This window comes from Massilia soli, assembly GCF_016809835.1.
In the GTDB taxonomy this organism is placed as follows: Bacteria; Pseudomonadota; Gammaproteobacteria; order Burkholderiales; family Burkholderiaceae_D; genus Telluria_A; species Telluria_A soli.
Window position 1 is genome coordinate 340,987 of record NZ_JAFBIL020000005.1, and the last position, 110,729, is coordinate 451,715.

Here is a 110,729-nt window from a genome sequence, read left to right on the forward strand (position 1 = left end):
AGCTGGGCGCGGCCATCTATGTCTGCGGCAGCCTGCAAGGCATGGCCGCTGGCGTCAACGCCGCCCTAGGCGCTGCCATCGGCGCCGGCCAGCTCGACGCGCTTGCCGCCGATGGCCGCTACCAGCGCGATGTCTATTGACATCGCAATCGCGAATGCGATTGATAACGATTCTCATTTACAAATCGCATGCGCGTGATTACAATCTGCCATCAGACATCCTGACGATCGCAAGCCATCTGTAGCCGGCCTCTTCCGAGTTCGCGTTGCCCAGTAGCCAGCGCCATATAACCCGAAGAAGAGAAACCATGGCCACTATCAACAGCCGCAAGCACGCGACCACGTTCAACCATCACATCAACGCCACCCTGGCCGCCATGCTGCTGCCGGTCGCGGCGCACGCCGGCACCGCGCCCGCCAGCCCGCAGCCAACCCGCGCGATGCCCGAAGTAACCGTCAAGGCCAGCGCCGAGAATGCGTTCAAGGCCGACAAGGCATCGTCGCCGAAGTACACCGAAGACCTGGTCGACACCGCGCAGACGATTACCGTGATCAAGAAGGAACTGATCCAGCAGCAAGGCGCGGTGACCCTGACCGAAGCGCTGCGCAACACGCCAGGCGTAGGCACCTTCTTCCTCGGCGAAAACGGCAACACCACGACCGGCGATGCGATCTACATGCGTGGCTTCGACTCGTCGACCAGCATCTACGTCGACGGCGTGCGCGACATCGGTTCGGTGTCGCGCGACGTCTTCAACATCGAGCAGATCGATGTGCTGAAAGGCCCGGCCGGCACCGACAGCGGCCGCGCATCGCCGACCGGCTCGGTCAACCTGGTGTCGAAGCAGGCGTCGATGGACGACGGCTTCAGCGGGTCGCTTAGCGCCGGCAGCGGCAGCGTCAAGCGCGCCACTGCGGACCTGAACCGCGTGACCGACGCCGCCAATGGCAGCGCCTTCCGCCTCAATATGATGGCGCAGGACAGCGGCACTCCGGGCCGCGACGTGGTAAACAACAAGCGCTGGGCGGTCGCACCGTCGTTCGCGTTCGGCCTGGGCGGCACTACCCGTGCCTACCTGAATTTCCTGCACGTCGACCAACGCAACACGCCCGATGGCGGCGTGCCGACCATTGGCTTGCCGGGCTACAGCAGCCCTGACCCGAAGCGCCCGTTCCTGGCCACCGCGGCACCGGTCAATCCTGAAGGCTTTTACGGCTCGGCGACCGATAACGACGACGTCAAGGCCGACATGGTGACCTTCAAGGTCGAGCACGACGCCGCGCGCGGCGCCAGGGTGCAGAACACCTTCCGCTACGGCAGAACCGCGCAGGACTACCTGCTGACGGCATTCATGGGCAACACCGCCAACCTGGTCACGCCCGACCAGGCCAATCCGTCCGGCTGGACCCTGGCGCGCACGCTGCGTACCGTCAAGGACCAGACCAACAAGATCCTGACCAACCAGACCGCGCTGACCCTGGACTTCGGCAGCGGCGACATCACCCATACCCTGGTGACCGGCCTCGAACTGACCAACGAAAAGCAGACGACCTTCGGCTACAGCGGCCTCGGCGCCCTGGCGCCCGCAGCGCTGTACGCGCCCAACCCGTACCTGCCGGTTGGCGCGCTGAACCCGCTGCGCAACGGCGTACGCAGCGATGCCACCGTTAGCACGCAGAGCCTGTACGCCTTCGACACGCTGCGCCTGGGAGACAAGTGGATCTTCAACGCCGGCGTGCGCGCGGACCATGTCGACATCGACTACGACGCGACCTCGCTGTCGACCGCTAACTCGCACCCTGCGCTGCCGGCCGGCACGCTGGTGCCGACCTCGCTGAAAGTAAATGACACGCTGGTCAACGGCAAGCTGTCGGCGCTGTACAAGCCGACCCCGCACAGCAGCGTCTACGCGCTGATCGCAACATCGAAGCAGCCGCCGGGCACCAACCTGGTGTTGTCCACTTCGGCCAGCAGCGCATCGAACCCGCGCTTCGAGCCGCAGGATTCGACCACGACCGAAGTCGGCGCCAAGTGGGACCTGCTGCAGCGCAAGCTGGCGCTGTCGGCGGCGCTGTACCGCACCACGGTCAGGAATGAAGTGGAACAAGACCCGGTCGACCTGAAGTACTACCAGACCGGCCGCAAGCAGGTACAGGGTATCGAGCTGGGCGTCACCGGCGAAGTGGCGCGCAACTGGCTGGCCAGCGCTGGCTACACCCGCATGGATACCGAGGTCGACACCGGCAAGATCGTCACCGCGAGCGGCGAGAACACGCTGAGCTACACGCCCAGGCAAGCCTTCACCGCATGGACCTCGTACACCCTGCCGATGGGCCTGAAGCTGGGCGGTGGTGCGCGCTTTGTCGACAAGCTGCTGCGTGGCACCGATGGCGCGGTCGGCACCCCGGCGTTTGCCGATTCCTACTGGATCGTCGATGCGATGGCGTCGTATAACGTCAGCAAAAACGTGGAACTGCAGTTGAACGTGTACAACCTGGGTGACGAGACGTATATCGCTGCGATCAACAAGAGCGGCTACCGTTACACGCCAGGCGCACCGCGTTCGGCCAGCCTGACCGCCAACATCCGCTTCTAGGAGAACCCTGCCATGATGCTGCACATCCCAGCCGTACTTACGCCCAATCAGGTCGCATCGATGCGCGCGCAGCTCGACCAGTCCGGCTGGGTGGACGGCCGCGCCACCGTGGGGCCGCAGGGCGCGCAGGTCAAGCGCAACCGCCAGTTGCCGGAGGCTGCGCCGCTGTCGCGCGAACTCGGGCAAGTGGTGCTGGCGGCATTGGCGGCGAACCCGCTGTTCTTTGCCGCCGCGCTGCCGCTGCGCATCGTGCCGCCGCTGTTCAACCGCTACGGCGTGGGCGAAGCGTACGGCGCCCACGTCGACGGCGCGGTGCGCCAGGTGCCCGGCAGCCCGCTGCCGCTGCGCACCGACGTCTCGGCCACCCTGTTCCTGTCGGAGCAAGATGAATACGACGGCGGCGAACTGGTCGTCATGGACATGTATGGCGCGCACGAGGTCAAGCTGGCTGCCGGCGACATGGTGGTGTACCCGTCGTCGAGCGTGCACAAGGTCGAACCCGTCACCCGTGGCGAACGCATCTGCGCATTTTTCTGGGTACAAAGCATGGTGCGCGACGACGCGCGCCGCAGCATGCTGCTCGAACTCGACCAGACCATCCAGCGCCTGCGCGCGCGCCTCGGCGACTGCGACGACACCGTCGCACTCACCTCGCACTATCACAATTTGCTGCGCCAGTGGGCGGAGACCTGACGCCGCCCAGTCCGTAGGTTCAGTGCGCCTGTGCGCCTGCGCCGACGCCGGCACCTTTGCCGCGCTGCCCCATGCCCGCCATGCGCCGGCATTCCTCAGCGCAGCGCCGGCAAGCTTCAGCACACTCCTGGCAATGCGCCATCGCGTGCTTCCCGCATTCGTCCGCGCAGCTGTCGCAAATGTCAGCACACATCTGGCACACCGTGGCCGAAAACTCGCTGCCGCGTGCCATGTACGATGCGGCCATGCGGCAAAGCTGTGCGCAGTCCATGTCGATCGCGATGCAGCGCGCCATCATCTTGACGTCCTGTTCCTTCAAGCAAGATGCCGCGCAGAAATCGCAAGCATCCGCGCACGCGTTGCAGGCGTCGATGCAGGATTGATACTGTTGCTGTGCCATTTTTTTCTCCTCATTTGATTGCAATTATTAAGGGACCTCACTGGACAAACCTCGTATCGGGGGAGGCGCCGCCCAGGCAGCGCGCGATAAAATAACCGTGTCCTTATTGATATGACTCAGGGGCGGCCACGCGAGTTCGAATCGATTACAGCCGGCTGCAGCGGCCTCGCTAGACATTTTCGTCTAGATCATTTATTCTAGATTCATCCACCGACTCGCATTTCCGCCATGACCAGCCCCGCCAACGTACCGAAGCCAACCGCCTCCGAGCTCGAGATGCTGCGGCTGCTGTGGCAGCTTGGCCCGGCAACGGCGCGCCAGGTGCACGATGCCGCGGTGGATGGCCGCCCGGACATGGCGTACGCCAACGTGCTGCGCCTGCTGCAGATGATGCACACCAAAGGCTTGCTGCTGCGCGACGAAAGCCAGCGTGCCCATGTGTACTCTCCGGCCCAGCCACAGGACACCTGGCAAACCAGCCTGATCAAGGACCTGATCAACAAGGCCTTCGCCGGCTCCGGCAAGGACCTGATCCTGGCCGCCCTGCGCGGCCACGTCAGCGACCGCGAGCGCGCCGAAATCCAGTCGATACTCGACCGCGAAAAGTGACCGCCCCGACAGCTCCCGACGCCGCCCTGCCCGATCCGCCGCCGCGCCCGCCGCAACAGCCGGCGCTGGAAGACTGCTGCCTGGGCGGCTGCTCGCCCTGCATCTTCGAGCTGTACGAGGATGCGCTGGAGCGCTATCGCATCAAGCTCGCGCAATGGCAGGCGCGCCATCCTGAACGTTCCCCGCACGACTGATTGCCGGTGTTGGCACGTTTATTTGCGATATGTAAGATGACGCAATACTGTGCAGGCCGATGCTTCTGGGAGAAATCGCATGTTTGACATGGAATATCCGTGGTGGGAATTCGTCGCGCGCGGCGCCATCGTGTACCTGGTGCTGCTGGTGATGGTACGGGTATCGGGGCGGCGCACGGTCGGCCAGTTCACGCCATTCGACCTGCTGGTCGTCATGCTGCTGAGCGAATCGGTCTCCAACGCGCTCACTGGCGGCGACCAGTCGATCGGTGGCGGCCTGATCGTGGCGGCCGTGCTGGTGGCGCTGAACATGCTGATGGCCTTCCTGTCCTCGCATAGCGAGAAAATGTCGAAGGTGCTCGACGGTTCCTCGGTCCTGCTGGGCCGTGACGGCGTGCTGTACGAGAAGGTCATCAAGAAATGCCGCCTGTCCGACGAGGAGGTGCAGGAGTCGATGCGCGAGTGCGATTGCCGGCTCGGCGAAATGGAGTTCATGTTCCTTGAAGCGGACGGCCGCATCACAGTGCAGAAGAAACGCCCGTCCTGAGCCGCGCGCCTCAGCGCTCAGGATTGCTACGGAAAATTGGAAGTCGGACAGCGATTCATTTCCGCGCCAGCGCATTTTCAACGATGCTTAAATCAAGGCGCGGTAACGACATCGGGTGTCGCATGATCCGCTCTTTGACAATTAACCGGAGCAAAAAAAATGAAACGGTTTATTTCCCTCTTTGCCCTTGCGCTCGCGATGGCCGCCGCGCCGGCGGCCTTCGCCGACAACCTCTACTATCGCGCCACCATGAGCGGTCCTGCGGAAGCGCCGCCGAATGCGTCGCCTGGCTATGGCGTCGCCTTCTTCATCGTCGACGACGTGGCCCAGACCATGCGCATGAGCGTCCCATTCTTCGATCTGATCGGAACCACCACCGCCGCGCACATTCACTGCTGCACGGCCGACCCGCTCACCGGTACTGCCGCGGTGGCCACCGCGGTGCCAACGCTGCCCGGCTTTCCTGACGGCGTCATCACGGGCCAATACGAGCGCACCTTCAGCCTGGCCGACGAGGCGTTCTACAACCCTGGCTTCATCACGGCCAATGGCGGCACCGTCGATACGGCGCGTGCCGCATTTCTAAGCGGGCTGGCCAGTAACGAGGGCTATTTCAACATCCATACCACCGAGTATCCGGCTGGCGAAATCCGCGGCTTCCTGGTGGCGGCGCCCATTCCCGAGCCAGCGACCTGGGGCATGCTGGCGCTGGGCCTGGGGGTGCTCGGGCTGTGGGGACGGCCCAGGCGCAGCTGACACCCGCGCCTAGGTGGCGCCGCGTTGCCTGAGCAGCGCATCCCAGGCAGGGACGGCAGCTTGCCAGAACTGGCTGACGCTTGCGGCTGGCACCGGCGCCAGGCCGAGGTAGATGGCGGCTTGCTGCAACACCGCCAGCGCCGCCGGCTCGTCGCCAGCCGCCACCGCCACCGCGCCGGTTTGCTTGGACAGCTTCTCGCCCTGGGCGTTGCGCACGACAGGCACGTGCAGGTAGCGCGGGCTCGGCACACCGAGCAGCCGCTGCAGGTAGATCTGGCGCGCGGTCGAGTCGATCAGGTCGGTGCCGCGCACGATATCGGTGACGCCCTGTTCGGCGTCGTCAACCACGACGGCAAGCTGGTAGGCCCAGTAGCCGTCGCCGCGCTTGAGGACAAAGTCACCCGACTCGCTGGCCAGGTGCTGGGTGATGGTGCCGGCAAACCGGTCGGTAAACGAGATGGTGTCGTCCTGCTCGCCGGCGTCGGGCACGCGCACGCGCAGGCTGCGCCCGGTGCGCCCTTCGGCCAGGCCATCGCGGCAGGTGCCGGGATAGATGGCCGAGCCATCGGGCGCGATGCCCAGGCGCGAATCGGCGATTTCGCGGCGGTTGCAGCCGCAGGGGAAAGTGTGCGCGGCGATGCTGTCGGCCGCGGCCTGATACAGCTGCTTGCGCGCGCTTTGCCAGACCACGTCGCCATCGGAACGCATGCCCAGCGACGCGAGCACCTGCAAGATGTCTTCGGCGGCCCCAGGTACGCTGCGGCCTTCGTCGACATCCTCGATGCGCACCAGCCAGCGGCCATGGTGGGCGCGCGCGTCGAGGTAGCTGGCCACGGCCGCCACCACCGACCCCGCGTGCAGCGGGCCGGTCGGCGATGGGGCGAAGCGGCCTGTATAGTTGCTGGGCATCGTTGCTGCGTTGGCTGTCGCTGGGCTGACCGGTCCGGCTTATTTCGCCGACATGGCTGCCGGCTGCGCCTCGAAGTCCTTGATGGTCTTGGTGACCTTGTCGGCGACGTCGTTGGGCACGGCAATCGATAGCTGGTAGTGCTGGATTTCAAAACCCTTGTCGGTCTTGCGGATCACGCCGCTGGCCTGGCACACGCCCATCTGGGTATCGAGCAGTTCGTCGAACCAGATGAACTTCTGGTCTTCGGACATGTAGACGTTGCGCTTGGTCGCCTTGAACGCCCATGCCGACTTGCGCTCAAAAAAGCGCTTGGCCCAGGTCTTGAATGCGTCGCGGTTCCACAGTTCGGTCTTGTCGGTGCCGATGTAGACGCCGTCCTTCGCCATCTTGTCGAAGTAAGCCAGGCGCGCGTTGGCCGCATCGTCATGCCACTCGTCGATGAACGCGTTGACCCTGGCGCGGGTCTCGGCCTGATCCGAAGGCGCCGCGGAGGCGGACAAGGCAAACAAGGCCATGCAGGCCGCCAGAATAAAGTTCTTCATTTTCTTCCTGTCGTGGTGGGGCGCGCCGCGCCGGGCACACTGCGCAGGCGATTGTACACAATGCTGCCAGGTTTGGAGGCCAATGCAAAAAGGGCTGCCGAAGCAGCCCTTTGTCCGGCAATTGCCGCAAGCTTAGTTGTTGCAACCCATCGTGGCGATGCGGTCGTAGGCAGCCTTCGCCTGTACCAGGCCATGGCCGTACTTGACGTCACGGCCCGGGGTTCCCAGGTCTTGCGCCGACTTGGCCAGCGTGCTGCGGATCTGCGACGCGGTGCAGCTTGGGAAGTAGCTCCACACCAGGCCAGCGACCGCGGCGACGTGTGGCGTTGCCATCGAGGTGCCGTTGAAGTAAGCGTAGTTACCGGCCTTGACCGTGACGGTCGCAGCCTGGCCCAGCTGGGCCAGCATCGACGTGCCTTCCGCCAGCGATGCCGCCACCGACGGAATCGACGTGACGGTGGTGCCCAGGGTTGGGCTCAGGGCGCCTGCGACATTGTTAAACAGCACTGCGCCGACGCCGCCGGATGCCTGGCAGTTGGCAACTTTAGCGCCGAAGGCGATCGCGCCGCGCTTGATCAGGCAAACCTTGCCCGCCATCGCAGGATTGATGGTGTCGCCAATGCCGAAGTCAGCCAATGGCGCGGTGGCCGTGCCGTACGGCGAACCAGTGACGGAACCGACCGCGTAGGCGCTGGTACCGACATTCAGCGCGACGATCAGCGCGCTGCCCATCGGTACGGTCGACAGTACCTGTACGCCAGGCGCCGACAGTTCGACCTTCGGGTTGAAGTTCGAGAAGCTTGCCCAGTTCTTGTCGCTGTCGAGCGCGCCAACCGAGACCACGCTCTGGTAGCCCGCTGGCCAGCGTGGCGCTTCGGTGCCGGCGTTGCTCGACGCGGCCACCGACAGGATGCCCTTGGCTGCGAGCGCGTCGAATGCCGCCTGTTCGGTGGCGCTAGGCTCAGGACCGCTCAGCGACATGCTGATGATGTTGGCGCCGGCGGCGCCGCACTTGTTTGCTGCATCGGCCAGCTCGGACGAATACGCCCAGCCTTCGGCGCCGAATACCTTGACGATATGCAGGCGCAGCTGGCGGTTAGGGATCACGCCCACGACGCCAACGCCGTTGTTGTTGACTGCGGCGATAGTGCCCGCCACGTGGGTACCGTGGCTGTTCTCGTCGGTGTACCACCAGCCGGTGCCTGAATCGAATTCGCCGGTGACGGTGCCGTTGTTGTTCAGATCTTCGTGGCTGCGGTCATAGCCCGAATCGATAATGCAGATCTTGCGGTTGCCGGTCTTGGCGCCGCCGTTTGGCAGCTGGTCGGCCTGTACCATGCCGATGCCGTAAGGGACATCCTGGCCGAGGTAGTAGCTCTTGCCCGACGCCGGGTTGGCTGCGGCGCTGCGCTCGGTGGCGCTGGTGTACTCAGGGCTCATTTCCATCGACGGCAGGTAGCGCGGCGGATCGATCTCGACGTACGACACATTCTTGTCGGCGCGCAGGGCCTCAACGGCAGCGTCAGGCAATTCGACCGACATGGCATTCATGCCATTGATTTTGCGTTTCACGTTGCCACGTGCGCGGATGACGGCTGCGCTGGCATCGGTGTCGGCGCCGGCCTTGAAGCCGACGATGTAGCGGGCCGGCGGCGCTGCGCTGGCGGCGCTGGAGGCCAGGCCAAGCACGGCGGCGGAGCACAGCATGGCAATGGTGCGAATTGGGAGTGCGGTAATCTTGTGGTTCATTTGTCTCGTTTCCAATCTCATTATAGGTATGTGTTTTAACTTGATTCGCGCCGTCCCGGAGGGTATCTCGTGGATGAACCGAACTCAGCGACAAACGATCCTAATTCGTACCGCATGGCATCGTCAACAACATTTGGCGACATTTCAGATGATTTTTTTGAAAGTTGATACAGGTCGCCGACATGCTTGACACTGCCTTAAAAACTCGCATCCTGGTGACCCATCGATGGAAAATTTGTAGTTGCCACATGCACCCTTCGCGCGACTATAATTGCCGGTCTCCTCTATTGCTGAGCAAATGCGCCCTCCCCATTTTTCGTTGATGCTCGCCCTGGCATTCGCCGCCGGCCACGCCGCGGCCGCGTGCCCTTCGGTGCGCCTGGGCTACGTCGACCATCACCGCGCACCCTATTTCCTGGGTACCGGCAGCGACGAGGCCAAGCCGGCTGGCGCTGCCGTCGACCTGGTGCGCGAGGCGGCGTCTGCTGCGGGGTGCAAGGTCACCGTGGTACGCCTGCCGCAAGCGCGGCTGCGCAACGCGCTCAAGACCGGCGACATCGATGCCATGGCGATGGAGGCGGTCGATGCCGACCGCGACCTGTATGCGCTGCCGCTGGATGCGGCGGGCAAACTCGACCAGGGCAAGGCGCTGCGCGTGCAGATGGTCGTGTTCGTCCGCGCCAACGACAGCGCGCTGCGCAATATCGACCCGGCGCGCGAGTTCGGCCAGCGCTGGATGGGCAGCAATTACGCCGCGCCCCAGGTGGCGCTGTTGCGCAAGGCGGGCTTCAAGGTCGATGACGGCGCGCTCGATCCGGAACGCAATTTTGAAAAGCTGATGCGTAACCGGATCGATGGCTATGCGGTGTCGCTGGCGTCGCCAGGAGATTTGGATAACTGGATCGCCTCCAGGTTCGGCAATGCGATCGTGCGGCTTGAGCGCCCGCTCCAGACCAACTACATCTGGCTCGCCATGAGCAAGGACTTTCAGGCGCGCAACCCTGAGCGGGTGAACGCCATGTGGGGCTGGATGGCACAGCAAGGCCGCCAGCGGTTCGCCCGGCTGGTCAGGAAATACGACAAGCAGCTGGCGGGTACCGGAAGCTAAGCGGGCTTCCGGCGGCGGTCATTCGGCGGATGCGCCCTACCGTGCCGATGGCGAAAAAAAAGCGAGCCGAGGCTCGCTTTTTTTGATCGCGCAATGCTTACTTGCGCTTGTCCATGGCTGGCACGTCGCGTGCCGGCGAACCGATGAACAGCTGGCGCGGACGGCCGATCTTCTGTTCCGGGTCGGCGATCATTTCGTTCCACTGGGCGATCCAGCCGATCGTGCGCGCCATCGCGAAGATGCCGGTAAACAGCGACACTGGAATGCCCAGCGCCGATTGCACGATGCCCGAGTAGAAGTCGACGTTCGGGTACAGCTTGCGCGATACGAAGTACTCGTCTTCCAGCGCGATTTTTTCCAGCGCCATGGCCAGCTTGAACAGCGGGTCGTCCTGCAGGCCCAGCTCTTCCAGCACTTCGTGGCAGGTCTCGCGCATCAGCTTGGCGCGCGGGTCGAAGTTCTTGTAGACGCGGTGACCGAAGCCCATCAGCTTGACGCCGGAGTTCTTGTCCTTCACCTTTTCGATGAACGCAGGAATGTTCTCGACGGTGCCGATTTCCTTCAGCATGTTCAGTGCCGCTTCGTTGGCGCCGCCGTGGGCAGGGCCCCACAGGCAGGCGATACCTGCTGCGATACAGGCGAACGGGTTGGCGCCCGACGAACCGGCCAGGCGGACGGTCGAGGTCGAAGCGTTCTGCTCGTGGTCTGCGTGCAGGATCAGGATGCGGTCCAGCGCGCGCACCAGCACGTCGTTGACGACGTACTCTTCGCATGGATTGCCGAACATCATGCGCATGAAGTTGGCGCTGTACGACAGGTCGTTGCGTGGGTACACGAACGGCTGGCCGACGGTATACTTGTAGGCCATCGCGACCAGCGTCGGGAGCTTGGCGATCAGGCGGATCGCCGATACTTCGCGGTGATGCGGGTCGTTGATGTCGAGCGAGTCGTGGTAGAACGACGCCAGGGCGCCGACGGTGCCGACCAGCACCGACATCGGGTGCGCGTCGCGGCGGAAGCCGCGGAAGAAGAATTGCATCTGCTCGTGGACCATCGTGTGCTTGGTCACGGTGTCCGAGAACTTCTGGTTCTGGGCCGCGTTCGGCAGTTCGCCGTTCAGCAGCAGGTAGCAGGTTTCCAGGAAGTCGCAGTTGACCGCCAGTTGCTCGATCGGGTAGCCGCGGTACAGCAGCTCGCCCTTGTCGCCGTCGATGTAGGTGATCGACGAGTTGCAGGCGGCGGTCGACATGAAGCCTGGGTCGTAGGTGAATTTGCCGGTCTGGCCGTACAGCTTGCGGATGTCGATGACGTCCGGACCTACCGTACCTTTGTAGATCGGCATGTCGATGGCTGGGCTGCCATCGGAGAACGACAGGGTGGCTTTGTTATCAGAGATGTTCATGGCACTTCCTTCTTGGGAGGTGAGTCTTCAAAATAAAATCGGTCGAAACGTCTTCCGTGCGGCGACCCTATGCCTGGCGCAGGCGTTCCAGCAGCGCGCGCACGTGCGGCACGTCGAGCTCGCCTTCGGGCTCTTTGCGCGCCAGCAGCAGGTCCAGCAGCGGATTGTCCGCCAGGTCCAGCAAGCGGGTCAGCGCATCGACGTCCTCGTCGCTGAGCGTTTCCTCATGTTTGTCGAGGAAGCGCGTCAGCACCAGGTCGTTTTCAAGCAGTCCGCGGCGGCTGCGCCAGCGCAGGCGGGCACGGTTCGCGGGATCGGATTGATGCGTTGTCACACTAGAACCTGTCATTGGGTCAACACTATACTCCGCCCGCCGGGATTAGGCAGTACGGTACTACTACTGTATTGCTGAGCTACGTCGTTCCCGCGAAGGCGGGAACCCATAGTGCGCTGATGAGATCGGCTCAGTATAGGTTTCCGCTTGCGCGGGAACGACGTGTTAGCGGCGCTTTATACAGCGCGGCGAACCATCAGTTCCTTGATCTTGCCGATGGCCTTGTTCGGGTTCAGACCCTTAGGGCAGACATCGACGCAGTTCATGATCGAGTGGCAGCGGAACAGGCGGTACGGATCTTCCAGGTTGTCCAGGCGGTCGCCGGTGGCTTCGTCGCGGCTGTCGGCGATGAAGCGGTAGGCTTGCAGCAAGCCGGCCGGGCCGACGAACTTGTCCGGATTCCACCAGAACGACGGGCACGACGTCGAGCAGCAGGCGCACAGGATGCACTCGTACAGGCCGTCGAGCTCTTCGCGCTCGGTCGGGGTCTGCAGGCGCTCTTTTTCCGGCGGGATCGATTCGTTGATCAGGAACGGCTTGATCGAATCGTACTGCTTGAAGAACTGCGTCATGTCGACGATCAGGTCGCGGATCACCGGCAAGCCAGGCAGCGGACGCAGCACGATCGGCTGGGTCAGCTCGTTCAGGTTGGTGGTGCAGGCCAGGCCGTTCTTGCCGTTGATGTTCATCGCGTCCGAACCGCAAACGCCTTCGCGGCACGAGCGGCGCAGGCTGAGCGTGTCGTCGACGTCCGACTTGATGCGCTGCAGCGCGTCGAGCAGCATCTTGTCGGTGTCTTGCAGTTCTACCGTGACGTCCTGCATGTACGGCTTGGCGTCCTTGTCCGGATCGTAACGGTAGATCTTGAGTTGTACTGTGCGTGTCATGTTTGTTGCCTTAGAAAGTACGTGCTTTTGGCTTGAAGGTATCAACCGTCAATGGCTTGGTGACCACGGCCTTGTAATCGAGGCGGTTGCCTTCCGAGTACCACAGGGTGTGCTTCATCCACACTTCGTCGTCGCGCTGCTGGAAGTCGCTGTGCGCGTGGGCGCCGCGCGATTCCTTGCGCGCCTGGGCCGAGACGATGGTGGCCTTGGCCGTTTCGATCAGGTTGTCCAGTTCGAGCGCTTCGACGCGCGCGGTGTTGAAGACCTTCGACTTGTCCTTGTACGAGACGTGCTTGCGGCGCTCGTCGAGGACCATGATCTCTTTCACGCCCTGGGTCAGCAGTTCGTCGGTACGGAACACGCCGCAGTACTTCTGCATCGTGGCGCGGATGTCGTTGGCGACGCCCTGCACTTTTTCCGAGCCGGTCGAGGTCTCGAGGCGGTTGATGCGGTCCATCGCGTACTCGGACGCGTCTTTCGGCAGTGCCTTGTTCGAGCGCGCCTTCAGGTTCGACTGCACCACGTGGTTGCCGGCGGCGCGGCCGAACACGATCAGGTCGAGCAGCGAGTTGGTGCCCAGGCGGTTGGCGCCGTGCACCGAGACGCAGGCGCATTCGCCGATCGCGTACAGGCCATTGACGATCTTCTGCGAGCCGTCGGCGCTTGGCGCGACAACCTGGCCGTAGATGTTGGTCGGGATGCCGCCCATCTGGTAGTGAATCGTCGGCACGACAGGAATCGGTTCCTTGGTGGCGTCGACGTTGGCGAACTTGTGGCCGATTTCGAGAATCGACGGCAGGCGCTTTTCAATGGTCTCGGCGCCGATGTGGCGCAGGTCCAGCAGCACGTGGTCCTTGTTCGGACCGCAGCCGCGGCCTTCCTTGATTTCCTGGTCCATCGAGCGCGACACGAAGTCGCGCGGCGCCAGGTCTTTCAGGGTAGGCGCATAGCGCTCCATGAAGCGTTCGCCATTGCTGTTGATGAGGATACCGCCCTCGCCGCGCACGCCTTCGGTGATCAATACGCCCGCGCCGGCCACGCCGGTCGGGTGGAACTGCCAGAACTCCATGTCCTGCAGCGGCAGGCCGGCGCGTGCCGCCATGCCCATGCCGTCGCCGGTGTTGATGAAGGCGTTGGTCGATGCGGCAAAGATGCGGCCTGCGCCGCCGGTGGCGAAGATGGTGGTCTTCGCTTCGAGGATCATGCACTCGCCGGTTTCCATTTCAAGCGCAACCACGCCAACCACGTCGCCTTCGGCGTCGCGGATGATGTCGATCGCCATCCATTCGACGAAGAAGTGGGTACGGGCGCGCACGTTGCGCTGGTACAGCGTGTGCAGCAGCGCGTGGCCGGTGCGGTCAGCCGCCGCGCAGGCGCGCTGGACTGGCTTCTCGCCGAAGTTGGCGGTGTGGCCGCCAAACGGGCGCTGGTAAATGGTGCCATCTGGATTGCGGTCGAACGGCATGCCGAAGTGTTCCAGCTCGTACACGACTTTCGGGGCTTCGCGGCACATGAATTCGATCGCATCCTGGTCGCCCAGGTAGTCGCCACCCTTGACGGTGTCGAACATGTGCCAGTACCAGTCGTCCTCGCTCATGTTGCCGAGGGACGCGCCGATGCCGCCCTGCGCCGCCACGGTGTGCGAACGGGTTGGGAAGACTTTCGACAGCACGGCCACGTTCAGGCCGGCTTCAGCCAGCTGCAGCGATGCGCGCATGCCGGAGCCGCCGGCGCCGACGATAACCGCGTCGAAGCGACGGGTAGGGATTGCAGTTTTAATTGCTGCCACGATTACACACTCCAGAGAATTTGCACGGTCCAGGCCGCGCAGGCCACCAGCCACAGGATGGTGCCGATTTGCAGTGCCAGGCGGATGCCGACTGGCTTGACGTAGTCCATCCAGATGTCGCGCATGCCGACCCACGCGTGGTAGAACAGCGCGGCGAAGGTGACGAGCGAGAACAGCTTGAACCACTGCTGGGCGAACAGGCCAGCCCAGCCTTCATAGGTGAAATTCTGGCCGGTCAGGAAGGCGACCAGCAGGACGACGGTGTACACCGCCATGACGATCGCGGTCACGCGCTGCGCCATCCAGTCTTTCCAGCCATAGCCGGCGCCGACGACGAGGCGCTTTGGTCCGATATTATTGTTAGCCATCAAAATACTCCAAACAATTTAAGGCCGCACAGCACGGTCAGCACGAGGGTGACGGCGATGACGCTGACAGCGGACTGGCGCGACGAATCCTTCTCGATGCCCCAGTGGATGTCCATGAACAGGTGGCGCACGCCGGCGCAGAAGTGCTGCAGGTAGGACCAGATCAGGCCCAGCAGGACCAGCTTGGCGAGCGGGTGTTCGAGGATGCCGGCGATCCGCGCGAACGTCATCTCCGAGCTGATCGACAACTGCAGCAGGTACAGTACGAACGGCAGCAGCAGGAACATGGCTGCGCCGCTGATGCGGTGCAGGATCGACACAATGCCTGCCGGCGGCAAGCGGTAGTTCATCAAATCGGTAACATGAATGTTACGGAATTGCGGCCGCTCTTTTTTTGGAACTTCTTTCACGGCTTCGGACATACAGACCTCCCCTTAAAACAAACTGAATAAGTAACCCGCAATTTTCGCCGATTTCACTGACCGGACCAATATCTAAATTTCAAGATGCAGCAAAAGCAACGAGAACGCACGCATCCCCTGCTAAGTTCCGCCGAACAACGTATCTTAACCGCAACGCATGGGGTTTGCTGGCTGCGACCCGGTTTTCTGATCGGCGAACCCGCCGCGCCACCCGCACCGCCGTCATTCCCGCGAAAGCGGGAATCACCGCCGTCATTCCCGCGAAAGCGGGAATCCATGGCACGTTCAACCAGAGTCAGCATGGGTTCCCGCTTTCGCGGGAATGACGGTTTTTAGTTAGCGATTACGACAATTCGTTCTGGTAATGATGCTGCGAGGTCAGATATAGCCCCCGGCGCAGCTCCACCGCCTTGTCTCCGTAGGTAAACGACACCCGCTCGGCGCACAGCAGCGGCGTGCCCTCAAGCACATGCAGGAACTCGGCGGCGCTGGCGTCGGCCGCGACCGCGCGGATCTTTTCGGTCGCGCGGATCATCCGGGTGCCGAATTCCGACTCGAACAGGCCATACATTGGACCCTTGTACTCCACCAGGCGTTCAGCGGTCAGCCCCTTGAACAGCAGCCCGGGCAGCCACAATTCTTCCAGGATGGTCGGCGCGCCCTCGAACGACTGCACCCGCTTGATATAGACCACCGCGTCGCCGCTCTTGAGGTCGAGCAGGCGCGCGACCTCGGCCGGCGCGCGCATGCGCTTGACTTCGATGATCTTGTTGTCGGGATGATGGGGCACGCCTTCGTCGGGCATCAGCCGCAGGAAGCGGAAGTGAGCGCGCGCTTCATGGTGGGTGGACACGAAGGTGCCCTTGCCCTGCCGGCGCATGACCAGGTTTTCGGCCGCCAGCTCGTCGATCGCCTTGCGTACAGTGCCCTGGCTGACCTTGAAACGGCCGGCCAGCTCCACTTCGCTGGGGATCATCTCGCCCGGCTTCCATTCGCCCGACTGCAGGCTTTGGGTGATCAGGGCCTTGATTTGCTGGTACAGCGGGCTGAAGGTGGGTGAACCGCCCGTGCCATTCCCGCCCGCGCCTGATCCAGACGGTGCGCCACTGTTGTTCGAATTCGACGAGACTGGGTTCATAGACCACGATTTCACCACAAAAGGGCATATCCGTCCAGCATCAACGGCCGGAGTTTTCTGTCTTATATAAGACATATGATATGAATTGACAGAAGCCCCCTGCCCGCCTACACTCGCGATCGATTCCGGCTTGCGCGCGCGTCAGAACTTCAACACGCTGCTGCGCCTGGCCGGGTTGCGGGTGCGCGGTTTTGGTATGATTGCACTTTTGCTGAACCGGCGTATCCTCAGCTTCGACCGTTTTCTTTCTCACTTTGGAGATTCACCATGGCTAAGACCCCAATGCGCGTTGCTGTCACCGGCGCCGCCGGCCAGATCGGCTACTCCCTGCTGTTCCGCATCGCCAACGGCGACATGCTGGGCAAGGACCAGCCGGTCATCCTGCAACTGCTGGAAATCGCTGACGAAAAAGCACAGAAAGCGCTCAAGGGCGTCATGATGGAAATCGACGACTGCGCATTCCCGCTGCTGGCCGGCATGACCGCGCACTCGGACCCGATGACCGCGTTCAAGGATGCCGATTTCGCCCTGCTGGTTGGCGCGCGTCCACGCGGCCCGGGCATGGAGCGCAAGGACCTGCTGGAAGCCAACGCGCAGATCTTCACCGTGCAGGGCAAGGCGCTCGACGCCGTCGCTTCGCGCAACGTCAAGGTCCTGGTGGTGGGCAACCCAGCCAACACCAACGCCTACATCGCCATGAAATCGGCGCCATCGCTGCCGGCCAAGAACTTCACCGCCATGCTGCGCCTGGACCACAACCGCGCGCTGTCGCAGGTTGCAGCCAAGACCGGCAAGCCGGTATCGTCGATCGAAAAGCTGGCCGTCTGGGGCAACCACTCGCCGACCATGTACGCCGACTACCGTTTCGCGACCATCGACGGCGCATCGGTCAAGGACATGATCAACGACGACGCATGGAACCGCGACACCTTCCTGCCAACCGTCGGCAAGCGCGGCGCAGCGATCATCGAAGCGCGCGGCCTGTCGTCGGCAGCATCTGCAGCCAACGCGGCGATCGACCACATGCACGACTGGCACATCGGCACCAACGGCAAGTGGACCACGATGGGTATCCCGTCGGACGGTTCGTACGGCATCCCGCAAGACACCATGTTCGGCTTCCCTGTCACCGTTGAAAACGGCGAATACAAGATCGTGCAAGGCCTGGCCATCGACGAGTTCTCGCAAGAGCGCATCAACCTCACGCTCAAGGAACTGACCGAAGAGCGCGAAGGCGTTGCACACCTGCTGAAGGCGTAAGCCAACCCCGCGTCGTTCCCGCGCAGGCGGGAACCTATACCTTGCCGGCGCTGCCGCCTGAGGTTTGGGTTCCCGCTTTCGCGGTATCGATGCTAGCAAGAGAAGAAATACCATGCACCCATCCGAGGTTTTATTCCAGGGAAAACGCCAGCCCCTGCTGCTCCCAGCCTGCGATCATTATTGCGGCACCGAGAAGCTGATGGTCAAGTCGATGGCCCTGCAACAAGAGCTTGGCCCCCTGTTCGACATCACGTTCGACTGCGAAGACGGCGCCGCCTCCGGCGACGAGCCGGCGCACGCCCAGCTGGTCGTGCGCCTGCTTAACGACGAAGGCAACCGCTTCAACCGCATCGGCGTGCGCGTGCACGATGTCGCCAGCCCGTTCTTCGAGGGCGACATCGCCGTCATCGTCGGCGGCGCCGCGGCGCGCCTGGCCTACGTCGTGCTGCCGAAAATCGACAGCACCGCCGACGTGATGCGCGCGATTGACCTGATCAACCAGCACGCCGCCAAGGCCGGCCGCACCGACCTGCCGGTACACGTGCTGATCGAAACCCATGGCGCGCTGCGCGACGCCTACAACATCGCCGCCCTGCCGCAGGTCGAATGCCTGTCGTTTGGCATCATGGACTTCGTCTCGGCCCACTACGGCGCCATTCCGGGCGCCGCGATGCGCACGCCCGGCCAGTTCACCCACCCGCTGGTGGTACGCGCCAAGCTGGAGATGGTTGCGGCATGTCATGCGCACGGCAAGGTTGCGTCGCATAATGTGACCACCGAAATTCGCGATACTGCGGTGGTGGCCAACGACGCCCAGCGCGCCGCCGCGGAATTCGGGTTCACGCGCATGTGGAGCATCCACCCTGACCAGATCAAGCCGATCATCAAGGCATTCACCCCGCGCCTGTCCGAAGTAAATGACGCCACCAACATCCTGACGGAAGCGATCAACGCAAATTGGGGACCAATTGCGCAACAAGGGCGCTTGCATGACAGAGCCAGCTACCGATACTATTGGACAGTTCTCCAGCGCGCACGCCTCGCTGGACTTGGGCTGCCCGACGCAGCCGCCGCCCTTCTCGGCCAAGACCCACACACGGAACCTACCTGATGCCAAAATTAATGCGTGAACTTTTCGTTGCCTGCGGCCTGGCCCTCGCAACTGCCACCCTGTGCATGCCGGCCGTGGCCGCCGAACCGGCCAAAAAGCCGGTCAAGGCGAAAGCCAAATCGAGCAAGAAAAGCACCGAAAAGCACCCAAAAGCAGTCGACGTGCTGCCGGATGAGCCGGAACCAGATGTTTCCAACGCCACCACCACCGACTACGCTTGTGAACTGAACAACAAAGTCACGATCTATCACAACGACATCGACCCGGCCCACATCGCGCTGCGCTGGAAAAAGCGCGTGCACCGCCTCGACCGCATTGGCACCACGACCGGCGCGCTGCGCTTCGAGAATGTGCGCTATGGCCTGGTCTGGATCGGCATTCCGGCCAAAGGCATGCTGCTCGACTCGAAGCTGAACCGTCAGCTGGCCAACGAATGCAAGAGCGAAGACCAGTCCAAAAAGGAATTGGCCGATGCCCAGGCAGCCGTTGAAAAAGCCGCCGCGGACGCAGCAGCAGCAGCAGCAGCAGCAGCAACAGCAACAGCAACAGCCGAAACAGCACCAACCACGACAGCGCAGCAAGCCGTTGCACCGACCAAATAACTAAGTAATAACAATCCCCACTGAAGGAGAGGACATGTCCCGCAACACACTGAACACGCTCAAGGATTTCAAACTGTCGGCAGGCCAGAAAGGTAAGTTCTATTCGCTGCCGGCACTGGAGAAAAGCCTGGGCGTGAATATTTCGCGCCTGCCGGTGTCGATCCGTATCGTTCTCGAGTCCGTGCTGCGCAACTGCGACGGCAAAAAAGTGACCGAAGAACACGTCAAGCAATTGGCGAACTGGGCACCGACCGCAGACCGCACGGACGAAATTCCGTTCGTGGTCGCGCGCGTTGTGCTGCAGGACTTCACCGGCGTTCCACTGCTGGCCGACCTGGCCGCGATGCGCAACGTTGCCAGCAAGATGGGCCTGAACCCAAAGAACATCGAGCCGCTGGTGCCGGTGGACCTGGTGGTTGACCACTCGGTCACCATCGACCACTACCGCGAGCCAAACGCGCTGGACCTGAACATGAAGCTGGAATTCTCGCGCAACAACGAGCGCTACCAGTTCATGAAGTGGGGCATGCAAGCCTTCGACACCTTCGGCGTCGTGCCACCGGGCTTCGGCATCGTCCACCAGGTGAACCTCGAGTACCTGGCGCGCGGCGTGCACAAAGCCGGCGACACCTACTACCCTGACACACTGGTCGGCACCGACTCGCACACCACCATGATCAACGGTATCGGCGTGGTCGGCTGGGGCGTGGGCGGCATCGAAGCGGAAGCCGGCATGCTGGGCCAGCCGGTTTACTTCCTGACCCCGGACGTTATCGGCGTCAACCTGACCGGCTGCCTGCGCGAAGGCTGCACCGCAACCGACCTGGTACTGACCATCACCGAAATGCTGCGCCGCGAAAAAGTCGTCGGCAAGTTCGTCGAATTCTTCGGCGCCGGCACCGAAACGCTGTCGCTGACCGACCGCGCCACCATCGCCAACATGGCGCCTGAATACGGCGCGACGATGGGCTTCTTCCCGGTTGACGACGCGACCATCGAATACTTCGAAGGCACCGGCCGCACCAAGGACGAAATCACCGCGTTCCAGAACTACTTCAAGGCGCAGGGCCTGTACGGCGTGCCGCAAGAAGGCGAGATCGACTACACCCGCGTGGTATCGCTCGACCTGTCGACCGTCACCCCATCGCTGGCAGGTCCGAAGCGTCCGCAAGACCGTATCGAGATCGGCAACGTCAAGAACAACTTCATCGAACTGTTCTCGAAGCCGACCACCGAAAACGGCTTCAACAAGAACCCGGTGGAACTGACCACGCACTACAAGACGGCCAACAACGTCGACGTGCGCAACGGCGACGTGCTGATCGCCGCGATCACCTCGTGCACCAACACCTCGAACCCGAGCGTGCTGCTGGCCGCCGGCCTGCTGGCCAAGAAAGCGGTTGAAGCCGGCCTGACCGTCGCCCCGCACATCAAGACCTCGCTGGCCCCTGGCTCGCGCGTCGTCACCGAGTACCTGACCGCGGCCGGCCTGCTGCCGTACCTGGAAAAGCTCGGCTTCGGCGTCACCGCCTACGGCTGCACCACCTGCATCGGCAACGCCGGCGACCTGACCCCGGAACTGAACGCCACCATCACCGAAAACGACATCGTCGCCTCGGCTGTGCTGTCGGGCAACCGTAACTTCGAAGCGCGTATTCACCCGAACATCCGCTCGAACTTCCTCGCATCGCCACCGCTGGTCGTCGCCTACGCGATCGCCGGCAACATGACGCGCGACCTGATGACCGAGCCAGTCGGCAAGGGCACCGACGGCAAGGACATCTACCTGGGCGACATCTGGCCGACCTCGAAAGAGATCGCCAAGCTGATGAAGTTCGCGATGAACTCGGAAGTGTTCAAGGCCAACTACGCGCAAGTCAAAGGCGCGCCAGGCAAGCTGTGGGAAAAGGTATCGACGGTCAAGGGCCAGGTCTACAACTGGCCAGAATCGACCTACATCGCCGAGCCACCGTTCTTCGCTGACTTCACGATGATCCCGAAGGCAGCTGCGACCGGCATTACCGGTGCGCGCGCACTGGGCGTGTTTGGCGACTCGATCACCACCGACCACATCTCGCCAGCTGGCTCGATCCAGGAAAGCGGCCCTGCGGGCAAGTGGCTCAAGGATCACGGCGTACTGAAGGCCGACTTCAACTCGTACGGCTCGCGCCGCGGCAACCACGAGATCATGATGCGCGGCACCTTCGCCAACGTGCGCATCAAGAACCGCATGATCCCGGCCAAGAAGGACGGCTCCGCGGTTGAAGGCGGCATCACGATCCACCAGCCAACCGGCGAACAGATGTCGATCTACGACGCGGCGATGAAGTACGTCGCTGACGGCGTGCCGACGATGGTCTTCGGCGGCGAAGAGTACGGCACCGGCTCGTCGCGCGACTGGGCAGCCAAGGGCACCCAGCTGCTGGGCGTGAAGGCAGTGGTCGTGCGCTCGTACGAGCGTATCCATCGCTCGAACCTGGTCGGCATGGGCGTACTGCCGCTGCAATTCATCGGCGACGACAGCGTGCAAACGCTCGGCATCACCGGCGAAGAAACGTTCGACCTGAAGGGCCTGGAAGGCGAGATCAAACCGCAGCAGCTTGCGACCCTCGTCATCAAGCGCAAGAACGGCGACGTGCAGGAAGTGACCGTGCTGCTGCGTATCGACACCCCGATCGAAGTCGACTACTACAAGCACGGCGGCATCCTGCCGTTCGTCCTGCGCCAGCTGCTGGCCGCGTAATCGTTTCGTAAAGCGACACCAAAAACGCCGGCTAGCCCGGCGTTTTTTACATCTGAAGCCGCCCCGCCTCCCGTTAGCACTCGAACAACACCCGTAGGGCGGATAAGCGCCCCGCGCGCATCCGCGTGCATGCATTCCCGCGACAGCATTCCTTCCCCAGGCAACTATCTGCACCATTCTTGCGCAGTGTTCATCCCCCTCCCCCGAATCAACTACAATACGGAGATAAGGGTTTATCATTGTTCATAGATCAATCGAACCGTTCACTTCACCTACGAGAGACTCTTAGCGTTATGCGTCGACCATCCAAAGATCCATCGAACAAACTGTCGGCCGAAAGCCAGCGACTGGTCAGCATTTCCCAATCAATCGTCCAGGCCGGTAGCCGCCTGGAAGAACGCATCTTTGAACGCCAGCTCGATACGCAGCTGCAGAAACTCCTCAAGACCGGCCACCAGGACACCGTCGATTCGACGCTGAACGTGCTGTTCAAGGACGATCTCAATGCCTACGACGTGCTGATGGAAGGCGTCGAAGCGGTCAGCGAATCGTCGACCATGGTCGACGTGGCCGACGGCGTCGAAACCACGTACCAGGCGCTGCTCGTGGCCGCGCCGGTGCTCGCATGGACGCGCTTCTCGATCGCCTCGGGCAGCATCCCCGGCGAGCTGCTGACGGTACTATCGGCCCACTTCGCCGCGCACCTGCTGGCCGAAGGCACGCAGATGTCGATGGCCCCTACCCTGTTCGCGATCGACCAGCTGCCGCGCACGCACGCCGAGACATACGCGATGACGCACAAGCTGGCGCAAGCCGCGCACAAAGGCAGCAGCGTCAAGCCACTGGCACGCCCGGCCGAAACCGCGCCGTTTTTGGCCGACACGCGCTACCTGCTGGTGGCCGTCGTGGCACCGCTCGGCGCGCCGCTGTTCCGCTGGCAGGAAGCGCAGAACCTGACCAACTTCACCGCCGAACGCGAAGCCGCGCTCGAGCAATGGCGCACGCAAGCCACGCCAAGCATTGCGCGCCTGCTGCCTGGCTGCGGCATCGAGATGCTGCTGCCGGAAGCGTATTACGTCGCATGCCGCGAAGCCGACAAGCTGATTCGCCCGGTATCGATCCGTGCCGCGGTGCACTACCTGACCAATACATTGGGTGTGGAAGCATCCGACCTGCGCGCCGTGATCGCGGCGTTCGGCGAAGAGACCACCGACGGCCAGATCGACGAGTACCGCGTGTCGTTCACGATGCGCCAGGAAGCTGACGTCATCTACGGCATCGTGTGGCCGCTGTATGGGCAGGAAGACGAGGAAGGCACGCCGCTCGAAGGCCTGACGCATTCAGCCCTTGCGACCGGCGAGATCGTCCGCCCGATCGACGAGATCGTGGCGCACCTGAACGACTGCGGCATCACGCACATCAAACGGCATGCCGAGCGCTTTGTGGTTGAATACTGCGACGATTGCGGCGCGCCGCTGTTTGCCGATCCCACCGGTGAATTGGTGCATGCCGAAATGCCGGAAGACACGCCCCAGGGTGGAGAACACTTCCACTAAGCGCGTTCGCCGGCGCGGCGCAAGCCCCTGCTCAGCGAATATCGAGCAGTGCCCCGGCGGGGGCGCCGGGTACGACATCCATTGAAGCGTTCTAACGGTTCGCGCCGCTGCGCTCGATGTCGTTGATCAGTGCCTCCATCTCGGCAATTTCACGCCGCTGCGCCTCGATGATGCTGTCGGCCAGCTTGCGCACGCGCGGGTCGCTTATCTTGGCGCGTTCGCTGGTCATGATGGCGATCGAATGATGGGGAATCATTGCGCGCATATAGGAGACGTCATCGACTGTCGACTGGCTTCTCACCAGCCAGAGCGAGGCGCCAAAGACCAGGACCGCTCCCACGTAGATGGCAACATTGCGTCCCTTGTCCTTATACATACCCAGCATAAAACTGAGCATCACCGCCGCCATCGCCGCGCCCATCACCAGGGCCATCCAGGCGCGGGTCTGGCTGAACCGAACGTGCGACATCTCATAGGTGTTCAGGTACATCAGGCCAAACATGACCAGGGTGGAGCAGGCAATCATCACACCAAAGCGCAGGTAGTTACCCATAATTCCTCCAAGCAATAAATTTGCGCAAATATATTTTTGCAAGGATGACATCGTAGCGTTAACACAAGATCGGCCGCACGCGCTTGCCGCGCTGACTTGGAATTGCGGCAAAGAGATGGCAGACGCAAGCGATTACGCTGGAGACCCATATCCAAGGCTATTTCGGCGATCCCCGGCATTTATGGCAACGTGGATGGAATGAAAATACAACCCGCTGTTACGGCAGTTTCTTTCGAAAGGAATGCACCTCTCTGCTTCCGAAAGTCATGAGTAGTTCTGCCCACATCGGAATTGCCTTCCAACTGGTGAAGGCCCGCTTTGGCCAACCGCCCCTCTTACCGGAGGACCGCTATCGCCCGAAGCGGATGGCGCGTACTACTTATTTGCCGCCAAGTAAATCGTGGCAGCGGTAACTTGAACCAAAGGATATAAGAGGCAAAACCAGTGCCAAGCGCTAAAAACCACTGTGCGGTTTCGTACTCCAATAGCGAAGTAGAAAAGCCCTGCAAGACAACTTACCAGTGCAATCAGGTAAGCGAAGAACGTCATCATCAGGACGCCGATGACGTCAAAGGCGACGTCCCGTCCGGCGGCCCGGCCCTCGTTGAGTGATGCCATCAAATAGAGGATCAAAACGCCGGCGAGTGTACACGGCATGCTGCCAAGAATCATTCCAATGCCGATGGCGGTCGTCGTTTTGCTGTTTTTCATCCATCAGATCACTTTTTCTGCATAGCGTTTAACGTCCGCTGCCGAGAGCGGACATTCCCGAGAACATGAGTGTGTTACTGGCTTTCGCCTATCACGGGGAACAGTTGCACCGGTTCGTCGTTAGCGAAAAACAGCGCTTCGCAAATCATCGTGCTGCACATGAACGACACGTGGCGGGGCTTGACGCCGAGGTCTCTCCGCTCGATGACGGTCCCATTTATCTCATAGATCAATTCCGTTCCAACGATCCGGACGCTGAGTTCGTAGACCTCGTTAACGGCCACCGTCGCGCGTGATGCGGTGGTTTCGTACTTCGCCCCTTTTGCGCGCATGAAGCGCTCGAACACCATTAAATTGGATTGCTCGGGATATTTGATGAAGCCGAGACAACTCGCCGGTAAACCCTCTGCGCCGCGGAAACAAAAGTGCATAATTGGATCCCACTCACCTCCTTGATTCAACCGCAAAATCCGGAATTCGGCAGCAAGGGTGAACGGGGCGCCGGAGGCATCAAGTGGCAATAGCCATTCCCCCCTTTCGTATTTGCCATGTGAGGCATCATAACGGGCGGCCATGGCGGGCTGGGGAGGCAAGTCCTCCGCAACAACCGGGGGCAAGCTGACCGCCGTTGGCGATGGCGTTGAACAACCGAGTACCGCTGTCATGGCAACGAGGACGATCAAGCTCTTTAGTGCAGTTGAACAGGGGAGATTCACGCTCTTCCTTGGGCAAGTTTTACGGCTGAGGCAACAGTACAATGCCTGATGTCAATTATTGCCCGACCATAAGCATTTGTATATTAGAGTTTAAACACGACGAGGTACGCGTCGTTATGCTTCGGCGCACTGTCGGCGATTGTTCGCGATCGAATAGAGATACTTGTGCGAACACTACTGCCGCCGCTGCGTTATACCCGGGACGACAACTCGCTGAGCTGGCCGTGGTTTATATGGACCACATGAAAGCCAAAAATATGTCACTTCTAACGCTGTTGAAAACAATAACAGGGAAGTTTGAAAATGTACTGATGGCATCGCCAACACCTCCCCGTGATTGCATCAATGGGTTAGAGTGTTGCGACCACAGATTGAATCCGCAGCCGCTAGCCGCCTTTCCGAATTCAAACTCATCGAAACGTTCGTGTCAGGTTAACTCTGAGCTAGTGCACCTAATGCTCCGTGAAGAAAGTCCAGCGTTGTCACTTAATCGCCGCGATCACACGCTTGGCAAACTCCGCAGAATTCCCTGAGTGCCAGCGCCACACGACCACCAGGTCGTGATTTGGTGACACCGTGATCGTATTGCTCCCCGCGCCCAGCGCAGCGAACGCATTTGACGGCAACCCTGGCAAGGTCTTGCCCTTTGTATTCAACCACCACAGGTAGCCAAGATCAGGGCCGTGCTCGCTCGGCGTCAACGCTTCCTTCACATACGATGGCTGCAGCAGCTGCTTGCCACCCCACTGCCCGCCGCGCAGCCACAGGTAGCCAAAGCGCGCCATGTCCCAGGAGTTAATCCACATCCCGCCGCCCCAGCGCGTACCACCGCTGACCGTTGGCATGCGCTTGCCCTCATGCTGCACGTAGCTGTTTGCATAGGGTACCCACTTCCACGACGACGATGCGCCGATCGGATCCATCACTTCTTGCTGGAATACGTCAGGCACGCTCTTGTCCATCACGCGCAGGAGCGACAGCGCAAAGCGGTTGATGCGTACGTCGTTATATTCGTAGAAACCGCCAGGCTGCTTTAACTCGCGCGGCTTGCGCTCGCCCTTGCCAAATTGCGCTGCACCGATAAAGTCGTCCTTCTTGCCAAACATTTCGCCCTGCCACTCGGATGCCTGCTGCAGGTGCATCTTCCACGTGACCGCTGCGTTGTGCGGGGAAGCGTAGCCGCCGTCTTTCACGGAAGCGGCTACCGGTTGGTCGAGCGAAGCGATACGTCCGTCGCGCAATGCCACACCAGCGACTGTGGCCAGCATGCTCTTGGCGACCGAATAGGTTGGATCAACCGCGCCCGTATCGCCGAATTCCGCTACCACGTAGCCTTTGTAAATCACCACGCCGTTGGTCTTCGCGCGCCGGGTCGGCATGGAACCTAGCAACGATCCGAAGATCACTTCCTGGTCCGACAGGTCGAGCGGACGTTCGGTCTCATGTTGTTGCGCGTAGCTGACGGCTTCGGCCAGTTTGGCTGGGTCCATTCCCAGCTCGGCTGCCGATTTTTTGGCCCAGGTGCCGGCGGGCGGGAAGTATGGTGCGGATTGCGCAAAAGCGCTGATGGCGGTAGAGGCGGCGAGTGCTACGCACAGGCGTAATGCGGTACGGCGGGATGAGAGCATGTGGGGCCTTAGTTAATGGTCTATGTCATCGTTCAATCACAACCGTCGTTCCCGCGAAAGCGGGAACCCATACCCAACACTCAAGTCAGGAAATCGGTTCTCTACCTGGGCGGTGCGGTATAGGTTCCCGCCTTCGCGGGAACGACGTTACCACTTCGAGAACGGCAGGCGAATCAGGCTGGAGTTGTAGTAGCGCGAATCATCGGTGACTTCCTCACCAATCCACGACGGCTTGTCGAACTGCTGGTCTTCGGATTCAAGCTCCACTTCCGCGAACATCAAGCCTTTGTTTTCGCCGAGGAATTCATCCACTTCCCACGTCAACCCAGCAAACGCAATCCGCCGACGATACTTTTCAATGATCGGCTTTTCGCATAACTGGTCAAGCAGCTCATTCGCATCAGGCAGCGGAATCTCATACTCCCACTCGCCGCGCGTGGCGCCGTTGCTGCGGCCCTTGATCGTCATGGTCGCGCGTTCGCCTTCAATACGCACACGCACCACGCGGTCCGGCTGCGACGACAGGTAGCCCTGGCGCAGCAGCACCGGCTCGCCAAGGCTGCGCCAATCGTCGCCCGTCAGCAGGAACTTGCGTTCGATTTCAACACCCACGGTCAGTCCAGCGACTGCAGGATCGGCTGCAGGATCGCCGCGCCCAGCTCCGCGCTGCGCGCGCCGTTCCAGCCGGTGTAAGCATCAGGCAGGTCAGCGTTGTCCTTGAACGGCATCTCCAGCGTCAGCGACAGGCACTTGAAGGTGTGGCCGATGTATTTCGATGCGAGCGTCAGCAGCTCTTCGTTGTATTTCGAAGCGGCGTAGCCGTACACATTCTGGAAGTCCGGGCTGGCGGCCATGTACTGGTCGACAAACGCCTTCTGGCGCGCCGCGCGCTCCGGCGTAAAGTCGGCCAGCATCTCGTTACCCGCCACGAAGTTGTAAGGCAGCGCTTCATCGCCATGAATGTCGAAGAACATGTCGACACCGGTTTCATGAATCTTGTTCTTCACGCACAGCACTTCTGGGCTGCGCTCCAGGCTTGGCGTCATCCATTCGCGGTTGAGGTTCGCGCCGGCCGCGTTGGTGCGCAGGTTGCCGCGCGCCGAGCCGTCCGGGTTCATGTTCGGCACGATGTAGAACACGGCGCGCTGCAGCAGCTTGCGCGCAACCGGGTTGGCGTTGTCGAGCAGCGCGTCCATCATGCCTTCGACGTACCACTCGGCCATCGTTTCGCCCGGGTGCTGGCGCGCGATGACCCAGATCTTCTTTTCCGCTGCCGGGTCGCCAATGACAACCAGATTCATGTCGCGGCCGTCCACCGTGGTGCCGATGTCGTGCACGCGCGCGATCGGGTTCTCGGCTACTTCGCCCAGCAGGCGCAGGTGGCGTTCCCACGAATACGGCTCGAAGTAGGCGTAGTAGACGCTGTCAAGTTCAGGGGTATGGGTGACGGTCATGACCTGGCCGTCGAACGTGGTCGGCACGCGGAACCAGTTCTCGGTGTCGTAGCTGGCGCAGACCTTGTAGTCTTCAAAGCCCTTGGCATAGGTCGCCTTGCCAGCGTTCAGGAAGCGGATCGTGCATGCCTGGCTGCGCGCGCCTTGCAGGCGGAAGTGGAACCACTGGTGGATGTCGGCGTGCGAGTCGCTGCGCAGGTTCAGGTCGATCTGGCTTGCGCTGTCTGCCTGCACCACCTCGATGGCGCCGGAGTCGAAATGCTGGCTGATTTTGATGGGCATGGCTGCGTCCTTTTGTTGAGCTTCAAAAGAACAGAATGATAACCCAGCCCTGCCAAGCTGTGCTCCCCCGCGAGCCTTGTCCGCGAGGTACAGCAGTATTTACTCGGCGTCGAGGTCGATCAGGTCTTTGCTGTACGCAACCATCATCTGGCGCATCAGTTCGACGTTCGAGCGGTCGAGCAGCACCATCAGGTCGGGGCCGCGTTCCAGCGCGAACTGCATGCGGATCGCATTCGAAAACTGTTTGCATTGCACGGTCAGCGCGCGGGGCGTGTTTGGGTTGTCCCAGTCATATTGCTCGACGCGTGGAACAACCGCGGGCGCCGTCAATTGCGGGTCCTGATTGACCGGCAGGTGCTTGAGCAGCCAGAAAACGATCGATGCCGGCACGAAGATGCAGGTTTCTTTCCCCGCCACCGGGAGGAACTTGACCAGCAGCAAATTGCCGATCCGGTCGCATGACATGTTGAGACTTTTTACTTCACGGATGACCGGAGTTTTCACGAAATCGTTTCCTTAAGGATAGAGAAAAAAGGCGCGACGATTCTACCGCATCCTTCCCTTATTTTGGTGATTTGAAAAAGAAATGGGGAGCTCGCGCTCCCCAACGTTGTTCCGCTGCCGATACTTATCGGTTGCCTGGCTTGCTGCCGCTGCGGCTTCCGCTCTGGCTAGCGCTTTGCTTGCTGGCGGACTTGGCGTCCGACTGCTTGCTGCCCTGCTTGGCGCCTGGCTTGCTGTCGGACTGGTTGCTGTCCGATTGCTGGCCACCCTGCTTGCTGCCGCTGTCCTGCTTCATGCCAGTGCTGGCGTTGGCGGACTGGCGATTGCCGTGACTCATGCTGCCGGCACGGCGCGCTTCCTCGGAGGTGAACTCATGTGCGGTTCCCTTCTGGTGTGCTGCCTTGCCGCCTTCGCTGGCGATCTCACGCTGGCGCTGGGGGTCCATCGACGCGAATCCACGATTGCTGGTACCGCTTCCCGACTGCTTGTTGCCCGGATTGTTTGTAGCCATTATGAATCTCCTTAGTCTGGAAAACCCCCGCCGATGCGTAGGGCAATTGCTCCGACCGCCGGCGGTATGCCGATGAGTAATCGAGCAAATCCATCATAGGCAGCGTTACCGCATGCAGGTATAGGAGTGAGGTGACAGTCTTTGTAGGACTAGATGAGATAGAAATTGCGCAAAAAAAATAGAACATTCCTGAGGTAAAAGCACTAAGACCTAGTCCTACAGCGAGGCGGTCTGTGTACCGATACGCCGCCGCAATTTTGACGAGCATTATGGGAACCCTAGCAAGGCCGCGGCGAACTGGACGTTAGCCACTTCCCCCGCCAACTGCGGTCACCCAATTGCTAACCCTACACTTCAAAAGGAAACGACATGAACTCGAACCAACGTAACCAAGGTAACAACCAATCGAACAACGGTGGCAACGAGAAATTTGAATCCTCGTCGCGCGGCGGAAAGACTGACGAGAGCAATGCCCGTCAGGAATCGCTGTCGCAACAATCCCAACAGTCGGCAAGCCAGCAGTCGGGCAAGCGCGATAGCGAAGTGGGCATGGACCGCCCGCAGGAAAATCAGGAAGATCCATCGTGGGGCCGCGAAGGCAAGGCGCAGCCAACTGGCGCCGATAAGCTGGGCAACCCAGGCAATCGTCAAACCGGCCAATCGGATTCCCTGCAGCAGGGCCAACAGAAGCCAGGCCAGCAAAAGCCAGGCCAGCAGCAGCAAGGTAATCAGCAGCAAGGCAACCAGCAGCCAGGTCAGCAGCAGCCTGGCCAGCAGCAGGGTAATAAACAGCAAGGCGGCATGCCTGGCACCGAGCGCACCGGTTCGCAGAGCGGCAACCAGCAAGGCGCGAGCCCACATAGCGGCGGCCACATGAATGCCGACCAGAAAATGGACGACGATACCGGCCTGTCCAATACCGCCAACCGCCAGTCGGCGGAGCAGGATCAGTCGAAGCAAAGCAACGTCGGACGCCGTAGCGATATGACGGCTGATTAAAACAGTGGCTTCGCGGGAAGCCTTCCTTCCCGCGTAGTTCGTCAAAGCGCCAGCGCTGATTTGATCAGCCCTGGCGCTTTTCTTTTCAGGCGCATCGCGTCGTTCCCGCGCAGGCGGGAATCCATAACCAATAGCAAGTTAAAACGCACATCTCGCCACTATCGCCAGCGGTTCATAGGTTCCCGCTTCCGCGGGAACGACGATAGCGGCACGACTCTCATTACGTCTGGGAGCTAAGTGCAGGCGTCGCTTGTCCAATCCGTTATGGAACAGGACAAAGCCCCGGACACCGACAAGCACGGCGTTGCTGCCGAGCTAAGGCATATCGTCTCCGAGTACCGCTGGCGCATCCTCGCCTCCCTTGCATTTCTTATTACAGCCAAAATCGCCACGGTTGCGGTTCCCTTGCTGCTCAAGCGCATCATCGATGCCTTCGCTGCGCCAGGCAAGCTCGCCATGCTGCCGATCTACCTGCTGGCCGGCTACGCGATCCTGCGTTTCCTCAGCACCCTGTTCAATGAATTGCGCGACCTGCTGTTTGCCCGCGTAACGCTGCGCACCGTCGCAGCCTACGCGCAGAAGACCTTCGCCCACCTGCACGCGCTCAGCCCTGCCTTCCATGCGCGGCGCCAGATCGGCGCGCTATTGCCGGACATCGACCGCGGCACCAACGGCATCGCCTTCCTGTTGAACGTCGCGCTGTTCACCATCGTACCCACGCTCATTGAAATCGCCCTGGTGCTGGCCGTAATGCTCAACCGCTACAGCGCCGGCTTTGCCATCATCATTACCACCATGTTCCTTCTATATGGCGGATTCACGCTGGTGTTCACCAACCGGCGCGTGATGTACCAGCGCCGCGTCAACAAGCTCGATTCCGGCGCCAAGGGTCAGTTGGCCGACAGCCTGATCAATTACGACACGATCAAATACTTCGCCAACGAAACGATCGAGGCGGCGCGCTTTCAAGACACCATGGGGAAGTGGCAAGAGGCCGGCATGGGCAACCAGAAAGCGCTGTTCACGCTGCACGTCGGCCAAAGCGCGGTGATCGGCATTGGTGTCGGCGCGATCATGCTGCTGGCCGGCGATGCCGTCTGGCGCGGCGAGATGCGGGTTGGCGACCTAGTACTGATCAACGCCTATGCACTGCAAGTCTGTCTGCCGCTCAATGCGCTCGGCTTTGTCTACCGCGAGGCGCGCGACGCATGGGTCAATGCCGAACGGCTGTTCCAGTTGCTGCGCGAGAAGCCCGACATCGCGGAGCCGCCGAGCATGCGACGGCTGCAAGCCGACAAGGGCGAGGTCGTGTTCGACCGTGTCTGGTTCCATTACGACCCCACTCGTCCGGTACTGTGCGACGTTAGCTTTCGGATCCCTCCTGGCAAGACGGTGGGTGTTGTAGGCCGCAGCGGTTCGGGCAAGTCTACGCTGGCGCGCCTGCTGTTGCGCTTGTATGACCCGGTGCAAGGACGCATCCTGATTGACGGCGACGACCTCGGCGAAGTCAGCCCGGGCAGCGTGCGCGAGGCAATCGGCGTGGTGCCGCAAGACACCGCCTTATTCAACGACACCATCGGCTACAACATCGGCTACGGCCGTATCGGTTGCTCGCGCGCCGACGTGGTCGCCGCCGCACAGGCGGCGCACGTTCACGATCTCATTGATTCGCTTCCCGCCAAATACGAGACCGAGGTCGGCGAGCGCGGCGTCAAGCTGTCCGGCGGTGAAAAGCAGCGGATCGCGATCGCGCGCGCGATCCTGAAATCGCCGCCCATCCTGATCTTCGACGAAGCAACGTCAGCGCTTGATTCAGATTCAGAGCACGCGATACAGCAGGAACTGGAGCGCTTGTCGCTGAATCGAACCACTCTCATCATCGCGCATCGGCTGTCCACCGTCGTCGGCGCGCACACCATCCTGGTGATGGACAAAGGGCGCATTGTCGAGCGCGGCTCGCATCGCGAACTGTTGGCGCGAAACGGCATGTATGCGCGCCTGTGGCTGTTGCAGCAGCGCATGGATGAAACCGGAGCAATGCAGCAGTAATCGTCGCAGAGGGTAACAACATGCAAGCAACGCAAACAGTACCCAATCAGTCAGTCCCTGATGTGTCGGTGGTGCTGCCCACGGGCGGCAGGGTTGACCTGCTAGACCGCTGCCTTGACGCCATCATGCGCCAGACGCTTGATGGCCGGCGTGTCGAAGTGATCATCGTCGACGAGCATCCGCGCCACAACATCCGGCAGCTCGTGGCGGTGTGGCGCGCCAGTGCCGGCGAGCGCGGCCCCGAGCTGAAGTACCTGCCCAACAACGGCCCGGACACGCCGGCCGCTGTACGCAACCTGGGCTGGCGCAGCGCCCGCGCGCCCATCGTCGCCTTCACCGACGACGATACTGTTCCCGCGCCCAGCTGGCTGCGGCATGGGCTGGGCGCCTTTACCGACAACGTTGGCGCAGTCAGCGGGCGGATCGAGATGCCGCCGACGGGCGCGCTCACCGATTACCAGCGCGAAGCGCGCCAACTTGAACACGCCGAATTCTCCATCACCAATTGCTTCTGCCGCAAATCGATTCTTGAACAAGTCGGCGGCTTCGACGAGCGCTTCCATGCCGGCTGGCCTGACGACTTCCACTTTCGCCTCATCAAAATGCAGGTCAACATCGCACGCTCGCAGCACGCGCTGGTGGTTCACCCGGTGCGGCCAGTCGCATGGGGCGCCAGCGTCTGGCAACTGAAACACCTTGCCTTCGACGCCCTGCTCTTCAAAACCCATCCGCAACTCTACCGCCAGAAAAAAAGTGCGGCGCCTGCCTGGGGGCACTACGTCACTGTTGCCGCACTCGTCACCTGCGCAGCGGCTGCCGCCGCAGGAAGCAACGTTGTCGCGCTGGCCAGCGGGGCCGTCTGGACGGTCATGACGGCATTACTGTGCCACAAACGATTACGCGGCACCTCGCATTCGGTTTCCCATGTCGTGGAAGTACTCATCACATCGGCCCTGATCCCGCCCGCGGCCGTGTTCTGGCGCCTGGCGGGCGCCCTCAAACACCGCGTCAGGTTTGCGTGAGGCTGCCATGCGACCCTTGAAAATTCTGACCTGGCACACGCACGGCAGTTACCTGTATTACCTCAGCCACGCGCCGCATGCGTTCTACGTGCTGTCCAAGCCGGGCCGTCCGGCAGGCTATGGCGGGCGCTGCGGCCCGATTCCCTGGGGTCCCAATGTGCACGACATGCCGGCCGACAGCGTGCGCGACCACGAGTTCGACTGCATCGTCTTCCAGGATGACGACCAGTACAACAAGGACCAGTACGAACTGCTCAGCGCCGGCCAGCGCGCGCTGCCGCGCGTCTACATTGAACACGATCCGCCGCGCCAGCACCCCACCGACACCGTTCACCCGGTGGACGATCCGAACGTACTGCTGGTGCACGTTACCCATTTCAATCACCTGATGTGGGACAACGGCCGCACGCCAACGACCGTCATCGAGCATGGCGTGCGCCTTCCCAAGGGTGTGGCCTACGGCGGCGAACTCGCGCGTGGCATCTCCATCGTCAACAATTTGCGCCAACGCGGGCGCCGCCTGGGCGCCGATATCTATACGCGCGCGCGCGACACCGTGCCGCTCGACCTTGTCGGCATGGATTCGCTCGCCCTCGGCGGGGTCGGCGAAGTAGCCCACCCCGAGCTGCCCGCATTTGCCGCGCGCTACCGCTTCCTGTTCAATCCCATCCGCTACACCAGCCTAGGCCTGTCGGTCATCGAGGCGATGATGATCGGGCTGCCCGTCGTCGCCCTTGCCACAACCGAGATGGTAACCGTCATCGAAAACGGCGAGAACGGCTTCATCGACACCAACGCCGACGCGCTGCACATGTACATGCAGGAGCTCGTGCGCAACCCGGCGCTGGCGCGTCACCTCGGCGCCAATGCCCAACGCCGCGCGCGCGAACGCTTCGGCATCGAGCGCTTTTCCGCCGATTGGAACGCAGTCCTGCGCCAGGTAACCGGCATTGGGGCGCCCGGCCATGGCCCGCGTCCAGGCTAACCTGAGGAGCCCACATGCTACTGGAACAATTAGACATGGCTGTGCGCGCCCCTCGTGGCGGAGTCCGGCGCATTGCCATCATCAGCGAACATGCATCCCCGCTTGCCGCCCCTGGCAGCATCGACTGCGGTGGTCAGAACGTGTACGTGGCCAGCCTGGCGCGCGAACTGGCCCTGGCCGGGTATCTGGTCGACGTGTTCACCCGGCGCGACGCGTTCGGACAAAGGCAGGTAGTGCAATGGATCGACAATATCAGGGTGATCCACGTACCGGCGGGCCCGGCGCACTACGTGCCCAAGGAGCAGATGCTTCCGTACATGGAGGCCTTTGCGCGCTTCGTCACGCGCTTTGCCCGGCGCCAGGCACAGCTGTATGACATCGTTCATGCGAACTTCTTCATGTCGGGCATGGTTGCGCAACGGCTCAAGGAAACACTCGGCATTCCCTTTGTTATCACCTTTCATGCGCTGGGGCACGTGCGCCGGATCGCCCAAGGTGCGGCGGACACCTTTCCATCGCTGCGCCTGCACATCGAAGTTGAGCTGATGCGCAGCGCTGACCGCATTATCGCCGAATGCCCACAAGACAAGCTGGACATGGAACGCCTTTACGGTGCGCCGAGCGACCGCATCGAGATTGCGCCGTGCGGGTTCGACCCGCAAGAACTGTGGCCGGTGCCGGAGAAAATTGCGCGGGCGCGGCTTGGACTGGCGCTTGAAAAATTCATCGTCCTGCAGCTTGGCCGCATGGTGCCGCGCAAAGGCGTCGATACCGTCATCCAGGGCGTTGCCCTGCTGCGCAGGCGCCACGGCGTTGACGCGGAACTGCTGGTCGTAGGCGGCGAGGATCAACGCCGCAACGGCCACGATTCACCCGAACTGGTCCGGCTGCGCTCGATTGCCACGGAGCTGGGCGTCGGCGCGCACGTGCGCTTTACCGGCCGCAAGGACCGGTCCGAGCTGCGCTACTACTACAGCGCCGCGAATGTCTTCGTCACGACGCCATGGTACGAGCCCTTCGGCATCACACCGGTTGAGGCAATGGCGTGCGCCCGCCCCGTCATTGGCGCGGAAGTGGGCGGCATCAAAAGCACGGTGGTTGACGGCGAAAGCGGCTTCCTGGTGCCATCGCGCGACCCGCAGGCGCTCGCCGAACGCCTGGCGGTGCTGCACAACAATCCAGACCTGGCGCACGGCATGGGCGACGAGGGCCTGCGCCGCGCCTACCAGCACTACACCTGGCGCACCGTCGCGCGCAAGGCTGCGTCGATCTACGCAACCGTCGTCGACGGCGTGGCCATTCATCCCGCCCCTTCATATTCCGAACACTAGGAACAGCCATGCACAATCCAGACGCCGGCCCCCTCAGCGGCAAAGCCGTATTCATCACCGGCGGTGCAAGCGGGCTCGGCGCTGCTTTGGGCCAGGCACTGGCCCAGGCTGGTGCCGACATCATCATCGGCGACATTCGCCGCCGCCTCGCCGAGCAAGGCGCCGAAGCCCTGCGCGACCTCGGCGTGCGCGCGCACTCGATCGGCTTCGATGTGGGCGACCCGGAAAGCTGCCGACACGCCATTGACGCCGTCGTTGCCGAGTTCGGCCGCCTCGACGTACTGGTCAATAACGCCGGTACCGACGTCACCCTGCCGATGGAAGAGATGTCGACTGACGACTGGCAACGCGTGATCAACACCAACCTCAGCGGCCCGTTCATGCTTGCCAGGCATGCGGCCGGCTACATGCGCAAGGCTGGACACGGCCACATCATCAACGTCGCATCGACCGCGGCAAAGCGAGCCTGGCCGAACGCCAGCGCATACCACGCCAGCAAATGGGGGCTGCTGGGCCTGTCACATGCAATGCACGCGGAATTGCGGCCGCACGCCATCAAGGTCACCGCGGTAATTGCCGGCGGCATGCGCACGCCGTTTCTGCTCGACCGCTTCCCGGACATTGACCTCGCCACATTGCAAGACCCTGCCAATGTCGCCCAGGCCATCAAATCGGTGCTGCTGCTGCCGCCGGAAACGGTAATCGCAGAAATTACCGTTCTGCCGATGCGCGAAAGTTCCTGGCCCTAGACCATGAAAGCCATCTTCCTCGACAAGGACGGCACGCTGATCGACGACCTCCCCTACAACGTCGAGCAGCGCCGCATCACCCTCTGCGCTGGCGCCGGTGCGGGGCTCCGGCTGCTGGCGCGGCTGGACTACCGGCTGTTCGTCGTCACCAACCAGGATGGCGTGGCGCACGGCTACTTCAGCGACGAGGATGTCGAGGGCGTGGCCCACCGGCTGGCCGACTTGCTGTTTCGCGAACGACTGCCGCTCGAAGGCTTCTATTATTGCCCGCATCATCCGGATGGCTCGGTTGCGCCCTATGCGCGCGAATGCAACTGCCGTAAGCCCAGGCCAGGCATGCTGCTACAGGCCGCCCATGACCATGACATCGACTTGCGCGCATCATGGATGATCGGCGACATCCTGCACGACGTCGAAGCGGGAAATCGCGCCGGCTGCCGCACGCTACTGATCGACAACGGCAATGAGACTGAATGGCGGCTTGGTCCCAAGCGCATTCCCACCCGCATGGCGCCAGACCTCTACGCCGCCGCGGTGCTGATCGCCGAAGAAGACAAGGCACGGCGATGACCAGCGCCGGCTGGAACGAGGCGCGCAGCGTGCTCTGCGTGCGGCTCGACTCGCTCGGCGACGTGCTGATGTGCACTCCCGCGATCCGCGCGATCAAGCAGTCGCGGCCGGGCCGCTGCGTCACGTTGCTCAGCTCGCGCAGCGGCGCCGCCGCCGCACCCTACATCCCAGAACTCGACGCCGTGCTCGAATACCCCGCGCCGTGGATGAAGAGCAGCGCCAGGCACCTGCCGGCGGTCGACATGGCGTTCATCGATGCCCTCGCCGCGCGCCGCTTTGACGCGGCGGCGATCTTCACTTCGTACAGCCAAAGCGCGCTGCCAGCCGCGATGATGTGCTACCTGGCAGGCATTCCGCTGCGGCTCGCGCATTGCCGGGAGAATCCGTACCAGATGCTGTCGAACTGGCTGCCAGACACCGAACCCGACACCCTGGTCAAGCACGAGGTTCGGCGCCAGCTCGATTTGGTTGGCTCGGTTGGCTGTACTGCGGCGAGCGCCGGGCTGTCGTTCGCCGTGCGTGACAGCGACACCGCATCGGTGCGCGCCAAGCTGGCAGCGCGCGGCATCAAGAGTGACAGGCAATGGATACTGCTCCATCCAGGCGCTAGTGCACCATCGCGACGCTATCCGCCCGACCAGTGGGCAAGCGTGATCCGTGACCTCGCCGAACGCACCCAACTTCCGATGGCGCTGACCGGCGACGTGGCTGACCTGGCTCTGATCAAGCAGATCGTGGAAGCCAGTGCGGGGCATGCAATATCCTGCGCGGGTGTACTGGATCTCGGCGAGCTGGGCGCGGCAATCAAGCTCGCCAGCCTGATGATTTCTAACAATACCGGGCCCGCGCATCTTGCCGCCGCAGTCGGCACGCCGCTGGTGGATTTGTACGCGCTGACCAATCCCCAGCACACGCCGTGGCAAGTCGAATGCCGCGTACTGTTCAATGATGTGCCGTGCCGGTTCTGCCAGAAAAGTATTTGCCCTGAGGGGCACAATGACTGTCTCAAAGGGATCGCGCCACAGCGTGTCGTGGATGCCGCTTGCGCGCTGCTTGCGCGCAGCGCACAGACAAGGCTTAAAGCGATGGTGAGGCGCCCTGGGAGTCTGTAGTTTCACAGTTCTGCGAATATGACATCGAAGGCCTTGTCACCGGACTGATACCCGTCCCGAGATCGGGGAAACGTTTGAGGCAGGACAGCGAGATTCTCCATCTCATCGATATGAAAGGTCTTCCAGCCTACCTGGACACCGGAACTGCTGCCGCCGGCAACCTGAAACGCGCACAATGCCTGATGGCCCTTCAGGTCGATGCCGTGGGTATGCGGTTCGACCGTCCGTTCATCGCCATGGTACCGAAAGGTGATGAGCTGTCTGTTATGAATTGCGGAAGATATGCTCACTGGCCGTATTCTCCGAGCCGGAATTCCCTGAAGCTTTCATCGAAGCCGCGCCACAATTTCTCCGGCGCTATGCCAGTGCTTTTTGTGATCGCTTCGAAAGATGCAATATGCGGGTCCATACCGATGATCGTCCTCTCGCACCCCGCGACTGTCAAGCCGGAGCGCCAGACGTGCGAGCGCAATCCGGCATGTCTGTCGCGCTTAGAAGCGATAGCCGACGCCGATCGATGCAAGCATTGGATCAACCTTGACTGCGCTGATCGTCGCACCGCCGGCCATGACATCACTGCGGATGTTCACACGCTTGATATCCAGGTTGACCGACCAGTTCTTGTCGATCTTGAAGTCAATGCCCGCCTGCAGTGCGAGACCGACGCTGTTGCTTTCGAGGTCGGCCGTACCGCCCAGCAGTCTGACGCTCGAGATACGCGTCAAGTTAACGCCGGCGCCGACATACGGGGAAAACTGGCTGCTAGGTACGAAGTGATATTGCGCGAGCAGTGTCGGCGGCAAATGCTTGAACGTACCGATCTCCTTACCGTCCAGATATACCGAATGCTTTTGCGGATAGGTCAGCACCAGTTCAGCCGCGATGTTCGGGCTAAAAAAATAGCTGATGTCCAACTCAGCGATGGTGCGGCTCTCGACGCTGATGCGGTCAGAAGCGCCGGCGCCGGCGACAGGCGCCGATTTATCAGCCGGGTTCAGATGGGTGGCGCGCGCGCGTACCAGCCATGGGCTCTCCTCGGCATGAACAGGCGCTGCTACCAGTGCGACTCCAAGGGTTGCGAGGATTACTGCCAGGGCGTTGCTTTTCATTTCTCTTCCTTCATCAGTGGTTATAAGTCTTAGATGAAGGTTATTGATTCGGCTCAACAAAATCCTTGATATGAATCAAAAATCCGCTAGGGACAGCGAAAAGCGTATCATGTTAGAGCGAGGCGTCCACGCGCGCGCATCGAATACGCGTGACAATGCGTGCTTCGAACTGAAGCCGGGTGCTCGCTTTGGGAGTCCAACGGGCCGATCAGGGCTTTTTCAGCTGGCCGATAACGCTCGCCACCTTGGTTGTGATCACGTCGACTGCCGGGCCATTCGCCCCGTGCGGCAAAATGACATCGGCGTGGCGCTTGGTCGGCTCGATGAACTGCTTGTGCATCGGGCGCACGGTCTCCAGATACTGGCCGACGACGCTTTCCACCGAGCGGCCGCGTTCGGTGGTATCGCGCTGCATGCGGCGGATGAAGCGGACATCGGGCGCGGTGTCGACGAAGATCTTCAGCGACATCATCTTGCGCAGGTCGGCGTCGTAGAGGGCAAACAGTCCTTCGATCACGATGACGGGGGCTGGTTTGACTGGAATGGTCTTGTTGGAACGGTTGTCGATCGTGAAGTCGTACTCCGGCATCTCGATCGCCTCGCCATTACGCAAGGCCTTCACGTGTTGCACCAGCAGCGGCCAGTCGAAGGCCTGCGGATGGTCGTAGTTCTGCTTGCGGCGCACTTCAGGGGTGAGATCGGACTGGTCGCAGTAGTAATCGTCCTGCATCACGACCGAGACCATTTCAGCGCCGAACGACGCTAGCACTTGCTGGGTCACCGTTGACTTGCCACTGCCGCTACCGCCAGCGACACCAATGACAAACGGTTGGAAAGAAATCTTGTTCATCCCCGAATGATACCGGAGCGGCGATCGAACGGACAGGGCCTGCTGCAGAAGCTGACCGTTTCAGGGTGCGTCTACGCAATCCTAGTGCTTGTCCGGTCAGATGACCTGGGTCAATGTGAGCGGTCAATGATCAGCTTGTATGCGAATGTCGGCACTGACCCTGATTTGTCTTGACCCTGATTTGTCCTGATTTGTCCTGATTGCATTGCTGATTGGATTGCATTGTTTAAGCGCAGAGCAACATTTTTCGCATCCGGCAGAGTGGACGCTTGTCCCCAAACGGAGCAAATCGTGCCCTACGTCTACAAGCCCGTGGATCTCCTCAAACGTAAGCCCTGGGTCGATGGTGGCAACTGCGTTTCACTAATCAAGAAATACGCCCCGGGCATCACGGGCGCATCGACCTTAGAATGGCGCGAAGGCGCTCGAGTTGTGGACTCACCCAAACTTGAACGTGGGACCGCGATAGCGACCTTCGTCAATGGTCGCTATCCGCGGCTAGGCGTAGGGAGAGGTAATCACGCCGCCTTTTTTCTCTGGCATGTCAGCGACGGTATCTACGTGATGGACCAGTTCGTAGCCGGCAATAGAAGGGAGCCGATCATCGATCAACGGCTGTTGAAGAAGCTCGGTAAGAACGCCGATGGGACCTTCGTCGATCCTAGCAACAATGCTGATGCCTTTTCGGTGATCGAGCGATGAGGCGCTTATTGATTTGCGGCCTGCTCGCCGTCCCAATTCTTTCCTGGGCGCAGCAGGCCTCATGCCCCCTTACTCTTGGCGAGGGCGCAGTTGACGTGAGAGCCCCAGCAGGATGGCAGGCCTCATCGTCGCTGGCGCACCTTGGCAGCGCTGGGATGACTAGGGGAAATCCGCGACGGCTCGGATATCTCGTGCCTGAAGCAACAAGGAATGCGAAGGGCGGCACCATCGATTCCTGGCGCTTCGCGAAGGGCGAGGAGAAGTGGCTTTGGTGCGGTTACGGCCGTGAGGTGATCCAGCTTGCAAAGCGTATGAACGATGCTGCAACTGAGTGCGAGATGACTGGAAAAGAAGAGCGGCCTGGCGTTTATGTCGAGATTACGTTGGTTTGCAAATGATCAGCCATCAGTTGTACAGTCCCTCTGCTTCTCCACGCGTGGCTCATGATCATCTTGGATGCAGCTCTGTTCCAAGCCGTGGAACATGAACCTCGGTGGCTCTGCAGGCATCCATGCGTTCGGACATGGGAGCAATCCCAAGAGTTGGGCAAGAGCCCGAAGCTGCGCGTGATGCCCAGCATGCGCGAAAGAAGCGTTTAATACGACGATTCCAAGAGTTGGCGGAAATCCGGATGCCTACCGGATATCATGACCCAGAATTGAAATAGGCCAGCGCTCTGGCTGGCCTAAGTCTTTGATTCTATTGGTCGGGGCGAGAAGATTCGAACTTCCGACCCCTTGCACCCCATGCGCTTATTCTCTTGTTCGCATTTGTTCGATAATGTTCGAGATGAGTAAAAATTCCTTTACCTATCAGACACATGCGCAATTTTCTTGTGCGTATCTGTTCCGTCTTGTACACTCGAATCCACTGAAAACTTCTTACCAACTTCTTACCAGCTCTCTCCCCGACCCCGTCTACAGACTCCTTATGGCTGCGCAAAAGCTAACCGCAACAAAGATTGAAAAACATCGACCAGCGAAGAACGATGAGAATTTGTCGGACGGGAATGGCCTCTCAATTCGATTTCGCCGAGGTGCAGCCGGCGGCTTTTCGCGCACCTGGATGTACACGTATAAAGCTGGGACGAAGTCCGTCTACATGACTCTTGGCGAGCACGGCTCAGTCCTGCCCGACCTGGCTTTGCGGGCTTACAAGCTGCCGCCGGGTTCGCATCTCACGCTCGAACACGCTCGGAGGATGGCTGGCGAAATCTCGGGATGGAGAAAGCGCGGCCTCGAACCAAAGCTCGTGCTTTCCGGGGAAGCGGAGCGTCAACAATTGGAGGCAGCGGAATTGACTGCGGCCGCCGCCGCAGCGGAGCTGCAAAATGCCAACGACAACCTAGCCGTCAAAGACATGTTCGACGCCTGGCTGAGGGATGGGGTGCGCCGCAAGGATGGTAACGCCGAGCTGCGCCGCTCTTTCGCTGCCGACGTGCTGCCCAAGATCGGAGCGGTCAAGATCAAAGACGTGTCCGAGCACGACCTCCGCGGCGTGCTTCGGGCAATGGTGGCGCGCGGTGTGAACCGGGCGGCGGTAATGGTCCGGAACAGCCTCACGCAGATGTTCGCTTGGGCGGAGAAGCGGCAGCCGTGGCGCAAGCTCCTGATCGACGGAAATCCGATGGACTTGATCGAGATCGACAAGATCGTCGCGCCCGAGTACGACTTAGATAACCAGCGGGATCGCATCCTCAGCCCTGCCGAGATCGTGGAGCTGAGAGACATCTTCGCGCGCATGAGGGCTGAATATGAGGCAGCGCCTGATCGACGGAAGACGCAGCAGCCAGTGGAGCAAATTACCGAATGCGCGGTCTGGATAATGCTCTCCACGCTGTGCCGAGTTGGAGAGCTGTCCATGTCGCGGTGGGAGCATGTCGACCTGGAAGCCGGAAAATGGTTCATACCAAAAGCGAACGTGAAGGATAACGTCGCTGACTTGACCGTGTACCTGTCGCACTTCGCGCTCGATCAATTCAAACGGCTGCACTCAGTCACCGGCAATACCGACTGGTGCTTTCCTGGTCGTGGCGCGAAGAATCATATGGACGTCAAGTCGATCAGCAAGCAGGTGGGCGATCGTCAAGCGAGGTTCAAGAAATCCAAGGATGGAAGTCCCCGAAAGCCGATGGCGAACCGCCGGCACGACAACACGCTCGTGCTGGGCAATGGAAAGACCGGTGCGTGGACGCCGCACGATCTGCGTCGCACAGGCGCGACGATGATGCAGAGCCTCGGCGTTTCGCTTGAACTGATCGACCGTTGCCAGAATCACGTTCTGGCTGGCAGCAAAGTGCGGCGGCATTACATGCACCATGACTATGCCCAAGAGAAGCAGGAGGCATGGCACGCACTGGGTTCGCGACTTACGGAAATACTTTCCTAAGCACAGTATCTTAGACGACAAACCTTACAGGGCGCCGGTAGCTAACGCTAGCGGGGCCAACTACGCTGCGAAAGTAAGAATCCCTCGCATAATAGGGTATTATTGCCTCAGTGCAATTAATTGATGATAAAGGGGAAATATGCATACTTTCAGGTTTCACAAAACCGCAATCGGGTTGGCGGCTGTAGCACTCGTTTTAGGCGGATGCGCAAGCGATCGTCACAGTAACGATACCGCTCGCTATCTTGGTTTTAGCGAGAAAGTTTCCCAAGGGACCAAATTAATCTATTCCGGAGCGAACCTTACCGAGCACACTCGGTTGATCGCTAAAGCAGAGCTCCGTGGATCGAGGCTAGTAACGGAATCGATGGTGACTACGGTCGAACTTGCAGGGTTCAAAAGCGCGATCCTTCGGCGTGATATGTCCTCAGGCGGTTTTGATGGCAACATCGGCCGCGAAGTCGAATTGACATTCAGTATCCAGCCTTGTCGCGAAGTTTCCGTTCAAGACAAAGTGCTGACTTGCGCTGATCGCACGGCAGCGCCACCCATCTATATAGCTAGAAGGATTGCGTTGATTGGAGGGCGCCACATAACTGTCGAGCTCCCCGAAGGAGTGAAGTGGACCTATCAAGTGCTCGATCAGAAATCGCCCTTCCTACTGCAATGAGGGTGTGAACAAGCAAAACGTTGCGCAGCGCTCGCCTATCGAGCGCTGTAAAAACGCCATGACTGGGCACTGTCGCCTGGAATCCTCGGATGCTCAATCTGCGGCAAGGTGCAAGCGGAGTGAGAGGTCGCCGCTGCTTGCCAGACAAAGTCGAGGCGGCATATCGGCGTGGAGACTTACTGGAGAAGCGAAAGGTTTTAATGCAGACGTGGTCGGATTTCTTGGGAGGTGCCAGCAATGCATGAAGATAAGCCACTTCGCGAGTTGCCATCGAGCGGCGATGCGCGCCAGGCGGGACTGGTTGGCAACCGGGCAAAGACGGTGCGCGGCATTATTCCATTTTTCGCCCGCAACGCTCTAGCGCAAGGTAAAAGCTGGTGAGTTCCCGAAGCCAGTTAAGCTATCGGTGAATGTTACGGCCTGGCGCGTCGAAGAAATCAGGGAGTAAATGGCGACAAGGGAGTAGAGGTCTTGGCACATCCGCTGTTTTTTTGAAAACCATGCTGATGCATTGTCGTGTTCTCCAATGATATCTCTTGTGTTTAGTGGAATGTACGTGAGAGCCGACATTCTCGTCCACAGCCGCCCCCCCCGAACCACGACTGTGCCATACCGAGAAGCCCAAATTGCTCCCCATATTTAAGTAAGATCAAACAAACCGCCGTGCCAAGCGCCTATGATGAAGGTGTGAGCGGTAGAGGTACGGCTGCATAGCGATCAGTCGCAACGGTGCGGTTTACGTAAGAGGCTGCCTTTTGCATGGGAGACAATTTTGGTGCTAAACTTCGCTCACTATGCCAATCTTCCTGACCGTCCCACTCTCAACCCCTGCAGCCAACCTCGACAGCGCGGTACAGCAACACATTGTGACCACGCAACGATATCAACTTCCTGGCGGGCATGGTTGGCTAATCCACTTTCAAGGAACGACGGTCGAACTCTCGGAAAAGTTAACGATAACTGGCGGACTGAGCAATCCTCTGCTGCCGTCCGTACTGGTAACGCTCGTGTCTTCCTACTACGGCCGGGCTCCGACGGACATGTGGGAATGGATTCAGACGAGAGTTGCGACATGAATACCCGACAGAGAGCGCAAGCTGTCACTCCGGATAGCGCCCCTCCGCCAGTCCAGACAATACCGCCGTCCATTGGATATGGACATCCCGATCACAACTTTGTCACTGGATTGATGGAAATCCAGAAGCAATTGGGAGAGATCAATGCGACGCTTGTAACGCTCACAAAGACGGTGGATAGTACGAAGGCGAAAGTTGAACTGCTCAACGAATGGCGCCACAAGATTGCTGGTGGAATCGTTGTGCTCGGGGTCGTTTGCACATTGATCGGCGTCGGAATTACAAAGTTTTCGAGCTACTTCGAGTTCAAGTCTCCAGAGACGAAAACGTCAGCTGTCGCACCCGGATTACCGGTTGAGCAGGCAAATTCAGGCACGGGACGACCAGGTCCGAAATGAGGTTTGTTCGTGGGGTCACGGACAGCTACAGCCTATGCGACATGCGAGCCAGCTCGGCCGGATGATCCGCCATGACCTGAACCGCCCATTCCTGCTTCTCGACACGCAAGTCGGGATCGTTCTGATCGCCAATGCGCTCAAAGCCCTGGAAGAGCATTTTGTCGCCGCGGATCATGACGACCTTCGCATGCCACATTAGTGGTAACGGCGTCGTCACCGGGTCCATGCACCTTCATCACTGGGACGTTCTCGATCAGCAAGATAGTGACGTGGCCGACGATGCCCTCATCCGCAGCGATCTCATGGTCGCTTTTGCGCTCGCCTTGGCGGCGGAGGCGTTTGACTTTACTGTACATCGCAAAAGTATAACCGGACATACCACGGCGTTGCCCAGTAAAATATACCATCTGAACTTGCGGGAACTATATGGTCGAGGCCACGCTATGGGGAATGTCGAAATCCGAATGGGATTTATACGCAGTTTTTGGCACACTGCTCTCAGCCGTTGCCTCCTTACTCGCAGTTGTTGTGGCTTTGTATTTAGCAAACCGCTCATCAGGGCACACGGCGTTAGTGACAATCCATCCAATTATTCAGTTAAACGGGCCTAAATATCAAACTCAAGAACGCTTTATCCAGATTACGGTTGTGAACACTGGCGAGCGACCCATTCGAATCGAGCAGATCGGGTGGCGGGTTGGAATCGCCCGAAAGGCGCACGCGATCCAAACATTCGACCAATCATCAAGTGCAAAGTTACCGACAGAGCTTTCGCATGGGCAAAGCGCTCGCTGGTCCATTCCGACTGATCATAGCTCGGGTGCTTCATGGGAGTCAGACATCGCCGCGAAGCTTCTGCATGACTCAGGCGTTCTTGGGGTTTGGAGCTTCCGCGCGTTCGTTTACACGTCAGTCGGACGGACATTCTTTGCGCGGCCCGGTTCAGTCATCAAAGCCCGGCTAACTCAAGCACTCAGAGATTATCGTGATTCAATCAACTAGCATCTTATCTATCAGTGTAAATAGTCGGTAAGTTTAGCCATCATTCCTCCGGCTTCTCAGCCAAGGTTGCGACCAGCAGCGCGACCGCCGCCTCAAGCCGCTGGTAGTACGCCAGGCGATCGCGGCTGATCATCTCCATTGGCGATGTGTCATCTTCGCCATGAAGGCGCAAGGTCATGATGTCGGTCACAGGCAGCCGGCCAGCGCCGCCTCAAGCAACCCTTCGTACTTGAAGTGCAGCGGCGTGTCGCGCGCGATCGCCAGTACCTTTTCGCCATTGCTGGCGCCGGGCCCGAGCGTCAGCGCCTCAAACGCCGGCTTGATCGGCATCGCCAAAATGCATTTCGTGTAGACCGGGATCTTCACTTCTTGCGTGACGGGCTTGGTGGCGCATCCGGCCAGCAGCAGAACGAGTAGCCATTTCATCGGATCGCCTCCAGAATGTCATTCACCACGGGCATGGCCTCGTCGCAGGTATTGGCCGTCGCCGCTCGATTGCGCGCCACTGCATCGTCATAGCGCCGCCCGTTGGCGACTGCCAGATCGAGCGCCACCTTGCCGCGCTGCTCAGCGCCCCGCTTCTGTTCGGCCAGCGCCTCGACGGCGTTGTTCTGCTCGCGGATTGCCGTTTGATATTGCGCGCTGATTTCACGCTCAGCCTTCAGGTCGACGATCGCCTGGTCGCGGTCATGCGCCGCCATGTACCAGCCGTGCCCGAGGAAGGCGCACAGGGCCAGCGACAGGACGGCCAGCGCGATTGCGCCGATCTTCCAGATGCCGCCGACCATTGCGCCGGCAGCTGTGGTTAGGATGTTCATCATTTCCTCGTAAGGCAGATTTCGATGGCGCGCATGCGGCGCAGGACTAGACCCTTGACCGGCATAAGCGCTCGCTTGTATGTGCCGTCCGGCTGTCGGACGCTGATCCACGCCTTGTTCCAGGCAAACAGCGCCGTGCAGGAGCCGGCGACATCACCCTGATTGGCAAGCCTCGCCATAGTCGACCCGCAGAAGCCTTGCACGCCCACGTTGTAAGCCGCGTCGACGAAAGCGATGCGCTGGCCCACCGTGAGCCGCGACATCGGCAGGCACTTGTCGACGCCCTCGGCATGGCGTGCGAGATCGCGGTCGAGCTGGCGGTTGCACTCTGCCGGCGTGTAGACCTTGCCCCACATTGCGTTTTCGGTTGCGCCGTCGCAGTAGGTAAGCACTCCAGCGATGTCTCGGTAAGTCTTGAGCTCCCTGCCCTCTTGCGCTGGCGTGAAAATCAGCAGCGCAGCGGCGGTAGCGGTGCCGACGATGGCTGTGAGGCTGCGGATGTTCGGCTTATTCATCGCTCAACTCCTTCTGCGCCACGACGCGTGCCGCCATTGCCGCCAGCGTGATGACCGCGCAGCCAATGGCAAACACGCCAGGCGGGATCGAGTCCGGCTTCGTGATGGCGACGTAGACCTCTGCCGCCGTCAGGGCGAGCGCGAGTGCGCTGAACTTCAGGCTCAAAGCCTTTTTCGCGATCAATTTCCAATCGCTTACGAGATGAATGTTCATTTGCCGCCCCAGAAGTTAGTTCCCTTGGCGCCAGTCTTGCCAGTCGCCCCGGTATCGCCGTCCTCGCCGGCGGGCCCGCGCCTGCCGGTCTCGCCCTTTTCTCCGACGCCGTCAGCGCCGGCCGCGCCTTGTGCCCCGGCTGGGCCGACTGGTCCGCGCTCGACGACTGGCGGATAGATATAGGCGACGACCAGCATCGCAGCCGCCACGCCAAGGAAGATGCGCAGGAGTGCCCAGAACCATCTAGACCATGCGGTTTTCAATGGATTTGCCCTCCGATGACCTTGTTGGCGATCCAAACGACCATGCTGATGACGGCGGCGCCCAGCGTCATCACGCCCCACTTGAGCGCCTTGTCGCGTTCGGCTTGGATGGCCTTGATCTTGTCATTCGCTTCTTCAAGATCGTTTTCAAGCGCCGTCTGCCGCAAGATCAGAAGGGCAATTTGCGTTTCGTTTGACTGGACTGTCATGAGTTTCCTTCGGTGCGGGCGTTAAAAAACCCGCTCATGGCGGGTTGTGTGATGCGACTTTATCTCTGAGCTTCCGGTACGCGTCTTCGCAGTGCGTGGGGCCATCCCACAGGCTGAACACCGCGTTGATCACTGCCCGGTAGTAGGTGTATGGCCTCAGATGCCCGAGTCGCCCGCAGCGCGCCGAGAATGTCTCGTGCGCCCACGTGTTCTCGCTGAACGGGTTGCAGCACAGGTTGAACAACTGGGACAGCGTGTTGCCGATTTGCGAGATACCGTGCTTGAGGCCCATTGCTGCTCCTACGGGTTGAGTGCTGCGGCGCGCGCCCATGCGGCATTGAATCCGGCTTCGTCGTAGCCGATTGCCTGCCACAGTTGCGCAACGAGGTAATTGTCGCGGCGAGCGGTCAGCGCCTTCGCCCAGTACGCGCGAGCCTTTGCCCCGTCCGCTCCGGTCATGCTGTCAAGGATCGCCTGCACCGTGTCGAGTTTGGCGTCCTCGATCAGTACGAGCTGCAGATTGAGCATCGGGACGGATTCTGCAATCTTGGCTGCCGCCTCCTCCGGCGTCTCGTCGCGCAGGGTCCATGTCTGCATCCATTCGCCATCGAGCTGAACGGGCATGCCAGGGACTGCTACTTGCCCCGGGCCAGCTGCCGGGTCGACCTGAGCGACCGGGAAAACGCCGTGATACGCCAGATCCTCGTCGGTGATCACGTCCGAGAAGAGAACGTTCAGGCCGGAGCGGATTTCGCTATGGTCAGCGAAGACTGTTTGTGATGCTGGGTGAATGTACATGCGATTCCCTTATTCGTTCGCTGTGCGGGTTGATGGGTAGGAGCGGCCAGCGCCGCTAATCCAGCGGAAGCTGCCGGGTTTGCCGGGGCGCCCCGGCTCTGTGATTAAGCCGCCGTCTACCGTCCAGCCAGCGCCACCACCCGCGCCATTGGTGTTGGTGCCGCTGCCATTGCCGCCGTCACTACCACTCGTATTGCCTGCTGCTCCATTGGCGCCCTGGCCCTTTACGCCAACGCCCCCGCCATCGCCGCCGTCGTCTAGAGGGGAGGATGACTGCCTTGCGCCACCTCCGCCACCTCCGCCTCCACTGCCGGCGGTAGCGGTGGGCATCGCGCCGGTGCCTCCATTACCCGAATATCCGCCAGCGCCGCCACCGCCGCCGCCGTTGGAATCATCGGAGAATGGATATGAACTGCCGCCGCCCCCGCCATTGCCGCCCCCGACAGAGGACGAAAGCGCGAAGGCAGAACTGAAAATTACGGTTCCGCCCCGCGAAAGCGTGGTGTGCGCTCCAGCGGAGGCGGGGCCAAAGTCATTTATACCTGCGCTACCAGCCCCCACCACTAGAATCAGGACTTCATTTGGAACAACTGGCAGGAGGGGAATTGTGTAGCGAAGGTCTCCGCCTTTCCCCGCGTATGTGTGCCCGCCGCCCATGCCGCCCTGAACTGCGACACACGACCAGAAGTAGGTATCTGGAGCAACGGTGATGTTGTAGGTTCCCGCGACGAGATATTCACCTTGCCCGATGACATCCTTGGTTGCGGCCGCGCCAGCCGTCATGCGAAATGTGGTGCGGTCCATGTTAGTTCACGAAGTTAGGCGCGACCGTCAGGCGCCACCGCACGCCGCCGTTCTTGGTGCTAAACATCAGCATGTGCGTCTTGCCAGTGGCTAGCGTCGGCATGACATCGTTCGCCACCTTGACCGATGCCGGAAGGGCGATACTGCCGCCGTCAAGCTGGAGTTCGAGCGTGAAGCTTGCTCCGGTGCTCGGCACATTCGAGATCGTCAGGGTTGATGCGGTGCTGATAGTCTTGGTGAAGTAGTCGGCGAGCGCCAGGTTAATGTCGAGTGCGGCCACCGCGACGGGATCGAACGTCGACGATCGGGCGATTGCCCGCCAGTTGGTCGAATCGAGGGACGGGTCAGTCGTTCCAGCGCCAGCCGTCTTGCGTCGATAGGTCTGCAGGGACAGCGGGCTCATAGCCGCCTGGTACTGCGAATAAGTAGTGCCACTCACCCACAGCGGCGCATTTGCGGCGAACACTGCAGCTTCAGCAGCGGCAGCGGCGGCACTTGCAGAAGAACCAGCCGCAGTCGCACTGGCGAAGGCGTCGACCGCATTCGCGTAGACGTTTGTTGCGAGAGCGCCGAATTGCGCAACCGCCGCGATTAGCCATGTGATGAAAGCATCGACCCTGCCAGCGAATGTGGCGCGGTCTCCCCGCTGTGGCCCGTCTGGTGGTGGCGTGATGGTCGGCGGAGTATTAGCCATTGAGAATTCCTTGGACGGTTAGGGAGAGAATGCAATGTGTGGGGTGGTCGTACGAGAGTTCTCCGCTTGCCAGCCCGAAGCGACGAAGGCCGCGCAGATCATCTTTGCTAGAGGCCATCCAGAATGCAGGGATGTCGAGCATCGCTTCCATAGTCGAGAGAACGCGGTTGGCGTCGGCCCGATCAACGAGTGCGGTCAGGCTAAGATCGGTCGTCGCCTTTCGGCGGACAATCTTGGTGACGCCTAAATCGTCGGTTTTTATGTAGCTGTACGTCTTTGGCTTGGCCTTGGCGCCCTGCAAAACAGGTCCGAAGTTGATCAGGCTGCCGATGGCGACGACGCCGCACTTCACCGGGGTTGAGCTGGAGAGCGTGTATGTCAGTTCGGCGCTGTTGTACTGCTCAATTCCGCTAAGCAGCAGGTCGGTTCGTGGGGAGAACGGGTCGAAGAAATACTCGTCATAGTCCGAAGGCTCAGACCCTTCCAGTGAGCCGGAGTAGGAATAGACGACATTTCCGCTCGGCGAATCCTTCACCGTTACCGCGATCGTGCTGGCGTCAAGGCCATCGAAATATAGGTCGGTGAATGCTCCTGGCTGCATCACCACAGTTAGCGGGACCGACAGCGTTGTCTGCGTGCTGATCTCGGCGTCGAACATGGCCCAGCGATTCGTCGGACCATAATCGGTCCAGTAAATCACTGCGCCGCTTCGGTTGCGGATGTCGGTCGGGTCGCGATTCACATTACCGGCGAGTTGACTTTGATATACCCGGTGCGTGACAGGACTGATGCAAAATTCACCATTTGAAAAGGTTGCGCCGCTGGTCCAGGCCGGATAATCATTCTCCGGCGCGGTGCTGCTGATCACCATCGCGGTTGAGATGGTGATGGGCTTAAGTGCGCTTAGGGTCATGCGAACTCCACGAGCAGCGGGCCGCCGCCGCCAGAAATGTTGTCAAGCAGCTCGGCGACCTTCGCCGAGCTGGTCGATGTGGATGCGTTGGCCGCTTCGAGCTTATTGACCGCCTTAGTGAGAAGATCCACTGCTGCGGCGAGGACTTGGCTATTAGCGTTCGGGTCGCGCAAGGCTTGCATCAGCTCGCGGTTGTCAGCCGCAGGGATGACGCGCTCGCCTTCGTGTAGCATCGCTGGCATGTTGGCCGGCACGTAGTTAGTCCCGACCGCGAAGCCGCGAGGCTTCTTGTACTCATCCGACTGCATGAAGGCATCACGGGCGGCGTCAAGCGACATCCCACTTGCAAGCGCCTGAGTCCAGTACGCGATACCGCCAGCGTCGCCGGAGCGCCCCAGCAGCGACTTGTACAGGTCCTGCGCCTTGGCTTCCGGCGAGTTCTTGATTGCCGCGACAATCTCGGAGACTGACGAGCCGGCAGCAGCACGATCCTTGAAATACTCAAGGCCTGCAGCGTCAGGGGCGCGGCCGAGCGCCGACTTGTAGGCGTCGTTGATGCTCTTGGTCGAGCCAGAGAACGCGTTGCCCTGCGCCGCCAGGATCGCCAGACGCACGCCTTCGATAGCCTGCTCGATGGTCAGGCCGCGAGTGTCCAGCCCTTTGAGCGCGTCAATCTGCTCCTGCTGCGCCGATACCATCGAGTCGATGCTTGCAATCTGCGCCTCATAGGCCGACTGCGCCGCCGCCTTCTGATCTTCCAGAGCCTTGAGCGTGCGTTCCTCGACCGAAAGAGCGGCGTCTGACAGCTTGCCAAGTTCGGCGAGGCTGTTCTGGGTCTGAGCTTCGGCGCGCAACTGATCCTGCAACGTGGCGAACGTGTCGCCTGAATCGCGGGACAGCACGGAGAGCGCTTCTTTCAGACTGTCGGCAGATGGCAGCACGCCGGATGCCTTGGCGATCGCGATTGCGGCTTGAATCTGCGCCTGCGCGCCATTGCGATCAAGGCCGGTGCCGCGCTGGCTCAGGGTCGAGTTGACCGAATCCGACAGCGCGCGCCGCTTGGCTACCGCCTCAGTTTCGAGGTCGATGCTCGATTGCAGGCGCTTCATCGTTACTTCGTGCGCCTTGGTTGCGCGATCCTTCTCCGCATTGGCGATGCGCTGCATGACCGAGAACGAGTCGTCAACACTGCCCAGCAAGCCGGATGCCGCTGTCTTGACGGCCTCGATTGCACGCTCGCGAGCTTCGATGGCGGCGTCGGCCGAAGCCTTTGCTGCTGCGATAGTCGCCTCTGCTGCTACTTCGGATGCCTTCGCCACTTCGGCAAATGCGCCTTGCAGCTTCATCAACTCGGCGTAATTCCTCGCGCCCGCTTCCGTGGTCAGGTCAAGGCCGAGCACCAGCGCCTTGAACTCTTCGCGGGTGTCGACCATCGAGAAACCGAGATCGCCCATCGCTTTGCTGACTGCCGCGGCAACCGGGGCAAGTCGATCCGACTCCGTCAGGAAGTTTTGGGCGAAACCAGCCGCATTCTGCGTGAGTGCCTGGATGCCGCCGGACAAGTCAACCAGACGCTCGCGAGCGGTCAGCGAGTCAGCACCGACAGCGCCGAACAGAAGCCCGATGGACGACAGCGCCGCGTCGATGGTCGCGTAGTTCGTCGCCAGGCGTTGCAGGGTCGCGCTGGCGCCCTCGCCTTCCTTGGCGAAATCGCCAAGCGTAGGCAGCAATTCGTTCGCAATCGTGTTACCGACGCCAGTGAAGAAGTCAGAGATCGCCTTCTTGTTGGCCTCCTCGTCCTTGGTGATGGCGATGCTCAGCGACTGCGTACGGTTGGCGATCGAATCAGCATTCAGGCCGAGGACTTTAGCGAAGTCGGAGGATGCGGCCTTGATGGCGTCATAGCCTGCGCCGAATTGCTTGGCGGTGGCCGCGTCGATGGCGGTCGAGTCAACACCCTTCTTGTCGCTGCGGAAAACTCCGCCCTTCTGAATAAACGCCGCGTCAGTCGTTCCAGTAAGGCCGTTCTCACCGAATGCCCCGTTGAGCGTGGTGCTTGTGACCTCCTTGGCCTTCATGCCAAAGAGGCGATTTGCCGCACCCGCGATTAGTCCGCCGATAGCTGCGCCGATAGGCCCTGCAACAATCGCGCCGACCGCCGTCCCGGCATTCACTAGACCGTTACCCGAACCGCTGATCGCGTAGCCATTCGAGAGTGCGCGCCCGCCGTACACGCCAGCAGCAGCGCCGCCGAGATAGCTGGCAGCTACGCCAGCGCCAGTGGCGAACGAGCCGTTTGTCAGGAGCGTTGGCGATGCGCCTGATGCGTACATTGCAGCCTGAACCGTATCCGCAACAGTCGTGGCGATGCCAGTAAAGCCGGCAGAGATTGCGCCGTACGCAGCCTGAGCGGACGAGACGATGCCAGAGATTCCACTAGCCCCGCCGCCTCCGCCGCCTATCAAATCAGCGGCATTCGCCACGCTCGCGCCTCCAGTCACGCCAATCAGGCTCGCGACCAGGTTCATTACAAACGGCTTGGCGAACATCTTGTAAATCTGATCGGCGACCGAAGTCTTGAATGTGGTGGCGAGGGACTTGGTGAAGGACCTCCAGCCGTCTTTGCCGTTGTTGAGCATGTCGGCAAAGCCGGTGCGGAAAACGTCTTCGTACTTGTCAACCGTCTTTTCCCACTCGTCGGTCATGGCCTTATTGGCCTTCTTCGTCGCCTCTTGCGTATCGACCGAGGAGAGTGCCGCAGCGCTGCGCCGCTTCGCGTCAATCAGCTTTTCGAGTCGCTCCCGAGTTTCGATCTCCTTTTCGGTGACCGCGATGGACACTTGCTGAGAGAGTTGCTCTTCCAGGCGTGCGAGTTCTAGCGCCTCAATAGCGCCCTTAGTCATGCCGTAGGTGCGCGCGAGTTCCTCGTTCTTGTCGGCCTCGTTTTCGGCTGCGGTAACGGTGCGCGCAGAAGCGTCGGCGCGCTCCTGAGCCAACTTGAATGCTTCGCCCTCAAATTTCAACCGAAGCTTGCGCGCTGAGATGATCGACTCGTTGACCGCGAGCGTATCCAAGTCGGCGAGATATTCCGCCTTGTGGGCAGCGGTCAACTTCAGCTTGCCGCTACTCAGTTGTTCGTCGAGCGCGACGCGCAGCTTTTGCGACTCGGTAAGCGCACCTTGGCCCGATGCTTCGCTGGCGGTTGCAGCGATACGTTCCTTGATCGAGGAGGTCAGTGTCGCGTAGGCGCTCGCCTCCTTGTTAATGGCGGCATCGATCTTCTTGTCGACATACTTCTCGCGAATGGCCGCGATGCGCTTTTCGATTTCTTCTTGAGACTTGCCGGCGATAGCGCCCACATTGCGCGCAGCGGCAACCTCAAGCTCCATCTTTTTCGTTTTGGAGAGATATTTGTCACCCTCCTTGCTCCACTCTAGCCCTGCCTCCCATTGCTTATTCGTGGCAGAGGCGGCGGCGGCAGCCTCAGTTTCCAGTTTGATCTGCCCTTTAAGGCTCGCCTCAATCTTGAGGTTTGCCGCGAGTTGCGCCCGAACCTCCGCGTTGCCACCGAATGACGCATCAAATGGTTTCGATGCTGACTTTTGCGCCTTATCGATCTGCTTTTGAACTGCCGCCAACTGCTCCGTCAGGGTGTCTTTGCGCCCGATGTTGAGCATCTTGTCCCAAGTCCCGGAAGCGATCTCGCCCAAGCCTTTCCACGCAGTCTCCAATGCGCCGAGATTATCCTTCACACCTTTGGTGCGAGTCTCCATTGCGGATGCAAATGCGGCCTGTGCGGCTGATGCCGCCTCGTCGGCGCGCCCCTGAGCCTCAAGCGCCTTCACTTGTTCATAGACGGCGGGCGTCAGGAAGCGATAGGTTTCGTTCAGCCTCTCAAGTGCGGCAACTGGATTTTTCCCGAGGTCGGCAAATGCTTTTGCGGTGTCGCCAACGGCAATCCCAAGCACACGCTGAGAATCGGCGGCGACTTTACTGAAGCGCTCAATGTTGCTGGCCGAAACGCGACCAGTGTCAGCAATAGCGGCGACTGCGGCAGCGGCCTGCCCCTGCGTTCCAGCGGCAGTGCTGATGCGTGCCGACATATCCGCAAGCTGGCCGGCGGTCACGCCAGCGGCATTGCCGGTGATGATGAGGGCGCGGTTGTAGGCGTCGGCCTCTTTACTACCTTGGTTGTATGCGATCGCCAGGGCACCAGCAGCGGCGGCGGCGATTGTCAGCGGATTGATCAGGCCGACGACATATCCGCCGAGCGCCCGAGCGGCATTGCCAGCGCCGCCGAACATATCCTTCAGCTGTCCGCCCTGTTGCAGAAAGACTGTCAGGGGCGCTTGACCGCCTTGGATGGACGTGACGATGTCAGTGAACTGCGCAGGCACGCCACGGAGTGCGGCAGCCGTAGCCTTTGCACTCATCCCGACGTTGTTGAGTACCGGACTTGCCGCGCCAAGGGCGACATTCGCCGCTTTTTGCGTGGCTTCCATCGCGCGCAGTTGCGCCAGGTACGGCTCAAGCACCTTCGGATCAGCACCACGCTGACGAGCGCGAAACTCTTGATATTCTGCGTTGGCCTTGCTGCCCGCTTTAAGGGCAGCAATTTCTCGCTCAATGGCGTTGACCGCGCTTCGCGTTGCCGCATCGACCTTGCGCGCAGCAGCCTCCGCGCCGGCCCCGGTCTTGTCGAAGCCGTCGTTCTTCCCAAGATTCTCAAGGTTTCGACCGGTCTTGGCCGATGCCTCGTCGATCTTGCGCAGCCCTACCTCGGCCTGGCTGCCATCAACCACGACCTTGATAGTTGCGCTATTGGTGATTTCCGACATTGGCAAGCCCAAAGAAAAAGCCCGCCGGAGCGAGCTTGAGTGTGTATCCGGCGATTACTCAGCCGGTCGTGGGCGCATGGCTGTAAGTGCCGCGCCTTCCATCAGTTCGATATCTGCTTCGAGTTGGTCGTACTCATCCGAGTCGAGCTTCATGCGGTCCATCTTGTGGAGCACTACGCCGAAGTCGAGGCCGATCGGACCACCCGGCCCGCACAGCCAGCGGCGGCGAACTCGACAGAACAGGTCGTATGCCCGGTAGTTGTCCGGGTAGGGATAGACGGGATCGCTTGCGTAGTCCTCTGCACTGAACCCCTCCGCGATTTCCGGAGCGGGTTCGTACATGGCTTGCGCAAGCGCGATTAGTTTTTTGTGCGTGGCCCCGTGCCGGTCAGTTCGGCGATGTAGGTTTGGATTGCCGCCTCAGCCGATGCCATGTACTTCTGCAGCATCTTCTCGACGTTCGCGCGGTCGAATGGCTCGTCCAGATCCCAACCGCTGGCGATGTCCATGATCACGTCGATCTTTTGCGGGGCCGGAACGTCATCCGAGCCGGACAGGCTGTCGAGGAATTCTTTGAACTCGTCGCGCTCGCGGTATTTGTAGGTGAACTCGATACCGGCCTCTTTGCCGCCAGGAATCATGAAGATTGCCGTCTGCTTGAAGGTCGGCGACGGGGTCAGGCTTGGTTTGACTGGCTTTGCCATTTTTTGCTCTCGTAGAAATAAAAAGACCCTTGGGGATCAGGCCAAGGGCGGAAAGACCCGCCGAGGCGGGCCGAGGGAACTTGTTGGTTACGCGGCGTAGCGGGTGCTGCGGTTGTTGCCCGAGAACTCCACGCGGACGCGGTTAATCTGGCCGTCCTGGTAGACAACTTCCTCGTTCAGCGCGACCGTGCAAGGCAGCAGCGTGAAGCTGCCGGACTTGGTGACGGTCTTGAGGATGGTGTCGCTCTGGACGTCGGTCAGCGTCTTCAGGGCGGTGTAGCCCGGTGAGCCGATCGAGTCAGCATCCAGTTCCAGCGAGCGGTTGACAGCAGCGAAGCCGTCGTTGATCGAGAACGTCACGTCGGACTCGACGTACTTGTATTCAACCTTTTTCGACTCGCCGCCCGATGCGCTCGGGTTCATCACAGTGGTCAACTGGACGAAGGTCGATGCTTTACGCACCGAGCCGACGCCGCCGCCAGATGGGAAGAAGTTGGTATTGCTGGTGTCAGCGCCTTCCAGCACGAACGAGTCGGCCAGCGAGGTTTTGACGCGGTACGCGCGCTTTTGCAGGCGACCCCAGCTGGAGGTCATCTCGACGATATCTCCGTTGCTGAAGCCGTGAGCGGTCGACGAAACGACTGCTTCGACTGCGTTAGAAATCGCGGTAACAGTCTTCGCGGCGGCGAAAGCGGTTGCTACGAAGAAGGTTGAGCCAGTCGGCACTTGCGCCATGATGAATCCTTTCAATGGACGAAAAAAAAGACCGCTTAACGGTCTTTGTGGTGAATGCCCATGAAGGGCCGGGATTTGTTGCTAATTCCAGAAACTAAAGTCCTGCATCGTGCCGTGCGCGTCTACCGTCTCGTCGTAAGTGGCGGCGCGTCCAGTCAGGACCTCGGCTTGCAAATTGGGGGATGTGCGCAGTGCGATCTCGACCTGCTTTCCGAGCGTAGTCGCCTCAAGGTGTGCGCTCGCCCATACGTTGATCTGCACGCGCGTGTTTTCACGATCGGGGACCTCGCCGGTCGTGTAGTTGATCGGCTGACCGCCAACTGCTTGATAGGTGATGAAGGGCTTCACAGTGTCCGCCTTTGCCACGTTCGCGAATACGCGCCCGGCAACCAAGTCGGTCAGCGCGTTGAGCAAGTGGAGTTCCATCATTTCGAGCCGCCCATCTTTTCGTTGATCTTCTGTGCGAGCTTGTCGCGCATGACCTCGATAGCGTCGGCCTTGCGCGCCTCGTAGGCTGGGCGCATGAATGGGTAAGCCGGGACTGTCGCGGAGCCGTACTCAAGCTCTGCGGCGCGGCGGTGAGCCTTCCAGGTGCTGCCCTTGCCTGACTTCGGCTTGCGCGGCACGAATTTATGACCTTGCTCGACGAATCGCCAGTAGAAGGCATCGCCGTCAGCGCCAAACTTGCCACTGCGTACGGTGACGAGATAGGCTTGCTTCTTGTCGCCGTCCGATTCCTCAGTCAGGCGCTTGGCGATGATGTTGTTATAGATCGTGCCAGTCTTCTTATTGCGCAGCGCATTTACCTTTGCCTGCTCGCGGAAGACTTCGGCGCCAGCGAAACCGGTGGCGCGTAGCGTTGGTTCGTCGATGGCCGCTCCGATGTCGTTAGTTACCTGCCGGATCGCCGCAGTCAGTGCGCTCGAATCAAAACTGATCACCTCACCACCTCGCAAGCCAGATCAACGTGATACATCGTCTGCTCATCGGGCATTACGGCATTTACCTGAAAGATGACATCACCATGCCGAATGCGCCAGGATGCCTGCACGTCCGTCCGATAGCGCAGCCGGATCGAGGCTTTGACGATGGACGTATCCGCGCCAGCCTTGATCGTCTCGACGCCATTCAGGTAGCGGACGTTGGCCCAGAACTCGCCGACTGGCTGCCATCCTTCGACGGGCTGGCCGATTGCGTCGACTTCATCGCCGGGGCGGTCGAGCCAGACGCGCTTATTGAGATTCATCGGTAGACCTTCCAGCGATCCAGGCTGCGGATCACGTATTCACTCTTCGGCAGCGTCGGCAGGAAGTGCTCGGCGACCTTGGCGAGGATGTAGCCCTTGATCGACGCCGGAACGAATGACTCGTCGGCTCCGAAGCCGCACACCACATCCACGCTTACCGCATTGGCATGAGCCGCAGTCGCTGGCCAAGCCCTGCCGCTCGCCGGGATCAGGTAGCCTGGCTCGCTCACTTTGTCGAGGTAGTAGTCGGCGGGGTCGAGCGCTTGATCGAATCCGTTTTCGTCGAGGTATCGCACGCTCAGCACTGAGGCGGCTGGCGACATCGGCAGCTGGATCGCATCCGGGAACGCGTCCAGTGTCACGCGCCATGTCTGGCTGATGAAAGCGCGGCCGCAGATATGCTCAGCATCTTCCGTGATCGAGCGAACCACTAGCTCGATCTCGGTGTCACGCTCCGTGCCGTCAATTCGCGCGTGCGTTCGCGCATCAACGATCGCCACAGCCATATTCACAGGCGGCGTAACGAGGCGATCAGTCATCGCGCCCCCGATTGCTTAGCGGCTGGGCGCGGTGGCTGCACGCCGCTCGTTGCGACCGGCGCGCGGGCGTATGCGCCGCCAGAGCCTAGCGTTTTCAGCAATGGAACCTCGAACACCATGCCATTCGAGTCAACCGCTCGGAAAGTCTGCGGAGTCTGCTCCATTAATGATCCTCCCGAACGAACCACATCGTGCGGTCGATCTCTTCGCCATTTGCACAGGTCAGGCGGATCGTGCAGAAGTTCAGCGCGTTGGGCGCCACATCGAGGCCGCCCAGCTTCACAATGACATCCGTTCCTTGGATGATTGGCGGTTCCAGCACGGTGACGCCAGCAGGAATCGCCAGCGCGGTCGCGGCGGTCGTATTCGAGTCCGTCAAATCCTTGGCGAACCCGTACTTGTACAGGCGCTTGTCGTCCGGATCTTTCAGGACAGTCCACTTGCCATTGATGAATGTCGGATCGGCCATTAGAAGTTCACTCGATTTTTGCCGCCATCGAAGGCGACTCGGTTAGTGCCGCCACCGAAATTGACGGTGCGGGACGGGGATACCTGGATTGAATCGGCTGGTGGATCGACCGGGGGCGGGTCAACCGGCGGAGGATCGACTGGCGGCGGGTCGGTTGGATCGTCGGCTAGGATCGTGTAGGACTGCTGCAGGCGCGAGGAGACGTACGCGCCACCCATGTTTAAGTAGGCCTCGGCATACGTGACGGCACCGGCCTCGTCGGTCTTGCTGAATGGCATGACGAACGAGGTGCCGTCGTATCTGAAACTCGTGTCCTCGTTAAAGAAATACGTGCCAGATGGCGGGAATTGGAGGATCTGGAACCAGATTTCCTTGCCCTGCTCATCCGGGCCGACGCTGTCGTAACCGAAGCCAGGGAACCCGGTTTCCGATGCGTCCGGCACTTGCGATCCGAGAACGCCCCAGCCCCGGAACCCAAAGTGGTAGCCATCGGCAAGCAATGGCGCATCAAAGCGGTAGCTGCCTGCCATGGTCAGGTCGCCACAATGATTTCAGCGCCGATAACAGTACCCGCGGCGTTGGTCGTGATGTGAGCGTATGGGACGCCTGAATTAACCCCGGCCATCGAAACGCTATTCGTTCCGTCCACCCCGGTGGTCTCGCCGCTCACGCTGCCGACATAGCTAAGCGAAGGCAGCGTGAGCACTGCCACGTTAAGATTCGCCAGGCTTGCGAGGACTTGGCGCTCGCCGTTCTTAAATGGCTTCGTCGTCAGCGTGCCAGCAGTTGAGATTGGGAACGTGTTGATCTCAGCCGAGGTCGACACATTACTGTCGTTGCCGGCCGCGTCGCGATGCAGGAGGTGGACGTAATACGCAACGTCCGGGGTCAGGCCAGTGAACGAGACGTTTTGCACGCCGGCAGAAGCGACAGGCTGCGTCTTATTCGCGCCTTTGACGGTCGGGCCAGTCTCGGTAACGTTCGTGCTGATGTACTTGTAAAGCAGCCCGCCTGCCTCGCTTGTGATGACCGTGCCAGCAGCAGTGGTCGACCCGGTCTCGTCGAACAATGGCTCACTCAGAACTGGTGGGGTCGAGTCGCCAGCCGCCGAGGTTGTGAAACTGGCGGTCGTGACGCGCGCCGAGTCGTTGCCGCTGGAGTCGGTATGTACGAAGTGCAGGTAGTAGGTCGTCGATGGCGTCAGCCCAGCACCGCTTACGCTGAGCGCACCGGCTGCGGCCACTCCGTACGGGGTGCCGTTTGCCTTGGTGGTGACTGCGGTTTCGACTGCATTAATCGATACCAGGGCGCGCAGTGAGCCGCCCGCCTCGTTCGTCCGCACGCTGCCGCTGTAAGTCGTCGAGCCGGTTGAGATCGCGGTCTGCTCGGTCAAATTTGGGCCGACAGTATCGACAACAACATATTGCCAGGCGCCCGAGTCAGGATTGCTACTTTGCGGGCGGGGCTGGCCGTAAATATCGTAGGCCGCATTGACGTTGTCGATCACGCCGCCGCCTCGCAAGAGTGAGCCCGTCTTCGTGCGGAGGTCAATGGTCGCCAGCGCGACGCTCTCGAAGGAGTCAACCGCAGTGGCTACCACGCAGCCAGTCGCGGAGACATCGGAGAAGCAGCCCGAGAACGAGCCTGCGCCCCATCCGTTATTGTGCGCGCCGAGAGTTCCGCCGCCGATGTAGCAGTTCTTTACTACGCCTCCAGTCGTGCTCATGACGAGCGCGTAGTTGACCGTGCAGCCGATTGCGAGGATCACGCAGTTGATCGCCTGAGCGCCTTCATTCAAGTTCATCGCTGTCGCTCCGGCGACAGTAACGCCCTTCAGAATCGAGACGGTGTTACGTACTTTGCAAGACGCATTGCGAACCAGGACCGTGCCGATCGAGGTGTTCTTGCTGCTCGACTCGCAAATGCACTGGTTGATGTCGACGAAGGTCGCGGTAGTGCCAAACACGTTGATCGCACCGCCGGCCAATGACGACGTGGCCGTGTTCGAGAACTGCATGCGGTCGACTTTGGTATGCGCGCAGGCGATGGTAATCGTCGAGTGCGTGTCGCCAGTGAAGCGGAGCGCAGCGCCCTTTGCGGGGTCGTAGCCCAGCGGGTTGTTGGCGATGCCGGGGTCGTCGACGTGCGAGTGACCCGCCTCTGCGGTGTAATGGATGTAGCACTCGGCGTTCGTCACGGTGGACGAGCCGATACTCAGCAAGCGCGTCGAGCTGGCGATCTCGCCCTTCATCTGCGCGCCGACGTGGATCTGGCTGAGCGCCACGATGTCTGCGGGAATCTGATCTTCCCACGTCTGCGGCAGCGAGAATCCGCCGACTTGGCCGGTTCCGATCTGGCTTTTAACGATAGATGCCATTAGAAAGCCCTCGCGTAAAGTTCGTCGCGGGTAAATACTTGGCCCACGGTCAGCCCGTCGATGTTGATGCCGATGCGGCGGCGCCAGGCGGGCTCGTAGCCCTCGACTGGAGCAGGGACGAATTCGAGTTGCGCGGTGCCCTCATTCATCTGCGATTGCGATACGGTTGCCTCTGAGGTCGGAACCATCACCCACGACGATTCACCGACCTTCACAGCCTCACGTTCAGCCGCCTCGGTCGTCATCACCCACGATGGCGGCATTGATCTCGCGTTCTCCGGCGGCTCCGAGCGGCCCGGCTCAAGCAGGGATTCAACGTCTTGCTCGGTCAGGTTGTCCGCCTTGATAATCAGCCACTCAGGGTTGCTGCGCTCGCGCTCACTCCACTCCCAGCCATCAGGAACAATGGCGATGATGTCGCCGCGCTGACTCGCGCGAACGTAGGCAGGGACGACCAGCGGAAGCTTGTCAATAGTTCGGATCAGTAGCTCGTAGCGTTGCATTCGAGGCCTTCGATTAAATGGTGAATGTCACGGTTTGCCAAACGTTCGCGCCCGTGATGTTCACGGTCTTCGCGGCTACGTCGGCCTTGAATACAGAGCTGCCATATGGCTTGACCTTGACCGAGCAGGCGCCGAGGATGCTGGTCACTTCGCAGGACCATGTCGTCGCTGTTTCGACTGGAGGCTTGAACTTCAGGCCTTCGTTGATGCCGCCGACGAGGGCATTGATTGCGTCGCGAGGGTCTTTGTCGCGGGAGTGCTCCGTGAACAGCGGCATGCCGCGACCGATCTTGAAAGAGGCGTAGGTGTAGCTGTCGGTAATCTGATCGATAATCGCGCCGGCGCTGTGAGTACCGTTGTTCCATACGAATGCAAACGGGCGACCAGCGGCACGCAGCGCATCAACTGCGTCACACTGCTCCTCGAAGTTGGCGAATCCATCCTGCCGACCGCAGCACCATCCGATGAACGGGACTTTATTCGCCGGGTTGGAAACGAAGGCGATCAGATCTTTATGGACTGCCACCGAGTAGCCGCCGTCCTGTTCGGACAGCATCGGGGCGGCGGCAAAGCTGAAGGCGGTGGTTCCGTCAATGAAGTGGGTGACGGCGATCTTGCCCGGCGTACCATTACACCTCCAGCGCGGACGATCGGCCATAACGGCGGCGAAGTACTGCGCACGCCGCATCGCGTACGTCATGCAGCCCCAGCCGCCCATCGAACCGCCGGTCGCGCACATCCTCGACCAGTCGCAATTCGGCACGTTCTCGAATGCCCACTGAATGAGCGCGTCATACAGGCGCTCGGTGATCAGGTGAACCCGGAGCGGGTCGTGCTCTAGGCCGAAGAATCCGAGGTGGTGACTCTCGCGCTTGCCGGTAGGATTGCTCGGGTACGCGCCCCAAAGATCCTGCGGCCGAATATTTGTCACGTGCTGCGTGCCGTAGAGACCTGCCGACGTGCGGTAACGGAATGTCGTGAATTCCTTGTAAGCCAGGCTGCCGCTCACGGTCGCTATGAACTGGCGCGCCGCGGTCGAATTCTGCCCACCGCTGCCGTGCATAATCCACAATGGGACTTGGTCAGGATTGGTCGTAGGGACGCCAGTGCTTTCCGACCAGATGGCGACGCTATCGAAACGGTTCGCTACTGCGCCAGGCGGGCGACGGCCAGCGTGCAGTACTTCACCCTCCGGAACATCGTAGGTCACATCAACGGCAGCGATCATTGCTTGAATCCCTTTACTTCGATTTCAAAGGTGTCAGTGACAGCAACGGTGCGCGGCGCGGAATTCGCCATGATCGTTCGCTTGACCCAAGTCGCGCGACCAGCTTGCGGAGCGAGGTCGCCCAGCAGAATCCCGCCCGCCTCGGTTGCGGAGAGCGTGAAAGTCACTCCAACTGGCGCCGTCGTCTCGTTTGGGATAACTTGCTCGACACCGTTGATAGCGCTCGTGCCTAGTCCTACTTCGATAGTCGAGTCCGCGTAAGGCGTGTTCGCGAACATGAAAAGCGTTGCCCCCTTCCACGTCGCACTACCCTCGTTGACTGGGTACAAGCAGCGGTACTCGACGCGGCCCGCGATGCGTTCGGCTGGCGTTGCGTCGTCGAAGATGCTCGCCCCTACTTCCACGCTCGATCGCGTGCCACCGAGCCCTGCGGTGCCGGCGAGGTAGTACTTGATGTCGAGGCTGATCGTCGGCGGGTCTACCGGGTCGACTGGAGGATCAACTGGCGGCTCTGGATCTGGATCAGGCTCTTCAACAGGCGGAACGTAGGTCGTTGATGCCGGGACGATGCCGTAGACTGGGGTATTGATGTAGGCGCTGCTTTGCGTCGCCCAATTCGGAGCGTTTATTAGCCGGTTGTATGCATCAAGGGCGCCTGGCGCGCCGTGCTCCACTGCAAGCGCTACCCCTGGCAGGGCGTTGGAGAAGTAGCTCCCCGGCCCTGTGAAATCGCCAAGCAAGGGACCGTTCGCCACCGGCACGACGCCGGGGAACCGCCTCGTGAAGACCTCGCCCCAGCTTGCGAACCATGGGCCTGTAGGCCCCTTGGTTGGGTCCCAATTCACAGCCGGCCTGTCTGCGGTCTCCTTCAACTGGTTCGGGCTTACCGGAATGTCATAGCCGTTGCCGAGGTACTGGTACGGGAACTCGGTTGCCCCGATTCCGCCCAGCCGACCGATTACGCTTTTGTACTTGTAAAGAGAAAACAGTCTTAACTGCTCTCGCACATCCGTTGGCAACAGCGGATCGAGGTTCCTTATGAATCCGATAGCCTGCGTGAAGAAATCCGACTGGAAAGCCGAAGCTTCCATGCCAACGCTGGCCTTGGAGCCGTAGTCGGTGTAGAGCTCGGTCAGACCGAAAGGGCAGACCTCGCCCTGCGCCAAATACTTGTTGTAGTAGTACTTGATGTTCTCGATTAGCGAGGTACGCATCTCGGTCGTCAGCGCATCGCCATCCTTGCCCAATGTGGCTGCTTGGCCCAGGTGGATCAATGCCCACGCAGCGCCGCGCGTCTGATTCGCGCCGACGTTGGTTTTCAGAATCCCCTTAGATAGTCCGCGCTCGGTATTCACCTGCTTCAGATACACCAGCGTCGCCAGGAACTCCATCTCCTCGCGGAAGTAGTCCCAGCCGGTGATCATGTGCGGCGCATATCCCATCGCCGGGGTGTGAGAGCTTGAGAACGTGCGGCTTGCTTCACCTGCTGGCGTAGTGCCGCCAGTAGCGGTAGGCGTGTATTCGAGCGTCGTGGAGATGCCGATGCTGGTCATGCCCGGGTCTTTGCCGTTCATGACAAGGTTCGGATACTGCGAGAAGCGCAGCGGACGATGCCAGCCGTTCGCCTCGTCGCGGTAGTGAATGCGGTAGCGCCCAGTCGAGAAGCCGTTGCGAACCATGCCTTCGTAGCTCTTACGCGAGCCATTCGTGAAGTACAGGGCATCGTGATTCGGGATGATTCCGATATCAGCCTGGAAGCCTGCCGAGCCCATGCCTGCCTGGTGATTTCCGCGCTGGAACGGCTCAAATGAGGAATAAGCCTGGCCGCTCAACGTAGGCGCGCTATCCGGCGTCACGTGCATGTACGTCGGGATCAGGCGCGTGCTGTAGACGTACGCCCGATTGTGAGTCGGGAAGATCTCCGGATCGGCGATGTTCCAGTACGACAAATGCGTGCCGTTGATCAGCACGGTGCGCGTATGCGACTTAAGCTCTAAAGTCTGACTGAACTGCGTCAAGCCATTGATAGAGAGCGTCATCGAGGCCTGCTTAGCAGTCGGGCGCGCGACCTTCAACATGCCGTTTTCGGCGAAGGGAAGCGTCTGTACCGCGCCGCCCTTATACACGCGAACCTCGGCCCACGCCACCATATGCGGATCAGGCGCAATCGCCTTGCGGAACTTCCAGCTCGACATGATCGGACCAGATTCCAGAGCCTCAAACGGGGTGTCCCAGTCGAGGCCGGCCCAGGACACGCCGGTTTGCTGGGTCGAATTGGCCGTGCTGTACGTGGTCGCGGTGCCATTCCAAGCCAGCCCGCCGCCAGTGCGGACATACGCCACCGTGTCCTGATTTACATCAGCCTCGTTCGCATCTGAGGTATTCAGTTCATTTTTGGTCGCAGTCCCTCCAGAGGTGAAGGCTGAAAAGCCGGTGGAGTCGATGTTGACCTCGACCCATGCTTTCGTCGGTGAAGCTGTAGAAGGATCAACCTTCGTAACGGTGCCGGTGAGCCCGTTCAACTGCGTCATACCGCCGATTCCGGCGAACGTGATCGTATTGCCGACAGCGGCGATCGATACGCCAAGACCATCGGTGGAGGCCGATGTTTTTGCCGTCTTCCAGCCTCCGGTGACGGTAACGCGAGTAACTGCGCCAGGCAAAATCGCACTGATGTTGCGCCTGACCTTGTACTTCGCGCGATATTTGACCGTCTGATAGCCGTTTACAGCACCGCCCGACAATGGAGCGGTCAGCACGACGTTGAGAGTGCCAATATCCTGAGTGGCGGTGATTGCGCCGATGGCCGCGCCATTGTCGACGGCGATCGTCGACGATGCCCCTACAAACACATCGAGCGCGTTGGACATCGCCAGGCGCGCGCCAACCGTATGCGTAGCGGTGCCGAACGTCCAATCCTTCGCATCGGTCAGCGCGAGATTGACTGCGAAGCCGGTTGCCTTCAGGTTAGCGAGCGTCAGTGCGGCTCCGGCAGGCGCAGTCCCGGTGCTCAACGTTACCGTGACAGGCACGCCAGCGGTTGCCGCGATGCGAACCGAGATCACCGCAAACTTGAGCGAGCCATCGTGCCAGTAGGCTTTCGGGATGCACTGCGAATCAATGACACCGCTGCAAACCACGCTCTGACCGGCAGGCACATCGCCCATTTTGAACGGATGCCCAAAGGTATGCGGGGCCGAAGCCGCGCTCACTGCTGGCGTGAGGACGATGCTGGTAATCACGGCCATTGGGAACCTTCAGATGTGGGGAGTCGCCGCCAGGGCATTGCTGCCAGCGGGATGATTTGGTGATGCGGGATTTACTTAGCCAGGGATTCGGCGTATTCGACTGCTGCAGGCTCTGCATCGAGCACGCCATGCAGCGAGGCGACCAGCTCACCATCGAGCGTCACAACTTCGTCGCACTTCCCATAGTCGCATTCGCGCAGCACTCGCGCCTTGACTGCGCCGGCTGGAGCTTTTTCTTTTGCCATGATGTTCTTTCGGAGTTCGGGGAAAGGCGGCGGGCCAAAACCCGCCGCGCGGCAGGCGATTACGTCGCGCTGTTCTGGTAGTACTTGATCGCGCCACCAACGTCGACCATGTTGGCGCCCGAGCGCTGGAACGCCAGGAAGCCGACTTGACCTTTCTCGGTGTACTTCGAGTCGGTCATGCGGAACAGAGTCAGATCCATTACGTCGCGGATCAGGTACTTCGAGAAATCGCCGAACAGAATCGACTTTGCGTTCTCGGCCATCACTGGCATATGCTGGTTGATGACGATCTCGCGGCCCATCAGTCGGTCCGGAGCGCCGCCCGGGTTGCCCTGCTCGTAGCCTGGAACGAAGATCGGACGGCCGTTGTCGTCCTTGATCTTGCGGAGAATGCGCAGCGTGTCGTCGTGCATCATCCACTTGCCGGCCGAGCGATAGTACGGATCGACCGAGTGTTCCAGGTCGACCAGATCCTCGTACGTGACGGTCACGGTCTGCCCTGAGACGCCGACCTTGCCTGCTGCCGACGCAGTGACAATGCCCCGCGGCTGCGCCGTGCCGGTACCAACGGTATGGTGCCGATTCTGGATACGACCGAGGCGCAGGTTAAGCAAGTTCTGGATATAAGCTTCGATGTTGAACATCGAGTCTTGAATCAGCTCGAACGGCAGCGCGATCGACTTTGACGAGTACTTGAACACGTCCATCGACGCTTGGCCAAATGCGGTCTCGCCCACTGCAACACTGATACTCTGACCGACGATTTCGCCTTCTTCCGAGGTCGAGTCGGCAGTCGGGAACAGCATTTGCGCGCCGGTCGACGTCTGGATACCGCTTGCCACGCTGCGCACAGCGAACGCCGCCTTCATAGCTTGGATCAGCGTCTTGTTGAACTCGGTGGCTACGGTGTAGCCGCCCTCGGAGCCGGTGGTCGTCGACATGGCGGCGCGGATGTCTTGGTTCACGCGAGCGTTCATTGCCGTGCGCTGTTCGGCACTCAGGGCAGACAAACCACCCGAAAGCATTGCGCGCAACGCAGCGTTTTCATCAGGCTGCCCCGTGCCTGCTCGATAGGCGGCCTGCAGGGCGGCGTCGTGCTGCGCGTCGGGCGCATCGCCGGCGACCTGGGCGATACGCTGCTCGCGTGCGATCTCAGCGTCGATTACCTCGACCTCAGCCAGGATGGTATCCAGCTGAGCTGCGTCTGCGGTCGGCATCCGCTGGTCGGCGGGGTATTTGTTGTTCAGGTCGTGGGCTTTCTTGGCAGCGGCGTCGCGCTGGGCGCGTAGTTGTGCGAGCTTGCTCATATGGTTAGTGCCTTTCGTATTTGGTCCGCTCTCGCGGCCGGGGTGGGCGAAAAAAAACCGCTCGATGGCGGCTGGTCTAGTGGCGCGAGAGCGTCAACTAACTTTTTGTGCGGGCCAGCATGGAAATGCGTTGCTGTTGGCGGGCGCGGTGTTCTTCGGTTGCAGCCAGGTCGATCCTCTCGGGATCTTGGGCGTGCGACTTCGGCGCCTTTGCGTACGCACTCATATCCCAGGAGGCTTCGGCCTTTTTTCCCGGAGCGATACGGTCGACCAGGCCGGCGGCAACCGCCTCTTCGGCGGTGTACCAGGTCTCAGCGTCCATCGCGGCGCGCAGTTCTTCCAACGGCATGCCGCTTTTCTTCGCATACTGCGCGGCCAAGCTACTATCAATTTTCGACAAGAGACCGGCGGTCGCAGTCAGATCGTTGGCGTTGCCCATCGCCCAGGTCCATGCGTTGTGGATCATGTAGAACCCGCCGTCGGAGATCTCAACCTCGTCAGCCGCTGTGGCGATCACGGTAGCTGCGCTCGCCGCGTATCCGTCCACATGCGCGATTACCTTGGCCCCGGTTTCGCGGATGGCCTGGCAAATGGTCTGCGCAGCAAACACATCGCCGCCTGGACTGTTGATCCGGATATGCACCGTGCCGCCCTTGATGGCGCGGATCAGCGGCACCAAGGTCTCAGCGGCGACGCCACCCCACCAATACGCCGTATCTTCATCGGCGACGATGGCGTCGTAGATATAGATGGTCGTCTCGTCGCCCTCGGCCACGATCTTCGACTGCGGAAGCCGGTCAGGCCGCTTCTTGTTGCTCGCCAGGAGCTTGGTCAGGCTGTTCGGCACTCGTGCCTCCGTTCATAGTCAGGTTAGTATTTGGTGGCATGTTTTCGCGTCGACGTATCTCGTCAGCGGTCATGAATGGCATCTCCCCGGAGCGGCCTAGCGCCGTCCGATATGCGTCATAACGGGCCTTCAGGTCGCCACGTTCAAGCGCAGCGGTGATGTGCTCGACGAAGAACCGCTCGCGCACCGGCCAAAGCTTGCTGTTCACCTCCTGCGCGATCGGCGTGAGGTGCCGCTGCAGCGTGTACCGGACGAAGCCGATGCCCATATTCTCGACACCAGATCCCCAGGACGTGGTCTTGTCGGTGTGGCCGACCATGAACGGAGGCACGCCAAAAATTCGGCAGATTTCCTCGACCGTGAAAAGGCGGGTCGCCAGAATCTCGGCATCTTTCGAATTGACGCTTACTTGCGCTGGCGTCAGGCCGCCGCCGAGGATCAGAGGTCCTCGCCCGCCGTTCTGCGCGCGCGCCAGCAGCGATGCCTTCAACTGCTCGAGCTGCGTCTTGTCCAGCTTCGAGTCGGTCTTCAGCGCGTAGTCGAAGTTAGCGCCGCCGGAGAAGAACTGGCCAATGTGCTCCTGCGCCGACAAAGCCGTGCCGATTGCCTCCATCGCCGCGTAGGTCAGTGGACTTGGACTGGTAAGGCCGTCGAAGCCCAAACTGGGGAGGTGGATGATGTCCTCTCTGGCAAGCACATACGAAGGCTTGTCGCCTGGAGTAATCCGGTAGCGCACCGTGTCACCGTCCTTAAACGGCTGGACAGTGTGGCGTGGCAACGGTTTCCAACCAGTGACCCGGTTGCTGGAAAAGCGCGGGCGGACCCACTCTCCGAAGCCGTCGCCGTGCGACAATTTCGAAAGGATGATCGACTCCCAGGCTGCCGATGATGTCCAGCCGTCGCTTGCTTTTTCGTTGAGCATCCACCAGTACTCATGGTCTGCGGAGTCTCGCTCGTTACCTTTGCGCTCGTAAATTCCGATCGGCAGCGTCGCAATTGCGCCCGCGACTAACGACATGCAGGCGTATGCCGCAGACACCCGCATTGCGGTATCAGCGGTTACCGCGGCACCGGACGACGACCGGTGCGCGGCACCGAGCAAATTGGTCAACTCGCTCATGGTCAGACTGCCACTGGAGTTCTCCCCCAGGGCGACCATGCCAGCCCGTTCCGTGCCACCATTGCGTGCGGACAGCCACGAACCCAACACGCGCGAGGTGTGCTGTATGGCCTTCAGGTTCAGTAGTTTTCCGGGCATTACATATCCAATACATAAATTTCTGGGGAGTTTTGCCCAGCTTCCGGATTCAGGGCCATCAACGACACGGCATTTAATAGGGCCATCAACGGATCTATCTTGGCCGTACCGGAGGCCTGTTTGGTAATGATTACCGCATTGCCGCGGGGCTCGATGCGGGCATTGCCAACGCACCAGGCCATGAGAGGCATGCCGCCGTGCGACATCACGCCCTCGGCGAGCTTTCTCTCTGCGGTTTTAATTGGGCTGGTCAGCTTCCAGCCTTGACTGATGCCGACGATCTTGTCTTCGGGCACATCCGCTTCGAGCATGGCATCCAGAATGCCGCCCAATCCGCTCGGGTCAACGCCGACCTTATCCAACTTCCCGGATTCCTCGATCTGCGCCACATAAATGGCGACTTGCTCAACGTCCTGCCCGATGCGCTCAACAAGCGTCAAGTCGCCATCCTTGGCGAAGTCCTTGAACCGCGAGGCCTCCTGCTTTCGACGCTCTAACACTGACGGATGCGCCCAGGCATGCGCCCAAACGAGCCATTCACGCGTAGTTGCGTCTCGGCCCATCACGGCAAAGCCGAGCAAGTCATCAAGGCCGCCGCCGTCGATGCCGACCGTGATGACTTCGGATCGGTCGATCAGTGCTGCGAGGGTGAGACCGGGATGCTTCGCCTGCGTCAACCAGTAGTCGGCACCAGCCCAGCGGTCGGATCGGAGGTTTAGGCCGATTTCTACATTGGCGTGCTTAGCCATGAAGCCGCGGAACGATTCGGGACCGGCCTGCTGCGCTTTTGTGAACTCGCGCTCCAGAAACACCTCGTCAACGGAAAACCCCATGTTCGGGTTCACCATCGCCATGTTTTCCAGCAGCAGGCAGTCTCCGGACGCGACCATTTCCGGCGGGTGTTCAAAAATAATCGGCACAAATGCCGGGTCGATAATCGTGCCGTCGCGCACTTGGCGCGCATAGTCGAGCTTCTGCTTGAACACTCCAGCCGGGGGCTCGTCCGATTGCGTGGTCAGCCAGATTACGAAACCTTCAGGGCGTGATGCAAGGCCGCCCAGCGCCTCTCGGAACATGTTTTCTGCGCTCGGAATCTTGCCGAACAGGTGTAACTCATCCACGAGCGTGCCGACCGATTTCTTGCCGCCCACGGTGTTCTGATCAGCTGCCAGCACCTTGAGAATCGCATTGCTTTCACGATGTGTGATCGTTTTCACGTGCGACTGAACGTGCATCAGCGCGTCAAGGTCGTCATCCTTCTGCACCATGTCGCGCGCCGGATTGTATGCATTATTTGCAACTTCGACGGTTGGTGCCAGGACGGAAAACTCGGCTGACTGCCGCCAGTTCAGGATGAGCGCGGTCATCATGATTCCGGCCGCCACCGTGCTCTTGCTGTTCTTTTTTGGAAGAAGCACGAAAAATTCAACGATCAGCCGGCGCCCGCTCTCGGCGTCATATGCGCCAAAGATGCAGCGCACCAGGTCAAACACCCACTCAGCACACGCATCACCAAACGTCGGGCTGCCTGGCGCATCAACGATCTTCAGTTGCTTGAAGATTTCAAGCGCCTGCTCGCCCTGCTCGGGGAAGATCGGCGGCGGAATAATCGAGTCGCCCGCGCGCAGCCGTACCGCCCAGTTAGGGCAGGCAGTTGTCCATTCGGGCATTTAGACCTTCTTTCCGCCAGCGGCGACCAGCTTCGGCGGTGCGGCGGCAGAGAACTTGCCGGCGCCGGCTTTCTTAGCACGCTCGGCCTCCTCGTCCTTCTTCCCCCCATCGCCCTTTTTCATGTGCGTGTATTGGACCGCAGCGATTGCGGCCCTGATCTGCCCGGCAGTAGCATCGACGCGACCAAGGGCGATATCCTTCAGCAGAGTCAACATGTCGCATCCCGCAATTTCTGCTGGTGCCGCTGCTGGCTCCTTCGCTTTCGGTTTCCTGCCAGCGCCAGGTCGAGCGCCGCCCGCATTCGCTCGCGGACCTCCGCTCTTTCCTTTTACGCCTGCCATTTGCTGATTCCTTTTGAAAAGCGGGATTTAATCTACGCGTGGGGTAACGAGAGGTGTCCTGTCAAGCGGACTCCAAACTTTCGGGTATAGGGGGGAGGTATCAGCCGATCCAGGCGCCCGTTGCCCGCAGCGCCGCCTCTCGCTTGCTCTTAGCCTCATGGCAGGGATCGCACAGCACCCACTTGTTATCCGGTGCGTCGCTGCCTCCTGCCCACAGCGGTACCTTGTGGTCCACTGCTGCGCCTATCGTTGTCTTGCCTTGCTCTGCGCATATCTGGCACAGGTCACAGTCCCTTGCGCGGATAGCGTGGCGATCTCTCACGCCGGCGCTACCTCGCTTGCGCTCCACTGCTGCGCCGGGTGCTTGCTTGATCCTGGCTGTGCTGAGGGTTGCGAGTCTCGGCCCTAGCGTGCGGAGCTTCACCCCAAGTCCAGCGCCACAGTCACGCCGCTCACGCTGTAGTAAGTCGGTGCGCCTATCGTCTCCAATGCCAGCACGCGGACCTCGACGCTCTTGATGCCGACTCCGCTATCCTTACTGAACGCCGCCACCTCTGCGCCTACCAGGTCACGGATGCGGGATTCGAGGGCTTGCTTGTCTCCGGCGAGCTGGGCTAGTGCAGGCTGGATGTTCATCGTGCGCCGTAACAGGTTAAGCACTCAAGATCGAATGACAGCGATTGGAGTACTCCGCCGCTCATCCATTGGCATATGGCGCGGCCTTGCGAGTCGGTGCCGGCCACCGTCATCTCCGGACCACCCGAGCGCAGCATGACGCGATTGCCGGGCATGACCGAGCGTAGGTTCGGCGTCGCATAACAAGCGATCAGGTCTTTCTGATGGAAAACGCCATGGTTCATGTTCGCCTGGCCCAAAAAGAGAAAGCCACCCGAAGGTGGCCTAGTACTGAGTTATCCGTTCCGCATCGGCGGAAGATCCCCGCCTGCGTATTCCTTGAGGATCGCTATATCGAAGACTGCTTCCACACGGTTGTTCTTCGCGTCGAACCATACGCACTTAGCCTGATCTTTCTCCGCCGAGTGATTGTAGTCAGAAACATCGACGACCGACATCTGCGGACCACCGCTGATAAGCTGAACTACAGAACCTTTTGCTATTGACGACATCTTCGGATCTCCCATTCTTATTGGTGAGAGCCGAGTATATGCCTATTCGAAACCAATTCTAGCATTCGGCACAAGCGCCGCGGTTGCCTCAATCGTCGATCCCTGCATGCCGTATCCCTTGGCGCGCAGGATGGAATGGGCCTTCTCAGCGTTGCGCAGATGCTCGGCCAAGCTATCCAGCGTCTCGGGGCTCTTGTCCTCGACTGCGCGGACGATCATGTCTTTGTAGTATTGCGGGCTCATGCGTTCTTTCCGGTGCCTGGCGTGTGCTGCTTGCCTGCCTTGATCTCGCGCTGCATCTTGTCCAGTTGGATCAGGATGCGAATCCAGATGGCCTCAGCCTCGATGCTCATTTCCATACGATCTTCGTCTTGAGTGCGCGGTCAATGACAGCCTTGAGCTTGTCGATGTCAGGCTCTTGGCCGGTCAGCGCGCAGAAGGCAGCGAGGCAGTAGAAGTACGGTGTCAGCCACCATGCTTGCGTGACGATGACTTGGCCGGTCTTCATGCGCCACCGATGCCGTCGCGGTAAGGCCAGTTGCGCGATACCTGCGCTGGTTGCGATGGCACTGGTGCTGCTTGGCCGAAGAGGATTAGGCAGAGCGCAAGCATCGACATATGACCACCTACGTGTAAAAGCGCCGCCAGCGCAAGGCGAGCGGCAAAGTCCGGTAAGGGACGGGGATGTCTGTTGTCGGCCTTCCTTACAGTGACATTGTCACAAAGGAAAGTATTCGTTTGCTTTCAACGATGTAGACGCATGGCTTGATTGTTGCTTAATAGCCAGCACAACTATATCGGGGAAGAATATGAAATCACTACTTGCGCTGCTTGCCGCGCTGCTCATGTCGAATGCGAGTGCCGGCGTGGCCTACACATGGCATACGACCTATGCCGCGCAGCATCAGGAGCCGTTCGAGATCCAGATGTCGATCGTCTTTTCGGATGCGGCCGTGCAGTCAGGCTCTGTGAATCACTGGAGCGATGCTTGCTATTCGCCCGGCAGCCAGATCCAATGCAACGATAATGTGCAGAGCCTGTATTTCACTGGCGGCACTCAGCAAGATATCCAGTACATCTTTGGCGATCCGAGCCATACCAGTTCTGGCTTCATGTTCCTCGAAATCATCGGCTCGTTCGACGGCGCCTATTTCAACGGCAATGTCAGGGTTCGCACCGAATTTACCGAAGTCGTGATCGACGATGGTTTGGTCTACTTCATGGAAAGCACCATTCCAGGCGATATTTGTAACCTTGGCGAAGATTGCCAGGGAGATCGCGGCGTGTTCATGGTGGACCAGGAGCTAGCAGAAGTGCCTGAGCCTTCTTCTATCGCCCTGTTGGGCCTTGCACTCAGCGGCTTCGTGATCGCCCGCCGTCGTTCCACAACCGTCACTACTATTGGAAAAATTTGATGAAATCGCTATTCGCCCTGTTTATCGCGCTGTTCATGTCGAGCGCTAATGCTGGACCAACATATGTTTGGGAGTATTCATCCGGCGCGCCTGGCGCGCTTCCCCGTAATCTTCAGCTCATCATAACTTTTGCCGATAACTGGTCGGGGTACTACAAGTCGGTCGCCTGCCCTGTGGACGTTCCTGGCACTATTGAGGACGTTTGTCCTCCTGATCCCAATTCCGGAATCGAGCGCATCTACGCGTCGCTCAATGGCGTCGAGTGGAATACGATAGAAGTCTTCCCACAATCGAAGCCATATTCGGCGCACGTTGATATCGAGATGTCACTTGAGTTCCTGTCGGGTGGTTTGCTCTCGGGCTCGATCTTCATCGACGACTTACATTCGACCTTCATCCTCGACAGCGTCGGGTCACTGTTCACTGTCCGAGCAGTAGGGCATGATTTCGGCAGCGCCGCGGGAGGATGCGCCGGCCTCGGCGCGTTTGAATGCTCTGGCGCGACTGGCGTTATGCGACTGGTCGATGACCCGTTCAATGTGCCAGAGCCTTCGTCTATCGCGCTGCTGGGCGTGGCGCTTGGCGGGTTGATGCTGGGGCGCCGTCGCTCTAAGCGCGCATAAAGAAAAGCCCGCTGACCTTTCGGAAGCGGGCCATTCAATCGATATTATCACCGTATATCAGTCGGCGTTTCGACCACTCCAGATTCCGACCGTGAGCGCTGCGGCAATTGCGTCGTATTCAGATGGTACGGCTCCGTCACGCAGGGCCGCTTGTTTCGCAAGCTGCTTTCTAACCTGCTTAAATTGGGCAACAATCGCCGCCGCATAACGTGCTTGACTCTCTGCACCAGCGTCATTTATTTCGCCAGGACCGTCAAAATTCGAACCACCCATTTCAGCTCCTCAACGTTATCGGTGAGGCCATTATACGGCTTGCAGTCAGCGCACCGCGTGCAATTTTTATCCCAACTCTAGGCGTAAAAAAGCCCGGATCTTAGCCGGGCTTTAGTAATGCATGACGCCGTCGGCGTGATAGCAAGATTAACTTCCTCGTACTGATGAGCAAGCGTACCTAAATATACTCTTAACCATAAAGGCGGTCAAGCAACTTTTTTCGAGACCGTTCTTTGTGCTTCAGCTCGATCCTGCGCCTCGATTTCAAGGTCGTGCAAGCCATCCATCACGGCCAGGTGCAGAGCGTGCAGTCGGTTATACACGGTGACTTCGCTGCAGCGGAGCCCGCTTGCAATTCGCTTCACCGTTAAACTGCCGGCCAAGTAGAACCATTGAGCCACCTCGAACTGTTGGGGCGATTTTGCGCGGATTCGCACAATGACCAATTCGATCTCTTCCTGAGCCGCCGTTTCAGTGATCGGTCCAGCACAAGCACCAACATGAATTTGGACGAGCGAGCAGTAGTTCGATTTGGACGGGTAGCCTAAGCCGCCATCGTCTCGGCGCTTGCACCAAGTCGACCACTCGATAAGACGTTTGTTGATGTACTCGATCACTGTTTCCTCGCTTGCGTTTGCTGTTAGGTTTTGACTTGGCTTTTGGTGTGGCCGTTGTTCTTGGGGTTGAATCTTGTTTTTCCTGGTGCTCGGGGTTGCAGTAGCCTCTCCTCTTCTCTTCTCTTCTGAGATGCACGTCAGTTGCTAGCGCACTCTTCTGAGAATAGACATTGAGACGCACGTCAATTGCTTGCAGCTTGCTAGCGTGCTGCTAGCACTGGCTTAGGCCAGTCCGGTGAGATTAAGAAGCCCGCTTGAACGAGGGCATTCAAGTCCAAGTCTTTGCAGGACAACTTCTTCTCTAGGAACGGAATGTCGCTGGGGATCTGGCCGTCGTTCTGGCTCGCGTAGACCCACAGCAGCATTAGATGGGCCTTGGCTACGTCAGACAGCGAGCAGAACGCGTAGTCGTCGAGAATGGCCCGGTGCAGCTTTATCCAGGGCGGATTGCGCTTGCCGTAGTGCTGGAATTCCTCCCAGTTTTTGACGGTCAAGAACTGGACTGTGCTCATGGCTTTCCCCTCATGCGAACTTCAATGATCAGGCGGCACAGCTCAACGATGCCGGCGCGCTGATGCAGGTCGTTCGCATCCTCGCCGACAACCTCGGACATGCAGTACGGCAGGCCTGTGTCCTTCGCCGCCAACTCTCCGGTTTGCGTCACATCGTTGTCGGCAAAGACAAACGCGCGCCCCTTAGCCAGGGACCCGACATAGGACAGGTTGTAAGCGTTAAAGCAAACCGCCACAGACGCGTTTAACCGAAGTCTGCGCAGCGCCATCTCGATGGAGATGCCGGTTGCCAGCCCCTCACAGAAAAACGTCTCCTGAGCCCGCTGGTTGCCCAGCCAGAGCACGCCGCCCTTCGCACGCGTCCCCCACTGCATCTCCTTATGCCACCGGTGCTCGTCTGCGCGCCAGTCGATCCGTTGGCACCCGACCAGCTCGCCATCGAGGAACTCGTACATCGGCGCGATCAGAGTCGGACCGCGCACCAGCGCCAGCGCGTTGGGCAGGCCTTTCGATATCAAGTACCCATGTGTCGATGGCTTGCATTGAGCGAGGTGGCGCTTCGTCATCGCGACAGCGGCGGCGAAACCACGTTTCTTTCGCGCCTCTTCCGTAAGGTCTTCACGCGGGACGCCGCCGGGCCTCGGGATCAGCGGCTCGGCGCCAAACTCGGCATAGCGCCAACCGTTCGCTGCAGCTTCGCGGTACAGGGTGCCGATGCGGATCTGGCCGGCCGAGCCGATACTGCGCCAGACGGCAAGGGCGGCGTTACGGCAGTAGGAGGTCGCACCCTTACTCCAATCGTTCCAAAGATCAAATGCGTCCTCGCCGAACTCGGACTTCAAGGCCATCGCCGCACGCACCCAGGTTGCGCGCTCAACCGGAGCGATGGCATTGAGGGCGCTGACTGCTTTTGCATAGCTCATTTGGCGACTCCTTCGCGCTGGAGAAGCTGCCACTTGGCGAACTCGCCCGCCACCCATCGGATGCCCTTGGCCGTGAACTTTGTGCTGTTGAACGCGTGGCCACTATCGGCGGTGCCAGCCTTGACAGCGAAACGCCCCGTGTCAAGATGCTGGGAAAATGGAACCCACTCACCACCGAGGCGATACATGATCTTGCTCTCTTCCAGGAAGTCTCTGAAGGTAGGCTCCTTGATCCCCAGAAGTTTCGCCACCTGTCGGAATCCCTTGAGACCAGTCGAGTCGGCGTACTTCTCGACGAATGCGACTGCTGGCGCAGCGGCTACTAGCAGCTCAGCCTGGGCGGCGATGAGTTCCTGCTGGTCGGCGGCGAGGCGGAGTGCTTCGGCGAAGCTTGATGGGATGGCGACGGGCTGCACCGATTCCAGCTCCCGCCAGCGGGCGACCACCTTGCGGCGAAGTGGAGCGCTGTATCCGGTGAGGAGAGTTTCAGTCAGCTCGCGATCGAGGGCAAATTCAGCCTGCTCTCGGTTCATGCTGTCGAAATAGATGCGTCCGAATCTGGACACATCTTCTCCGAGGTCGCGCAGCATCGATTCGATGTCGCGCTTCACATGCTGATGCTGCTTTCCGGTTAGCTCCGCAATCTCGCGGCTCGTCATGATCGAGGGTTGTGTGGCGGTTCCAGCCACGATCGACAAGCCGCCTCCTACGTTGTGGTTCAACATAGCTGCTCCTCAAGCGGACTTGGATTCGATCAGCTTGCGAATGTCCTCGGCTCTCCAGACAGTCACGCCAGGGGACAGCTTCACACCAGCAGGATAGTGCCCCACTTTGATTCCGTGATACCACGCAGTGCGGCCCACTGGGATGAGCGGAGGAATTGGAGGTACTGCTTTCGGATTGCCGAGGATTTGGCGGATTCGCAGGAATCCAGTTTCAGGAAGAGCGTTCATGTTCGCATCCATTCGAAGTGACCGTAATTGGCCGATGGATGCACTATGAAAGAGTAAAGCCGGCAATAATATACCGAGCGCCAGTCAACGCTAGACGAACGCCACTGGTCGACTAGCGACCGGTAGCGCTCGTTAGCTTTCTGTCGGCAAGTAGCCATTCATAAATCGTTGTTTGCGCTCGCTGCTCGCTTATAGCAGTCTTGAAGAATGATGCCTTTTCAATCGCTAACGGGGCTAGAAGGAATGACGCCCGGTAGGGGGACGGAAATGACTTTGACTTGTACTGTTCGACCACCCATTCCCGGAGATTTGTCATCGGTAAGTTTGCGATATCTGCGCCCTTTTTACTATGCGCGCGACGCTGCATTTTTTCTGCTGCGATCCCAGTTTCCCATCCAGTAAAAAAAGTACATGAACCCATAGAACCCGCAGCAATAGCCATCAACTCAATCGATCGACGGCCATCGCCTTGCTTGGCTGCAAAGGCGGCCTCGTCAATTTTGCGGAGCGCATGCGCAGCCAAGACTTGAATGCTACCTAGCCTAGGTGAAATCGCAGCAAGCTTCTCCCAATCCGGTCCGATGTCGCGGGCGAGCCAGTCATCAAGGACGGTATCTTCGCCCTCCATCGCGATGACGCCATCCGGCGTGCATGCCGCTCGATTTTTTTCGTTGTCTTCAACCGTGCCATCCTGGATCGCGCCCTGCCACCAACAGGCCGAATTTTCTGCACCCTTCTCAAGTTCCACACTCGCGAAATCGATAAGAGCTAGAACATCCTCGTAATACCAATCTGACGAATTGGGTGGCTGGCACCGCACTAACGCACCGTGCGCAAGTCGTTGGATATTTCGATCTGAATTCTCGAAAAAGCGATCCCCGCTAGCAGCTTCTTCGATGCATAAAAACTTGTACATGCCCCCCCCGTTGGATTTACGCTTACTGTTAGCGGTAGTGCATCCAGAGCTTCCGATTGTATCTGAGCTGGGACCGCCACACTAAGCGACGGTCTCAGTATTTCGTTATTCGCCCAAGGGAAGGCGGGAATAGTCGACTCTCTGCCGTCGCCAGATCGCATGCCCCTCGTCGACGCCCGCAACGAATGCATCAGCAGCCGCGCAACCGGCCACGTACGGCGCGGGTAGTCGCCGCCCGATGAGATGGAACTCCAGCGCCGCACGACAGCCTTCTTGATACTCTGGACTTCGCTCGGCCCGGCCAGGGAAAAACGCGATGTCCATCAGGCGGTCAACCTTGAGGAGTGCCGCGCGGAGCGACGCGGGCTCCGCTGCTGCACGCGAAGCGCCCGGTCCGCTAGTGGTCGGAGCCACCATGCTCATGGCATTCATGACACGGCTCCGCTGGTTTCGCCGGCAGGACCGATATAGTGCCGATAATGCGTAACAGCGCCGTCCGGAAAACGGGCGGCGTTGCTCTGAGCATGCCAACTCCCCTCCTCGGTATCGAAGAACGCCGTGCACGGCAATCCGGTCTCGTCGTCCCACGCGATGACCACGCGGAGATTTTCAGGCGGCCGGTCTTCGCTGACAGCCTCCCAAGATTCGGCGAGGTCCAGATGCTTACTCAGGGCATTCTTTGACCCTGCCTGTCGTGCGACTTCGTCCATCGCCAATGAATTGCCCAGCACCGTTGCTAGTATCTGCTTTGCGCACTTGCTGAAGCAGTCGATGGCATCGAGCCTTTCCTGGAAATCACCGCCCGTCTCGTCGATGCTTTTCGTCACAGAGTCGAGCAACACCCGGAGACGGAGGCAGCCCATTTCAACATCGCCCGCTAAATTCCTGATCTGGCTTGCCGCTCCCCCCTTGGCAGTGCTCGTAGCGGCGCTCATTCTGCACCGCCGGCTGATTGGCTGAGGGCGAACGCGGCGTCATTCGTGAGTTCGTGAACGGCATCCAGCGTGTCCGCCAGTTGATTGATCAGGATGCCAAGCCGAATAAGTGTGATGCCGGGGATTCCCGCATCGTCCGCGACCTGGCCGCTCAGTGACACCAAGCTGCCAATTGCGGAGAGTCCATCGGCGATCGACTGAATTTCATTTTCGGCGTGCGATTGCACAGCCATTAGACGGAGGCGATCGTCGGCGTTGGCCGCGCGACTGGGCAATCCGTCTTTGAGAAGGTGGAAGAGTTCGCTGGGGGCGCGGTTGGCGTCGTTAAAGTATGGGTTGCTTGCCAACGACAACGGGTTCGGCGTTGCGATTTTTTCAGGGCGCGCCGAAAGATCCGAAATTGCTTGCAGGCTTGGCGATTTCATTTTATTATCCATTTTGTGCATCTCCTAAGGGTGTGACAATCCATCAGCCGTCTTAGATGTTCAAGCATCCTAGACAACAGCTAACCTGGTTCCGCCAGGCCGGTTGTGCTGACATAGAGGGCGACCTGCAAGTCGCCCTTTTTTTACGTCAGGATCTTTCCAGTTAAGTTCACTGCATTTCCGCAGCCTCCTCCTCGGCTAAACACTTCTCAATCATCATCAACAACTCGCCGTTCATAGAGCGACGGTTGGCGATCGCCATCTCTTTTATTCGATTCCGCATGCCACCTGGCAGCCGAAGAATGAACTGTTCCTTGTCAGCGACTTGTTGCTCAGAATTCTGAAGTGCCATGTTGCTCTCCGTGATTTGCGGTTGATCAATCCATGCTACTCGCAAAGTGCGATCATCGCAAGTGCATAGCATTGAAATATCGCACTTTGCTAGTATCATCGCCGAATGGAAAAAAAGTCGCCACCCAGCAAAAGCGCAGAACAGTTCATCATCCGATTTCCAGATGGTATGCGCGATCAGATCGCTGCCGCTGCTAAGGCGCACGGGCGATCTATGAACGCGGAACTCGTCGCGCGCCTGGTTAAGTCGTTTAATCCGATCGAGGATGAGGACGACGTGCTGCGTGCAGTTCACGCAATCATCCGATACTCGGCAAAATTCAATGTGGATGTCACGGTCAACTTCTCAGGCTCACCCGAGAGCACTGTGGCTAAGGCCATCCGAAATGGAAGTCTGCCCGCTGATGCAACCCCGGACGATCTATCGGAGCCAAAAGTAGAAAAAGCTCGCACTCGTGGCGTCCCGAGAAAGCCTAAACGTTGAATGCGCGAAGGGAGATGTCTTGAGCTACGGGATCAGCTGGGTGAAGCTTGAGAAATACGCGGAGATTACGGGGGACTCTGTGGACGCTGTTATGGCTCGGCGCAAGTCCGGAAAGTGGCTAGACGGCGAGCAATGCAAAATCGTCGACGGAAGGCTTTGGGTCAACCTGCGCTCGGTTGAAGAGTGGATTGACGGCGGTGGGCGCGCGAATCGCACGGCCGCTCAGTCTGGTGAAGAGGAGAGCCGGAACGACGTGCGTGCGCCCGCACCGGTCGCTTCGATGGCAAAGGATGCACTGGTACCAGGGCTTCGGAAGGAAGAAGTGCTGTGGGATATAGCGACCATAGCGCTGTACCTTAAGCGCGAGCCACAGGTGGTTCGCGAGCGCATGGCATGCCTGCCGTCTTTCCCAAAATCGATACGGTTGCCAACGAAGACCGGGAGAGCGCAGCCGCTGTTTTTGGCCGAAGAGGTGATCGCCTGGACGAAGAAATACAAGGACAAGAACTAAAGCCAGAGCTTCATCAGGAGGTTCTAGCGATACTTTTCTGCGAAAGCGCTCTAGTCATCCCAGGGTAGGCCTACAGCGCCCTCTACAGGCTTGTAGTTAGCGCCGACCACGATCTTGCCGGCAGACGAATCGGAGCGCTTTGCAGTCTCCTGCGGAAGCTTGTCAGTTCCGTCTATCCATTTCGCAAACGGCGTCGCCAGGACGCCTGCAGGTACGTACCATTTTTTCTTTCCGGCATCCCACTTCGCGCCTAGCGCACGGGCAGCGTCCTTCTCAGCGTATGGAACATTTAGCAATATCATCTGTTACTCCCGTCTGGTGACGGCGAATTGTAGACTAGCTTCATCCCTCGTGGGGCAATACGAACGATGGTAGACCAACCGTTCTGGGATCGATCGTCGCGGGGCATTAGATTTTTTCTTACCAAAGTTCTTACCGATCCGGCACCACATGAAAAAGGCCAGCGCACCGGCTGGCCTAAGTCATTGAATCCATTGGTCGGGGCGAGAAGATTCGAACTTCCGACCCCTTGCACCCCATGCAAGTACGCTACCAGGCTGCGCTACGCCCCGACGAGTTGCGAATTATATCAGAGCATTTTCCACTTTTGCCAGCCCAGGACGGCGGCAGTTCCCCCCTGTCAGCGCGATGTTTGCGCAAACGCAAACTTCCACGTCCACTAACCGAACCGGATCGTACCGAACGGCCTATTTTTTGCCATTCCGATAATATCGGCCTTAACTAGTTACGGCCGGCATAGAGCGCCGGTGCTCTATATGGACAATCAAAACAGCGACCTCACCCGCTTCCTTTCCACCGGCGTAGCCGGCCTTGACACTATTCTCGGAGGCGGCCTCACCAGCGACCGCTTGTTCCTCATCGAAGGGGAGCCGGGCACTGGCAAGACCACGCTCGCCCTGCAGTTTCTACAGGAAGGTGTGCGGCGCGGCGAGTCGGTGATCTACATCACGCTCGCGGAAACCCGGGTCGAGCTGGAATCGGTTGCGCAGTCGCACGGCTGGTCGATGGACGGCATCCATGTCGAAGACATCATCCCCAACGAGAACATCCTCCACCCCGACCAGCAATTCACGATCTTCCACCCGTCGGAAATCGAGATGGGGCTGACTACCCAGCGCATCCTCGAAACCATCGAGAAATACAAGCCCACCCGCGTGGTGCTCGATTCGCTGTCCGAACTCCAGCTGCTCGCCGAAAGCCCGCTGCGCTACCGGCGCCAGGTGCTCGCGCTGAAGCAATATCTGGCCGGCAAAGGCTGCACTACCCTCTTTCTCGATGACCGCACCGCGCTGTCGGGCGACCTGCAGGTGCGCAGCGTGGCGCACGGCGTCATCACGCTCGAACTCATCAACCAATCGTACGGCTCCGAGCGCCGCCGCGTCCGCGTGGTCAAGTACCGCGGCATCGCATTCCGCGGCGGTTCGCATGACTACAAGATCGTCACCGGCGGCCTGGTCGTCTATCCGCGCCTGGTGGCGGCGCAGACCCGCACCCAGAGCGACCATAAGCAGCTCTCCAGCGGGCTGCCCAAGCTGGACGCGCTCACCGGCGGCGGCCTCACTGAAGGAACCAGCACCCTGATTTCCGGGCCGCCTGGCACCGGCAAGTCTTCCCTGTGCAGCCAGTACGTGTACGCGGCGACCCAGCGCGGCGAGAAGGCCGCCATGTTCCTGTTTGAAGAGGCCTCCGGCAACCTGCTGGTCCGCACGGCCGGCCTCGGCATCGATCTCAAGTCAGCTGTCGACAATGGCCTGCTGACAATCCAGCAGATCGACCCGGCCGAGCTGTCGCCGGGCGAATTCATGCATGCGGTCGTCGCCGCGCAACGCGCCGGCGCGCGCATCATCGTCATCGACAGCCTGAATGGCTACCTGAAAGCGATGCCCGACGAACGCTTCCTCGCCACCCACCTGCACGAGTTACTCACATATCTGGGCCAGCATGGCGTTGCCACCATCATTGTTGGCGGCCACCCCTCGCGCGGCAGTCCTGGTACCGGCTCGGTCGACGCCAGCTATGTGGCCGACAGCATCATCATGCTGCGCTATTTCGAAGCGCGCGGAAAGGTGCGCCAAGCCATTTCGGTATTCAAAAAACGCGTCGGCCCGCACGAGCGCGCCATTCGCCTGTTCAGCATGGGCAGCGACGGTTTGCACGTCGGCGACGTGCTGGCCGATTTCCACGGCATCCTCACCGGCGTTCCGTCATTCGATGACGAGCAAGTTCACATGCTGTTTGGCGACGAAAGCGACTAGGCCATGGAAAAACGTGTCCTCATCTTCGCGCCAACCGGGCAAGACGCCGCCCTGGCATCGAAAATTCTTACGATGGCCGACGTCGACAACCTCGTCGTCCCCACCGCGAACGACCTTGCAGAACAGATGCTTATCGGCGTAGGGGCCGTGCTCACGGTGGAAGAAGCGCTGCCAAACGGCGCCTTGCGCGCCATCGGCGAATTCGTCAAGTTCCAGCCCAACTGGTCGGACCTGCCGATCGTGCTGCTGACCCACCGCGGCGCCGACTCGCCCAACGTGCGCCAGGCCATTGCCAGCCTGGGCAACGTCACTCTGCTCGAACGCCCGGTCCGCACACTGACCTTGATCACCTCGCTGCAGTCGGTATTGCGCGCGCGCGACAAGCAATACCAGGTGCGCGAGACCGACCGCCGCAAAGACGAATTCCTCGCCAGCCTGGGGCACGAACTGCGCAACCCGCTGGCCCCGATCCGCACCTCGATGGGCTTGCTCAGACACCAGTTCCCGACCCAGCCCGCGGTGATCAAGGTCAGCGATGTGATCGAACGCCAGGTCACCCACCTGACCCGCCTGGTGGACGACCTGCTCGATGTGGCACGCATCAACAGCGGCAAGATCGAGCTCCAGCGCACCAACACCAGTTTCAGCGCGATCATCGGCCATGTCGGCGAACTGTGTTCGGCGGCCGCCACGGCAAAGCGCATCGGCATCGACTACGACTTGCCGGACCAGGAAGTGGTGCTGTTCGCCGACTACGCGCGGGTGGTGCAGATCGTCGCCAACATCCTCTCGAACGCGATCAAGTTCACGCCGGTCGAGGGACGCATCGCCGTGCGCGCCTGCGTCGACGACTGTACACTTGAAATCCACGTGAAGGATTCCGGCATCGGGCTTGAACCGGCCGCCCTAAGCCGGATTTTCGAGATGTTTGAGCAAAGCCGCCAGCCATCCGGGCAGATAGCCAGCGGCCTTGGTATCGGGCTGTCGCTGTCGCGCCAGTTCGCCGAAATGCACGGCGGTCGCGTCTGGGCCACCAGCGACGGTCTTGGCCAGGGCAGCGAGTTTGTCGTCGCCCTGCCCATCATGCGCGACGGCTGCGTCGAGCATCCCGACGCGCCCGGAGCACCAATCGGCGAAGTCGACAAGCGCCCCAGGGTGCTGGTCGTCGATGACAACCGCGACGCGGCCGATTCCTTGCAGGCGCTGTTCGAGATGGAGAACTGCAAGGTGGCCACCGCTTACGATGGCTTCGAGGCGGTCAGCGCGGCCCAGCAGTCAATGCCCGACATGATCGTGATGGACCTTGGCATGCCGAGCATGGACGGCTACGAGGCCGCGCGCCGCATCCGCAGCCAGCCGGGCGCGCAGTCGATCCTGATGATCGCGCTCACTGGCTGGGGCCAGAGCGAAGCGCGCCAGCGCACGTTTGAAGCAGGCTTCGACCACCACCTGATCAAGCCGGTCAACTTCGACGAGATCCGCAAGCTCGCCCATGGCCGCTTTTCACGCAGCCACTGACCCGCGAGCGTTTAGCGCCAGTTCCCGCGCAATGCGCTCACCTGCTGCTGCAGGAATTCGGGGCTGGCGTCCTGCGGCGGCACCGGCATGCCGACGGCCAGCGCCAGCCGCGAACGCGGACCGCGCGTAAACGAGCGCTCGAACAGGTTCCCCGGGTCGCGCGTGAGCAGGCTGCCCCACAATCCACGCAGCGCCATCGGTATCACCGGCACCGGGCTGCGCTCGATGATCTTGGCGATCCCGCCACGGAATTCGTTGATTTCCCCGGTCGAGGTCAGCTTCCCTTCCGGGAAAATGCACACCAGCTCGCCATCGTGCAAGGCTTTCGCAATATCGATATATGCCTTCTCCATCACCCACTGGTCTTCCTTGGCCGATGCGATCGGAATCGCCTTCGCGGTGCGGAAAATCCACCCCAGGATCGGCGTGTTGAAGATGCGGTGATCCATCACGAAGCGGATCGGGCGCGGGCTGGCGGCGCCGATCACGATCGCATCGACATAGCTGACGTGGTTGCACACTAAAACCGCGGCGCCTTCTTCAGGAATGCGCTCGACATCCACCGTGGTCACGCGATGGATCGTGTGTATCAGCAGCCAGGCCAGGAAACGCATCAGGAACTCAGGCACCAGCGAGAAAATGTACGCCGCGACCAGCGCGTTGAGCAGCGCCGTCGCCAGGAACATCTCGGGAATCGTAAAGCCCTGCGCGTGCATCAGCATCGCCAGGCCGGCAGCAGCCACCATGAACAGCGCGTTCAGAATGTTCATGCCGCCGATCGTACGCGACAGGTGCTGCGGATCGCAGCGGGTCTGGATCAGCGCAAACAGCGGCACGATATAGAAGCCGCCGAACACGCCAAGCAGCAGAATGTCGCCGAGGATGCGCAGCGCGCCCGGCTGCGCCAGCAGGCCGGCCATGTCGACCGTGGCCGTGCCGGTGTAGCCAAGGCTGGCGAAGTACAGGTCGATCCCGAAAACCGACAGGCCGATTGCGCCAAACGGCACCAGGCCAATTTCCACCTTGTGGCCGGACAGGCGCTCGCACAGCAGCGAACCGGCGCCGACGCCGACCGAAAACACCGTGAGCAGCATGACGAACACGCTGTAGTCGCCGTGCAGGTAATCCTTGGCGAACACCGGGAACTGCGACAGCACCAGCGCGCCGTAAAACCAGAACCACGAGTTACCCAGCATCGACAGGAACACCGTGCGGTTCTTGCGCGAGAACGCGATATTGCGGACCGACTCGGCAAGCGGATTGCGGCTGATCTTCAAGGTCGGCGCGGGCGCCGGCGAGTGCGGAATCCGATAGCTCGCCAAGAGCCCGACGACGGCGAACAGCAGCGTGGCGCCGGCCACCAGCTCGATCCCGTAAGGCTTCACCTGCGCCATTGCCGCGCCAAGCACCTGGCCGAGCAGGATGCCGACAAAGGTGCCCATCTCGACCAGGCCATTACCGCCAACCAGCTCTTCCGACTTCAGGTGCTGCGGCATGTACGCGTACTTCACGGGGCCGAACAGCGTCGAGTGGATGCCCATGCCGATCACCGCGGCGATCAGGACCCACAGCGTATGTGTCATCCAGCCGATACCGGCAACCAGCATGATCCCAATCTCGAGCACCTTGACGATGCGCGCCAGTTTCCCTTTCTCGACCTTGTCGGCGATCTGGCCGGCGGTGGCCGAGAACACCACGTACGGCAGGATGAACAGGCCCGGGATCAGGCTATTGAGCATGGCCGGCGCCATGCTGGTCCAGCTCAGGGCATCGTAGGTCAGCACGACCAGCAAGGCGGTCTTGAAGACGTTGTCGTTAAACGCACCGAAAAACTGGGTCCAGAAGAACGGCCCGAAACGGCGTTGCGACAGCAGCGAAAACTGGCTCTGTTGTTTCATGGGGATTGCTCGCTAGGTGAAGGTTTGCGCAGCAGCGCCTGGAAGGCATGCGGCACCCAAGGGCGCGCGGCGAGCATGAAGCTCATCGCCTGCTTCTGTTCGAGCGGGACCCGCGTTTCAAGCTGGTGCAGCTGCGCGATGTCGGCCGCCACCTGCTTCAGGCGCTCGATCAGCGCCGCGCTGGACTGCTTCGACAGCATCACGTTCACCAGTCCCAGCACCTCGCCGTCGCCGTCGAAGCGGGCGTTGAGATAGTCTGCGGCGGCTTCGCTGCGGAAATAGGACTGGATCGGGCCGTTCGCGATCCAGCTGAAGGTGCGCGCGATCAGCAGCTTGACGCGGTTATTCGGCAGCAGCTCAAGGAAGCCGATTTTATCGAGGCGCAGCAGGCCAGCCGTCACCTGCGCCTCGCTCAGCCTGTAGGTACGGACGATATCGTCGAAGCCGATATGGTTCATCGCCGATACCGCCACCACCAGCAGCTGCGGGTCGCCGATGATCTCCTTCTCCTGCGCCAGGGTCAGGTGCGAGATCAGCTTGGGGGCGCCCTGCGCCGCGTGCAGCTCATCGAAACCGATGCCGGCCGCATCGAGGATCTGGTCGAGCCGCTGCAGGGTGAAATTCTTCTGGGAGAACATCCGTTTAACGCTTGCCTCCGACATATCGATCCGGGACGCCAGTTCGCCGTAGGTGACCCCGCGGCTTTTGAGCAGGCGCTTCAATGAGTCGACGAGTGTAATCGCTTGCGGCATCTATAAATCCCGATAGTAATCTGGTAGCAGATCTTAATACCCCTCGGCATTAAAAGCGATACTGCCTGGCCAAATCATTGTTGTGAATCAATTATAAAATCGGGGACAGACCACCATTTTGGAAGATTCCAAAATGGTGGTCTGTCCCCGATTTTGGAACATTGCCGTTTTATGTGAGTGGTTCTTAGCTTAGCGACTCCAGCCTGATCCTGACAACCTGCCCCACCACCGTGTCCATTTGCTCGATCTTCGCAATCGCGGCGTTGATGTTCTTTTCTTGCGTCTGGTGCGTCAGCATCACGATGTCCAGGCGCGTCGCGTTTTCCGCCGGCTCCTTCTGCAGCACCGCGTCGATCGAGATGCGCGCGTCGGCCAGGATGCGGGTCAGGTCGGCCATCACGCCCAGGCGGTTTTTCACGTACACCCGAAGGTAGTAGCTGGTCGTGATCTGGTCCATCGGGAGGATCGATACGTCGGTCATCTGGTTCGGCTGGAAGGCCAGGTGCGGCACGCGGTTGCCCGGGTCGGCCGTGGCCAGGCGCGTGATGTCGACCAGGTCGGCAATCACCGACGATGCGGTCGGCTCGGCGCCCGCGCCTTTGCCGTAGTAGAGCGAGGCGCCAACTGCGTCGGCTTGCACCAGCACCGCGTTCATCGCGCCTTCCACATTGGCGATCAGCCGCTTGGCCGGAATCAGGGTCGGGTGCACGCGCAGCTCGATGCCTTCAACGCCGTCGATCACCGTGCGCCGCGTGATACCCAGCAGCTTGATGCGGTAGCCCAGCTGCTCGGCATAGCGGATGTCGACCGCTTGCAGCTTGCTGATGCCTTCAATGTAGGCTTTCTCGAACTGCACCGGAATGCCGAATGCGATCGCCGACATGATGGTCAGCTTGTGCGCGGCGTCGACGCCTTCGATGTCGAAGGTCGGATCGGCTTCGGCATAGCCAAGGGCTTGCGCCTGCTTCAGCACGGTGTCGAAGTCGAGGCCCTTGTCGCGCATTTCCGACAGGATGAAGTTGGTGGTGCCGTTGATGATGCCCGCTACCGACTCGATGCGGTTCGCCGTCAGGCCTTCGCGCAGCGCCTTGATGATCGGGATGCCGCCGGCAACCGCCGCTTCGAATGCGACCATCACGCCCTTCTCTTGGGCGGCGGCGAAAATCTCGTTGCCGTGCAGCGCGAGCAGCGCCTTGTTGGCGGTGACCACGTGCTTGCCGTTGGCGATCGCCTTGAGCACCAGCTCGCGCGCGGTGTCGCAGCCGCCAATCAGTTCGACGACGATCTCGATGTCCGGGTGGTTGACGATCAGGTTCGGGTCGGTGACGACCTCGACGTTCGCGCCGACGATGCCTTCGGCGCGCGCGGTGTTGCGCACGGCGACCATCGCAATCTCGATGGCGCGGCCGGCACGGCGGCGGATTTCTTCGCTGTTACGTTGCAGGACGGTGTAGGTTCCGGCGCCGACGACGCCGAGGCCAATCAGGCCTACTTTGATGGGTTTCATATTCTTTGTATTGGTTGGTTCAGCCACGCCCATGACGGCGGCGGTAGCCTTCGAGGAAGCGCGCGATGCGGCCGCACGCGTCGCCAAGGTCGTCCTGGTTGGGCAGGAACACGAGGCGGAAGTGATCCGGCGCGATCCAGTTAAAGCCCGTCCCCTGGACGATCAGCACTTTTTCCTCCGACAGCAGCTCGCAGGCGAACTGCTGGTCATCCGCGATCGGGTACATCACGGGGTCGAGGCGCGGGAACATGTACAGCGCAGCTTTTGGCTTGACGCAGGTAACGCCCGGTATGTCGGTCAGCAGCTTGTGTGCGAGGTCGCGCTGCTTGAGCAGCCGGCCGCCAGGGCCGACCAGGTCATTGATGCTCTGATAGCCGCCCAGCGCGGTCTGGATCGCGAACTGGCCCGGCGCATTGGCGCACAGGCGCATCGAGGCGAGCATGTTGAGGCCGTCGATGTAGTCCTTGGCGTGGCGCTTTTCGCCCGATACCACCATCCAGCCGGCGCGGTAGCCGCACGAGCGGTAGTTCTTCGACAGGCCGTTCAGCGTGATGAACAGTACGTCGTCGGCCAGCGATGCCATCGAGATGTGCTCTTCGCCGTCGTACAGCGTCTTGTCGTAGATTTCGTCGGCCAGCACGATCAGCTGGTGCTGGCGCGCCAGCTCGATGATGTCGAGCAGGACCTCTTTCGGATACAGCGCGCCGGTCGGGTTGTTCGGGTTGATGACGACGATCGCCTTGGTGTTCGCGGTGATCTTGCGGCGCATGTCGTCCACATCCGGCATCCAGCCTGCCTGCTCGTCGCAGATGTAGTGCACCGGATTGCCGCCGGAAAGGCTGACCGCGGCGGTCCACAGCGGATAGTCGGGCGCCGGCACCAGCACTTCGTCGCCGTTGTTGAGCAGTCCGTTCATCGCCATCACGATCAGCTCCGACGCGCCGTTGCCGAGGTAAATGTCCTCGATCGTCACGCCGTTGATGTTCTTTTCCTGCGTGTAGTGCATCACCGCCTTGCGCGGCGCGAACATGCCCTTCGAATCGGTGTAGCCGGCCGCGCCATGCATGTTGCGGATCATGTCGTGCACGATCTCGTCAGGAGGATCAAAACCGAACACGGCCAGGTTACCAATGTTCAGCTTGATGATCTTGTGGCCCTCTTCCTCCATCTGGCGGGCTTTTTCCATGGCTGGGCCACGAATCTCGTAGCAGACGTCGTCGAGCTTGTTCGATTTCAGGATCGGTCGCAAAATCATTCCCTGTTTGGTGGCGCGTATGTTGCAGTGCGAAAAATACCCATTCTGCCGAAAGCGCCCCATTTAATCAACTTATGGTGAAAATTAGCGCTTTATAGGGGTTTGTGGCATTCTATGCACCACGCAGGCGCAGTCCTGCAACAACTAACGCCCTACAATGAAGCTTCACGCCAGCACCACCAAACAATACCAGACCGTCACTGGCTACGACGACACCGGGGTCGAGATCAATGCCGAGCATTTCGACTACAGCCTGATCGTCATGCCCGAGACCGCGCCACGCCCGTGGCCGGTGCCAACCTTCGAGACCTTGGGGGCGGAACATTTCGAGCAGATCGATGCCGACCAGCCCGACGTCGTCATCATCGGCACCGGCGCGCGCCAGCGTTTCGTCCATCCGCGCCTGGTGGCCAGCCTGTCGGCGCGCCGCATCGGCGTCGAGTGCATGGACAGCCATGCCGCTTGCCGCACCTATAACATCCTGATGGGCGAAGGCCGTAAGGTCACGCTCGCATTGATTATCGAGGGCAAGCAAACAACGGCTTGATTGCGGGATACGCGTCCCCATATATTGCCAACTTGTTTATATTGCCCTCCCCCTGCCGCGCTGATTGGGGACACGAAATCAGCGCCGACCATCGCCAGGAGAGAACCTGTGGCTGACAGCCAATCCGCAGCACCCGTAACGAATTTTTCCGCCCCAATGACCAGCGACAAGACGTTCGAACTGGCCGGCCGTCCCGCGCGCTATACCGTGCTGTACTTCTATCCGAAGGACAACACGCCCGGCTGCACGACCGAGAGCATTAACTTCCGCGAGCTGTATCCGGAATTCCAGGCCGCACAGACCGAAATCTATGGCATCAGCCGCGATTCGCTGCGCTCGCACGAGGGCTTCAAGGGCAAGCTGGGCCTGCCGTTTGAACTGATTTCCGACCCTGACGAACTGGTGTGCAGCCAGTTCAATGTCATGAAGATGAAAAATATGTATGGCAAGCAAGTTCGAGGCATAGAGCGCAGTACGTTTATCATTGACGCTCAAGGCAATTTGGTGAAAGAATGGCGTGGCGTGAAAGTTCCAAATCACGCGGACGAAGTGCTGGAATTCGTCAAGAGCCAGCCCTGACTCGCCCCGGCTACACGTTGATCAACCCGCTGTAGAACCTGATTGCACCAGCCCATTTTGAGTCAACCGTTTTCACCGTTTGCATCACTCCAATCTGGCGGCCTGCCAGCCCGGTCATATTCCGGGTTTGCGCAGCGCCCACGACATTCGCCCCAGCCGTTTTTCACCTACGACGCCGCAAGCACTGCTTGTGGGCCGCTGCTGGCTATCCCCGGACATTTTTAGATTGAGACACTGATGCCATTACCAAAAATACCTACTAAACCGGCGACACTGCTGCCGGTGGCAGATTACCCAAAAGCAGAAGCTGGCAAGACCGGCGCGCGTGCTGTCGCCGCCGCCAAGCCGAAACTGGCTGCCGTGCCAGAGCCAGTCAATGACGAAGTGATCGCCAAGCCGGCCAAGGGCCGCAAGACTGCGCGCCTGCTGTCGGCGCCGCATGCCGCGCCTGCGGCTGAAGCTCCCGTTGCCGCACCCGTTGCAGCACCGGTTGCCGCGCCAGCGGCAGCCCCAGTTGCCAAGGCCGAGCCGGCCGCAAAGCCCGCCCGCGCCAAAGGCCGCCAGCCGAGCGAGAACGAACTGCCGCATCCGGCCAAGCACAAGCCGGTCGAAGTGCCGGTCAAGTCGAACGCCAGCCGCCAGGCCGACAAGTCGGGCCAGACCAAGATGTTCGTGCTCGACACCAACGTGCTGATGCATGACCCGACATCGCTGTTCCGTTTTGAAGAACACGACGTCTACCTGCCGATGATGACGCTGGAAGAGCTGGACGACCACAAGAAGGGCATGTCGGAAGTGGCGCGTAATGCGCGCCAGGTCTCGCGCACGCTCGACGCGCTGGTCGGCACCATCGACGACGGCGCCATCGAGGCGGGCATCCCGCTGGCCAAGCTGGGCAACAAGGACGCCAAGGGCCGCCTGTTCTTCCAGACGCGCCTGCAAGCCGGTCCTGGCTTGCCGGAAGGCCTGCCGCAGGGCAAAGCCGACAACCAGATCCTCGGCGTGGTGCGCAACCTCGAAGCGGAACTGCCGGGCCGCGCCATCGTGCTGGTGTCGAAAGACATCAACATGCGCATCAAGGCGCGCGCGCTGGGCTTGCCTGCGGAAGACTACTTCAACGACCACGTGCTGGAAGACACCGACCTGCTGTACTCGGGCATCGTCCAGCTGCCGGACGATTTCTGGAACAAGCACGGCAAGGACATGGAGTCCTGGCAGGAAAACAAGAACGGCTATTCGGCCACCTTCTACCGCATGACCGGCCCGGTCATTCCTACCCTGCTGGTCAACCAGTTCGTGTTCCTCGAGCCGAAAAGCGGCGAAGCGCCGTTCTATGGCCAGGTCAAGCAGATCAACGGCAAGACCGCCGTCATCCAGACCCTGCGCGATTTCAGCCACAACAAGAACAATGTGTGGGGCGTCACCGCGCGCAACCGCGAGCAGAACTTCGCGCTGAACCTGCTGATGAACCCGGAATGCGACTTCGTCACGCTGCTCGGCCAGGCCGGTACCGGCAAGACCCTGCTGGCACTGGCGGCCGGCCTGGCGCAAGTGCTTGAGACCAAGTTGTACAACGAGATCATCGTCACCCGCGTTACCGTGCCGGTCGGCGAGGACATCGGCTTCCTGCCAGGTACCGAGGAAGAGAAGATGTCGCCATGGATGGGCGCGTTCGACGACAACCTCGAGGTGCTCAACAAGTCCGACTCGGAAGGCGGCGAATGGGGCCGCGCGGCAACCCAGGACCTGATCCGCTCACGCATCAAGATCAAGTCGCTCAACTTCATGCGCGGGCGTACCTTCGTGAACAAGTTCCTGATCATCGACGAGGCGCAGAACCTGACGCCGAAGCAGCTCAAGACCCTGGTCACGCGCGCCGGCCCTGGCACCAAGATCCTGTGCCTGGGTAACATCGCGCAGATCGATACGCCATACCTGACCGAAGGCTCGAGCGGCCTGACCTACGTGGTCGACCGTTTCAAGGGCTGGTCGCACAGCGGTCACGTGACCCTGGCGCGCGGCGAGCGTTCGCGCCTGGCCGACCACGCGAGCGAAGTGCTGTAAGACTTCGCCAGCCAATAAAAAACCCTGTACGCCGCGAGGCGTACAGGGTTTTTTTATGGGCGCCGATTAATCAGCGCACTTCGCAATCAACGGCATCCGTCCGCGTCGGAATGCTGCCTGGATTGCCCGTGCCGACGCTCGTGGAGCTGAACGTCGGCGGCGGCGTGAAGTTCAGCCCAGGATTGACAGGGACGATGATCGGCGGAGTGATGTTATTGCGGACATAGCCAAACTGGCCGGCGTTGAAATTCAGTGAACCACCTGGATTTGTCATCACGATCTGGCCATCGGTGACCGACACGTGCAGGCCGGGCGGCAGCGACGGCCCCACCGGCGCTTTCACAGCGCCGCCCCCGGCGGCCGGGACGTACTGCGCGATGAATGTGGTGCCGCGGATGCCGATCGTCGCGGTCGGCGTCTTGAGTGAAAACTTCTGCTTGTTGCGCTTGCCGAGCAGTCCGGTCACCGACCGCAGGCCGCCCTTGACCAGGTCGAAGCTGGCGCTGTCGGCGTCCGGCTTGGCCTCATCGTAGGCGAACGACTCGATCTTGAAGGTGGTGTCGGGGCGCAGCGTGATTTCGCTGTTGTCGATGAAGCGGATCTGCGCATAGGTGTTCTTTTCGGCCACCAGCGTGTCGCCCTGCTCCACTTCCGATTTGCGTGCCAGGATCTTGACCGAGCCGTCAGCCTTCTTCGCCATCAGCGGCCCGCTCACGTGGACCACCGTACCGGCAACCTGCCCCGCCCACGTCAACACCGTCACCGCCACCATCGCGGAGAACAGCAGGACGTTAATTACAGTACGTTTTTTTGCGAATCTCATCTTTTGCTCCAAATAGTGGTGCCGCTTCCGATTTGCCGGTATCGGTTTTTTTGCTTTCTTCCGTAGTCGGGCCTGCCGGCTCCGCGACCGTTGTCTTGGTAACCGCCTGCACGCTGACCTGCTGCTGCAATGTCACCGCCAGCTGATTCTGGCCAGGATTAGCCGTCGGCGCCGGGTTGACCGCTGCGCAGCCCGGCGATTCCGGCGCGGCAATGCAGCGATCCGGCGCCGGCAGCACGACCGTGCAGCCTTGCAGGCCAGGACTGGCCGCGCATTGCGCCAGCGTCGGCAGGACGACCGAACAGCCCGACTGCGATGGCGTCGCGGTGCACTGGCTCAGCGAAGGCAATACCGACGAGCAGCCAGGCGTGAATGGCGAGCTGTTGCACTGGGCCAGCGTCGGCAACACCGACGAACAGCCCGGGGTCGATGGCGCGGCGGTACACTGGCTCAGCGATGGCAACACCGACGAACAGCCTGCCATCGATGGCGATGCGACACACTGGTTCAGCGAAGGCAATACCACAGAGCATCCCAAGGTCGATGGCGCGATCACGCACTGGGTGAGCGTCGGCAACACGACCGAACAGCCTGCCGTGGTTGGCGCGACCGCGCACTGGCTTAACGAAGGCAACACCGCGGAACAGCCCTGCGTGGCTGGCGCGCTGCTGCACTGGCCCAGCGAAGGCAACACGACAGAGCAGCCCGGCGTCGATGGGGAGATACTGCACTGCCCTACCGATGGCAGTATCACCGAGCAGCCCTGGGCCGATGGTGTGGCGGTGCACTGGGCGATCGACGGCAGTACCGACGTACAACCGGCAGTGGCCGGCGCCGCGATACATTGGCCAAGCGTTGGCGCCTGTGGCACCGGCGGTACAGGTGGCACTGGCGGCTCTGGCGGCTTCGGCGGCTTTGGCGGCTCGACCGGAGGTTGTACCGGCGGCGCCGTCTCGCTGGTGCTGACGCTGCCGGCGGGCGCGGTGACCGATCCGCCGTTGCTGACGCGGCGGCCTTTGAGCGCGATATTTCCTGCGTCCGTGCTCACGATGCCGGTGCTGCCCACTTTCAACAACGCGCCGTTACCCGCTTCAAGGGCGATATTGCCCGCCTGCGATTCAACGCTGCCGTCAATCGTCATCGCGCCAGTGCTGGTCAGGGTGATCGCGCCGGCGCCCGAGCGCACGCGCGCGCGCGCATCTGGCTCGAAGGGATCGGTTGCCGGTATCGTCACTGCGCCGACGTTCGCAATACGGACAGCGCCGCTGCTGCCAGGCGCCGTCTGCTGCACTCTTCCCAGCACCAGGGCGCCGGTATTGGCGATGTTGATGGCGCTGGCGCCGGCATCGTGGTTATCCACCGTCAGCGAACCGGTGCGCAGCTTGAACGCCGCGCTGTTGGCGCCGACGCCGGCTGTCGAAGCGAGGCGCACGCTGCCCGCGCTGACCGATCCTGAGTCGCTCGATACAATTCCCTCGCCAGTCAGCTCTACCGTGCCCGCGCCCGCACTGACGGTCTTGTCGATCGTCAGCTTGCCGGCGGCATCAAGCACGATGTCGCCGCCGCCCGTCGTGGTGCCGGAAACTGTCAGGTCGCCGGCCGCGCCGAAGTGGAAAACGCCGCTGCTGGCTCGGCCACCCACCATGCCGACCGAATTTGCCAGCGCCAGGTCAACCAGGCTGCCGCGCGCCTCAACCCAGGATGCGGCGATGAAGCCGTCGCCGCCTTGCGTAATCTGGTTGGCCGAATTGAGCGTCAGCTTGCCATTGGACGTGAGCGCCGCGTCGATATCCAGGTTGCCCTCGCCCGCATCAAGCACCACCTTGCCGGCGTTGGCGAAATTCGCTTCGCCGGTCACCGCCAGGCGGCCCGACTGGCCGTCGTTGCCGCCGATCGTCACCGCCCCGGCGATCATGTTGCCCAGCTCCGTGTTCGACAGTCCCAGCAGGCCCGACTCATCGTAAGCGCTGCCGCCCAATGCGATCATCGTGCCTGCGTTGTGCGGCATGACCGTGATGCTGCCGTCAGCGCCCGCATCGAGCGCGCCGCTCAGGACCAGCTTGTCGGAACGGGCCAGGATCGAATTCGACTTGATGACGCCCGTTTCGATCACTTCGATCTTGCCGCTTCCGAAGCCGCTGCCGTAGCGGCCGAGCTGCACGTGGCTGTCGGCGTGATTCGACAGGTCGATGCCGCCTTCCACGACGATGCTGCCGCTGGTCGCCAGCACCAGGTTCGGCGTCTTGCCGGCATCGGCGGTGTAATTGGCGGCGACGGTGATATCGCCAGAATTGGCGCTGCTGCCGATGTTGATGCCAAAGCCGGTGATACGGTTCAGCTCAGCGGGCGACAACGCCAGCTCGCTGCCGGTTTTGCTGTTCGAGATGCGCATGCCGCGGTCGGCGGAGAACGGCGTGAACGACACGTTCGGCCGGGTAGCGGCGCTGCCGATGGTCCCGCCGATGACGATGTTATCGGTCTGGATGTCGATGTAGCCCGAGGTGTCCAGCGACGCGCCGCCGGCGAGGGTCAGGCTGTTCGCCGCGCGGAAGTCGAGGGTGCCGCCGTTGGCCGATATCGGCGCATTGATGTTGATTGCGTTGCCTGCTTCGGCGCGCAGCGAACCGGCGCCCGAGGCGATCGAAATGGCGCTGTTGAAGTCGATGTTGTTGGTCGCCTGCAGAATCACCCTGGTGGTCGCGCTGTTGATCAGGGACGGCGCGATGCGCGTGGTCTGGTCCGAATTCTCGGCGAACGTGTCGGCGTCCGACAGCGCGTCGGTGCCGCCGATGTCGACGATGATATTGAGCGGATCAAGCAGCCAGCTGCCGATGCTGCCTTTGACAGCTCCCGCGTCGACCCGCGCGCCGCTGACATCGAGGTAGTGGCCCGAGGTTTCGACCAGGCCGCCGTTGCCGCCAGCCGCGCCGCCGCGCGCCGAGATGGCGCCGAAAGCGCGCGTAGCGCCGTCCGACCAGACAATCACCTTGCCGCCGTCGCCCGAGGTGCCGGCATCGGCACGAATGCTGGCGTCCTTGCCAACCCATGCCTGGCGCGCGTTCGGCACCAGCGCATTCTTGCCCTGGAAGTCGCCGCCCACCAGTACCGTGCCGCCGCCATGCTCGCCGCTGGCCTCGATGCGGGCGTCGCCGGTCAGCGCAACGCGCTCGCCCAGCACCTGGACGCTGCCGCCCTTGCCGGCACCGGTGGCGCTGGTGACGCTGCCCGCTTCGAGCAGCGTGTCGCCGCTGGCTTTGAGGGTGATCCTGCCGTCGGCGCCTCGTACCGCGCTATTGGCGTTGACCACGCCGCGCTGGCGCACAAGCGCGCCGTAGATGCCGATCTGGCCGCCCTGCGCGACCACCTGGCCGAGGTTGACCGCTTCGCCGGAAGGCGCCGAAACGCTCACGCGCAGGTCGGGGTTGGCGCTATCGACCAGCTGCACCGAGTGGCCGGCGGCCAGCACGATCTCGCCGTTCGGCGCGTTGATGATGCCGCTGTTTTCGACATTCGCCGCGATCAGGTAGACCTTGCCGCCGTGCGGCGTGGTGATGGCGCCCTGGTTGACAAGCTTTCCCGCCGCCGCGCCGGCGCTGAAGTTGCGGCGCCCGGACAGGAAGTCGGCATCCGACAGATTGAGGGTCGATGCCGTCAGACCGTTGACGTCGATGCGCGCATCGCGTCCGAACATGATGCCGTTCGGGTTAAGCAGGAACACCTGGCCGTTCGACTGCAGCGCGCCGAGTATCTGGCTCGGGTCCTGGCCTGTGATCCGGTTCAACACCGCGCTGTCCGCGCTCTGCTGGACAAAGCGGGTGACTTCGCCCGGCTTGACCGAGAACGACTGCCAGTTGATGATTGCGTTCGGCGTGTTCGTAATCGTGAACACATTACCCTGCTGGCCGAAGGTCGCCTGGCCGCTGACAACCTGCGGCAGCGTCGGTGCGGCCTGGGCGCTGCCAAAGCAGCCGGCCAGCAGCGCGGCAATGAGATGTCGCTTCATATTATTGTTCATGATCTGTTCCTTACCTTAGTAGGCAATTCCTACGCGGACGTGAAGCTTGTTGCTGCCGCTGGCGTCGACAGCGCCCGACCGGGCCACATGGCCGTAATCGAGCTGCATGTTCATGCTGGTACCCATCGCCACGCGCAGCCCAAGCCCGGTGCTGGCGATGCTGGTGCTATCGAGTTCACCCGGCAGCGCCTTGTTGCGCTCACCGTAGGCCGCGTCGTAGAACGCCACGGCGCGGCACTGCCAGCGCCCCGCTCCGCAGAAGTTCGGCGAGTACAGCTCAAGGTTGGCGAACGCGCCCGAGTCGGCCGACAGCACGCGCTCGTCGAACCCGCGCACCGAGGCATTGCCACCGGCGCCGAACTGCTCGCCCGATACCAGCGCGTCATTGGTCCACTGGCCGTTGAACAGCACGCGCAGCTGCCAGTCCTGCAGCACCATGCGCGAGTAAGCGCCCGATACCCGCAGCATGCGGTAGCTGTCGTCGGCGCCGGCGCGGGCGCGCTCGAAGTCGATCGCCCCTCCGCGGCTGCCGCCAGCGATGTTCTGCACGGCGGCCACCGAGAAGCCGGCCTGGGCGTCGCCGTCCAGCGCGACGTTGCCGGTAAATGCCACGCTGATCGGACGGACCGTGACATCGTTGCCGAAGTTCTGCCCGGCGAACAGCACGTCGTTTTTGTAAGCCTTGATGTCGAGGCCATACACCAGGCGCGGCTCCAGCGATCCGCGGCGCGCCAGCACATGGTTGTAACGTGCGCCGAAGGTGGCGCCCTTGCCGCTCACGCCCAGGTCGAACAGGCCGGCGCTGACCACGCCGGAGTCGACGTTCGAATAGCTGGCGAACAGGTCCACCGACGCGCCCAGCGCGTACAAGGGAATGTGGTAACCGAGGCCGTAGACGCTGACCTGGTCGGGATGTTCGACGGTGGTGGTGTACTGGATGCTGCCGAGGTGGTCGCGGCCCCACAGGTTGGCGTGCTGCAGAATCAGCCCTGCCTGGGTCTTGCCGGTCTGGCTATTGCCCGAGTTATCGAGGTTGAGCATGGCGCGCCACGCTTTTTCATCGGCCACATCGAGGTTGGCGTCGACCACATCGTCTTTCTCGCCGGTCTGCAGCTGCAGGTTGATCTTGCGCGACGGGTGTTCGTTTGCCAGCTTCAGGTTGGCAGATACCTGGTCCAGGTTCGGGGTGCGCCCGCTGGCCAGCGAAGGCATGCTGCGGCGGATGTTGGCCTCGTCGACGAACTTGTTGCCGCGTACCCGGACCTGGCCGATTGTCGGCGCCACCACGTCCAGCCGCACCACGCCGCCGCCGAGCTCCTGCTCCGGCAACTGCACCGTGACGACTTTGTAGCCGCGCGCGTGGAAGGCTCCCTCAAGCGCCTCGAGCGCGCGCTGGACGTCGCCGAAGTCGCGGTTCTTGCCGGCGAACGGCGCCAGCGCGGCCTCGACTTCCGGGGCCGGCAGCAGGCTGTTGCCGCTGACGGAGAAACCGCTGATGTCGAAACGGATGGGTGCTTCAGGCTCTTGCCCGGCACCCCAGGCGGCGCTGGCAGCGACGGCGAGGACCGAACCTGCAAACAGGCGCGCAAATCGTAAACTCATGGTGGGGCTCGACAAAAAGGTGGTGTGTCCTCATCCGCACAAGGGTCGGCGAGACTTCTTCACCTTTTAGTTTAGACCGTTTATGTTGCAATGGAGAAAATATATGCCTGCTTGTTCAACGGCCTCGCTTAGGGTCCCGCGCGACGTTGCCTGATAACAACGTTTTATTATCATCCAAACTACTTCGTGTCGAAATTGGTCACGCCATCCCAGTTGGCGCCTGGCGGGTCGCGCCGGAACTGCGCGATCCGGTCGAGATACAAGCGGTACAGGCCGAGCGGCCGCCGGGCGAACAACTGCCCGATGGCGGCTTCAGCGGAATCCCAGTCGCGCGCGCGGAACATGGCCAGCGCCTGGTCCCATTGCGCCACTTCCTCGACGATGGCGCCCTCGGCCGCGTCGCGCCGGACGACCGGTTCGAACAGCGCCACCGGTTCGTTCTTTCCCTTGACGCGCACCCGGTCAAGCTCGCGGTACAGGAACTCAGGCGCCGCTGTGCGGGTGGCCTCGCCCACCGCGATATCGGCGCCATACAGCTTGGTCACCCCCTCCAGCCGGGCCGCCAGGTTCACCGCGTCGCCCATGACCGTGTACGCGCGGCGGATCGCCGAGCCCATGTCGCCGACGTGCATCAAGCCGGTGTTGACGCCGATACCGATGCGCAGCGCCGGCCAGCCGCGCGCGACGAATTGTTGATTCAGGCGCGCGGCGCTGGCCTGCATCTGCAAGGCTGTCGCCACCGCGCGGCTGGCGTGGTCGGGGAAATGCACCGGCGCGCCCCAGAACGCCATCACCGCGTCGCCGATATATTTGTCGAGCGTTCCCCGGTGGCTGTCGCGGATGTCTTCGGACATCGCGGTCAGGTAGAGGTTGATGTACTCGCGCAGCTCCTTTGGCGCCAGCCCTTCCGAAATGGTGGTGAAACCGCGCACGTCGGCAAACATCACGCTCAGTATCCGGCTGTCGCCGTCCATGTTGTACTTGCCGGGATCTTCCGCCATCTCGGCCACCAGCTCGGGCGCGACGTACTCGCCGAAGCGCGACACCAGCGCCTTCCCTTTGCGCACCTCGAAGAAGTAGCCCCAGACGAGGTTCACAAGGAACAGCGCAATGATCAGCAGCATCAGCGAAGCGCCATTGAGCACAATGTCCTGCGACGCGTACATCCAGTAGTTGAACAGCGCGGCGGCGCACAACGCCGCGCTGGCAAGCACGATCGACTTGAGCGGCGACAGCACCGCCAGCGCGAAGGTCAAAGCCAGGCCGATGCCCAGCACCTGCAGGAATTCGATCGCCAGCGCAAAGTCGGGACGCGACTTGAAGCGGCCGTCGAGGATCGACTTGATCAGGTTCGCATGCACTTCAACGCCGGGATATTCGGCGTTCACGGGCGTCACGCGGATATCCTTCAGTCCCGGCGCGGTGGTGCCGACCAGGACGATCGCGCCCTTCAGTAGCGCGGCATCGGCCGCGCCGGTCAGCACATCGACCGCCGGCACATAGCGGAACGCGCCGCCGCCGGGGCCGCCCTTGCCGCGGAACTGCACCGTCGTCACCAGGCCGTACCCGACCGGGACGGCCACCGCGCGCGCGGGCGTGAACAGGACGATTTCGTCGAGGCCGCCCTGGGCGAATACCGGCGTGATCGCGCTGGCATTCAGGTACACCGCGGCAGTGGCCAGCGACAGCGACGGATAGTAGCCGTTGCCGATCCGCTGCAGCAGCGTGGATGAACGGATCACGCCATCGGCGTCGGTCAGCGCCGTAAAGATGCCGGCGCCGCGCGCGGCTTGCTGCAGGCGCGCGATATTGGCTTCGTAGCCATCGGGCTCGTAGGCGGCGACTTCGCGGCCGTCGAGCTGGTCGACGGTGAACGCCGGCGCCGGCAGCATGCCCTTGGTATGGCGCTCCGACACGCTGTACCCGAGCACCACCGGCTGCCCTTGCATCGCCCTGGCGAACAGGCCGTCGTAATCCATGCGCTCTTCGAGCAGCGCCAGCTGCGACTTCAGGCCCGGCACGTCCTTGAGCTCGTCGCGCGACAGCTTTTCCAGCACCTTGTAGCCGGATGAATTGTCGGCCTCGGGGAACGAGATATCGAAGCCGATCGTGGCGGCCTGGTAGTGTTTCGTCAGCCGGGTGACCAGGTCGGCCTGGATGTCGCGGCTCCACGGAAAGCGGCCCACCTGTGCCAGGCTTTTTTCGTCGATGTCGACGATGACGATGCGCGGGTCGAGCACCGGCTGTTCGACCCGCATGCGCAGGCCCGACAAAAACCCTTCGAGGCGCTCGACCGCGTCGCTGTCATAGAACGCCCACACGTGCAGCGCCGCCGCCAGCGTCAGCAGCAGCCCGAGGGTCCAGCGCGCACCATACCTGGGAAGCAGCCGGCTGCGCCAGCGGCTCATGCCGCGTATCCCGGGATGCTCGTCTCGTCGATTTGGTCGCTCCGACCCCATGCGGCTAGCGCCGGGTTGCTTGGCAGGCCGGCGTTCGCGCCTCCCTGGCACAGCCCCACGCTGTCATTGATCGAGATGGCGCAATCGCGTTGAATGCGGTCGCGCAGCGCGACGACGTCCGGGCTGGCGCCGGGCGCGACACGCCATTCTGTCCGCTGGTCGAGCCGCTGCGCGATTTGTGTCTGGGTGAGCTCGTGCATAATTGGACAGCCTGTCTGTGTTCAGGGTGCGACGGGCGGAAGAAAAACTTGCCCAGGCGCAAGGATACAGTGTAGCGTTAGCGTAGGCTGCTGTACATCCCGCGGCGAAAATTAGGGCGGCGGTGTGTTAAAACGGCTATGATCAGTCTAAATTGCAACTATATGCAAGGCGAGTGCGCGCCTGCATCTGGTAGCCGACGGGAGGTCCCGATCGGCGTTGTCGAGACCGAAACATATCGGTCGGTTCTGTTGGGGAGTCTTACATGAAATTCCGCTTCTGGGGGGTGCGCGGTTCGATACCGTCGCCGGGTCCGCGTACTGTCAGGTATGGTGGTAACACGACGTGCATCGAAGTATGCACCGATGACGGCACGCTGATCATCCTCGATGGCGGCACCGGGCTGTTCGCGCTGGCCCAAAACCTGCTCACCCGTTTGCCGGTACAGGCCAACATTTTCATCACCCACAGCCACTGGGACCACATCCACGGCCTGCCCTTCTTCGCCCCGCTGTTCATTCGCGGTAACCGGGTGCGCCTGCATGGCGCCGTCGATCCGGTCACCGGCAACGGGATCGAACACGTGATGAGCGTGCAGCTCCAGAACAGCTACTTCCCGGTCAGCGAAACCCAGATGGACGCCACCATCGAATACCAGACCCTCACCGCCGGCGTGCCAATCAGCCTGGGCGACGCGGTAGTCGGCAACGTGGTGATGAACCACCCGGTCACCAACCTTGGCTACCGCATTACATGCAACGGCAAGTCGGTGTTTTTCACCGGCGATCATGAGCCGTTCTATAACGAGTACCCCGCGGAGGACCCGCGCCACGCCCCGCACCAGGCCTGGATGGAAACGCGTCAGATCGAGATCGACCAGGCCATGGCCGGCGTCGACGCCCTGATCATGGACTGCTCGTATACCATTTCCGAATACCCGTCCAAGCGCGGCTGGGGCCACGGCACCTTCGACGCGGCGCTGGCAACCGCAAAGCGGGTGGGCGCGCGCACGCTGTACTGCACCCACCACGAACCGACCCGTGGCGACGACGAACTCGAAGCGGCGTTCGCCGACGCGCTCAAGCGCCACGCGCCGCTGCCGGATGGGCTCAACGTGGTGCTGGCCTATGAAGGCCTCGAAGTCGAGGTGACCGCGCGCGAGGCGGTCGTTTAGCGCAATCGGGATGCCCGCGGGCGCGGCGCCGCCCTCCATCACTGCCGCTGACGGCGCAAAAAAAAACCGCCCGATAAGGGCGGTTTTTTTGCAGCTGCGATGCTTACATGATCTTGGTGCCGATCCACCAGGCCACCGCCGCCATGAAGGCCGACGCCGGGATCGTGAAGACCCATGCCCAGACGATGTTGCCGGCCACGCCCCAGCGCACCGCCGACATCTTCTGCGATGCACCCACGCCGACGATCGCGCCGGTGATGGTGTGGGTGGTCGAGACCGGGACGCCCCAGAAGCTTGACATCAGCAAGGTGATCGCGCCGCCGGTTTCGGCGCAGAAGCCGCCTACCGGTTTGAGCTTGGTGATCTTCTGGCCCATCGTCTTGACGATGCGCCAGCCGCCGAACAGCGTACCGAAACTGATCATCGCGTAGCAGGAGATGATCGCCCACTTCGGAGGCTCGGTCGCGTCAGCTGCCAGGTTGCCCGATGCGATCAGCAGCATCCAGATGATACCCAGCGTCTTTTGCGCATCGTTACCGCCGTGGCCCAGGCTGTACGCCGCGGCCGAAGCCAGTTGCAGGCGGCGGAACCAGGTGTCGACCTTGCGCGGCGTCGATTTGACGAACAGCCACGACACAATCAGCATGATGATGGCCCCCAGCGCGAAGCCGAGCATCGGCGCGATCACGATGAACATGACGGTCTTGATCAGGCCGCCGGCGATCAGCGCGCCGGTACCTGCCTTGGCGACAGCCGCGCCAACCAGGCCGCCGATCAGCGCGTGCGAGGACGACGATGGAATGCCGTAGTACCAGGTGATGACGTTCCAGACGATGGCCCCGACCAGGGCCCCGAAAATGACGTAATGGTCGACCACCATCGGATCGATGGTGCCTTTGCCAATCGCACTGGCGACCTTCAGGCCAACCACGAAAATGGCGACGAAGTTAAAGAAGGCTGCCATCGCCACCGCGGTTTGCGGCTTCAGGACGCCAGTCGATACGACGGTAGCGATCGCATTCGCGGCATCATGGAAGCCGTTCATGAAGTCGAACACCAGCGCAAGCGCGATCAACATGCCAAGCACGTAAATGCTGATTTCTACATTGTTCATGTTTTATCTTTTCCCGGACGTTGACGCGTCTTATGCGTTTTCGACGATGATGCCTTCAATGATGTTGGCCACGTCTTCGCAACGGTCGGTCACGGTCTCGAGGATTTCGTAGATTGCCTTCAGCTTGATCAGGTTGCGCACGTCCGGCTCGTCGCGGAACAGCTTGGACATCGCGGCGCGCATCACGTGGTCGGCGTCCGACTCGAGGCGGTCGATCTCTTCGCAGATGGCGACGATCTTGTGCGAGTTGTCCATGTTATGCAGCAGGCCGACGGCCGCCTGCACTTTTTCGCAGCAGGCCAGCGACAGCTCGGCCAGGCGCTTGGCTTCCGGCGTGACCGCCTTCAGGTCGTACAGCGACACGGTCTGGGCCGCGTCTTCCATCAGGTCGAGGATGTCGTCCATGCGCGTGATCAGCTTGTGGATGTCGTCGCGGTCGATCGGCGTGATGAAGGTCTTGTGCAGCATGTCGACGCAAGCATAGGTGACCTTGTCGGCTTCCTTCTCGATGCCTTCGATCGCGTGGGTACGCATTTCGAGGTCGTCGAAGTTGGTCATCAAGCCAACCATTTCATGCGCACCCTTCACGCACAGAGCGGCGTGCTGGTTGAACAGGTCAAAGAACTTGCCCTCGGTGGGCATTAAACGTCCGAACATAGATTTCTCCGTTAAATCGTAGATGCTTCTCATGATGCCGCTGCGGCTGGCGGCTTGTGATATTTTTAGTCGCCCTGGTAAAGGGCGAGGTTTCCGCTGTAGTTGCCAAATTTGGTGTACTGGCCAATCCAGGTCAGGCGCACGGCGCCGATCGGGCCGTTACGCTGCTTGCCGATGATGATCTCGGCGGTGCCCTTGTCGGGCGAGTCGGGGTTGTAGACCTCGTCGCGGTACAGGAAGATGATGACGTCGGCATCCTGCTCGATCGCGCCCGATTCGCGCAAGTCGGACATGACCGGACGCTTGTTGGGACGCTGCTCCAGCGAGCGGTTCAGCTGCGACAGCGCGATCACCGGGCAGTGCAGCTCCTTGGCCAGGCCCTTCAGGCTTCGCGAAATCTCCGAGATCTCGGAGGCGCGGTTGTCGCCCTGGGTCGACCCGGTCATCAGCTGCAGGTAGTCGACGATGATCAGGCCAAGCTTGCCGCACTGGCGCGACAGGCGGCGCGAGCGCGCGCGCATCTCGATCGGGTTCAGCGCCGGCGTCTCGTCGATGTACAGCTGCGCTTCGTTCATCTTCTGGATCGCATGGGTCAGGCGCGGCCAGTCTTCGTCGTTCAGGCGGCCGGTGCGCAGGCGGTGCTGGTCGAGCTGGCCGACCGAACCTAGCATACGCATGGCCAGCTGGGTGCCGCCCATCTCCATCGAGAAGATCGCCACCGGCAGGCCGGCTTCGATCGCCACGTTCTCGCCGATGTTGACCGAGAACGCGGTCTTGCCCATCGATGGGCGGCCGGCGACGATCACCAGGTCGCCCGGCTGCAGGCCCGAGGTCATGCGGTCGAGGTCGATGAACCCGGTCGGCACGCCGGTGATCTCGCTCTGGTTGTCACGGCTGTACAACTCGTCGATGCGCTCGACCACCTGGGTCAGCAGCGGCTGTACCGGCACCCAGCCGGCGCTGCCGCGCGAACCCTGTTCGGCGATCGCGAAGATCTTCGATTCGGCCTCGTCGAGCATCTGCTTGACTTCCTTGCCCTGCGGGTTGAACGCCTGGCCCTGGATTTCGTCGGCCACGGTGATCAGCTTGCGCAGGATGCCGCGGTCGCGCACGATCTCGGCGTAGCGGCGGATATTCGCCGCCGACGGCGTATTTTGCGCCATCGCGTTCAGGTACTGCAGGCCGCCGACTTCCTCGGCCTTGCCGATCGTGCTCAGCGCCTCGAACACGGTGATGACGTCGGCCGGGCGCGAGCCGTTGATCAGCTTGACGACCTGCTCGAAGATGATCCGGTGGTCGTAGCGGTAAAAGTCATCGGCATGCATCATGTCCGCAATGCGGTCGAACGCAGCGTTATCGCGCAACAAGCCACCGATCACCGATTGCTCGGCCTCGATCGAGTGGGGCGGGATGCGGAGGGATTCTAGTTGCGGATCGGAAGGGACATTCATGGCGCGCATTATACCTTTTTCGCATAGACAGACTGCAAGAAATGGCGGGGTTCAGGCGATAAAAAAGCCGGGCAAGCCCGGCTTTTTGGTGGTAGGAAAGGCAATCGCCTCCCCTGCCGAAATGCTACTGCTTAAGCAGCTTCGCCAACAACAGCGATGGTGATTTCAGAAACCACGTCGGTGTGCAGCTGCACTGCTACTGGGTGCTCGCCAGTGGTCTTCAGCGGGCCGGTAGGCAGGCGCACTTGCGACTTCTCTACAGCGAAACCTTGCTTGGTCAGCGCTTCAGCGATGTCGAAGTTGGTGACCGAACCGAACAGACGGCCATCGACGCCCGCTTTTTGCGAGATCGAGATGGTCATGCCGCTCAGCTTGTCGCCTTGGGCCTGGGAAGCGGCCAGCTTTGCAGCTGCTGCTTTTTCCAGTTCGGCGCGCTTGACTTCGAATTCCGCAACAGCTGCAGCGGTAGCGCGGCGAGCCATACGTTGCGGGATCAGGAAGTTACGTGCGTAACCGTCTTTAACTTTGACCACGTCGCCCAGGTTGCCGACGTTAACAACTTTTTCCAACAGAATGATTTGCATAGTTCTCTCCAGTTATTCTGCCAGCGATTAAGCGTGGTGCAGATCGGTGTATGGCAGCAGCGCGAGGTAACGCGCGCGCTTGATGGCGGTGTCCACCTGGCGCTGGTAGTGCGCCTTGGTGCCGGTCAGGCGTGCTGGCATGATCTTGCCGTTTTCCTGGACGAAGTCTTTCAGCGTGTCGACGTCTTTGTAGTCGACTTGTTCAACGTTCGCTGCGGTGAAGCGGCAGAACTTCTTACGCTTGAACAGTGGGTTTTGCTGTTTACGCTTTTCTTTAAGCTTTGCTTTGTTCTTGTCGAATTTTTTACCGAATGCCATTT

General features: G+C 60.9%; 122 protein-coding genes, 1 tRNA gene and 2 pseudogenes (1 of these 125 running past the window's edge). 39 read left to right on the forward strand and 86 right to left on the reverse strand.

The features are described 5' to 3' along the window. The 3 genes from I4X03_RS14220 to I4X03_RS14230 form a co-directional block, all read left to right on the forward strand. Positions 1-140, forward strand: partial view of a sulfite reductase subunit alpha gene (locus I4X03_RS14220; protein ID WP_223468891.1) — the final stretch only. Its footprint begins 1,195 nt before the window's first position; the window shows 140 of its 1,335 coding nt (coding positions 1,196-1,335); its start codon lies beyond the left edge, outside the window; it ends in the stop codon at positions 138-140. 167 nt (positions 141-307) lie between these two features. Then, the gene (locus tag I4X03_RS14225) at positions 308-2,596 is read left to right on the forward strand and encodes a catecholate siderophore receptor Fiu (protein ID WP_223468892.1); all 2,289 of its coding nucleotides are present in this window, start codon (positions 308-310) and stop codon (positions 2,594-2,596) included. Positions 2,597-2,608: 12 nt separating this feature from the next. Continuing rightward, positions 2,609-3,289, forward strand: coding sequence for a Fe2+-dependent dioxygenase (locus I4X03_RS14230; RefSeq protein ID WP_223468893.1), 681 nt, complete (start codon positions 2,609-2,611; stop codon positions 3,287-3,289). Between the two features lie 19 nt (positions 3,290-3,308). Here I4X03_RS14230 and I4X03_RS14235 read toward each other — a convergent pair whose 3' ends face one another. Next, positions 3,309-3,689 carry a four-helix bundle copper-binding protein gene (locus I4X03_RS14235; protein ID WP_223468894.1) on the reverse strand — a complete coding sequence of 127 codons (381 nt, stop codon included), beginning with the start codon at positions 3,687-3,689 and terminating at the stop codon, positions 3,309-3,311. 228 nt (positions 3,690-3,917) lie between these two features. Here I4X03_RS14235 and I4X03_RS14240 point away from each other — a divergent pair, with 228 nt between their 5' ends. The 4 genes from I4X03_RS14240 to I4X03_RS14255 all read left to right on the forward strand — a co-directional run bounded on the left by I4X03_RS14240 (position 3,918) and on the right by I4X03_RS14255 (position 5,795). Next, positions 3,918-4,298: a BlaI/MecI/CopY family transcriptional regulator gene (locus I4X03_RS14240; RefSeq protein ID WP_223468895.1), complete on the forward strand. Its 381-nt coding sequence runs from the start codon at positions 3,918-3,920 to the stop codon at positions 4,296-4,298. Beyond that, the gene (locus I4X03_RS14245; protein WP_223468896.1) at positions 4,295-4,492 is read left to right on the forward strand and encodes an oxidoreductase-like domain-containing protein; all 198 of its coding nucleotides are present in this window, start codon (positions 4,295-4,297) and stop codon (positions 4,490-4,492) included. The genes I4X03_RS14240 and I4X03_RS14245 overlap by 4 nt, the downstream gene beginning before the upstream one ends. A gap of 79 nt (positions 4,493-4,571) precedes the next feature. Continuing rightward, a complete protein-coding gene (locus tag I4X03_RS14250) occupies positions 4,572-5,039 on the forward strand; it encodes a DUF421 domain-containing protein (RefSeq protein ID WP_223468897.1) in 468 nt (155 codons plus the stop codon). Positions 5,040-5,198: 159 nt separating this feature from the next. After that, positions 5,199-5,795 carry a CHRD domain-containing protein gene (locus tag I4X03_RS14255; RefSeq protein WP_223468898.1) on the forward strand — a complete coding sequence of 199 codons (597 nt, stop codon included), beginning with the start codon at positions 5,199-5,201 and terminating at the stop codon, positions 5,793-5,795. Positions 5,796-5,804: 9 nt separating this feature from the next. Here the strand turns inward: I4X03_RS14255 and gluQRS are convergent, their stop codons facing one another. The 3 genes from gluQRS to I4X03_RS14270 all read right to left on the reverse strand — a co-directional run bounded on the left by gluQRS (position 5,805) and on the right by I4X03_RS14270 (position 8,996). Beyond that, entirely contained in the window at positions 5,805-6,704 is a 900-nt protein-coding gene (gluQRS, locus tag I4X03_RS14260; protein ID WP_223468899.1) for a tRNA glutamyl-Q(34) synthetase GluQRS, read from the reverse strand. A 39-nt stretch (positions 6,705-6,743) separates the two neighbouring features. Beyond that, positions 6,744-7,247 carry a nuclear transport factor 2 family protein gene (locus tag I4X03_RS14265; protein ID WP_223468900.1) on the reverse strand — a complete coding sequence of 168 codons (504 nt, stop codon included), beginning with the start codon at positions 7,245-7,247 and terminating at the stop codon, positions 6,744-6,746. Between the two features lie 132 nt (positions 7,248-7,379). Then, a complete protein-coding gene (locus tag I4X03_RS14270) occupies positions 7,380-8,996 on the reverse strand; it encodes a S8 family serine peptidase (RefSeq protein ID WP_223468901.1) in 1,617 nt (538 codons plus the stop codon). Between the two features lie 322 nt (positions 8,997-9,318). Between I4X03_RS14270 and I4X03_RS14275 the strand changes: the two genes are divergently transcribed. Next, positions 9,319-10,104, forward strand: coding sequence for a substrate-binding periplasmic protein (locus I4X03_RS14275; RefSeq protein ID WP_223468902.1), 786 nt, complete (start codon positions 9,319-9,321; stop codon positions 10,102-10,104). A gap of 97 nt (positions 10,105-10,201) precedes the next feature. On the opposite strand, the gene I4X03_RS14280 is transcribed toward I4X03_RS14275, so the two are convergent. From I4X03_RS14280 to I4X03_RS14310, 7 genes are all read right to left on the reverse strand, one after another. Then, the gene (locus I4X03_RS14280; RefSeq protein ID WP_223468903.1) at positions 10,202-11,506 is read right to left on the reverse strand and encodes a citrate synthase; all 1,305 of its coding nucleotides are present in this window, start codon (positions 11,504-11,506) and stop codon (positions 10,202-10,204) included. Between the two features lie 67 nt (positions 11,507-11,573). Further along, positions 11,574-11,855, reverse strand: coding sequence for an FAD assembly factor SdhE (locus I4X03_RS14285; protein WP_223468904.1), 282 nt, complete (start codon positions 11,853-11,855; stop codon positions 11,574-11,576). A 161-nt stretch (positions 11,856-12,016) separates the two neighbouring features. Further along, the gene (locus I4X03_RS14290) at positions 12,017-12,727 is read right to left on the reverse strand and encodes a succinate dehydrogenase iron-sulfur subunit (protein ID WP_223468905.1); all 711 of its coding nucleotides are present in this window, start codon (positions 12,725-12,727) and stop codon (positions 12,017-12,019) included. Positions 12,728-12,737: 10 nt separating this feature from the next. Then, the gene (gene sdhA / locus I4X03_RS14295) at positions 12,738-14,516 is read right to left on the reverse strand and encodes a succinate dehydrogenase flavoprotein subunit (RefSeq protein WP_223468906.1); all 1,779 of its coding nucleotides are present in this window, start codon (positions 14,514-14,516) and stop codon (positions 12,738-12,740) included. 2 nt (positions 14,517-14,518) lie between these two features. Continuing rightward, a complete protein-coding gene (gene sdhD, locus I4X03_RS14300) occupies positions 14,519-14,884 on the reverse strand; it encodes a succinate dehydrogenase, hydrophobic membrane anchor protein (RefSeq protein ID WP_223468907.1) in 366 nt (121 codons plus the stop codon). Beyond that, on the reverse strand, positions 14,884-15,306 hold the full coding sequence (gene sdhC, locus I4X03_RS14305) for a succinate dehydrogenase, cytochrome b556 subunit (protein ID WP_223468908.1): 423 nt from the start codon (positions 15,304-15,306) through the stop codon (positions 14,884-14,886). The genes sdhD and sdhC overlap by 1 nt, the downstream gene beginning before the upstream one ends. 343 nt (positions 15,307-15,649) lie before the next feature. Continuing rightward, on the reverse strand, positions 15,650-16,444 hold the full coding sequence (locus tag I4X03_RS14310) for a GntR family transcriptional regulator (protein ID WP_223468909.1): 795 nt from the start codon (positions 16,442-16,444) through the stop codon (positions 15,650-15,652). Positions 16,445-16,711: 267 nt separating this feature from the next. On the opposite strand from I4X03_RS14310, the gene I4X03_RS14315 reads away from it, so the two are divergent. From I4X03_RS14315 to I4X03_RS14335, 5 genes are all read left to right on the forward strand, one after another. Continuing rightward, a complete protein-coding gene (locus I4X03_RS14315) occupies positions 16,712-17,704 on the forward strand; it encodes a malate dehydrogenase (RefSeq protein ID WP_223468910.1) in 993 nt (330 codons plus the stop codon). A 112-nt stretch (positions 17,705-17,816) separates the two neighbouring features. Beyond that, entirely contained in the window at positions 17,817-18,815 is a 999-nt protein-coding gene (locus I4X03_RS14320; RefSeq protein ID WP_223468911.1) for an HpcH/HpaI aldolase/citrate lyase family protein, read from the forward strand. An 11-nt stretch (positions 18,816-18,826) separates the two neighbouring features. Next, the gene (locus tag I4X03_RS14325; RefSeq protein ID WP_307735368.1) at positions 18,827-19,417 is read left to right on the forward strand and encodes a hypothetical protein; all 591 of its coding nucleotides are present in this window, start codon (positions 18,827-18,829) and stop codon (positions 19,415-19,417) included. A gap of 34 nt (positions 19,418-19,451) precedes the next feature. Beyond that, a complete protein-coding gene (gene acnA, locus I4X03_RS14330) occupies positions 19,452-22,160 on the forward strand; it encodes an aconitate hydratase AcnA (RefSeq protein ID WP_223468912.1) in 2,709 nt (902 codons plus the stop codon). 293 nt (positions 22,161-22,453) lie between these two features. Then, positions 22,454-23,716 carry a DUF2863 family protein gene (locus I4X03_RS14335; RefSeq protein ID WP_223468913.1) on the forward strand — a complete coding sequence of 421 codons (1,263 nt, stop codon included), beginning with the start codon at positions 22,454-22,456 and terminating at the stop codon, positions 23,714-23,716. A 91-nt stretch (positions 23,717-23,807) separates the two neighbouring features. Here the strand turns inward: I4X03_RS14335 and I4X03_RS14340 are convergent, their stop codons facing one another. Then, a complete protein-coding gene (locus I4X03_RS14340) occupies positions 23,808-24,269 on the reverse strand; it encodes a DUF305 domain-containing protein (RefSeq protein WP_223468914.1) in 462 nt (153 codons plus the stop codon). 88 nt (positions 24,270-24,357) lie between these two features. Here I4X03_RS14340 and I4X03_RS14345 point away from each other — a divergent pair. Continuing rightward, positions 24,358-24,522: pseudogene (locus tag I4X03_RS14345) on the forward strand (IS30 family transposase); the annotation flags it as partial. A 122-nt stretch (positions 24,523-24,644) separates the two neighbouring features. On the opposite strand, the gene I4X03_RS14350 reads toward I4X03_RS14345, so the two are convergent. The 7 genes from I4X03_RS14350 to I4X03_RS14380 all read right to left on the reverse strand — a co-directional run bounded on the left by I4X03_RS14350 (position 24,645) and on the right by I4X03_RS14380 (position 30,075). After that, complete coding sequence (locus I4X03_RS14350; protein ID WP_223468915.1) at positions 24,645-24,980, reverse strand: hypothetical protein; 336 nt, start codon at positions 24,978-24,980, stop codon at positions 24,645-24,647. Between the two features lie 74 nt (positions 24,981-25,054). Next, positions 25,055-25,663, reverse strand: a complete 609-nt coding sequence (locus tag I4X03_RS14355) for a hypothetical protein (protein ID WP_223468916.1) — start codon at positions 25,661-25,663, stop codon at positions 25,055-25,057. Between the two features lie 515 nt (positions 25,664-26,178). Then, positions 26,179-27,186: a serine hydrolase domain-containing protein gene (locus I4X03_RS14360; RefSeq protein WP_223468917.1), complete on the reverse strand. Its 1,008-nt coding sequence runs from the start codon at positions 27,184-27,186 to the stop codon at positions 26,179-26,181. 285 nt (positions 27,187-27,471) lie between these two features. Beyond that, the gene (locus tag I4X03_RS14365) at positions 27,472-27,936 is read right to left on the reverse strand and encodes a CYTH domain-containing protein (RefSeq protein WP_223468918.1); all 465 of its coding nucleotides are present in this window, start codon (positions 27,934-27,936) and stop codon (positions 27,472-27,474) included. Between the two features lie 2 nt (positions 27,937-27,938). Next, the gene (locus I4X03_RS14370; RefSeq protein WP_223468919.1) at positions 27,939-29,060 is read right to left on the reverse strand and encodes a M14 family metallopeptidase; all 1,122 of its coding nucleotides are present in this window, start codon (positions 29,058-29,060) and stop codon (positions 27,939-27,941) included. Positions 29,061-29,159: 99 nt separating this feature from the next. Then, complete coding sequence (locus I4X03_RS14375; RefSeq protein ID WP_223468920.1) at positions 29,160-29,564, reverse strand: hypothetical protein; 405 nt, start codon at positions 29,562-29,564, stop codon at positions 29,160-29,162. A gap of 124 nt (positions 29,565-29,688) precedes the next feature. Beyond that, complete coding sequence (locus tag I4X03_RS14380; protein ID WP_223468921.1) at positions 29,689-30,075, reverse strand: KGG domain-containing protein; 387 nt, start codon at positions 30,073-30,075, stop codon at positions 29,689-29,691. Positions 30,076-30,444: 369 nt separating this feature from the next. Here I4X03_RS14380 and I4X03_RS14385 point away from each other — a divergent pair, with 369 nt between their 5' ends. From I4X03_RS14385 to I4X03_RS14420, 8 genes are all read left to right on the forward strand, one after another. After that, positions 30,445-31,074: a hypothetical protein gene (locus I4X03_RS14385; RefSeq protein ID WP_223468922.1), complete on the forward strand. Its 630-nt coding sequence runs from the start codon at positions 30,445-30,447 to the stop codon at positions 31,072-31,074. Positions 31,075-31,338: 264 nt separating this feature from the next. Then, positions 31,339-33,123, forward strand: a complete 1,785-nt coding sequence (locus I4X03_RS14390; protein ID WP_223468923.1) for an ABCB family ABC transporter ATP-binding protein/permease — start codon at positions 31,339-31,341, stop codon at positions 33,121-33,123. A gap of 20 nt (positions 33,124-33,143) precedes the next feature. After that, complete coding sequence (locus I4X03_RS14395) at positions 33,144-34,145, forward strand: glycosyltransferase family 2 protein (RefSeq protein WP_223468924.1); 1,002 nt, start codon at positions 33,144-33,146, stop codon at positions 34,143-34,145. Between the two features lie 7 nt (positions 34,146-34,152). Continuing rightward, on the forward strand, positions 34,153-35,130 hold the full coding sequence (locus tag I4X03_RS14400) for a glycosyltransferase (protein ID WP_223468925.1): 978 nt from the start codon (positions 34,153-34,155) through the stop codon (positions 35,128-35,130). A 14-nt stretch (positions 35,131-35,144) separates the two neighbouring features. After that, a complete protein-coding gene (locus I4X03_RS14405; RefSeq protein ID WP_223468926.1) occupies positions 35,145-36,461 on the forward strand; it encodes a glycosyltransferase in 1,317 nt (438 codons plus the stop codon). A gap of 8 nt (positions 36,462-36,469) precedes the next feature. Next, on the forward strand, positions 36,470-37,210 hold the full coding sequence (locus I4X03_RS14410; protein ID WP_223468927.1) for an SDR family oxidoreductase: 741 nt from the start codon (positions 36,470-36,472) through the stop codon (positions 37,208-37,210). 3 nt (positions 37,211-37,213) lie between these two features. Continuing rightward, complete coding sequence (locus tag I4X03_RS14415; RefSeq protein WP_223468928.1) at positions 37,214-37,780, forward strand: D-glycero-alpha-D-manno-heptose-1,7-bisphosphate 7-phosphatase; 567 nt, start codon at positions 37,214-37,216, stop codon at positions 37,778-37,780. Further along, entirely contained in the window at positions 37,777-38,892 is a 1,116-nt protein-coding gene (locus tag I4X03_RS14420) for a glycosyltransferase family 9 protein (RefSeq protein ID WP_223468929.1), read from the forward strand. The genes I4X03_RS14415 and I4X03_RS14420 overlap by 4 nt, the downstream gene beginning before the upstream one ends. 2 nt (positions 38,893-38,894) lie before the next feature. Here I4X03_RS14420 and I4X03_RS14425 read toward each other — a convergent pair whose 3' ends face one another. From I4X03_RS14425 to udk, 3 genes are all read right to left on the reverse strand, one after another. After that, a complete protein-coding gene (locus I4X03_RS14425) occupies positions 38,895-39,182 on the reverse strand; it encodes a WYL domain-containing protein (RefSeq protein WP_223468930.1) in 288 nt (95 codons plus the stop codon). Between the two features lie 201 nt (positions 39,183-39,383). Continuing rightward, positions 39,384-40,001, reverse strand: a complete 618-nt coding sequence (locus I4X03_RS14430; protein ID WP_223468931.1) for an OmpW/AlkL family protein — start codon at positions 39,999-40,001, stop codon at positions 39,384-39,386. 208 nt (positions 40,002-40,209) lie between these two features. Then, complete coding sequence (gene udk / locus I4X03_RS14435) at positions 40,210-40,851, reverse strand: uridine kinase (protein WP_223468932.1); 642 nt, start codon at positions 40,849-40,851, stop codon at positions 40,210-40,212. A gap of 291 nt (positions 40,852-41,142) precedes the next feature. Between udk and I4X03_RS14440 the strand changes: the two genes are divergently transcribed. The 6 genes and pseudogenes from I4X03_RS14440 to I4X03_RS14465 all read left to right on the forward strand — a co-directional run bounded on the left by I4X03_RS14440 (position 41,143) and on the right by I4X03_RS14465 (position 46,085). Then, positions 41,143-41,553: a BPSL0067 family protein gene (locus I4X03_RS14440; RefSeq protein WP_223468933.1), complete on the forward strand. Its 411-nt coding sequence runs from the start codon at positions 41,143-41,145 to the stop codon at positions 41,551-41,553. After that, the gene (locus I4X03_RS23205) at positions 41,550-41,951 is read left to right on the forward strand and encodes an STY0301 family protein (RefSeq protein WP_307735369.1); all 402 of its coding nucleotides are present in this window, start codon (positions 41,550-41,552) and stop codon (positions 41,949-41,951) included. The genes I4X03_RS14440 and I4X03_RS23205 overlap by 4 nt, the downstream gene beginning before the upstream one ends. Positions 41,952-42,483: 532 nt before the next feature. After that, entirely contained in the window at positions 42,484-43,941 is a 1,458-nt protein-coding gene (locus I4X03_RS14450; RefSeq protein WP_223468935.1) for a tyrosine-type recombinase/integrase, read from the forward strand. 907 nt (positions 43,942-44,848) lie between these two features. Next, entirely contained in the window at positions 44,849-44,992 is a 144-nt protein-coding gene (locus I4X03_RS14455) for a hypothetical protein (RefSeq protein WP_223468936.1), read from the forward strand. A gap of 19 nt (positions 44,993-45,011) precedes the next feature. Then, positions 45,012-45,059, forward strand: a pseudogene (locus I4X03_RS14460) (hypothetical protein); the annotation flags it as partial. Between the two features lie 741 nt (positions 45,060-45,800). Beyond that, positions 45,801-46,085, forward strand: coding sequence for a hypothetical protein (locus I4X03_RS14465; protein ID WP_223468937.1), 285 nt, complete (start codon positions 45,801-45,803; stop codon positions 46,083-46,085). 25 nt (positions 46,086-46,110) lie between these two features. Here I4X03_RS14465 and I4X03_RS14470 read toward each other — a convergent pair whose 3' ends face one another. Continuing rightward, entirely contained in the window at positions 46,111-46,311 is a 201-nt protein-coding gene (locus tag I4X03_RS14470; protein ID WP_223468938.1) for a hypothetical protein, read from the reverse strand. Between the two features lie 200 nt (positions 46,312-46,511). On the opposite strand from I4X03_RS14470, the gene I4X03_RS14475 reads away from it, so the two are divergent. After that, on the forward strand, positions 46,512-47,087 hold the full coding sequence (locus I4X03_RS14475; RefSeq protein WP_223468939.1) for a hypothetical protein: 576 nt from the start codon (positions 46,512-46,514) through the stop codon (positions 47,085-47,087). A 40-nt stretch (positions 47,088-47,127) separates the two neighbouring features. Here I4X03_RS14475 and I4X03_RS14480 read toward each other — a convergent pair whose 3' ends face one another. The 37 genes from I4X03_RS14480 to I4X03_RS14660 all read right to left on the reverse strand — a co-directional run bounded on the left by I4X03_RS14480 (position 47,128) and on the right by I4X03_RS14660 (position 75,506). Beyond that, entirely contained in the window at positions 47,128-47,277 is a 150-nt protein-coding gene (locus tag I4X03_RS14480; RefSeq protein WP_223468940.1) for a hypothetical protein, read from the reverse strand. Beyond that, positions 47,274-47,513 (reverse strand): hypothetical protein, encoded by a 240-nt coding sequence (locus I4X03_RS14485; RefSeq protein WP_223468941.1) that lies wholly within the window; start codon positions 47,511-47,513, stop codon positions 47,274-47,276. Before I4X03_RS14485 ends, I4X03_RS14480 begins: the two co-directional genes overlap by 4 nt. After that, positions 47,510-47,905, reverse strand: a complete 396-nt coding sequence (locus tag I4X03_RS14490; protein WP_223468942.1) for a hypothetical protein — start codon at positions 47,903-47,905, stop codon at positions 47,510-47,512. The genes I4X03_RS14485 and I4X03_RS14490 overlap by 4 nt, the downstream gene beginning before the upstream one ends. Beyond that, on the reverse strand, positions 47,905-48,420 hold the full coding sequence (locus tag I4X03_RS14495) for a lysozyme (RefSeq protein WP_223468943.1): 516 nt from the start codon (positions 48,418-48,420) through the stop codon (positions 47,905-47,907). Before I4X03_RS14495 ends, I4X03_RS14490 begins: the two co-directional genes overlap by 1 nt. Then, positions 48,413-48,634: a DUF7940 domain-containing protein gene (locus tag I4X03_RS14500; RefSeq protein WP_223468944.1), complete on the reverse strand. Its 222-nt coding sequence runs from the start codon at positions 48,632-48,634 to the stop codon at positions 48,413-48,415. Before I4X03_RS14500 ends, I4X03_RS14495 begins: the two co-directional genes overlap by 8 nt. Continuing rightward, positions 48,631-48,897, reverse strand: a complete 267-nt coding sequence (locus I4X03_RS23100; RefSeq protein ID WP_267874058.1) for a hypothetical protein — start codon at positions 48,895-48,897, stop codon at positions 48,631-48,633. Before I4X03_RS23100 ends, I4X03_RS14500 begins: the two co-directional genes overlap by 4 nt. Beyond that, positions 48,894-49,106, reverse strand: a complete 213-nt coding sequence (locus I4X03_RS14510; protein WP_223468945.1) for a hypothetical protein — start codon at positions 49,104-49,106, stop codon at positions 48,894-48,896. The genes I4X03_RS23100 and I4X03_RS14510 overlap by 4 nt, the downstream gene beginning before the upstream one ends. 34 nt (positions 49,107-49,140) lie before the next feature. Then, entirely contained in the window at positions 49,141-49,398 is a 258-nt protein-coding gene (locus tag I4X03_RS14515) for a hypothetical protein (protein ID WP_223468946.1), read from the reverse strand. Between the two features lie 8 nt (positions 49,399-49,406). Beyond that, the gene (locus tag I4X03_RS14520) at positions 49,407-49,904 is read right to left on the reverse strand and encodes a hypothetical protein (RefSeq protein ID WP_223468947.1); all 498 of its coding nucleotides are present in this window, start codon (positions 49,902-49,904) and stop codon (positions 49,407-49,409) included. 805 nt (positions 49,905-50,709) lie between these two features. Then, complete coding sequence (locus tag I4X03_RS14525; RefSeq protein ID WP_223468948.1) at positions 50,710-51,402, reverse strand: hypothetical protein; 693 nt, start codon at positions 51,400-51,402, stop codon at positions 50,710-50,712. Beyond that, a complete protein-coding gene (locus I4X03_RS14530) occupies positions 51,395-52,315 on the reverse strand; it encodes a hypothetical protein (RefSeq protein ID WP_223468949.1) in 921 nt (306 codons plus the stop codon). The genes I4X03_RS14525 and I4X03_RS14530 overlap by 8 nt, the downstream gene beginning before the upstream one ends. Next, positions 52,312-57,153 carry a phage tail length tape measure family protein gene (locus I4X03_RS14535; RefSeq protein WP_223468950.1) on the reverse strand — a complete coding sequence of 1,614 codons (4,842 nt, stop codon included), beginning with the start codon at positions 57,151-57,153 and terminating at the stop codon, positions 52,312-52,314. Before I4X03_RS14535 ends, I4X03_RS14530 begins: the two co-directional genes overlap by 4 nt. A 54-nt stretch (positions 57,154-57,207) precedes the next feature. Further along, entirely contained in the window at positions 57,208-57,495 is a 288-nt protein-coding gene (locus tag I4X03_RS14540) for a DUF1799 domain-containing protein (protein WP_223468951.1), read from the reverse strand. A gap of 17 nt (positions 57,496-57,512) precedes the next feature. Further along, positions 57,513-57,857 (reverse strand): phage tail assembly chaperone, encoded by a 345-nt coding sequence (locus I4X03_RS14545; protein ID WP_223468952.1) that lies wholly within the window; start codon positions 57,855-57,857, stop codon positions 57,513-57,515. Between the two features lie 87 nt (positions 57,858-57,944). After that, on the reverse strand, positions 57,945-58,592 hold the full coding sequence (locus I4X03_RS14550; RefSeq protein WP_223468953.1) for a phage tail tube protein: 648 nt from the start codon (positions 58,590-58,592) through the stop codon (positions 57,945-57,947). An 81-nt stretch (positions 58,593-58,673) separates the two neighbouring features. Further along, positions 58,674-59,021: a DUF3168 domain-containing protein gene (locus tag I4X03_RS14555; RefSeq protein ID WP_223468954.1), complete on the reverse strand. Its 348-nt coding sequence runs from the start codon at positions 59,019-59,021 to the stop codon at positions 58,674-58,676. Further along, the gene (locus tag I4X03_RS14560) at positions 59,018-59,533 is read right to left on the reverse strand and encodes an HK97-gp10 family putative phage morphogenesis protein (protein WP_223468955.1); all 516 of its coding nucleotides are present in this window, start codon (positions 59,531-59,533) and stop codon (positions 59,018-59,020) included. Before I4X03_RS14560 ends, I4X03_RS14555 begins: the two co-directional genes overlap by 4 nt. After that, positions 59,530-59,838: a phage head closure protein gene (locus I4X03_RS14565; protein WP_223468956.1), complete on the reverse strand. Its 309-nt coding sequence runs from the start codon at positions 59,836-59,838 to the stop codon at positions 59,530-59,532. Before I4X03_RS14565 ends, I4X03_RS14560 begins: the two co-directional genes overlap by 4 nt. Next, on the reverse strand, positions 59,835-60,377 hold the full coding sequence (locus tag I4X03_RS14570) for a head-tail connector protein (protein WP_223468957.1): 543 nt from the start codon (positions 60,375-60,377) through the stop codon (positions 59,835-59,837). Before I4X03_RS14570 ends, I4X03_RS14565 begins: the two co-directional genes overlap by 4 nt. A gap of 163 nt (positions 60,378-60,540) precedes the next feature. Next, the gene (locus I4X03_RS14575) at positions 60,541-60,846 is read right to left on the reverse strand and encodes a hypothetical protein (RefSeq protein ID WP_223468958.1); all 306 of its coding nucleotides are present in this window, start codon (positions 60,844-60,846) and stop codon (positions 60,541-60,543) included. Beyond that, positions 60,846-61,376, reverse strand: coding sequence for a hypothetical protein (locus I4X03_RS14580; protein WP_223468959.1), 531 nt, complete (start codon positions 61,374-61,376; stop codon positions 60,846-60,848). Before I4X03_RS14580 ends, I4X03_RS14575 begins: the two co-directional genes overlap by 1 nt. Before the next feature lie 2 nt (positions 61,377-61,378). Further along, positions 61,379-63,223 (reverse strand): hypothetical protein, encoded by a 1,845-nt coding sequence (locus I4X03_RS14585; RefSeq protein ID WP_223468960.1) that lies wholly within the window; start codon positions 63,221-63,223, stop codon positions 61,379-61,381. Continuing rightward, on the reverse strand, positions 63,223-63,726 hold the full coding sequence (locus I4X03_RS14590) for a hypothetical protein (protein WP_223468961.1): 504 nt from the start codon (positions 63,724-63,726) through the stop codon (positions 63,223-63,225). Before I4X03_RS14590 ends, I4X03_RS14585 begins: the two co-directional genes overlap by 1 nt. Before the next feature lie 13 nt (positions 63,727-63,739). Beyond that, entirely contained in the window at positions 63,740-64,954 is a 1,215-nt protein-coding gene (locus I4X03_RS14595) for an HAD family hydrolase (protein ID WP_223468962.1), read from the reverse strand. Further along, positions 64,951-68,202: an RIFT barrel domain-containing protein gene (locus I4X03_RS14600; protein WP_223468963.1), complete on the reverse strand. Its 3,252-nt coding sequence runs from the start codon at positions 68,200-68,202 to the stop codon at positions 64,951-64,953. Before I4X03_RS14600 ends, I4X03_RS14595 begins: the two co-directional genes overlap by 4 nt. Positions 68,203-68,273: 71 nt before the next feature. After that, positions 68,274-68,447, reverse strand: a complete 174-nt coding sequence (locus tag I4X03_RS14605; RefSeq protein WP_223468964.1) for a hypothetical protein — start codon at positions 68,445-68,447, stop codon at positions 68,274-68,276. A gap of 59 nt (positions 68,448-68,506) precedes the next feature. Continuing rightward, the gene (locus I4X03_RS14610) at positions 68,507-69,754 is read right to left on the reverse strand and encodes a phage major capsid protein (RefSeq protein WP_223468965.1); all 1,248 of its coding nucleotides are present in this window, start codon (positions 69,752-69,754) and stop codon (positions 68,507-68,509) included. 97 nt (positions 69,755-69,851) lie between these two features. After that, the gene (locus I4X03_RS14615) at positions 69,852-70,601 is read right to left on the reverse strand and encodes a head maturation protease, ClpP-related (RefSeq protein ID WP_223468966.1); all 750 of its coding nucleotides are present in this window, start codon (positions 70,599-70,601) and stop codon (positions 69,852-69,854) included. Continuing rightward, positions 70,552-71,859 (reverse strand): phage portal protein, encoded by a 1,308-nt coding sequence (locus tag I4X03_RS14620; RefSeq protein ID WP_223468967.1) that lies wholly within the window; start codon positions 71,857-71,859, stop codon positions 70,552-70,554. Before I4X03_RS14620 ends, I4X03_RS14615 begins: the two co-directional genes overlap by 50 nt. Next, the gene (locus I4X03_RS14625) at positions 71,859-73,529 is read right to left on the reverse strand and encodes a terminase large subunit (RefSeq protein ID WP_223468968.1); all 1,671 of its coding nucleotides are present in this window, start codon (positions 73,527-73,529) and stop codon (positions 71,859-71,861) included. The genes I4X03_RS14620 and I4X03_RS14625 overlap by 1 nt, the downstream gene beginning before the upstream one ends. Further along, complete coding sequence (locus I4X03_RS14630) at positions 73,530-73,745, reverse strand: hypothetical protein (RefSeq protein ID WP_223468969.1); 216 nt, start codon at positions 73,743-73,745, stop codon at positions 73,530-73,532. It lies immediately after the preceding gene. Positions 73,746-73,971: 226 nt separating this feature from the next. Continuing rightward, positions 73,972-74,295: an HNH endonuclease gene (locus tag I4X03_RS23325; RefSeq protein WP_370660521.1), complete on the reverse strand. Its 324-nt coding sequence runs from the start codon at positions 74,293-74,295 to the stop codon at positions 73,972-73,974. Further along, a complete protein-coding gene (locus I4X03_RS14640; protein WP_223468971.1) occupies positions 74,292-74,507 on the reverse strand; it encodes a hypothetical protein in 216 nt (71 codons plus the stop codon). Before I4X03_RS14640 ends, I4X03_RS23325 begins: the two co-directional genes overlap by 4 nt. Beyond that, positions 74,504-74,731, reverse strand: coding sequence for a YodC family protein (locus I4X03_RS23330; RefSeq protein ID WP_370660522.1), 228 nt, complete (start codon positions 74,729-74,731; stop codon positions 74,504-74,506). Before I4X03_RS23330 ends, I4X03_RS14640 begins: the two co-directional genes overlap by 4 nt. Positions 74,732-74,782: 51 nt before the next feature. Next, positions 74,783-74,998 carry a DUF2158 domain-containing protein gene (locus I4X03_RS14650; protein ID WP_223468972.1) on the reverse strand — a complete coding sequence of 72 codons (216 nt, stop codon included), beginning with the start codon at positions 74,996-74,998 and terminating at the stop codon, positions 74,783-74,785. Between the two features lie 42 nt (positions 74,999-75,040). Beyond that, complete coding sequence (locus tag I4X03_RS14655) at positions 75,041-75,241, reverse strand: hypothetical protein (protein WP_223468973.1); 201 nt, start codon at positions 75,239-75,241, stop codon at positions 75,041-75,043. 106 nt (positions 75,242-75,347) lie between these two features. Next, positions 75,348-75,506: a hypothetical protein gene (locus tag I4X03_RS14660; RefSeq protein ID WP_223468974.1), complete on the reverse strand. Its 159-nt coding sequence runs from the start codon at positions 75,504-75,506 to the stop codon at positions 75,348-75,350. Between the two features lie 301 nt (positions 75,507-75,807). Between I4X03_RS14660 and I4X03_RS14665 the strand changes: the two genes are divergently transcribed. Together I4X03_RS14665 and I4X03_RS14670 are read left to right on the forward strand one after the other, a co-directional pair. After that, positions 75,808-76,413, forward strand: a complete 606-nt coding sequence (locus tag I4X03_RS14665) for a PEP-CTERM sorting domain-containing protein (protein ID WP_223468975.1) — start codon at positions 75,808-75,810, stop codon at positions 76,411-76,413. After that, positions 76,413-77,036 carry a PEP-CTERM sorting domain-containing protein gene (locus I4X03_RS14670; protein WP_223468976.1) on the forward strand — a complete coding sequence of 208 codons (624 nt, stop codon included), beginning with the start codon at positions 76,413-76,415 and terminating at the stop codon, positions 77,034-77,036. Before I4X03_RS14665 ends, I4X03_RS14670 begins: the two co-directional genes overlap by 1 nt. 57 nt (positions 77,037-77,093) lie before the next feature. On the opposite strand, the gene I4X03_RS14675 is transcribed toward I4X03_RS14670, so the two are convergent. The 10 genes from I4X03_RS14675 to I4X03_RS14720 all read right to left on the reverse strand — a co-directional run bounded on the left by I4X03_RS14675 (position 77,094) and on the right by I4X03_RS14720 (position 82,942). After that, a complete protein-coding gene (locus tag I4X03_RS14675) occupies positions 77,094-77,309 on the reverse strand; it encodes a hypothetical protein (RefSeq protein WP_223468977.1) in 216 nt (71 codons plus the stop codon). 206 nt (positions 77,310-77,515) lie between these two features. After that, complete coding sequence (locus I4X03_RS14680) at positions 77,516-77,926, reverse strand: hypothetical protein (protein ID WP_223468978.1); 411 nt, start codon at positions 77,924-77,926, stop codon at positions 77,516-77,518. 200 nt (positions 77,927-78,126) lie between these two features. Next, the gene (locus I4X03_RS14685) at positions 78,127-78,438 is read right to left on the reverse strand and encodes a hypothetical protein (RefSeq protein WP_223468979.1); all 312 of its coding nucleotides are present in this window, start codon (positions 78,436-78,438) and stop codon (positions 78,127-78,129) included. Beyond that, positions 78,435-79,361 carry a PriCT-2 domain-containing protein gene (locus tag I4X03_RS14690; protein WP_223468980.1) on the reverse strand — a complete coding sequence of 309 codons (927 nt, stop codon included), beginning with the start codon at positions 79,359-79,361 and terminating at the stop codon, positions 78,435-78,437. Before I4X03_RS14690 ends, I4X03_RS14685 begins: the two co-directional genes overlap by 4 nt. Then, on the reverse strand, positions 79,358-80,086 hold the full coding sequence (locus I4X03_RS14695) for a phage antirepressor KilAC domain-containing protein (RefSeq protein ID WP_223468981.1): 729 nt from the start codon (positions 80,084-80,086) through the stop codon (positions 79,358-79,360). The genes I4X03_RS14690 and I4X03_RS14695 overlap by 4 nt, the downstream gene beginning before the upstream one ends. Positions 80,087-80,426: 340 nt before the next feature. Continuing rightward, positions 80,427-81,230, reverse strand: coding sequence for a hypothetical protein (locus I4X03_RS14700; protein WP_223468982.1), 804 nt, complete (start codon positions 81,228-81,230; stop codon positions 80,427-80,429). A gap of 105 nt (positions 81,231-81,335) precedes the next feature. Beyond that, positions 81,336-81,662: a hypothetical protein gene (locus I4X03_RS14705; protein WP_223468983.1), complete on the reverse strand. Its 327-nt coding sequence runs from the start codon at positions 81,660-81,662 to the stop codon at positions 81,336-81,338. Further along, entirely contained in the window at positions 81,659-82,165 is a 507-nt protein-coding gene (locus I4X03_RS14710; protein ID WP_223468984.1) for a hypothetical protein, read from the reverse strand. Before I4X03_RS14710 ends, I4X03_RS14705 begins: the two co-directional genes overlap by 4 nt. After that, positions 82,162-82,602, reverse strand: coding sequence for a hypothetical protein (locus tag I4X03_RS14715; protein WP_223468985.1), 441 nt, complete (start codon positions 82,600-82,602; stop codon positions 82,162-82,164). The genes I4X03_RS14710 and I4X03_RS14715 overlap by 4 nt, the downstream gene beginning before the upstream one ends. A 157-nt stretch (positions 82,603-82,759) precedes the next feature. Next, positions 82,760-82,942, reverse strand: coding sequence for an Arc family DNA-binding protein (locus I4X03_RS14720; protein WP_223468986.1), 183 nt, complete (start codon positions 82,940-82,942; stop codon positions 82,760-82,762). A gap of 105 nt (positions 82,943-83,047) precedes the next feature. Here I4X03_RS14720 and I4X03_RS14725 point away from each other — a divergent pair, with 105 nt between their 5' ends. Together I4X03_RS14725 and xisR are read left to right on the forward strand one after the other, a co-directional pair. Further along, complete coding sequence (locus I4X03_RS14725; RefSeq protein ID WP_223468987.1) at positions 83,048-83,425, forward strand: Arc family DNA-binding protein; 378 nt, start codon at positions 83,048-83,050, stop codon at positions 83,423-83,425. Positions 83,426-83,444: 19 nt separating this feature from the next. After that, positions 83,445-83,936, forward strand: a complete 492-nt coding sequence (gene xisR / locus I4X03_RS14730) for an excisionase family protein (protein ID WP_223468988.1) — start codon at positions 83,445-83,447, stop codon at positions 83,934-83,936. Between the two features lie 50 nt (positions 83,937-83,986). On the opposite strand, the gene I4X03_RS14735 is transcribed toward xisR, so the two are convergent. After that, positions 83,987-84,238, reverse strand: a complete 252-nt coding sequence (locus I4X03_RS14735; protein ID WP_223468989.1) for a DUF5710 domain-containing protein — start codon at positions 84,236-84,238, stop codon at positions 83,987-83,989. Positions 84,239-84,431: 193 nt separating this feature from the next. Beyond that, positions 84,432-84,508 (reverse strand) — tRNA-Pro (locus I4X03_RS14740). Between the two features lie 204 nt (positions 84,509-84,712). Here I4X03_RS14740 and I4X03_RS14745 point away from each other — a divergent pair. Next, complete coding sequence (locus tag I4X03_RS14745; protein WP_223468990.1) at positions 84,713-86,212, forward strand: ATPase domain-containing protein; 1,500 nt, start codon at positions 84,713-84,715, stop codon at positions 86,210-86,212. 3 nt (positions 86,213-86,215) lie between these two features. Next, a complete protein-coding gene (locus I4X03_RS14750; RefSeq protein WP_223468991.1) occupies positions 86,216-87,730 on the forward strand; it encodes a hybrid sensor histidine kinase/response regulator in 1,515 nt (504 codons plus the stop codon). 11 nt (positions 87,731-87,741) lie between these two features. On the opposite strand, the gene I4X03_RS14755 is transcribed toward I4X03_RS14750, so the two are convergent. From I4X03_RS14755 to I4X03_RS14770, 4 genes are all read right to left on the reverse strand, one after another. Then, a complete protein-coding gene (locus I4X03_RS14755) occupies positions 87,742-89,628 on the reverse strand; it encodes an MFS transporter (protein ID WP_223468992.1) in 1,887 nt (628 codons plus the stop codon). Then, positions 89,625-90,380: a helix-turn-helix domain-containing protein gene (locus I4X03_RS14760; RefSeq protein ID WP_223468993.1), complete on the reverse strand. Its 756-nt coding sequence runs from the start codon at positions 90,378-90,380 to the stop codon at positions 89,625-89,627. Before I4X03_RS14760 ends, I4X03_RS14755 begins: the two co-directional genes overlap by 4 nt. A gap of 184 nt (positions 90,381-90,564) precedes the next feature. After that, a complete protein-coding gene (locus I4X03_RS14765; protein ID WP_223468994.1) occupies positions 90,565-91,887 on the reverse strand; it encodes a homoserine dehydrogenase in 1,323 nt (440 codons plus the stop codon). 19 nt (positions 91,888-91,906) lie between these two features. After that, entirely contained in the window at positions 91,907-93,136 is a 1,230-nt protein-coding gene (locus tag I4X03_RS14770; protein ID WP_223468995.1) for a pyridoxal phosphate-dependent aminotransferase, read from the reverse strand. Between the two features lie 163 nt (positions 93,137-93,299). On the opposite strand from I4X03_RS14770, the gene I4X03_RS14775 reads away from it, so the two are divergent. The 3 genes from I4X03_RS14775 (at position 93,300) to I4X03_RS14785 (ending at position 96,332) form a co-directional block, all read left to right on the forward strand. After that, positions 93,300-93,689, forward strand: a complete 390-nt coding sequence (locus tag I4X03_RS14775; RefSeq protein WP_223468996.1) for an Mth938-like domain-containing protein — start codon at positions 93,300-93,302, stop codon at positions 93,687-93,689. Positions 93,690-93,797: 108 nt separating this feature from the next. Further along, on the forward strand, positions 93,798-94,268 hold the full coding sequence (locus tag I4X03_RS14780; protein WP_223468997.1) for a peroxiredoxin: 471 nt from the start codon (positions 93,798-93,800) through the stop codon (positions 94,266-94,268). A 237-nt stretch (positions 94,269-94,505) separates the two neighbouring features. Continuing rightward, entirely contained in the window at positions 94,506-96,332 is a 1,827-nt protein-coding gene (locus I4X03_RS14785) for a PhoH family protein (RefSeq protein ID WP_223468998.1), read from the forward strand. A gap of 70 nt (positions 96,333-96,402) precedes the next feature. Here I4X03_RS14785 and I4X03_RS14790 read toward each other — a convergent pair whose 3' ends face one another. The 5 genes from I4X03_RS14790 to I4X03_RS14810 form a co-directional block, all read right to left on the reverse strand. Continuing rightward, positions 96,403-97,155 (reverse strand): FecR family protein, encoded by a 753-nt coding sequence (locus I4X03_RS14790; RefSeq protein WP_223468999.1) that lies wholly within the window; start codon positions 97,153-97,155, stop codon positions 96,403-96,405. Next, the gene (locus I4X03_RS14795) at positions 97,124-101,170 is read right to left on the reverse strand and encodes a two-partner secretion domain-containing protein (protein WP_223469000.1); all 4,047 of its coding nucleotides are present in this window, start codon (positions 101,168-101,170) and stop codon (positions 97,124-97,126) included. The genes I4X03_RS14790 and I4X03_RS14795 overlap by 32 nt, the downstream gene beginning before the upstream one ends. 15 nt (positions 101,171-101,185) lie before the next feature. Further along, complete coding sequence (locus I4X03_RS14800) at positions 101,186-102,772, reverse strand: ShlB/FhaC/HecB family hemolysin secretion/activation protein (RefSeq protein ID WP_223469001.1); 1,587 nt, start codon at positions 102,770-102,772, stop codon at positions 101,186-101,188. Between the two features lie 179 nt (positions 102,773-102,951). Beyond that, positions 102,952-105,180 (reverse strand): CHASE2 domain-containing protein, encoded by a 2,229-nt coding sequence (locus tag I4X03_RS14805; RefSeq protein ID WP_223469002.1) that lies wholly within the window; start codon positions 105,178-105,180, stop codon positions 102,952-102,954. Next, positions 105,177-105,431 (reverse strand): hypothetical protein, encoded by a 255-nt coding sequence (locus tag I4X03_RS14810; RefSeq protein ID WP_223469003.1) that lies wholly within the window; start codon positions 105,429-105,431, stop codon positions 105,177-105,179. Before I4X03_RS14810 ends, I4X03_RS14805 begins: the two co-directional genes overlap by 4 nt. 263 nt (positions 105,432-105,694) lie before the next feature. Here I4X03_RS14810 and I4X03_RS14815 point away from each other — a divergent pair, with 263 nt between their 5' ends. Beyond that, positions 105,695-106,603, forward strand: coding sequence for an MBL fold metallo-hydrolase (locus I4X03_RS14815; protein WP_223469004.1), 909 nt, complete (start codon positions 105,695-105,697; stop codon positions 106,601-106,603). Positions 106,604-106,706: 103 nt separating this feature from the next. Here I4X03_RS14815 and I4X03_RS14820 read toward each other — a convergent pair whose 3' ends face one another. From I4X03_RS14820 to rpsR, 5 genes are all read right to left on the reverse strand, one after another. Further along, entirely contained in the window at positions 106,707-107,717 is a 1,011-nt protein-coding gene (locus tag I4X03_RS14820; protein WP_223469005.1) for an inorganic phosphate transporter, read from the reverse strand. 30 nt (positions 107,718-107,747) lie between these two features. Continuing rightward, complete coding sequence (locus I4X03_RS14825) at positions 107,748-108,374, reverse strand: DUF47 domain-containing protein (protein ID WP_223469006.1); 627 nt, start codon at positions 108,372-108,374, stop codon at positions 107,748-107,750. A gap of 65 nt (positions 108,375-108,439) precedes the next feature. After that, positions 108,440-109,825, reverse strand: coding sequence for a replicative DNA helicase (locus I4X03_RS14830; protein WP_131427250.1), 1,386 nt, complete (start codon positions 109,823-109,825; stop codon positions 108,440-108,442). A gap of 131 nt (positions 109,826-109,956) precedes the next feature. Beyond that, positions 109,957-110,409, reverse strand: a complete 453-nt coding sequence (gene rplI / locus I4X03_RS14835; RefSeq protein WP_223469007.1) for a 50S ribosomal protein L9 — start codon at positions 110,407-110,409, stop codon at positions 109,957-109,959. A gap of 27 nt (positions 110,410-110,436) precedes the next feature. Beyond that, positions 110,437-110,727: a 30S ribosomal protein S18 gene (rpsR, locus tag I4X03_RS14840; protein ID WP_119812411.1), complete on the reverse strand. Its 291-nt coding sequence runs from the start codon at positions 110,725-110,727 to the stop codon at positions 110,437-110,439. Between the last annotated feature and the right edge of the window lie 2 nt (positions 110,728-110,729).

Coding starts and splice junctions, on each gene's coding strand:
- I4X03_RS14380 (WP_223468921.1), bottom strand. CDS start 30,075: ATGGCTACAAACAATCCGGGCAACAAGCAGTCGGGAAGCGGTACCAGC.
- I4X03_RS14390 (WP_223468923.1), top strand. CDS start 31,339: ATGGAACAGGACAAAGCCCCGGACACCGACAAGCACGGCGTTGCTGCC.
- I4X03_RS23330 (WP_370660522.1), bottom strand. CDS start 74,731: ATGAACCATGGCGTTTTCCATCAGAAAGACCTGATCGCTTGTTATGCG.
- I4X03_RS14265 (WP_223468900.1), bottom strand. CDS start 7,247: ATGAAGAACTTTATTCTGGCGGCCTGCATGGCCTTGTTTGCCTTGTCC.
- I4X03_RS14315 (WP_223468910.1), top strand. CDS start 16,712: ATGGCTAAGACCCCAATGCGCGTTGCTGTCACCGGCGCCGCCGGCCAG.
- I4X03_RS14575 (WP_223468958.1), bottom strand. CDS start 60,846: ATGGCCGATCCGACATTCATCAATGGCAAGTGGACTGTCCTGAAAGAT.
- I4X03_RS14550 (WP_223468953.1), bottom strand. CDS start 58,592: ATGGCGCAAGTGCCGACTGGCTCAACCTTCTTCGTAGCAACCGCTTTC.
- I4X03_RS14515 (WP_223468946.1), bottom strand. CDS start 49,398: ATGGGCCTCAAGCACGGTATCTCGCAAATCGGCAACACGCTGTCCCAG.
- I4X03_RS14320 (WP_223468911.1), top strand. CDS start 17,817: ATGCACCCATCCGAGGTTTTATTCCAGGGAAAACGCCAGCCCCTGCTG.
- I4X03_RS14470 (WP_223468938.1), bottom strand. CDS start 46,311: ATGGACCCGGTGACGACGCCGTTACCACTAATGTGGCATGCGAAGGTC.
- sdhD (WP_223468907.1), bottom strand. CDS start 14,884: ATGGCTAACAATAATATCGGACCAAAGCGCCTCGTCGTCGGCGCCGGC.
- I4X03_RS14230 (WP_223468893.1), top strand. CDS start 2,609: ATGATGCTGCACATCCCAGCCGTACTTACGCCCAATCAGGTCGCATCG.
- I4X03_RS14830 (WP_131427250.1), bottom strand. CDS start 109,825: ATGAATGTCCCTTCCGATCCGCAACTAGAATCCCTCCGCATCCCGCCC.
- I4X03_RS14520 (WP_223468947.1), bottom strand. CDS start 49,904: ATGTACATTCACCCAGCATCACAAACAGTCTTCGCTGACCATAGCGAA.
- I4X03_RS14700 (WP_223468982.1), bottom strand. CDS start 81,230: ATGTACAAGTTTTTATGCATCGAAGAAGCTGCTAGCGGGGATCGCTTT.
- I4X03_RS14705 (WP_223468983.1), bottom strand. CDS start 81,662: ATGAATGCCATGAGCATGGTGGCTCCGACCACTAGCGGACCGGGCGCT.
- I4X03_RS14450 (WP_223468935.1), top strand. CDS start 42,484: ATGGCTGCGCAAAAGCTAACCGCAACAAAGATTGAAAAACATCGACCA.
- I4X03_RS14270 (WP_223468901.1), bottom strand. CDS start 8,996: ATGAACCACAAGATTACCGCACTCCCAATTCGCACCATTGCCATGCTG.
- I4X03_RS14755 (WP_223468992.1), bottom strand. CDS start 89,628: ATGAAACAACAGAGCCAGTTTTCGCTGCTGTCGCAACGCCGTTTCGGG.
- I4X03_RS14775 (WP_223468996.1), top strand. CDS start 93,300: ATGAAGCTTCACGCCAGCACCACCAAACAATACCAGACCGTCACTGGC.
- I4X03_RS14725 (WP_223468987.1), top strand. CDS start 83,048: ATGGAAAAAAAGTCGCCACCCAGCAAAAGCGCAGAACAGTTCATCATC.
- I4X03_RS14335 (WP_223468913.1), top strand. CDS start 22,454: ATGCGTCGACCATCCAAAGATCCATCGAACAAACTGTCGGCCGAAAGC.
- I4X03_RS14280 (WP_223468903.1), bottom strand. CDS start 11,506: ATGAACATCTCTGATAACAAAGCCACCCTGTCGTTCTCCGATGGCAGC.
- I4X03_RS14610 (WP_223468965.1), bottom strand. CDS start 69,754: ATGAGCAAGCTCGCACAACTACGCGCCCAGCGCGACGCCGCTGCCAAG.
- I4X03_RS14805 (WP_223469002.1), bottom strand. CDS start 105,180: ATGAGCCGCTGGCGCAGCCGGCTGCTTCCCAGGTATGGTGCGCGCTGG.
- I4X03_RS14455 (WP_223468936.1), top strand. CDS start 44,849: ATGCATGAAGATAAGCCACTTCGCGAGTTGCCATCGAGCGGCGATGCG.
- I4X03_RS14590 (WP_223468961.1), bottom strand. CDS start 63,726: ATGCAACGCTACGAGCTACTGATCCGAACTATTGACAAGCTTCCGCTG.
- I4X03_RS14410 (WP_223468927.1), top strand. CDS start 36,470: ATGCACAATCCAGACGCCGGCCCCCTCAGCGGCAAAGCCGTATTCATC.
- I4X03_RS14765 (WP_223468994.1), bottom strand. CDS start 91,887: ATGAAACCCATCAAAGTAGGCCTGATTGGCCTCGGCGTCGTCGGCGCC.
- I4X03_RS14385 (WP_223468922.1), top strand. CDS start 30,445: ATGAACTCGAACCAACGTAACCAAGGTAACAACCAATCGAACAACGGT.
- I4X03_RS14665 (WP_223468975.1), top strand. CDS start 75,808: ATGAAATCACTACTTGCGCTGCTTGCCGCGCTGCTCATGTCGAATGCG.
- I4X03_RS14525 (WP_223468948.1), bottom strand. CDS start 51,402: ATGGCTAATACTCCGCCGACCATCACGCCACCACCAGACGGGCCACAG.
- I4X03_RS14565 (WP_223468956.1), bottom strand. CDS start 59,838: ATGAATCTCAATAAGCGCGTCTGGCTCGACCGCCCCGGCGATGAAGTC.
- I4X03_RS14535 (WP_223468950.1), bottom strand. CDS start 57,153: ATGTCGGAAATCACCAATAGCGCAACTATCAAGGTCGTGGTTGATGGC.
- I4X03_RS14370 (WP_223468919.1), bottom strand. CDS start 29,060: ATGCCCATCAAAATCAGCCAGCATTTCGACTCCGGCGCCATCGAGGTG.
- I4X03_RS14540 (WP_223468951.1), bottom strand. CDS start 57,495: ATGTACGAACCCGCTCCGGAAATCGCGGAGGGGTTCAGTGCAGAGGAC.
- I4X03_RS14685 (WP_223468979.1), bottom strand. CDS start 78,438: ATGAGCACAGTCCAGTTCTTGACCGTCAAAAACTGGGAGGAATTCCAG.
- I4X03_RS14625 (WP_223468968.1), bottom strand. CDS start 73,529: ATGCCCGAATGGACAACTGCCTGCCCTAACTGGGCGGTACGGCTGCGC.
- I4X03_RS14785 (WP_223468998.1), top strand. CDS start 94,506: ATGCCATTACCAAAAATACCTACTAAACCGGCGACACTGCTGCCGGTG.
- I4X03_RS14790 (WP_223468999.1), bottom strand. CDS start 97,155: ATGAGATTCGCAAAAAAACGTACTGTAATTAACGTCCTGCTGTTCTCC.
- I4X03_RS14675 (WP_223468977.1), bottom strand. CDS start 77,309: ATGGGTGGTTCGAATTTTGACGGTCCTGGCGAAATAAATGACGCTGGT.
- I4X03_RS14240 (WP_223468895.1), top strand. CDS start 3,918: ATGACCAGCCCCGCCAACGTACCGAAGCCAACCGCCTCCGAGCTCGAG.
- I4X03_RS14820 (WP_223469005.1), bottom strand. CDS start 107,717: ATGAACAATGTAGAAATCAGCATTTACGTGCTTGGCATGTTGATCGCG.
- I4X03_RS14530 (WP_223468949.1), bottom strand. CDS start 52,315: ATGACCCTAAGCGCACTTAAGCCCATCACCATCTCAACCGCGATGGTG.
- I4X03_RS14620 (WP_223468967.1), bottom strand. CDS start 71,859: ATGCCCGGAAAACTACTGAACCTGAAGGCCATACAGCACACCTCGCGC.
- I4X03_RS14580 (WP_223468959.1), bottom strand. CDS start 61,376: ATGGCAGGCAGCTACCGCTTTGATGCGCCATTGCTTGCCGATGGCTAC.
- I4X03_RS14750 (WP_223468991.1), top strand. CDS start 86,216: ATGGAAAAACGTGTCCTCATCTTCGCGCCAACCGGGCAAGACGCCGCC.
- I4X03_RS14800 (WP_223469001.1), bottom strand. CDS start 102,772: ATGAGTTTACGATTTGCGCGCCTGTTTGCAGGTTCGGTCCTCGCCGTC.
- I4X03_RS14715 (WP_223468985.1), bottom strand. CDS start 82,602: ATGGATAATAAAATGAAATCGCCAAGCCTGCAAGCAATTTCGGATCTT.
- I4X03_RS14490 (WP_223468942.1), bottom strand. CDS start 47,905: ATGAACATCCTAACCACAGCTGCCGGCGCAATGGTCGGCGGCATCTGG.
- I4X03_RS14405 (WP_223468926.1), top strand. CDS start 35,145: ATGCTACTGGAACAATTAGACATGGCTGTGCGCGCCCCTCGTGGCGGA.
- I4X03_RS14310 (WP_223468909.1), bottom strand. CDS start 16,444: ATGAACCCAGTCTCGTCGAATTCGAACAACAGTGGCGCACCGTCTGGA.
- I4X03_RS14485 (WP_223468941.1), bottom strand. CDS start 47,513: ATGAAATGGCTACTCGTTCTGCTGCTGGCCGGATGCGCCACCAAGCCC.
- I4X03_RS14605 (WP_223468964.1), bottom strand. CDS start 68,447: ATGGCAAAAGAAAAAGCTCCAGCCGGCGCAGTCAAGGCGCGAGTGCTG.
- I4X03_RS14720 (WP_223468986.1), bottom strand. CDS start 82,942: ATGGCACTTCAGAATTCTGAGCAACAAGTCGCTGACAAGGAACAGTTC.
- I4X03_RS14815 (WP_223469004.1), top strand. CDS start 105,695: ATGAAATTCCGCTTCTGGGGGGTGCGCGGTTCGATACCGTCGCCGGGT.
- I4X03_RS14420 (WP_223468929.1), top strand. CDS start 37,777: ATGACCAGCGCCGGCTGGAACGAGGCGCGCAGCGTGCTCTGCGTGCGG.
- I4X03_RS14695 (WP_223468981.1), bottom strand. CDS start 80,086: ATGTTGAACCACAACGTAGGAGGCGGCTTGTCGATCGTGGCTGGAACC.
- I4X03_RS14255 (WP_223468898.1), top strand. CDS start 5,199: ATGAAACGGTTTATTTCCCTCTTTGCCCTTGCGCTCGCGATGGCCGCC.
- I4X03_RS14570 (WP_223468957.1), bottom strand. CDS start 60,377: ATGACTGATCGCCTCGTTACGCCGCCTGTGAATATGGCTGTGGCGATC.
- I4X03_RS14250 (WP_223468897.1), top strand. CDS start 4,572: ATGTTTGACATGGAATATCCGTGGTGGGAATTCGTCGCGCGCGGCGCC.
- I4X03_RS14235 (WP_223468894.1), bottom strand. CDS start 3,689: ATGGCACAGCAACAGTATCAATCCTGCATCGACGCCTGCAACGCGTGC.
- I4X03_RS14670 (WP_223468976.1), top strand. CDS start 76,413: ATGAAATCGCTATTCGCCCTGTTTATCGCGCTGTTCATGTCGAGCGCT.
- I4X03_RS14545 (WP_223468952.1), bottom strand. CDS start 57,857: ATGGCAAAGCCAGTCAAACCAAGCCTGACCCCGTCGCCGACCTTCAAG.
- I4X03_RS14585 (WP_223468960.1), bottom strand. CDS start 63,223: ATGGCATCTATCGTTAAAAGCCAGATCGGAACCGGCCAAGTCGGCGGA.
- I4X03_RS23205 (WP_307735369.1), top strand. CDS start 41,550: ATGAGGCGCTTATTGATTTGCGGCCTGCTCGCCGTCCCAATTCTTTCC.
- I4X03_RS14795 (WP_223469000.1), bottom strand. CDS start 101,170: ATGAACAATAATATGAAGCGACATCTCATTGCCGCGCTGCTGGCCGGC.
- I4X03_RS14760 (WP_223468993.1), bottom strand. CDS start 90,380: ATGCCGCAAGCGATTACACTCGTCGACTCATTGAAGCGCCTGCTCAAA.
- I4X03_RS14555 (WP_223468954.1), bottom strand. CDS start 59,021: ATGATGGAACTCCACTTGCTCAACGCGCTGACCGACTTGGTTGCCGGG.
- rpsR (WP_119812411.1), bottom strand. CDS start 110,727: ATGGCATTCGGTAAAAAATTCGACAAGAACAAAGCAAAGCTTAAAGAA.
- I4X03_RS14395 (WP_223468924.1), top strand. CDS start 33,144: ATGCAAGCAACGCAAACAGTACCCAATCAGTCAGTCCCTGATGTGTCG.
- I4X03_RS14810 (WP_223469003.1), bottom strand. CDS start 105,431: ATGCACGAGCTCACCCAGACACAAATCGCGCAGCGGCTCGACCAGCGG.
- I4X03_RS14825 (WP_223469006.1), bottom strand. CDS start 108,374: ATGTTCGGACGTTTAATGCCCACCGAGGGCAAGTTCTTTGACCTGTTC.
- I4X03_RS14475 (WP_223468939.1), top strand. CDS start 46,512: ATGGTCGAGGCCACGCTATGGGGAATGTCGAAATCCGAATGGGATTTA.
- gluQRS (WP_223468899.1), bottom strand. CDS start 6,704: ATGCCCAGCAACTATACAGGCCGCTTCGCCCCATCGCCGACCGGCCCG.
- I4X03_RS14745 (WP_223468990.1), top strand. CDS start 84,713: ATGGACAATCAAAACAGCGACCTCACCCGCTTCCTTTCCACCGGCGTA.
- I4X03_RS14360 (WP_223468917.1), bottom strand. CDS start 27,186: ATGGACCCAGCCAAACTGGCCGAAGCCGTCAGCTACGCGCAACAACAT.
- I4X03_RS14600 (WP_223468963.1), bottom strand. CDS start 68,202: ATGGCCGTGATTACCAGCATCGTCCTCACGCCAGCAGTGAGCGCGGCT.
- I4X03_RS14690 (WP_223468980.1), bottom strand. CDS start 79,361: ATGAGCTATGCAAAAGCAGTCAGCGCCCTCAATGCCATCGCTCCGGTT.
- I4X03_RS14415 (WP_223468928.1), top strand. CDS start 37,214: ATGAAAGCCATCTTCCTCGACAAGGACGGCACGCTGATCGACGACCTC.
- I4X03_RS14325 (WP_307735368.1), top strand. CDS start 18,827: ATGCGTGAACTTTTCGTTGCCTGCGGCCTGGCCCTCGCAACTGCCACC.
- acnA (WP_223468912.1), top strand. CDS start 19,452: ATGTCCCGCAACACACTGAACACGCTCAAGGATTTCAAACTGTCGGCA.
- I4X03_RS14595 (WP_223468962.1), bottom strand. CDS start 64,954: ATGATCGCTGCCGTTGATGTGACCTACGATGTTCCGGAGGGTGAAGTA.
- I4X03_RS14710 (WP_223468984.1), bottom strand. CDS start 82,165: ATGAGCGCCGCTACGAGCACTGCCAAGGGGGGAGCGGCAAGCCAGATC.
- udk (WP_223468932.1), bottom strand. CDS start 40,851: ATGAACAAGATTTCTTTCCAACCGTTTGTCATTGGTGTCGCTGGCGGT.
- I4X03_RS14400 (WP_223468925.1), top strand. CDS start 34,153: ATGCGACCCTTGAAAATTCTGACCTGGCACACGCACGGCAGTTACCTG.
- I4X03_RS14430 (WP_223468931.1), bottom strand. CDS start 40,001: ATGAAAAGCAACGCCCTGGCAGTAATCCTCGCAACCCTTGGAGTCGCA.
- rplI (WP_223469007.1), bottom strand. CDS start 110,409: ATGCAAATCATTCTGTTGGAAAAAGTTGTTAACGTCGGCAACCTGGGC.
- I4X03_RS14655 (WP_223468973.1), bottom strand. CDS start 75,241: ATGAGCCCGCAATACTACAAAGACATGATCGTCCGCGCAGTCGAGGAC.
- I4X03_RS14285 (WP_223468904.1), bottom strand. CDS start 11,855: ATGACAGGTTCTAGTGTGACAACGCATCAATCCGATCCCGCGAACCGT.
- I4X03_RS14495 (WP_223468943.1), bottom strand. CDS start 48,420: ATGAATAAGCCGAACATCCGCAGCCTCACAGCCATCGTCGGCACCGCT.
- I4X03_RS14500 (WP_223468944.1), bottom strand. CDS start 48,634: ATGAACATTCATCTCGTAAGCGATTGGAAATTGATCGCGAAAAAGGCT.
- I4X03_RS14225 (WP_223468892.1), top strand. CDS start 308: ATGGCCACTATCAACAGCCGCAAGCACGCGACCACGTTCAACCATCAC.
- I4X03_RS14465 (WP_223468937.1), top strand. CDS start 45,801: ATGGAAATCCAGAAGCAATTGGGAGAGATCAATGCGACGCTTGTAACG.
- I4X03_RS14735 (WP_223468989.1), bottom strand. CDS start 84,238: ATGATATTGCTAAATGTTCCATACGCTGAGAAGGACGCTGCCCGTGCG.
- sdhC (WP_223468908.1), bottom strand. CDS start 15,306: ATGTCCGAAGCCGTGAAAGAAGTTCCAAAAAAAGAGCGGCCGCAATTC.
- I4X03_RS14630 (WP_223468969.1), bottom strand. CDS start 73,745: ATGTTGACTCTGCTGAAGGATATCGCCCTTGGTCGCGTCGATGCTACT.
- I4X03_RS14510 (WP_223468945.1), bottom strand. CDS start 49,106: ATGACAGTCCAGTCAAACGAAACGCAAATTGCCCTTCTGATCTTGCGG.
- I4X03_RS14650 (WP_223468972.1), bottom strand. CDS start 74,998: ATGTCGTCAATAGCAAAAGGTTCTGTAGTTCAGCTTATCAGCGGTGGT.
- I4X03_RS14350 (WP_223468915.1), bottom strand. CDS start 24,980: ATGAAAAACAGCAAAACGACGACCGCCATCGGCATTGGAATGATTCTT.
- I4X03_RS14660 (WP_223468974.1), bottom strand. CDS start 75,506: ATGAAGACCGGCCAAGTCATCGTCACGCAAGCATGGTGGCTGACACCG.
- I4X03_RS14275 (WP_223468902.1), top strand. CDS start 9,319: ATGCTCGCCCTGGCATTCGCCGCCGGCCACGCCGCGGCCGCGTGCCCT.
- I4X03_RS14290 (WP_223468905.1), bottom strand. CDS start 12,727: ATGACACGCACAGTACAACTCAAGATCTACCGTTACGATCCGGACAAG.
- I4X03_RS14340 (WP_223468914.1), bottom strand. CDS start 24,269: ATGGGTAACTACCTGCGCTTTGGTGTGATGATTGCCTGCTCCACCCTG.
- I4X03_RS14640 (WP_223468971.1), bottom strand. CDS start 74,507: ATGAACATCCAGCCTGCACTAGCCCAGCTCGCCGGAGACAAGCAAGCC.